At 55.0% G+C, this 115,343-nt stretch carries 100 protein-coding genes and 3 pseudogenes (2 of these 103 cut by a window edge); 45 read left to right on the top strand and 58 right to left on the bottom strand.

Annotated elements, in window-relative coordinates; translation table 11 throughout:
• The 3 genes in view from AB6731_RS04795 to AB6731_RS04785 are tightly spaced (at most 26 nt apart) and all read right to left on the bottom strand, a layout consistent with a single transcriptional unit that may run on beyond the window.
• A protein-coding gene (locus AB6731_RS04795) for a DUF2891 domain-containing protein (RefSeq protein WP_371005954.1) crosses the window boundary here: on the bottom strand, positions 1-396 show its start. Its footprint begins 600 nt before the window's first position; the window shows 396 of its 996 coding nt (coding positions 1-396); its start codon is at positions 394-396; the stop codon falls past the left edge of the window.
• Positions 397-422: 26 nt separating this feature from the next.
• Positions 423-1,409 (bottom strand): DUF979 domain-containing protein, encoded by a 987-nt coding sequence (locus tag AB6731_RS04790; RefSeq protein ID WP_014170090.1) that lies wholly within the window; start codon positions 1,407-1,409, stop codon positions 423-425.
• On the bottom strand, positions 1,406-2,128 hold the full coding sequence (locus AB6731_RS04785; RefSeq protein WP_014170091.1) for a DUF969 domain-containing protein: 723 nt from the start codon (positions 2,126-2,128) through the stop codon (positions 1,406-1,408). The genes AB6731_RS04790 and AB6731_RS04785 overlap by 4 nt, the downstream gene beginning before the upstream one ends.
• Positions 2,129-2,372: 244 nt before the next feature.
• Between AB6731_RS04785 and AB6731_RS04780 the strand changes: the two genes are divergently transcribed.
• Positions 2,373-2,921 carry a winged helix DNA-binding protein gene (locus AB6731_RS04780; RefSeq protein ID WP_014170092.1) on the top strand — a complete coding sequence of 183 codons (549 nt, stop codon included), beginning with the start codon at positions 2,373-2,375 and terminating at the stop codon, positions 2,919-2,921.
• Here the strand turns inward: AB6731_RS04780 and glgX are convergent, their stop codons facing one another.
• The 3 genes from glgX to treZ are packed head-to-tail and all read right to left on the bottom strand — an operon-like array spanning position 2,922 to position 9,266.
• Positions 2,922-4,997: a glycogen debranching protein GlgX gene (gene glgX / locus AB6731_RS04775; RefSeq protein WP_049022553.1), complete on the bottom strand. Its 2,076-nt coding sequence runs from the start codon at positions 4,995-4,997 to the stop codon at positions 2,922-2,924.
• A 16-nt stretch (positions 4,998-5,013) separates the two neighbouring features.
• Complete coding sequence (gene treY, locus AB6731_RS04770) at positions 5,014-7,482, bottom strand: malto-oligosyltrehalose synthase (RefSeq protein ID WP_371005953.1); 2,469 nt, start codon at positions 7,480-7,482, stop codon at positions 5,014-5,016.
• The gene (gene treZ / locus AB6731_RS04765) at positions 7,479-9,266 is read right to left on the bottom strand and encodes a malto-oligosyltrehalose trehalohydrolase (RefSeq protein ID WP_371005952.1); all 1,788 of its coding nucleotides are present in this window, start codon (positions 9,264-9,266) and stop codon (positions 7,479-7,481) included. The genes treY and treZ overlap by 4 nt, the downstream gene beginning before the upstream one ends.
• A 132-nt stretch (positions 9,267-9,398) precedes the next feature.
• Here treZ and AB6731_RS04760 point away from each other — a divergent pair, with 132 nt between their 5' ends.
• The 4 genes from AB6731_RS04760 (at position 9,399) to AB6731_RS04745 (ending at position 12,902) form a co-directional block, all read left to right on the top strand.
• Positions 9,399-9,926, top strand: coding sequence for a GNAT family N-acetyltransferase (locus AB6731_RS04760; protein ID WP_020884118.1), 528 nt, complete (start codon positions 9,399-9,401; stop codon positions 9,924-9,926).
• Between the two features lie 178 nt (positions 9,927-10,104).
• Positions 10,105-10,848, top strand: a complete 744-nt coding sequence (locus AB6731_RS04755) for a 5'-nucleotidase, lipoprotein e(P4) family (protein ID WP_371005951.1) — start codon at positions 10,105-10,107, stop codon at positions 10,846-10,848.
• A 142-nt stretch (positions 10,849-10,990) separates the two neighbouring features.
• Positions 10,991-11,977 (top strand): MBL fold metallo-hydrolase, encoded by a 987-nt coding sequence (locus AB6731_RS04750; protein ID WP_014170098.1) that lies wholly within the window; start codon positions 10,991-10,993, stop codon positions 11,975-11,977.
• Between the two features lie 13 nt (positions 11,978-11,990).
• Positions 11,991-12,902, top strand: a complete 912-nt coding sequence (locus tag AB6731_RS04745; RefSeq protein ID WP_063214438.1) for a LysR family transcriptional regulator — start codon at positions 11,991-11,993, stop codon at positions 12,900-12,902.
• On the opposite strand, the gene AB6731_RS04740 is transcribed toward AB6731_RS04745, so the two are convergent.
• On the bottom strand, positions 12,893-13,777 hold the full coding sequence (locus AB6731_RS04740; RefSeq protein WP_221709411.1) for a LysR substrate-binding domain-containing protein: 885 nt from the start codon (positions 13,775-13,777) through the stop codon (positions 12,893-12,895). The two genes, AB6731_RS04745 and AB6731_RS04740, sit on opposite strands and share 10 nt — an antisense overlap.
• Before the next feature lie 115 nt (positions 13,778-13,892).
• Here AB6731_RS04740 and AB6731_RS04735 point away from each other — a divergent pair, with 115 nt between their 5' ends.
• From AB6731_RS04735 to AB6731_RS04725, 3 genes are all read left to right on the top strand, one after another.
• Positions 13,893-15,383 carry a UbiD family decarboxylase gene (locus tag AB6731_RS04735; RefSeq protein ID WP_020884113.1) on the top strand — a complete coding sequence of 497 codons (1,491 nt, stop codon included), beginning with the start codon at positions 13,893-13,895 and terminating at the stop codon, positions 15,381-15,383.
• A gap of 153 nt (positions 15,384-15,536) precedes the next feature.
• Positions 15,537-15,824: a VF530 family DNA-binding protein gene (locus AB6731_RS04730; protein WP_014170105.1), complete on the top strand. Its 288-nt coding sequence runs from the start codon at positions 15,537-15,539 to the stop codon at positions 15,822-15,824.
• Between the two features lie 7 nt (positions 15,825-15,831).
• Positions 15,832-17,124, top strand: a complete 1,293-nt coding sequence (locus AB6731_RS04725; RefSeq protein ID WP_025204161.1) for a glycoside hydrolase family 10 protein — start codon at positions 15,832-15,834, stop codon at positions 17,122-17,124.
• 46 nt (positions 17,125-17,170) lie between these two features.
• On the opposite strand, the gene dsbG is transcribed toward AB6731_RS04725, so the two are convergent.
• The 8 genes from dsbG to AB6731_RS04685 all read right to left on the bottom strand — a co-directional run bounded on the left by dsbG (position 17,171) and on the right by AB6731_RS04685 (position 23,505).
• Complete coding sequence (gene dsbG, locus AB6731_RS04720; RefSeq protein ID WP_307370682.1) at positions 17,171-17,929, bottom strand: thiol:disulfide interchange protein DsbG; 759 nt, start codon at positions 17,927-17,929, stop codon at positions 17,171-17,173.
• A gap of 42 nt (positions 17,930-17,971) precedes the next feature.
• Entirely contained in the window at positions 17,972-18,583 is a 612-nt protein-coding gene (locus AB6731_RS04715; RefSeq protein WP_284962789.1) for a DsbA family protein, read from the bottom strand.
• Positions 18,584-18,590: 7 nt separating this feature from the next.
• Entirely contained in the window at positions 18,591-20,624 is a 2,034-nt protein-coding gene (locus tag AB6731_RS04710) for a protein-disulfide reductase DsbD family protein (RefSeq protein WP_371005950.1), read from the bottom strand.
• A 47-nt stretch (positions 20,625-20,671) separates the two neighbouring features.
• Complete coding sequence (locus AB6731_RS04705) at positions 20,672-21,043, bottom strand: hypothetical protein (RefSeq protein WP_040017533.1); 372 nt, start codon at positions 21,041-21,043, stop codon at positions 20,672-20,674.
• Positions 21,044-21,130: 87 nt separating this feature from the next.
• Complete coding sequence (locus tag AB6731_RS04700) at positions 21,131-21,691, bottom strand: RNA polymerase sigma factor (RefSeq protein ID WP_371006132.1); 561 nt, start codon at positions 21,689-21,691, stop codon at positions 21,131-21,133.
• Between the two features lie 5 nt (positions 21,692-21,696).
• Entirely contained in the window at positions 21,697-22,116 is a 420-nt protein-coding gene (locus tag AB6731_RS04695) for a hypothetical protein (RefSeq protein WP_371005949.1), read from the bottom strand.
• A gap of 277 nt (positions 22,117-22,393) precedes the next feature.
• Entirely contained in the window at positions 22,394-22,822 is a 429-nt protein-coding gene (locus tag AB6731_RS04690; RefSeq protein ID WP_040017536.1) for a hypothetical protein, read from the bottom strand.
• A gap of 11 nt (positions 22,823-22,833) precedes the next feature.
• The gene (locus AB6731_RS04685) at positions 22,834-23,505 is read right to left on the bottom strand and encodes a hypothetical protein (protein WP_371005948.1); all 672 of its coding nucleotides are present in this window, start codon (positions 23,503-23,505) and stop codon (positions 22,834-22,836) included.
• 347 nt (positions 23,506-23,852) lie between these two features.
• Here AB6731_RS04685 and AB6731_RS04680 point away from each other — a divergent pair.
• Positions 23,853-23,944: pseudogene (locus AB6731_RS04680) on the top strand (capsid portal protein); the annotation flags it as partial.
• A 163-nt stretch (positions 23,945-24,107) separates the two neighbouring features.
• Here AB6731_RS04680 and AB6731_RS04675 read toward each other — a convergent pair.
• From AB6731_RS04675 to AB6731_RS04620, 12 genes and pseudogenes are all read right to left on the bottom strand, one after another.
• Positions 24,108-25,223 carry a hypothetical protein gene (locus AB6731_RS04675; RefSeq protein ID WP_371005947.1) on the bottom strand — a complete coding sequence of 372 codons (1,116 nt, stop codon included), beginning with the start codon at positions 25,221-25,223 and terminating at the stop codon, positions 24,108-24,110.
• On the bottom strand, positions 25,223-25,783 hold the full coding sequence (locus AB6731_RS04670) for a DUF3696 domain-containing protein (RefSeq protein ID WP_371005946.1): 561 nt from the start codon (positions 25,781-25,783) through the stop codon (positions 25,223-25,225). The genes AB6731_RS04675 and AB6731_RS04670 overlap by 1 nt, the downstream gene beginning before the upstream one ends.
• Before the next feature lie 27 nt (positions 25,784-25,810).
• Positions 25,811-26,782: an AAA family ATPase gene (locus AB6731_RS04665; RefSeq protein ID WP_371005945.1), complete on the bottom strand. Its 972-nt coding sequence runs from the start codon at positions 26,780-26,782 to the stop codon at positions 25,811-25,813.
• Between the two features lie 258 nt (positions 26,783-27,040).
• Positions 27,041-27,592, bottom strand: a pseudogene (locus AB6731_RS04660) (replication endonuclease); the annotation flags it as partial.
• Positions 27,593-27,669: 77 nt separating this feature from the next.
• Positions 27,670-29,220 carry a methyl-accepting chemotaxis protein gene (locus AB6731_RS04655; RefSeq protein ID WP_371005944.1) on the bottom strand — a complete coding sequence of 517 codons (1,551 nt, stop codon included), beginning with the start codon at positions 29,218-29,220 and terminating at the stop codon, positions 27,670-27,672.
• Between the two features lie 97 nt (positions 29,221-29,317).
• Positions 29,318-30,334 carry a LacI family DNA-binding transcriptional regulator gene (locus AB6731_RS04650; RefSeq protein ID WP_014170151.1) on the bottom strand — a complete coding sequence of 339 codons (1,017 nt, stop codon included), beginning with the start codon at positions 30,332-30,334 and terminating at the stop codon, positions 29,318-29,320.
• Positions 30,335-30,362: 28 nt separating this feature from the next.
• Positions 30,363-31,769 (bottom strand): sucrose-6-phosphate hydrolase, encoded by a 1,407-nt coding sequence (locus tag AB6731_RS04645; protein WP_371005943.1) that lies wholly within the window; start codon positions 31,767-31,769, stop codon positions 30,363-30,365.
• On the bottom strand, positions 31,769-33,139 hold the full coding sequence (locus AB6731_RS04640; RefSeq protein WP_014170153.1) for a sucrose-specific PTS transporter subunit IIBC: 1,371 nt from the start codon (positions 33,137-33,139) through the stop codon (positions 31,769-31,771). The genes AB6731_RS04645 and AB6731_RS04640 overlap by 1 nt, the downstream gene beginning before the upstream one ends.
• A gap of 67 nt (positions 33,140-33,206) precedes the next feature.
• On the bottom strand, positions 33,207-34,724 hold the full coding sequence (locus AB6731_RS04635) for a carbohydrate porin (RefSeq protein ID WP_014170154.1): 1,518 nt from the start codon (positions 34,722-34,724) through the stop codon (positions 33,207-33,209).
• A gap of 173 nt (positions 34,725-34,897) precedes the next feature.
• Positions 34,898-35,803, bottom strand: a complete 906-nt coding sequence (locus tag AB6731_RS04630) for an aminoimidazole riboside kinase (RefSeq protein ID WP_324280114.1) — start codon at positions 35,801-35,803, stop codon at positions 34,898-34,900.
• Positions 35,804-35,892: 89 nt separating this feature from the next.
• The gene (locus AB6731_RS04625; RefSeq protein ID WP_371005942.1) at positions 35,893-37,104 is read right to left on the bottom strand and encodes a diguanylate phosphodiesterase; all 1,212 of its coding nucleotides are present in this window, start codon (positions 37,102-37,104) and stop codon (positions 35,893-35,895) included.
• Between the two features lie 93 nt (positions 37,105-37,197).
• Positions 37,198-38,679, bottom strand: coding sequence for an alpha/beta hydrolase (locus AB6731_RS04620; RefSeq protein WP_371005941.1), 1,482 nt, complete (start codon positions 38,677-38,679; stop codon positions 37,198-37,200).
• A 266-nt stretch (positions 38,680-38,945) separates the two neighbouring features.
• Here AB6731_RS04620 and AB6731_RS04615 point away from each other — a divergent pair, with 266 nt between their 5' ends.
• Genes AB6731_RS04615 through AB6731_RS04585 form a run of 7 tightly spaced genes read left to right on the top strand, consistent with a single transcriptional unit; the run spans position 38,946 to position 45,783 of the window.
• Positions 38,946-39,800, top strand: a complete 855-nt coding sequence (locus AB6731_RS04615; RefSeq protein WP_014170158.1) for a MurR/RpiR family transcriptional regulator — start codon at positions 38,946-38,948, stop codon at positions 39,798-39,800.
• A 12-nt stretch (positions 39,801-39,812) separates the two neighbouring features.
• On the top strand, positions 39,813-40,388 hold the full coding sequence (gene ddpX, locus AB6731_RS04610; RefSeq protein WP_014170160.1) for a D-alanyl-D-alanine dipeptidase: 576 nt from the start codon (positions 39,813-39,815) through the stop codon (positions 40,386-40,388).
• Between the two features lie 15 nt (positions 40,389-40,403).
• Positions 40,404-41,936, top strand: coding sequence for an ABC transporter substrate-binding protein (locus AB6731_RS04605; RefSeq protein WP_371005940.1), 1,533 nt, complete (start codon positions 40,404-40,406; stop codon positions 41,934-41,936).
• Positions 41,937-41,959: 23 nt separating this feature from the next.
• Entirely contained in the window at positions 41,960-42,982 is a 1,023-nt protein-coding gene (locus tag AB6731_RS04600; protein WP_040017551.1) for an ABC transporter permease, read from the top strand.
• Positions 42,979-43,875, top strand: coding sequence for a D,D-dipeptide ABC transporter permease (gene ddpC / locus AB6731_RS04595; RefSeq protein ID WP_020884090.1), 897 nt, complete (start codon positions 42,979-42,981; stop codon positions 43,873-43,875). Before AB6731_RS04600 ends, ddpC begins: the two co-directional genes overlap by 4 nt.
• On the top strand, positions 43,872-44,858 hold the full coding sequence (locus AB6731_RS04590) for an ABC transporter ATP-binding protein (protein WP_020884089.1): 987 nt from the start codon (positions 43,872-43,874) through the stop codon (positions 44,856-44,858). Before ddpC ends, AB6731_RS04590 begins: the two co-directional genes overlap by 4 nt.
• On the top strand, positions 44,851-45,783 hold the full coding sequence (locus AB6731_RS04585) for an oligopeptide/dipeptide ABC transporter ATP-binding protein (protein ID WP_371005939.1): 933 nt from the start codon (positions 44,851-44,853) through the stop codon (positions 45,781-45,783). The genes AB6731_RS04590 and AB6731_RS04585 overlap by 8 nt, the downstream gene beginning before the upstream one ends.
• Before the next feature lie 26 nt (positions 45,784-45,809).
• Here the strand turns inward: AB6731_RS04585 and AB6731_RS04580 are convergent, their stop codons facing one another.
• Positions 45,810-46,559, bottom strand: coding sequence for an SDR family NAD(P)-dependent oxidoreductase (locus AB6731_RS04580; protein WP_020884087.1), 750 nt, complete (start codon positions 46,557-46,559; stop codon positions 45,810-45,812).
• Positions 46,560-46,712: 153 nt separating this feature from the next.
• On the opposite strand from AB6731_RS04580, the gene AB6731_RS04575 reads away from it, so the two are divergent.
• Positions 46,713-47,618, top strand: a complete 906-nt coding sequence (locus AB6731_RS04575; RefSeq protein WP_032680963.1) for a LysR family transcriptional regulator — start codon at positions 46,713-46,715, stop codon at positions 47,616-47,618.
• Positions 47,619-47,641: 23 nt separating this feature from the next.
• On the opposite strand, the gene AB6731_RS04570 is transcribed toward AB6731_RS04575, so the two are convergent.
• Positions 47,642-48,070: an OsmC family protein gene (locus AB6731_RS04570; RefSeq protein ID WP_047744695.1), complete on the bottom strand. Its 429-nt coding sequence runs from the start codon at positions 48,068-48,070 to the stop codon at positions 47,642-47,644.
• 127 nt (positions 48,071-48,197) lie between these two features.
• Between AB6731_RS04570 and AB6731_RS04565 the strand changes: the two genes are divergently transcribed.
• Entirely contained in the window at positions 48,198-49,157 is a 960-nt protein-coding gene (locus AB6731_RS04565; RefSeq protein WP_371005938.1) for a hypothetical protein, read from the top strand.
• A gap of 23 nt (positions 49,158-49,180) precedes the next feature.
• Here AB6731_RS04565 and AB6731_RS04560 read toward each other — a convergent pair whose 3' ends face one another.
• Positions 49,181-50,056 carry a LysR family transcriptional regulator gene (locus tag AB6731_RS04560; protein ID WP_371005937.1) on the bottom strand — a complete coding sequence of 292 codons (876 nt, stop codon included), beginning with the start codon at positions 50,054-50,056 and terminating at the stop codon, positions 49,181-49,183.
• Positions 50,057-50,167: 111 nt separating this feature from the next.
• On the opposite strand from AB6731_RS04560, the gene AB6731_RS04555 reads away from it, so the two are divergent.
• From AB6731_RS04555 to adhP, 6 genes are all read left to right on the top strand, one after another.
• Positions 50,168-51,019 carry a Vmh family MBL fold metallo-hydrolase gene (locus tag AB6731_RS04555; protein ID WP_025204138.1) on the top strand — a complete coding sequence of 284 codons (852 nt, stop codon included), beginning with the start codon at positions 50,168-50,170 and terminating at the stop codon, positions 51,017-51,019.
• Between the two features lie 231 nt (positions 51,020-51,250).
• Entirely contained in the window at positions 51,251-51,466 is a 216-nt protein-coding gene (gene bdm, locus AB6731_RS04550) for a biofilm-dependent modulation protein (protein ID WP_020884080.1), read from the top strand.
• Positions 51,467-51,561: 95 nt separating this feature from the next.
• Entirely contained in the window at positions 51,562-51,699 is a 138-nt protein-coding gene (sra, locus tag AB6731_RS04545) for a stationary-phase-induced ribosome-associated protein (protein WP_013096533.1), read from the top strand.
• 176 nt (positions 51,700-51,875) lie between these two features.
• Positions 51,876-53,573 (top strand): NAD-dependent malic enzyme, encoded by a 1,698-nt coding sequence (locus AB6731_RS04540; protein ID WP_020884079.1) that lies wholly within the window; start codon positions 51,876-51,878, stop codon positions 53,571-53,573.
• A 323-nt stretch (positions 53,574-53,896) separates the two neighbouring features.
• Positions 53,897-55,606 (top strand): ABC-F family ATP-binding cassette domain-containing protein, encoded by a 1,710-nt coding sequence (locus AB6731_RS04535; RefSeq protein ID WP_371005936.1) that lies wholly within the window; start codon positions 53,897-53,899, stop codon positions 55,604-55,606.
• Between the two features lie 204 nt (positions 55,607-55,810).
• Complete coding sequence (adhP, locus tag AB6731_RS04530; protein ID WP_020884077.1) at positions 55,811-56,821, top strand: alcohol dehydrogenase AdhP; 1,011 nt, start codon at positions 55,811-55,813, stop codon at positions 56,819-56,821.
• A gap of 43 nt (positions 56,822-56,864) precedes the next feature.
• On the opposite strand, the gene AB6731_RS04525 is transcribed toward adhP, so the two are convergent.
• Positions 56,865-57,371: an Rrf2 family transcriptional regulator gene (locus AB6731_RS04525; protein ID WP_149376497.1), complete on the bottom strand. Its 507-nt coding sequence runs from the start codon at positions 57,369-57,371 to the stop codon at positions 56,865-56,867.
• Positions 57,372-57,570: 199 nt separating this feature from the next.
• Between AB6731_RS04525 and AB6731_RS04520 the strand changes: the two genes are divergently transcribed.
• Positions 57,571-58,773, top strand: a complete 1,203-nt coding sequence (locus AB6731_RS04520; RefSeq protein WP_371005935.1) for an NAD(P)/FAD-dependent oxidoreductase — start codon at positions 57,571-57,573, stop codon at positions 58,771-58,773.
• 30 nt (positions 58,774-58,803) lie between these two features.
• Here the strand turns inward: AB6731_RS04520 and araJ are convergent, their stop codons facing one another.
• Entirely contained in the window at positions 58,804-59,982 is a 1,179-nt protein-coding gene (araJ, locus tag AB6731_RS04515; RefSeq protein ID WP_040017569.1) for an MFS transporter AraJ, read from the bottom strand.
• Between the two features lie 166 nt (positions 59,983-60,148).
• On the opposite strand from araJ, the gene ppk2 reads away from it, so the two are divergent.
• Positions 60,149-60,967, top strand: a complete 819-nt coding sequence (ppk2, locus tag AB6731_RS04510; protein ID WP_025204134.1) for a polyphosphate kinase 2 — start codon at positions 60,149-60,151, stop codon at positions 60,965-60,967.
• Positions 60,968-61,010: 43 nt separating this feature from the next.
• Here the strand turns inward: ppk2 and fdnI are convergent, their stop codons facing one another.
• The 3 genes from fdnI to fdnG are packed head-to-tail and all read right to left on the bottom strand — an operon-like array spanning position 61,011 to position 65,600.
• The gene (gene fdnI, locus AB6731_RS04505; RefSeq protein ID WP_032680955.1) at positions 61,011-61,664 is read right to left on the bottom strand and encodes a formate dehydrogenase-N subunit gamma; all 654 of its coding nucleotides are present in this window, start codon (positions 61,662-61,664) and stop codon (positions 61,011-61,013) included.
• Positions 61,657-62,541, bottom strand: a complete 885-nt coding sequence (gene fdxH, locus AB6731_RS04500; RefSeq protein ID WP_014170219.1) for a formate dehydrogenase subunit beta — start codon at positions 62,539-62,541, stop codon at positions 61,657-61,659. The genes fdnI and fdxH overlap by 8 nt, the downstream gene beginning before the upstream one ends.
• A gap of 11 nt (positions 62,542-62,552) precedes the next feature.
• A complete protein-coding gene (gene fdnG, locus AB6731_RS04495; protein ID WP_371006131.1) occupies positions 62,553-65,600 on the bottom strand; it encodes a formate dehydrogenase-N subunit alpha in 3,048 nt (1,015 codons plus the stop codon).
• A 221-nt stretch (positions 65,601-65,821) separates the two neighbouring features.
• On the opposite strand from fdnG, the gene yddG reads away from it, so the two are divergent.
• The 3 genes from yddG (at position 65,822) to AB6731_RS04480 (ending at position 68,942) form a co-directional block, all read left to right on the top strand.
• The gene (yddG, locus tag AB6731_RS04490; protein ID WP_044857755.1) at positions 65,822-66,700 is read left to right on the top strand and encodes an aromatic amino acid DMT transporter YddG; all 879 of its coding nucleotides are present in this window, start codon (positions 65,822-65,824) and stop codon (positions 66,698-66,700) included.
• A 630-nt stretch (positions 66,701-67,330) separates the two neighbouring features.
• A complete protein-coding gene (gene ompC, locus AB6731_RS04485; RefSeq protein WP_032678230.1) occupies positions 67,331-68,404 on the top strand; it encodes a porin OmpC in 1,074 nt (357 codons plus the stop codon).
• A 79-nt stretch (positions 68,405-68,483) separates the two neighbouring features.
• Positions 68,484-68,942 (top strand): GFA family protein, encoded by a 459-nt coding sequence (locus AB6731_RS04480; RefSeq protein WP_020884055.1) that lies wholly within the window; start codon positions 68,484-68,486, stop codon positions 68,940-68,942.
• A 39-nt stretch (positions 68,943-68,981) separates the two neighbouring features.
• Here AB6731_RS04480 and AB6731_RS04475 read toward each other — a convergent pair whose 3' ends face one another.
• Positions 68,982-70,469: an MFS transporter gene (locus AB6731_RS04475; protein WP_371005934.1), complete on the bottom strand. Its 1,488-nt coding sequence runs from the start codon at positions 70,467-70,469 to the stop codon at positions 68,982-68,984.
• Between the two features lie 116 nt (positions 70,470-70,585).
• Between AB6731_RS04475 and AB6731_RS04470 the strand changes: the two genes are divergently transcribed.
• The 6 genes from AB6731_RS04470 to narI all read left to right on the top strand — a co-directional run bounded on the left by AB6731_RS04470 (position 70,586) and on the right by narI (position 79,473).
• Complete coding sequence (locus tag AB6731_RS04470; protein WP_020884053.1) at positions 70,586-71,161, top strand: TetR family transcriptional regulator; 576 nt, start codon at positions 70,586-70,588, stop codon at positions 71,159-71,161.
• Positions 71,162-71,367: 206 nt separating this feature from the next.
• Positions 71,368-72,753, top strand: coding sequence for a NarK family nitrate/nitrite MFS transporter (locus tag AB6731_RS04465; protein WP_063924914.1), 1,386 nt, complete (start codon positions 71,368-71,370; stop codon positions 72,751-72,753).
• A 66-nt stretch (positions 72,754-72,819) separates the two neighbouring features.
• Positions 72,820-76,560 (top strand): nitrate reductase subunit alpha, encoded by a 3,741-nt coding sequence (locus AB6731_RS04460; protein ID WP_371005933.1) that lies wholly within the window; start codon positions 72,820-72,822, stop codon positions 76,558-76,560.
• Positions 76,557-78,101 carry a nitrate reductase subunit beta gene (gene narH / locus AB6731_RS04455; protein ID WP_020884050.1) on the top strand — a complete coding sequence of 515 codons (1,545 nt, stop codon included), beginning with the start codon at positions 76,557-76,559 and terminating at the stop codon, positions 78,099-78,101. Before AB6731_RS04460 ends, narH begins: the two co-directional genes overlap by 4 nt.
• The gene (narW, locus tag AB6731_RS04450; RefSeq protein ID WP_371005932.1) at positions 78,101-78,796 is read left to right on the top strand and encodes a nitrate reductase molybdenum cofactor assembly chaperone; all 696 of its coding nucleotides are present in this window, start codon (positions 78,101-78,103) and stop codon (positions 78,794-78,796) included. Before narH ends, narW begins: the two co-directional genes overlap by 1 nt.
• A complete protein-coding gene (narI, locus tag AB6731_RS04445) occupies positions 78,793-79,473 on the top strand; it encodes a respiratory nitrate reductase subunit gamma (RefSeq protein WP_014170231.1) in 681 nt (226 codons plus the stop codon). Before narW ends, narI begins: the two co-directional genes overlap by 4 nt.
• A 42-nt stretch (positions 79,474-79,515) precedes the next feature.
• Here the strand turns inward: narI and nhoA are convergent, their stop codons facing one another.
• Positions 79,516-80,361: an N-hydroxyarylamine O-acetyltransferase gene (gene nhoA, locus AB6731_RS04440; RefSeq protein ID WP_311382605.1), complete on the bottom strand. Its 846-nt coding sequence runs from the start codon at positions 80,359-80,361 to the stop codon at positions 79,516-79,518.
• Positions 80,362-80,504: 143 nt separating this feature from the next.
• On the opposite strand from nhoA, the gene AB6731_RS04435 reads away from it, so the two are divergent.
• Positions 80,505-81,080 carry a flavin reductase family protein gene (locus tag AB6731_RS04435; protein WP_151887462.1) on the top strand — a complete coding sequence of 192 codons (576 nt, stop codon included), beginning with the start codon at positions 80,505-80,507 and terminating at the stop codon, positions 81,078-81,080.
• 42 nt (positions 81,081-81,122) lie between these two features.
• On the opposite strand, the gene fusA is transcribed toward AB6731_RS04435, so the two are convergent.
• A complete protein-coding gene (fusA, locus tag AB6731_RS04430) occupies positions 81,123-83,222 on the bottom strand; it encodes an elongation factor G (RefSeq protein WP_014170234.1) in 2,100 nt (699 codons plus the stop codon).
• A 160-nt stretch (positions 83,223-83,382) separates the two neighbouring features.
• Between fusA and AB6731_RS04425 the strand changes: the two genes are divergently transcribed.
• Complete coding sequence (locus AB6731_RS04425; protein ID WP_014170235.1) at positions 83,383-83,682, top strand: helix-turn-helix transcriptional regulator; 300 nt, start codon at positions 83,383-83,385, stop codon at positions 83,680-83,682.
• A gap of 43 nt (positions 83,683-83,725) precedes the next feature.
• Here the strand turns inward: AB6731_RS04425 and pptA are convergent, their stop codons facing one another.
• The 10 genes and pseudogenes from pptA to AB6731_RS04375 all read right to left on the bottom strand — a co-directional run bounded on the left by pptA (position 83,726) and on the right by AB6731_RS04375 (position 92,810).
• Positions 83,726-83,956, bottom strand: a complete 231-nt coding sequence (gene pptA, locus AB6731_RS04420; protein ID WP_149376492.1) for a tautomerase PptA — start codon at positions 83,954-83,956, stop codon at positions 83,726-83,728.
• Between the two features lie 37 nt (positions 83,957-83,993).
• Positions 83,994-84,611: a glutathione S-transferase family protein gene (locus AB6731_RS04415; RefSeq protein WP_020884044.1), complete on the bottom strand. Its 618-nt coding sequence runs from the start codon at positions 84,609-84,611 to the stop codon at positions 83,994-83,996.
• Between the two features lie 40 nt (positions 84,612-84,651).
• Positions 84,652-85,539, bottom strand: a complete 888-nt coding sequence (locus AB6731_RS04410) for a transporter substrate-binding domain-containing protein (RefSeq protein ID WP_014170238.1) — start codon at positions 85,537-85,539, stop codon at positions 84,652-84,654.
• A 9-nt stretch (positions 85,540-85,548) separates the two neighbouring features.
• Positions 85,549-86,322: an amino acid ABC transporter ATP-binding protein gene (locus tag AB6731_RS04405; protein ID WP_014170239.1), complete on the bottom strand. Its 774-nt coding sequence runs from the start codon at positions 86,320-86,322 to the stop codon at positions 85,549-85,551.
• On the bottom strand, positions 86,306-87,232 hold the full coding sequence (locus AB6731_RS04400; RefSeq protein WP_020884042.1) for an amino acid ABC transporter permease: 927 nt from the start codon (positions 87,230-87,232) through the stop codon (positions 86,306-86,308). Before AB6731_RS04400 ends, AB6731_RS04405 begins: the two co-directional genes overlap by 17 nt.
• Before the next feature lie 9 nt (positions 87,233-87,241).
• Positions 87,242-87,751: a GNAT family N-acetyltransferase gene (locus AB6731_RS04395; protein ID WP_020884041.1), complete on the bottom strand. Its 510-nt coding sequence runs from the start codon at positions 87,749-87,751 to the stop codon at positions 87,242-87,244.
• Between the two features lie 9 nt (positions 87,752-87,760).
• Positions 87,761-90,024, bottom strand: a pseudogene (locus tag AB6731_RS04390) (NtaA/DmoA family FMN-dependent monooxygenase).
• 16 nt (positions 90,025-90,040) lie between these two features.
• A complete protein-coding gene (locus AB6731_RS04385; RefSeq protein WP_020884038.1) occupies positions 90,041-91,162 on the bottom strand; it encodes an amidohydrolase in 1,122 nt (373 codons plus the stop codon).
• On the bottom strand, positions 91,141-92,160 hold the full coding sequence (locus AB6731_RS04380) for an LLM class flavin-dependent oxidoreductase (RefSeq protein WP_059305730.1): 1,020 nt from the start codon (positions 92,158-92,160) through the stop codon (positions 91,141-91,143). The genes AB6731_RS04385 and AB6731_RS04380 overlap by 22 nt, the downstream gene beginning before the upstream one ends.
• 110 nt (positions 92,161-92,270) lie before the next feature.
• On the bottom strand, positions 92,271-92,810 hold the full coding sequence (locus AB6731_RS04375; RefSeq protein ID WP_025204120.1) for an AAA family ATPase: 540 nt from the start codon (positions 92,808-92,810) through the stop codon (positions 92,271-92,273).
• Positions 92,811-93,151: 341 nt separating this feature from the next.
• Here AB6731_RS04375 and AB6731_RS04370 point away from each other — a divergent pair, with 341 nt between their 5' ends.
• On the top strand, positions 93,152-94,687 hold the full coding sequence (locus AB6731_RS04370; protein WP_371005931.1) for a methyl-accepting chemotaxis protein: 1,536 nt from the start codon (positions 93,152-93,154) through the stop codon (positions 94,685-94,687).
• 347 nt (positions 94,688-95,034) lie between these two features.
• Positions 95,035-96,531, top strand: coding sequence for an L-asparagine permease (gene ansP, locus AB6731_RS04365; protein ID WP_020884034.1), 1,497 nt, complete (start codon positions 95,035-95,037; stop codon positions 96,529-96,531).
• Between the two features lie 71 nt (positions 96,532-96,602).
• Here the strand turns inward: ansP and AB6731_RS04360 are convergent, their stop codons facing one another.
• Entirely contained in the window at positions 96,603-97,664 is a 1,062-nt protein-coding gene (locus tag AB6731_RS04360) for a YncE family protein (protein ID WP_371005930.1), read from the bottom strand.
• 241 nt (positions 97,665-97,905) lie between these two features.
• On the opposite strand from AB6731_RS04360, the gene pqqU reads away from it, so the two are divergent.
• Positions 97,906-100,020, top strand: coding sequence for a TonB-dependent receptor PqqU (gene pqqU / locus AB6731_RS04355; protein WP_148576713.1), 2,115 nt, complete (start codon positions 97,906-97,908; stop codon positions 100,018-100,020).
• Between the two features lie 133 nt (positions 100,021-100,153).
• Here the strand turns inward: pqqU and AB6731_RS04350 are convergent, their stop codons facing one another.
• The 3 genes from AB6731_RS04350 to AB6731_RS04340 form a co-directional block, all read right to left on the bottom strand.
• The gene (locus AB6731_RS04350) at positions 100,154-100,822 is read right to left on the bottom strand and encodes a GntR family transcriptional regulator (RefSeq protein WP_020884031.1); all 669 of its coding nucleotides are present in this window, start codon (positions 100,820-100,822) and stop codon (positions 100,154-100,156) included.
• Positions 100,823-101,075: 253 nt separating this feature from the next.
• A complete protein-coding gene (locus AB6731_RS04345; protein ID WP_371005929.1) occupies positions 101,076-102,116 on the bottom strand; it encodes an NADP-dependent oxidoreductase in 1,041 nt (346 codons plus the stop codon).
• Between the two features lie 65 nt (positions 102,117-102,181).
• A complete protein-coding gene (locus tag AB6731_RS04340) occupies positions 102,182-102,757 on the bottom strand; it encodes a helix-turn-helix domain-containing protein (protein ID WP_032670344.1) in 576 nt (191 codons plus the stop codon).
• Between the two features lie 150 nt (positions 102,758-102,907).
• Here AB6731_RS04340 and AB6731_RS04335 point away from each other — a divergent pair, with 150 nt between their 5' ends.
• A complete protein-coding gene (locus AB6731_RS04335) occupies positions 102,908-103,426 on the top strand; it encodes a GNAT family N-acetyltransferase (RefSeq protein ID WP_020884028.1) in 519 nt (172 codons plus the stop codon).
• Positions 103,423-103,872 carry a DMT family transporter gene (locus AB6731_RS04330; RefSeq protein ID WP_020884027.1) on the top strand — a complete coding sequence of 150 codons (450 nt, stop codon included), beginning with the start codon at positions 103,423-103,425 and terminating at the stop codon, positions 103,870-103,872. Before AB6731_RS04335 ends, AB6731_RS04330 begins: the two co-directional genes overlap by 4 nt.
• A gap of 14 nt (positions 103,873-103,886) precedes the next feature.
• On the opposite strand, the gene AB6731_RS04325 is transcribed toward AB6731_RS04330, so the two are convergent.
• Together AB6731_RS04325 and AB6731_RS04320 are read right to left on the bottom strand one after the other, a co-directional pair.
• Positions 103,887-104,120 (bottom strand): YdcY family protein, encoded by a 234-nt coding sequence (locus AB6731_RS04325; RefSeq protein WP_032680936.1) that lies wholly within the window; start codon positions 104,118-104,120, stop codon positions 103,887-103,889.
• A 51-nt stretch (positions 104,121-104,171) separates the two neighbouring features.
• The gene (locus AB6731_RS04320) at positions 104,172-105,770 is read right to left on the bottom strand and encodes an ABC transporter substrate-binding protein (protein ID WP_025204114.1); all 1,599 of its coding nucleotides are present in this window, start codon (positions 105,768-105,770) and stop codon (positions 104,172-104,174) included.
• Positions 105,771-106,053: 283 nt separating this feature from the next.
• Between AB6731_RS04320 and AB6731_RS04315 the strand changes: the two genes are divergently transcribed.
• From AB6731_RS04315 to AB6731_RS04305, 3 genes are read left to right on the top strand one after another with little or no spacing between them, the layout of a single operon-like run.
• The gene (locus tag AB6731_RS04315) at positions 106,054-107,406 is read left to right on the top strand and encodes an SrfA family protein (RefSeq protein WP_371005928.1); all 1,353 of its coding nucleotides are present in this window, start codon (positions 106,054-106,056) and stop codon (positions 107,404-107,406) included.
• Positions 107,407-107,410: 4 nt separating this feature from the next.
• Positions 107,411-110,392: a virulence factor SrfB gene (locus AB6731_RS04310; protein WP_025204112.1), complete on the top strand. Its 2,982-nt coding sequence runs from the start codon at positions 107,411-107,413 to the stop codon at positions 110,390-110,392.
• Complete coding sequence (locus tag AB6731_RS04305) at positions 110,389-112,563, top strand: virulence factor SrfC family protein (protein ID WP_371005927.1); 2,175 nt, start codon at positions 110,389-110,391, stop codon at positions 112,561-112,563. Before AB6731_RS04310 ends, AB6731_RS04305 begins: the two co-directional genes overlap by 4 nt.
• A 33-nt stretch (positions 112,564-112,596) precedes the next feature.
• Here the strand turns inward: AB6731_RS04305 and AB6731_RS04300 are convergent, their stop codons facing one another.
• From AB6731_RS04300 to AB6731_RS04285, 4 genes are all read right to left on the bottom strand, one after another.
• A complete protein-coding gene (locus tag AB6731_RS04300; protein ID WP_025204110.1) occupies positions 112,597-113,355 on the bottom strand; it encodes an alpha/beta fold hydrolase in 759 nt (252 codons plus the stop codon).
• Positions 113,356-113,441: 86 nt separating this feature from the next.
• On the bottom strand, positions 113,442-113,615 hold the full coding sequence (locus tag AB6731_RS04295) for a GhoT/OrtT family toxin (RefSeq protein ID WP_032670341.1): 174 nt from the start codon (positions 113,613-113,615) through the stop codon (positions 113,442-113,444).
• Between the two features lie 155 nt (positions 113,616-113,770).
• A complete protein-coding gene (gene patD, locus AB6731_RS04290) occupies positions 113,771-115,195 on the bottom strand; it encodes an aminobutyraldehyde dehydrogenase (RefSeq protein WP_025204109.1) in 1,425 nt (474 codons plus the stop codon).
• Positions 115,196-115,219: 24 nt separating this feature from the next.
• Positions 115,220-115,343 carry the 3' portion of an ABC transporter permease gene (locus AB6731_RS04285; RefSeq protein ID WP_371005926.1) on the bottom strand. Its footprint extends 683 nt past the window's final position, so the window shows 124 of its 807 coding nt (coding positions 684-807); its start codon lies beyond the right edge, outside the window; the stop codon is at positions 115,220-115,222.

Here is a 115,343-nt window from a genome sequence, read left to right as displayed (position 1 = left end):
GGCGGCCTGAGGTAACGCGGATTGCTTCAGCTCCTGCGTCAGCGCCAGAAGCCAGCCGTAGCCATAAGGGCGCTCGAACGAGGCGCGAAACGGTGCCTTGAAATAGGCCAGCTCTTTCGCCACCTTCTCCTGCGTGATGTGTTCATCAAACAGGGCGACAATTTCATCCCGGCACGACAGTTCAGGGTAAAGCCGCACGCAGCGCAGCAGCAGCCAGTAGCCGTGCACCGCCGAGTGCCAGTCGAAGCAGCCATAAAAAATGGGGTGCAGTTCGCGGGGTGGCAGGACATCACCGTCATCATTAAGCAGGTGCATAATGTGGTTCGGATATTCCTGGCGTAAATAGGTCAAAGGCATGCGGGCAAACGCGTCGGCCTGGTGTTGCGTTAATTCCATATCAGCTCCTTAGATCGTTGCCGCGCTTAGCGAAAAACGAGGAAATACATTAAGAACACGTTGACCACCAGCAGGGTTAACGCCGTTGGGATCTGGATCTTGATCACCTGGTACTTATCTTTAAGCTCCAGCAGCGCGGCCGGAACGATATTAAAGTTGGCCGCCATCGGCGTCATCAGCGTGCCGCAATAGCCCGCGTACATGCCAATCGCCAGCAGCGGTGCCGGGTTACCATGGTGAACGTTAATCAGGAACGGCAAGGCGATACCGGCGCTGAGCACCGGGAATGCCGCGAAGGCGTTGCCCATGATCATGGTGAAAAGCGCCATGCCCACGCAGTAAATCACCACCAGCATGAACCGGCTATCGGGGTTCACAAACAGGCTTACGACCTTCTGGACTGACTCGCCGGTGTTCGCCACCACAAATACCCCGCCCAGCATGGCCAGCATCTGTGGCAAAATCACCGCCCAGCCAATGGTGTCGACCAGGCGTCGGGACTGGCGAATAGCCTGCAATGGCGTGCCTTTGGTCAGCCACCAGCCGGTCAGGATCGCCGCCACACAGGCGACGCACAGTGCCGCCAGCGTGAGCTGTTTCTGGTCAAGAAGGAATACGCCCCCTATCGACACCCCTTTCAGGAATAATGTCCCGATCACCGTAACCACCGGGATCATCAGCGCAGGCAGGAACAGCCAGTTTTTCAGCCGCGTTGACGAGGCTTCGCGCTCGGCATCGGTAGCCATTTTATAGTGCCCTTTGCCGACCAGACCAAAGCCCGCCAGCAGAGCAATCACAATGACGCAGCCGCCGATAATTCGATAAGCAAGGGATTTGCCCAGCTCCTGCACCATCAGGTCGCCAAACAGGAAGATCCCGCCGAACAGGAACCAGAACAGCGCGGTAGTAAAACGTTTAGGATTCGCGCGATCGCGCAGGGTCATCACGACCAGCAGCATCACGACAAAGCCGATCAGGTAATACACGCGGTTAATGGTGATCAGGGTCATCATGGCGCGATCTCCTGAGTACCCTGCTCAGCGCGCCAGGACATAACGTCACGACGGATGCTGGCATCCAGACGCAACAGGCGCGTCATATGAATAATCAATGCCGCGATGGCGGTCGGAATGGCCCACAGACCGATATGCAACGGTTCAATGCCCTGTATCCCATTCTCTTTCAGGAAAGCGTCGATCAGCAGCACCGCGCCAAACGCGATAAAAATATCTTCGCCAAAGAAAACTGCGATGTTATCGCACGCCGCGGCATGCGCTTTGATCTTGTCCCGGATATGTTGCGGCAGTTCGCCATACTCATTGAGCGCTGCGCCTTCGGCCATTGGTGCTAACAGCGGACGAACGGTCTGAGCATGCCCACCCAGCGACATCAATCCCAGCGCGGCCGTCCCTTCACGCGCCACAAAATAGAGCATCAGAATACGTGCCGAGGTGGCGCTGGCAATCTTTGCCACCCACGCCTGCGCCCGCTCTTTCAACCCGTAATATTCCAGCAGGCCAATAACCGGCAGGATCAGAATAAAGGTTGCAAGGGAACGACTGTTGACGAACTTCTCGCCAAAGGTCTCCAGCAACATCCCAAAATCCATGCCAACCAGCAGTCCGGTAGCCAGCCCCGCCACCACAACCACCAGTAGCGGGTTGAAACGCAGAGCAAAACCAATAACCACCACCGGTATACCGATGAGCGGCAACAGTGTCGAACCGTCCATAAACGTTTACCCTATCCAAAGTGAGCGTTGCGCGCCGGCGGCTATTTTTTTAATACTTCGCATCATGGCGAAGCGGGATGCAGTGCGGCGCGCGATGTTGTGTTTTGCGTCAGGCTCTGCAGAACCTGCACTAAAAAGCTATATCTGAACCACAAAAACATGTAAACAATTTATCAATAAAATGTTCTTATTTTATCGATGAGTTTACATTTCCGGGCCAACGTCACCCCCCGTAAGGAACGTTATGACTGCAAAGAAGAGTGCTGGATCATCAAATCACGACGATATAACCGATGGCCGAATCGTGTCCTCTCGCCATCTGGTATCGGAACGTTGCGCGGAATTATCAGAGCTGGAGTACGCGTTGATCATGACCAGCAACGCGTTTAACAAATGGATGGTGCGCTGCATGACCGCCGCCGGTGAGCCAGATATGGGGGCTTTTGATGTCTCGCTTCTGCATCACGTGAACCACCGGGATCGCAAGAAAAAGCTGGCCGACATCTGCTTTGTTCTGAACGTGGAAGATACCCATGTGGTGACGTATGCACTGAAGAAGCTGGTCAAGGCGGGCTACGTGACGAGTGAAAAAGCCGGAAAAGAGCTCTATTTCTCAACGACGGAGGAAGGGAAAGCGCTATGCATGAAATACCGCGACGTGCGGGAAGCGTGCCTGATCAATATCCATGCGGAGAGCGGGATTTCCGGAGCGTCTATAGGTGACACCGCGCAGCTGCTCCGGACCATATCTTCCCTGTATGACACCGCCGCGCGGGCGGCGGCATCACTGTAGTTAAGGGCGTCTGAAAAGCGAAATACTTCGTCCGGCCAGATTGTATTCCACGGCTTTGGTGATGACCGTCCCGGGGACAACGTCATCCGCCGTGGAGAGTTCCAGTACCCAGCCTCCTTCGCCAAACTGGGGGATCTGGAACGGCACGGTGCCTTCAAACGGGTTAAACAGCATCAGCACATCGTGCCAGAGGCCCGGCTCCTGTCTGAGGTCCGGTCTGCTGATGGATACGCCGAGGGTTGAACCTTCATCCCACTGCTCATCCTGCTGCGGGCCGCCGCCGGCGTTAAACCAGCGGATCTCAAGTCCGTCGCGCCAGCTTTCTCGCCGCAGCAACGGCTGTTTCGCGCGAAGGGCAATCAGATGGCGGGTAAAGTCGCGCAGGGCGGTGTCGTTTTCCGATAACCCCTTCCAGTCGATCCAGGAGATCTCGCTGTCCTGGCAATACCCGTTATTGTTGCCCTTTTGCGTTCGGCCAAACTCGTCCCCGGCCAGCAGCATTGGCGTGCCGTGAGAGAACAACAGCGTGGTGAGGAAATTACGCTTCTGCCGCTCCCGGGTAGCGATAATATCCGGATTCTCTGTCGGCCCTTCCTCTCCGTAGTTATACGACCGGTTATCGTTATGCCCGTCGTTATTGTCTTCACCATTGTCGGCATTATGCTTTTCGTTGTAAGACACCAGGTCGTTCAACGTAAAGCCGTCGTGGGCGGTAATAAAGTTGATGCTGGCCCACGGACGGCGTCCGCGCAGGTCGTACAAGTCACCGGAACCGAGCAGGCGCGCGGCGAAGTCGTTAGACACGTTATCGCCCTTCCAGTACTCACGTACGGTATCGCGGTATTTGTCGTTCCACTCCCCCCAACCTGGCGGGAAGCCGCCGACCTGATAACCGCCGGGGCCGATATCCCAGGGCTCACCAATCAGCTTCAGACGGGATAACACCGGATCCTGCGTGACGGCATCGAAAAAGCCACCGCGCGGATCAAAGCCTTCGGGCTCACGGCCCAGAATTGTCCCGAGGTCGAAACGGAAACCGTCAATATGCATCGATTCGGCCCAGTAGCGCAGTGAATCCATCACCATCTGCAGCACTCTCGGGTGGGAGGTATTCACCGTATTCCCCGTGCCGGTGTCGTTAATGTAATACCGGTGTTGATCGGGTAAGGTGCGGTAATAGCTGAAGTTATCGATGCCCTTAAACGACAGCGTTGGGCCGAGCTCATTGCCTTCTGCCGTGTGGTTATAGACAACATCGAGGATCACCTCGATGCCTGCGTCATGATAGGCGCGCACCATATCGCGAAAACCCTGGATCCCCGCCGGACCGTAATAGCGTGACGCCGGTGCAAAGAAGCCGAGCGTGTTGTAGCCCCAGAAGTTTTTCAGCCCCCTGTCGAGCAGGTGTTGATCGTCCGGGAACCAGTGAACCGGAAGCAGTTCAACCGAGGTGATGCCAAGGCTTTTGATGTAATCGACCGAGGCTTTGTGTCCCATCCCTTCAAACGTACCGCGCAGTTCAGGCGGGATCGCCGGGTTAAGCTGGGTAAAGCCCTTCACGTGGCTCTCATACACAACGGTATTCGGCCACGGAATGGTTGGCCGGTTATCATCCTGCCAGTCAAAAGCATTGGGGTCGATGACCTTGCATTTTGGCGTGAACGGCGCGCTGTCGCGGGTATCAAAACTGAGGTCGAGATCGTCATGACCCAGCTCATAGCCGAAATGGGCGTCGTTCCAGTCGATATCGCCCACCAGTTCACGGGCATACGGATCGATAAGCAGTTTATTGGGGTTGAAGCGATGCCCGTTTTCCGGGTCATAGGGGCCGTAAACACGATAGCCGTACAGCGCGCCAGGCTTCAGATCCGGCACATAGCCGTGCCACACTTCATGGGTATATTCCGGCAGCTCCAGCCGGGCGATTTCGGTTTTTCCTGAAGGGTCAAACAGACAGAGCTCAACCCGCTCCGCATGTGCTGAAAACAGCGCAAAGTTGACCCCCTTCCCGTCATAATTTGCGCCTTGCTGCTGGCCATGACCGGCCCGAATTTCAAACGTATTATCCTTTGGCATTTTTTGTTCTCCACGATCATTCGCAGGTAAGCAGAACCATTAAGCATCCCGTTTCAGACGTTACATCCAGCGTCTCTTGCAGAACCCGGCTTTCACCGGTGAACAGATCCCGGTAGCGTTTTCCTGCCAGCGCATCGGGTATAGCAATAGTGGTATTGGCCCACAGTGCTTCATGGGTTGTCACGTCGAAGACCAGCCGCGGCACGGCAACAATCAGCGCCTCCTCGTCTTTCACGCGTGCGTAAACAATCAGGTTCTCCGCCCGCTCGCCGCTCACCTTCAGCGGTAGCCAGTCACCGTAATGGAATAGCGCGGCATAATGCGGACGAAGCCGTAACAGCGTGGCGGTGACATATTGCTTAACGCTCCCGTCTCGCCAGCATTCCGGGCGGGCAAACACCCCGGCATCCGCCGTGCTGAGGTGGCGCACCAGCGCGGGGAAATCCGGTTCCCGTCGGTTATCCGGGTCGACAAGGCTAAAGTTAAGCGCTTCGCAGCCCTGATAGATGTCCGGTACCCCGGGTGCGGTAAGTTTGATCACCGTCTGGCTGAGGCTGTTCATCAGCCCGGCACGGATAAAGGGCTGCATCGCCTCACTGAAATCCTTCAGGAACAGCGTGTTGTCCGGTGAAAGCAGATGCCGGGCATAGCTCAGCACCACGCTCTCATAGCTTTCGTTGCTGTCTATCCAGTCTGTGCGTTGTTTGGCTTCGCGCAGCGCTTTCTCCAGGAAGCCGAGGAAGCGCTCTTCGAGTGATTTCAGCCCGTCGACATCGTCAGGTGACAGCGTGGCGGGCCAGACGCCGGCCAGAGCCTGATAGATCATCCAGGTATCGGCAGCGTTCGGCGCGGTACCGTCGCTCAGAAAACGCACGTGGGTTTGATTCATCTGCCGCCAGCGGGCCAGATTTTCGCCCCACTGTTCCGGCGCTTCCGTCAGGGTATAGAGGCGTGCCCGGGCATCTTCGCCGCGCTTCGTGTCATGGGTGGATGTCCCGAGTAAGGCGTCAGGCTGGCGGGCAAGACGGATGCGCATTTCCTGATGAAAACGCGATAGCGAAAAGGTGCGCGGCGTCGGGTCTGCCCCCACTTCGTTAAGCGCCAGCTCCAGGTTATGGCGAAAGAACAGCGTATCTTCCACGGATTTCGCCATCAGTGGCCCGGTGAGTTGCTGGAAGCGGGTTCTGAAACGTGCCGCGTCGTCGTGGCAATTTTCAGGAAGATCGCCGGTAAGAATGCATACGATCAGGCTCAGGGCCGCTTCAGAGGTGTTAACGCTTGCGACAACGCGATTGAGCAGCGCCACGTCAGAGGCGGTTAATCCTTCACGGGTGCCGTAGGTCCGATACACCGGAAACGCGATCAGCAACTCGCGCAACGCATGGTGGATCTCGTCGGGTTGCAGTTCAACCGCATTGCGTCGGGCAAGATCGGTGGCGATAGTTAACAGGGTAGTGAATTCGCCCTCGAAATTGCGATCGGTCATCAGCCCTTTGGCATCCCGTAACGCTGCAAACCGATCAACGGTTTCCCCGAGCGTGTCGTCATGGATTTTCTCCAGGCGGTCAAGGCGGCTGTCGTCCACCAGAACTTCCGCCAGCGAGGCAATAAACTCGTATCCCGTGGTGCCGGAGACTGGCCATTCGACGGGCAGCTGTTCCCCTTTGGCGAGAATTTTTTCAACCGTGATGTAACAGGCCGGTCCGGTTGCCTGGCGCAGACGCTGCAGATAGCCCAGCGGATCGGCCAGACCGTCGATATGGTCAATTCGCAGACCGTCAACGACGCCAGAATGAACCAGTTCAAGGATCAATCGGTGTGTATCACTAAATACCGACGCGTCTTCAACCCGCACGCCCACCAGGCCGGTGATTTCGAAGAAACGCCGCCACGAGAGCTGTTTCGGGGCTTCACGCCAGGACATCAGCCTCCAGCTCTGGGCCTCGTGCAGCGCCGCAATGCTTTTACCCTCCACAAAGGTCCCCGGGTTAAGAGGATAGGCGGTGTCGTAGTAGACCAGCGCGGCTTTGTCCGTGACAGGGTCACGTTTTAAAGTGATCGCACCCTTCTCAAGCTCCGCCTCAAAGGTGTCGCCCAGAAACGGCAGCGTAAGCGGCCGTGACCAGTCAATATCGAAATAGCGTGCGTAGCGGCTCTGTTTGCCATGCTCAATCACGTCTCGCCACCAGTGATTCTCCAGCGAGGTCGACATGTGGTTAGGCACAATATCCAGTATCAAGCCCATTCCCGCCTGCCTGAGCGCGGCCGCCATACGGTCGAATCCTTCTCGTCCGCCAATGGCGGGGTCAATTTCATTCGGGTCGGTCACGTCATAGCCGTGCGTAGAGCCAGTCGTGGCGGTGAACACAGGTGACGCGTAAAGATGGCTGATGCCGAGATCTTTCATATACGGCACCAGTTCCACGACACGGTCAAACGTCATGCCGTTGCGGAACTGAATACGGTAGGTCGCGGAAGGGATCATAACGATGCTTCTCCATCAGCAAAGCGAACAACAATACTGTTCGGCGGTAACACCTCGTTCACCTCCGGCCAGCTAAAGAGCGTTTCTCCTGTCAGTGCAGGCACATCAACAGCCTTATTGCCGGTATTGAACGCCAGAGACAACGTTCCGGTCGGGAATCGCCAGCTCACTGCAATCATGCCGGGTGCCGTCCTGATGACTTTGCTCTCCACCGTGACGCCCTTACGCAGTAACGGAACGATATGACGATGGCGCAACGTCAGCAGCGTTCGCGTGAAGCGCAGCCACGTTTTGCCGTCATCGGTGGCGACCTTATTCCAGTCAATTTTGGAGCGAACAAAGGTCTTCACGTCATTCGGGTCGGGGACAGACGCATCGTGCCCGGCATGGCCGGTAAACTCTTTTGCGCGCCCTTCTCTCACTGCTTTGGCAAGCTCACCGTGAAAATCGGTAAAGAACAAAAACGGATTGGTTTCACCAAACTCTTCCCCCATAAACAGCAGCGGAATATGGGGCGAAAGCAGCAGTGCAGCAAGCAACACCCGTGTTTTATCGGCCCCCGCAAGGGCGATCAGTCTCTCTCCCTGAGCGCGGTTGCCGGTTTGATCGTGGTTTTGAATAAAATCGACAAAAAACTGTGGCGGCTGCGTGTGACATTCCACGCCGCGCGATTTGCCGGTCTGGAGAGAAACCTCGCCCTGATAGACAAAACCTTCTGTCAGCGCACGGGCGAGTTTTTTCTCCGGTTCAAAGGCAAAATCCTGGTAGTACGCATGCGTTTCGCCGGTGGCAAAGACATGCGCGGCATTGTGAAAGTCATCGTTCCACTCCGCGGTAAAAAGCGGGGTCGCACCGTGTGCGTCGCGCGGATGCAGGAAGATAACGTTACGGCTGTCTTCGGTGGTGAGATGGATCTGCCGCCCGGGGATAGCCTCGCGAATGCGTTCGGCAATCTCCTGCAGGATATGTTTATCCGATGCGTCTTCAATCTGGTCGATGGCATCAAACCGTAATCCATCAAGATGGTATTCCGTCAGCCAGAACAGCGGGGCTTCGGTAATGTATTGCCTGACCGGCCCAGTCTCGTAAGCAATCCCGTTGCCCCAGGGCGTCATCCGTTCCGCGTCGAAAAACGCGGGTGACAGCACAGGCAGATAATTCCCTTCCGGGCCGAAGTGGTTAAGCACAATATCCAGCACGACAGAAAGCCCAAGCCCATGCGCAGCATCGATAAAGGCGTGGAAGTCTTCTGGCGTGCCATAGGCAGAGTGCGGTGCATACAGCAATACCCCGTCATATCCCCAGCCGCGCGATCCGCCAAACTGTGAGACGGGCATGACTTCAATCTGGGTAATGCCAAGTTCAGCCAGGTAAGGCAGTTTTTCAATGGCGGCCCGGAAGGTGCCCTCCGGGGTAAAGGTGCCGATGTGCAGCTCGTAAATGACCGTGTCTTCCCACGGACGCCCTGCCCACTCCCGGTTGCCGGGCGGATACCGTCTGGCATCGATAACAACCGAGGGACCGTTAACATCCCCAGCCTGGGCGCGCGACGCCGGATCGGGAACGGCCATGCCGTCCTGCAAAACATACTGATATTCTGTGCCGTGCGTGACGCCGGGGACGTCAATCTGGAACCAGCCGCTGCCGACCGCCGTCATTGGCAAGTCGTTTTCTGCCAGACGTAGCGTAAGTTCTTTCTGTCCTTCTGCCCAGACGCGAAAACGTACAACGTCATTGGAAATAAACTCAGCACCCCAGTGTTTTTGAAATGTCCTGAATTCCATTCATTGTCCTCGAATGACCCACATTTTACGCGGAATGAAGTACAAGCTTAGTTCAGGATCAAAAGAGTGTTACGCCAGCGGTTTTAATGGCTTCATCTATTATTTATAAAAATATTCGCCACAAGGAATACCATGCAGATTCGAAAAGGATTAAATACCGACCTCGCACGTCTTGAATGCTGTGACTTTTCATTCACCGTCAGTCACGTTGCGCGGGAGCCTTTTATACATTGTGATTTGCATATCGACGCTGTCGCCGTGCCTTATCGTAAAACGTATGAGCTCGATATGCAGACCCTTGAAAATCATTGCGTTAATCCGGATGCCATATTTCTTGTGGCCGAAACAGATGAGGGAGAAATTGCCGGTTTTATCACCGCGTCAATGAGCTGGAATAAATTTATCGCCGTTGACTATATTGCCGTTGAGCGCACGAAACGCAGAGCTGGCGCGGCACAAAAATTGATGGCGGCCGCACACGTGTGGGCGCGCAGCGTCAACGCGGCTGGATTAAGGCTCGAAACCCAGAATGTGAATGTTTCTGCCTGCCTGTTCTACCGTCATTATGGCTTTACGTTAGGCGGATACGATCGTTTCCTCTACAACGCATTACCGGAAAAAGACGAAATCGCCCTGTTCTGGTATTACATGCTGATCTGACCCTGGCTCTAACGGATATTGGCGGACGAAAGCGATTTGTCTGAAAATTATCCACCCGGCGCGCAAAGGAATGTGCGTCAGAATATGACTCGCCTGCATCCCTTCATTTTTCTGTCACTTAATTTCAATACGCTTACATGATTTTGACAATGACGTTAAGGAAAGAAGAGTGAATTCAATGGCTAAGGCATTACTGCTGGCATTACCTGTTTTGAGCGCGACCGCCACGGCAGCCGACCACGAAATCTGTGAGCCGAAAGCGTATGAGATGGCGCTGCGCTACCAACAGAAATCGGCAGAAATCATGGCACTTCAGCTGCAGACCTATCGTTTCGCCACCGAGCGTTTTAACGAAAAAATAAAAGGGCTGACTGCGCCTGAGAACTATGCCGTTGTGATGGATCTTGATGAAACGGTGCTGGATAACACTCCGTTACTGGCGCGTGATGCCGAACAGTGCCACGACTACACGAAATGGGACACCTGGAGTGACTGGGAAAAACAGGGAAAACCGGAATTAATTCCTGGCGCGAAGGCGTTTCTTGATCGCGTGAATCAAAGTAAGGTCCGTATTTATTATGTATCTGACCGCATGCAGGAAAACAAAGCAGATACGCTCAATACGTTAAAATCCCTTGGCTTACCGCAGGTTTCAGAGGATAGCGTTCTGCTCGATACGGTCAGTAAAGAAGCCCGCCGCCAGAGCATCCTGAAGAAACAGCAGATAATCATGCTCTTCGGTGACAGCCTGCCTGATTTCGCCGCGCAATTTAAAAACAAAAAGCCGAGCGAAGCGCAGCGTGAACTGGTTGAGGCCAGCGCCGATCGCTTTGGCAGTGACTGGATCGTACTCCCCAATGCCGCGTATGGCTCGTGGTCAAAAGCCACGCTTGAAGGCTGGAAAGCCCCGCTGAAGCAATAACGTCTGGCTTGCCGGGTGGCACACTGCTGCCACCCGATATTTGACCCGACCTATCCATCCCGTTTATAGGTCCTATCATTATCAGGCGGGTTCATATAATTTTACGGAGAAGTAAGATGAGCTCTTTCTGAAGGAGACCCTTATGCTGACCGTAAAAAAACTTGCCCTGACAACGCTGATTTCCAGTTCGTTATTGTTCTACCCTGCGCTTCAGGCTTCGGCAGAAACGCCCCAGCACGTGGTTAAACAGCCTGCCGGGGGGTACAGTGTGCAGGTTGGCGATATTATGGTGACCTCGTTTACCGACGGTACCGTGGCGCAAGACCTGCACAAATTACTTCGTCGGACGACCCCGCAGAAGACCGATGCGTTGCTCACACAAAATTTCCAGACCAACCCGGTAGAGGCGTCCATTAATGCTTTTCTGATTGCTCTGCCCGGCCACAAGATTCTGGTGGATACCGGCTCAGGCCAGCTTTTTGGCCCCGGTAACGGCGGGCGACTGATTGAGAGTCTGGCAACGCAGGGGATCGCGCCGCAGGACATCACCGAGATTTTACTGACCCATGCGCACTCCGATCATGCCGGTGGCCTGGTCAAAGATGGCAAGGCGGTGTTTACCAATGCGCGCGTTTTTGTCGGCAAACCTGACATCGACTTTTTCTTTAACAATGATAATCAGAAAAAAACCGGCTACGACCAGAACTACTTCGATGTCGCGCAGAAAACCTTAAAACCGTATCGTGATGCCGGCAAGGTGGTTCCTTTTTCCGGAACCTCGCAGCTTCTGCCCGGGATAACCGGCACGGTTCACCCGGGCCATACGCCTGGATCGGCCTTCTATACGCTGGAAAGTAAAGGCGAGAAAATCACCTTTGTCGGCGATATTATCCACGTCGCGGCGGTACAGTTCCCGCAGCCCGCCGTGACCATCGCCTACGACCAGGATCAGGATGGTGCGGCACGTGTCCGCCAGGATGCTTTTGCTGATTTTGTGAAAAACAGAGACCTTGTCGCAGCCCCCCACCTGCCGTTCCCGGGTATCGGTTACGTCACGAAAGGCGAGCACGGCGGTTACGCCTGGGTGCCCGTCACCTACACCAATCGCGACAGCCACAGCGCAAAGTAAAACGGATAACACGATGACGCCCGTTGCTGAGATGGATATCGACCTGATCCTGACGCTGGATGCATTGCTCCAGGATCAGAACATCACCCATGCGGCCGCGCGGCTCGGCATCAGCCAGCCCGCGATGTCCGCCCGTCTGGCGCGCCTGCGTTCGCTCTTTGGCGAACCGTTGTTTATCCCTTCCCCACATGGACGTGGGGTGTTGCCCACGCCCAGAGCGGAAGCGCTGCGACCGCAGGTCATGACCGTATTGCGGGGCATTAACGCGATGTTTGCTCCCACCACCTTTGATGCGCAAACCAGCCAGCGGACATTTGTGATTGCCCTGCATGAAAATCCGGCCCTGATGCTGGGTGCCGAACTGCTTAATCAGTTCCGGGCCCATGCCCCGGGGATCCGCTTGCGATTCGCGCTGCCAGAAATGGCAACCCTGCCACAGCAGCTGGAAAAGGGTGATGTGGATGCCTATATCGGTGTGAGCGCCGGCGCGCACGACGGCTGGGTCAGACGCAAACTTTTCGATGACCAGTTTGCAACAGCCCAGCGAAAAGGCCACCCCCGCGGTGTCGGGCCACTGGATCTGGAGCACTATTGCGCGCTCTCTCATCTGGTGGTCTCTTCAGAGGGTGACCCGTTTACCGGCTTTGTGGATCAAACCCTGGGCGGACTGGGGTATCAGCGCAACGTGGTGATGTCCACGCAGAGCTACGCCATGGCACCTCCACTTGTCGCCAGCACGGACCTGCTCTGCACCTTACCGGAACGTATGCTGCAACGCTTTGCCTCGACGCTGGATATCTTTCCCCCGCCGCTGCCGCTGCAGCCGATTACCATCAGCATGTACTGGCACCCGAAAAACAGTCAGGATCCGGCAAGCCTCTGGCTGCGCGAGCAACTGCTGCTGGCCGCGGGACGTCAGATGTGATCGAGGGTATGCAGAAATTTCTTTAACACCTCTGAGCGAATGATCCGGTGGCACACCAGCTTCAGCTCGCTTTCCCTGAGCCTGTCAATGATGTCGACGTACACGACATTCTCCACGCTGACTGCCCTGGCGGAGACCGGCAGTAGCGCCATGCCAAAACCCGCAGAGACCAGGCTGATGACAGTAGGTACGTCGGTGGCGTTTTGTACCACCTCAGGCTGGAAACCTGCGCCGTAACAAACGTCATAGAAGTACTGTTCGAGGCCCATTCCCTCCGGGTCGCGCAGGGAGATCCATTTTTCATCTTTCACCGAGGCGAGCGTAAGCGCGGACGATTTTGCCAGAGGATGCTGTGAAGAGAGCGCCAGCACCGTTTTCTCGGACGTAAACGGGCGGCTTTGCAGGTCGTCAGGCAGGGACGGCAGCGGTGCCCGAATGATGGCCACATCCAGCTGGTTGCTTTGCACGGCGGTATAGAGCGTCTGCACATTCCCCGTCATTAGCGACATGGTGATGGCAGGCCACCGACTGTGCATCTGGCGCAGCGCGGCAGGCAGCCTGGTGTCAAACATGGCGCTCGATACGCACCCGAGATTCAACACCCCCTGCTCCCCCCTCGCCGTTTGCCTGGCGTCCAGTACCGCCTGTTCCGTCAGGGCGATGGCCAGCCTGGCTTTCTCCAGGAAAGCTTCACCGGCCGGCGTCAGGGTTAAACGGCGGTTCGCCCGGCTAAAGAGCGTAACGCCTAACCGTTCCTCTAACGTTTTAATCTGCTGACTCAGCGCGGGTTGTGCCATGTTCAGGCGCTCCGCAGCCCGGTGCATGTGAAGCTCTTCCGCAACGACAATGAAATTACGCATCTGACGAAATTGCATAACGCTTCCCCGGATTTTTTGATAACAAATTTATTATCAAAATAGCAGTAATGATGCAATTGATGCTATGGGCTATTGCCATAAAAATGGAGGCATGCAAACACGGGAGGAAAAAATGGAAAGCCCAGTCAACGATCTCAGAAGTGCCATCGCGTTACTGCAACGCCACGAAGGACAATATATTGAAACGGATCATCCGGTGGATCCCAACGCGGAGCTGGCGGGTGTTTATCGACACATTGGTGCGGGCGGCACGGTGAAACGCCCTACCCGAACGGGCCCGGCCATGATGTTCAATAACGTTAAAGGTTATCCGGATTCGCGTATCCTGGTGGGCATGCACGCCAGCCGGGAAAGAGCGGCACTCCTTCTGGGATGTGAACCCTCGACGCTCGCGCAGCACGTCGGTCAGGCCGTGAAAAACCCGATCGCGCCGGTTGTTGTCCCGGCATCGCAGGCCCCTTGCCAGGAGCAGGTATTCTACGCTGACGATCCTGATTTTGATCTGCGTAAACTGCTTCCGGCCCCGACCAACACGCCGATTGATGCTGGCCCGTTCTTCTGTCTGGGGCTGGTACTGGCAAGCGATCCGGAAGACAGTTCGCTGACTGACGTCACGATTCACCGTCTCTGCGTTCAGGAGCGCGATGAGCTTTCCATGTTCCTGGCCGCGGGGCGCCACATTGAGGTCTTTCGTAAAAAGGCTGAAGCAGCCGGAAAACCGCTGCCGGTGACGATCAACATGGGGCTCGACCCGGCGATTTATATCGGTGCCTGCTTTGAAGCGCCCACGACGCCGTTTGGTTATAACGAACTGGGCGTTGCCGGGGCGCTGCGTCAGAAACCGGTCGAACTGGTGCAGGGCGTGGCGGTAAAAGAGAAAGCGATCGCGCGGGCTGAAATCATTATCGAAGGCGAACTGCTGCCAGGGGTGCGCGTTAGAGAAGATCAGCACACCAACAGTGGCCATGCGATGCCGGAATTTCCGGGCTACTGCGGCGAGGCAAACCCTTCTTTGCCCGTCATCAAAGTGAAAGCCGTCACCCTTCGTCACCAGGCAATTCTGCAAACGCTGGTGGGGCCAGGTGAAGAGCACACCACGCTCGCTGGCCTGCCAACGGAGGCCAGCATCCGCAATGCCGTTGAAGAGGCCATTCCGGGCTTCCTGCAAAATGTCTATGCGCATACCGCGGGCGGCGGTAAGTTCCTCGGCATTCTGCAGGTGAAAAAACGCCAGCCATCCGATGAAGGACGTCAGGGACAGGCGGCGCTTATCGCACTCGCGACCTATTCCGAGCTGAAAAACATCATTCTTGTCGACGAAGACGTGGATATTTTCGACAGTGACGACATCCTGTGGGCGATGACCACCCGCATGCAGGGAGATGTCAGCATCACCACTATTCCAGGGATCCGCGGCCACCAGCTGGATCCGTCGCAGTCGCCGGATTACAGCACGTCGATTCGCGGAAATGGCATTTCCTGTAAGACCATCTTCGATTGCACGGTACCGTGGGCGCTGAAGGACCGCTTCGAACGCGCGCCGTTTATGGAGGTTGACCCACGTCCGTGGGCACCAGATTTGTTTGACACAAAACACGACTAGCGCGTTCGCGATACAGAAGAGCGTATGGCTTTCGGGTCATACGCTCTTCTGTTTTTCATCGCAGGCAAAAAGGGAAATTGCCGCTTCCCCTGCTTTCTTGTACCCTTTCGTCGTTAACCCCAACCCCACAAGAACTGAGACATCCGGACGCTTATGACTGCACACCTTTCTAAAGACCCTTTACATGGCGTAACGCTGGAGATGCAGGTCAATGCCCTGGTTGCACGATATGGCTGGAGTGAGTTGGGCGATCGAATCAAAATTAACTGTTTCAGAAAAGACCCAAGCGTTAAATCGAGCCTGAAATTTCTGCGCCGCACGCCCTGGGCTCGCGCAGAAGTTGAAGCCCTGTATCTTGATTCCCTGAATGATGAGGGGATCGCAGAACCGGACGAACCCGCCTTTAACCCCTGGGCTAACAGTCGGATAACCAAGAGCTAAAACGCAAATGACGCGACATGTAAAACGGATTGGTGCGCTGACTGCCTGTGCACTTTTACTTGTTAGTTGCTCCTCAAAACCACCAAAATCACTGGTAACGCCTCTCCCGACCGCGAGCAAACCGACCCAGCAGGCTAACGAGCCGATGCGTGGGATCTGGCTGGCAACCGTCTCACGCCTGGACTGGCCCCCGGTGGCCTCAGTGAATGGCCGCGATGCGCAAGACCGTATCGCGATGCAAAAACAGGCCCTGACGAACAAGCTCGACAAGCTTAAGCACCTCGGTATCAATACCGTGTTTTTCCAGGTCAAACCGGACAGCACGGCGCTCTGGTCGTCTAAAATTCTGCCGTGGTCAGATATGCTCACCGGCAATATCGGCGAGTACCCGGGCTACGATCCGCTGCAGTTTATGCTCGATGAAGCGCACAAGCGCGGCATGAAAGTCCATGCCTGGTTCAACCCTTACCGCGTTTCAACCAATACCAAACCGTCGACCATTGCCGCGCTGAACCGCACGTCGTCATTGCAGCCTTCCAGCGTTTATGTCCAGCACCCGGAATGGATTCGTATTGCCGGCGATCGTTTTGTACTCGACCCCGGCATTCCGCAAGTGCGTGACTGGATAACGCAGGTGGTCACCGAAGTGGTTGCGCACTATCCCATTGATGGCGTGCAGTTTGACGACTATTTCTATACCGAATCACCGGGATCCGCGCTCAATGACGCGCAGACTTTCAGACAATACGGTCAGGGATTTGCCTCTAAAGCAGACTGGCGCCGCCACAATACGCAGCAGCTGATTGTGCAGGTCTCCCGGGCCATTAAGCAGACGAAACCTGGCGTGGAGTTTGGTGTCAGCCCGGCTGGCGTATGGCGTAACCGCTCATTCGACCCGGCCGGTTCAGACACGCGCGGTGCCGCAGCCTACGATGAATCCTACGCCGACACGCGTCAGTGGGTGCAGCAGGGTCTGCTGGACTATATCGCGCCACAAATATACTGGCCTTTCTCCCGGGATGCGGCGCGCTATGACGTGCTGACGAAATGGTGGGCAGAGGTGGTGAAACCGACGCATACCCGCCTGTATATTGGCATTGCGTTCTACAAGGTAGGCGAACCGTCGAAAAATGAGCCGGACTGGACGGTTCAGGGCGGCGTGCCGGAGCTGAAAAAACAGCTCGATCTCAACGATTCACTGCCCAACGTGAATGGCACGATCCTGTTCCGCGAAGATTATCTTAACCAGCCGCAGACGCAGGAAGCCGTCAGCTACCTGCGCGGACGCTGGGGTAGCTGACCGGTCAACATCAGGCAGAAACCCCCTGTTTCTGCCTGTTTTTTTACTACGGCTTCGGCCCAAACATCGCCTCAAGCTGTTTCTCATCCGGCATGCCGACCACCTGCTGAAGCTCATTATCGGCATTCAGATAATAAATGGCGGGCGTGGCGTTCGCGCCCAGGTTGTCCATTAACGTCTGGTGTTTTTGCAGTATGTCGACGGTTTCACGGGATGCAGCGCCCTGCGGTTTTGGCAATTTTTTCCCGCCTGAAAGCTCGTAATCACGCCAGGCCGAAACGGGATCTTTCGCATTCAGGATAGCGGAGGCATTACGCCCACTGTTGGGGTTGAGAAACGCCACCAGCAGCGTATTAAGCTGCACCTTGCCCGCTTTCACCCACGGCTGCGCCTCGGACCAGAATTGCTTACAGTACGGGCAGAACGGATCGGCGAAGACGAAGACTTTGCGCGGAGCGTTATCCGGCCCCTCTTTCAGGGGATGCGCCGCGTTCAGTTGCTTCCACATTTCGCGTCCCATCGGGGCGTAGATCTCTTTCTGGAAATAGCCTTCGCTCAGGTTTTTTCCTTTTTCATCGTACAGATAGCCAGAAATTACGTGCTTGCCATCAGGGGTTAAAAACAGCGTAACGCCCATATCCTGATACTGCCCCAGCCAGGCCGGCGCGCCCCCTGGCGCATCAATTTTCTTAATGATTTTGATATTCTGCTGCTCGCTGAAGAGCTTCACCACATCCGGTATCGCTTCAGCGGCCTGCGCCAGCCCTGACGTTGCCAGCACCGACAGTAACAGTAATTTTTTCATTTTCCGCTCCGGGATCATCGGGGGCGAACCGCCCCCTTCACGTTAACGATTTTTCAGTGCGTCACTGACCATTTCATCGAACTGCTCAAAAGGAACCCAGCCCGGGAGTAACCCTTCGCCAATCAGCGTGGCCGGTGTTCCCTGGATACCCATCTTTTCGGCGATGATCAGGCTGCGTTTGATCGTCACCAGGCTCTCATCATCAGGCGTTGTGACGTTCACCCCGGCCCGTTTTTGCGCCTCCTGAATGCTGGCGTCATCGTGATATCCCTTTTTGGCCATCAGGGTATGGTTAAATTTCATAAATTGCTCAGGATGCGCGCGCCAGACGGTTAAGGCATCGCGTGCTGAGGTCAGTGAACTTTCCGACCGGAAAGGCAAAAACTTAAATACCACCGCCACATCCGGGTGTTTTTCGACGATCTTTTCCAGGTAAGGATCGAATTTCTTGCAGTACGGGCAGTTGTAATCCGTAAAGACCACCAGGGTGAGCTTCGGAGCCTTAGCGCCAATGCGCGGCGAGTCCGGGTCGTTAAACAGAAAGTCATAAACCATCTTCTGTGCACGTTGCTCCTGTTCCGGCGTCATGGTCTGCGCCGCCATCACCTGCGCTGAGGTCAACAGTAGCAGAAGCGTAATAAGGATTCTTTTCATAATACATTTAGCCTTTAGCGTTGTTCAGGGTGGCAATAAGCGTGTCTTTATCCAGCAGCGGCGAAAGCATCTCCCCCTCAGGGAAGCCCGGGCCGTACACCTCATTAAACGGGATGGCGTAACGGTTTCGCTTTTCAAGGAATTCGGCGATAAACGCTGAAGGCTTGCTCCAGTCGCCACGCAGCGCCACCACGTCCGGCTGGCTAAGTGCGGCAATAACGTCAGGCTGATTCAACACCCGATGCTCATTTACCTTGCAGGTAACACACCAGTCCGCGGAGATATCCACGAAGACCCGTTTGCCCTGCGCAAGGGCACCCTGAATAGCATCTTCACTTAGCGGTTGCCACGGGATTGCCTGAGCGACGCTTGCGGTGGGGGTTACAGGCGGTGAGGTAAGCAATCCGCGCAGCTGGTATCCGCCAAAGGCTGACAGCGCGATCACCACGCACCAGAACAGCGGCGAGGTTTTCTGCCCGGTCATCGCAAGCAGTGCGATAGCGACGACGATAAGCACTAACATCACGCTCTGGCTCACCGCCTCACCCAGATGCGGGCTAAGCAACGTCACCAGCCACAGGCTGGAAGCCAGCATCATCAGGCCAAGAATAATTTTCAGGCCGTTCATCCAGCGACCGGGTTTTGGCAGCAGCATGGCGGTTTTTGGAACCAGCGCAACGAACAACCACGGCAAACTCATCCCCACGCCGAGCATCAGGAAGATAAGCCACAGCGAATGCAGTGGTGCGCCAAGGGCAAAGGCCACCGCCGTGCCGAGGAACGGCGCAGAACATGGTGTGGCCAGCAGCGTGGCAAACATCCCTTCGCAGAAACTGCCGGCAAGCCCCGTTCCCCCTGCCGTTGCCAGCCGTCCTGCGGCGGCAGAAGGCAGCAGCATCTCAAACGCCCCGAACAGATTGAGTGCGAAGAGGAAGGTCACCGCGACCATCAGGCCAATAAACCACGGATTCTGGAACTGAATACCCCAGCCCAGCGAGGCACCGGTCAGCTTAAGCGCGGTCACCATTGCGGCCAGCAGCATAAAGGAGACCAGGATCCCGGCACTGGTTGCCAGAAAACGGAGCCTGATCATCCGTCTGTCTGAGCCCGCATGGAGCACGCTGTTGAGCTTCATGCCCATCACCGGCAGCACGCAAGGCATCAGGTTCAGGATCAACCCGCCCAATAGCGCAAAGAGCACCATTTTGCCGGTTCCCTCAGACACGCCCGCCGCTGACGGTTCCGCGGGCGTTGCCCCGACGGTCATCACGGTTTGCTGCGCTTTATCGCCATTGGTGAGCACAAACGACAGTGCTTTTCCCTGCAGCGAAGTGGGTTTATCTCCCCACTCATCGGTCACGGGCACCGTTACCCGAAGCTGATTGCCGTCGGCTTTGAGGGTCGGTTCACCGGGAAGAATGTCGCCTTCCAGCGGGTCAAAATAGATCCCTGGCTTGTCCCATTGGCCTTGTGTGGTTCCCGTAATGATCAGCTTGTCGTCTGATAACCAGGCTGACAGGTCTGCGGACACGCCAGATGTCGCGGGAATGGCCTGCATCGCGCGTTCAAACGCGTGGCTGAATCCCTCATCCACCGGCTGGTTAAAATCAAGGTGCAGCTTATAGTCCGTCAGCAGACAGACATTGCTGCACGTGGAAAGGGTAAGCGTCCCGTCGAGCGCATCCCCCGCCGCACCGTCGAGGGTGATGGGGATGATGACCTTATCGTGATAGCCCTGGGTGGTCATCCCGGAGATATCAAAGCGCGAAGGCACCGGCCAGTGCCAGTCATCTGTTACGCCAGCAGGCCAGGTGATTTTCGGGGCTACGCCGCCCTCGCCGGGTGAACGCCAGTAGGTTTTCCAGCCGGGCTGCAGCTCAACGATGAGCAGCGCGAGGATGCGGTTTTGCTCCCTTTCCGCCTGAACGCGGATCCGGGCATGATCGTTTTGCGGGGAAACCAGCCAGCCTGTATCCGCCGCATGGACAATGCCGATGCAGGACAGCCACAGGAAGACGAATCCCCTGAAGAGGTTAAACATGTTTTACTCCGTGAATAGTGAAAATTATCGTGTGGTGACGATGATTTTCATTCACGGAAAACGCAGTTTTTGAGGTGTATTCGGGGAGGCGGTGCCTGAACGGGCTGTTCTCTCGGAACGCATGCCCGCCCTTGCGTAAACAACTGAAGTAGCGCGAAGAAGATGATAATCGCCGGTAGCGCACCATCAAAGAACAGAGGCTGAGCACAAAGCAGCGAGTGTGCGCCTAACTGACACGGCGATGGCCCGGACGGCTCAGCGTCGCTGGTTTGAGCCGGGGCATCAGCAATCAGGGTCGTTTGCGGATCCAGTCCCTGCAAAAAATGGTTGAGATAAACCGCACGCTGCACCAGGCAAATAGCCATCGCCAGACACGTGATTATCAAAAGCCATTTTCCCAGAAGCTGACGGTTGCGCATAACGTTCCAAATTTACCAGACGCCCCGATCATAAACGATAGTGATGAATCTACAAGTCCTGACAATGTAAGGTTTTGTCTGTCGGCGTTAGTCACCGGTCAACGCATCATAGACGTCCCGCAGTCGCGTGCGCAGGAAAAGCACCGCCTTGTGCTTACGCGATAACAGCGCCTGCTCGCTGGCCCCGGTTTCCTCTGCCAGCATTTTAATGCTGTAGCCCTGGAGCTCCGTTTTTTCAAAAACCTCGCGCTGAAGCAGCGGAAGTTCAGACAGCGCCTGGCCCAGTTCTTCCCACAGCAGCGTTTTGAGGTACTCCTCCTCCGGCGTATGCGGGACACCGAACAGGGTTTCCGCCAGTTCATCTTCGGGGAAGTCCTCATCATCATCCCCGGTAAAATATCCTGAAAAAGAGACCTCACGTTTTTTCCGCGCCCGGTCGGTCATCTCATTACGTGCCGCGCGAAACAGCCAGGCGGCGACGTTTTCAACCGGCTGCTCCACTTTCATCAGCTGATAGGTGACTTCCTGCAAAATATCGTCGGCATCATCGCGCACGGACGTTCGTCCGCGGATAAAGGCTTTCAGCCGGGCGCGGCAGGCATTAAGCGCCGACATCAGCAATGACTCTCCCGCCAGCCCGGTTTTCATCTCGCTCACTCTGCTTCCGGCGTTTTCGGCGCGCTGTCGTCGCGTTTATCTTCGCGATGACCGTGCCAGCCGCAATGCCCGCGACCATGGCGACCAAAGCCTTCGCGACGCTGCTGAATAAACGCCTCACGCTGTTCGGGGGTCATGTTCATCCAGCGTTCGTGCATACGACGGTGTGCGCCGAACATCCCCGGGCGGAAACCCAGTCCGCCGAACAGGATCCGGCTTAATACCAGAATTCCCAGCGCCTGCCAGAAACCGATGGCTTTCACGCCAAGAATAGCCGGGAGTAAAGCATTCCACAGGGTCATGACCACCAGTCCCAGTACAAGGACGATTACCGCGCCTATCACCAGCCCTTTACCCATACGGTGGCGGCCAAACCCGCGTTCGTGCCCTCTTCCGTGCATATCGAAATCTCTCATGGTGTTTACCTCATTTACAGTGATTGATTATGGCTTGTGATGAGGTAGACGGATGAGGCGGGGAAATATTGCTGGGGAAATGGGAAATTTCTTGAGGCTTGTGGAAACGCGTTTTTTGCCGGGTGAGACTACGCTTACCCGGCTTACGAAATACAATTTTGCAAGTTAGCCGGGCATCAACCAGGCCCCCCCTGAGTGACACTGGGGGGGCAGCAAAAACGGCGTAAAAGTATCTGCAAACTCGTGCACCTGATGCATGCACAACTAACATTGAAAATTAATTTGCCCAATTAATGATTTCGTCCAGCCCTAAAAGTAGTGCAGGAAAGTAACTTTCATCCAGCCCAAGACTATCGTTAACAACTACACTTTCGGCAGGGTTTTCCGGTCTGAGAGTTAATGTCAAAAGCACCCCCCGACCAACAGATGAGGGTGAAAATATCAGGTTTAACTGGTTCTCCGTGCTATCAAAAACCACGTCCTGCGCTTTAACGCCATTAACTAAATTCGCATGTAAATTTTTGAGCTTATCTTTTAAAGCTCTAAGTTCACCGACATTAAAAGAAGCCTTATATTGAGCCTTAAGCTCTGGTAGCTCATACTCTACATAAGTTTGTATCCAGTCATACGCTGGGGCTTCGGGTGTATTTTCCCGCTCAAAGGGGGTAATCCGAAGTACTTTCCTGTCGCTAATTATTTCAATCATATTCAGCTCCATCACTTGTATAGAAAGTGAGTTATTGTCCAGTCTTTTTCACGCACCAACACCTCTAGTGTGTATTTTTTATAAATATAGGTGCCCTTTTCTGCCCGATTCTCTACGAGTTTATATATTTCTGATTCGTAACGAAAAAGCCCAGGAACCTTTTGAGGGTCAGGAGTTCTTTTTCCGTAGCGAATAACTTTTTCCTGAAGTTGCAAAGGAACATAGCGCCCGGGATTAAGCATATGTTTAGCAGGGGTTTCAGTCATTTTAAGAGACTGTGCAGATAAGCCCATTTTCAGGCGTCCACGCAAGAGACTGATGGTAGCCTCGCTGAGTCTCACAGTTACGGCGGTATTGACACCACTCTCCAGTAATGCTTTACCTGCGCGGAAAAGACGAAATGCGCCAAAGGCAATTAAAGCGAGGTCAGTTGGATCAATCAGAGGGGCTTCTAATGGCGTTTCTTCCAGTCTGATGAACACACCATCAGCATCATATATCTGCCATAAACCGGGCGCCTGAGCGACGGAGTAGCCAATACACATGCCACTCTCATCATCTACGATAGGCTTAGAATTCAGTGGAGGATTGCGAGGTCGAAACTGGAAGTATTCACCGGAGGGTAAATTCGACTGGAAGGTGTAGTAGCGTCCGGGCTCGTCTGTAGCCAATCCAACAGTCATTAGCATGATTTCCTTTTGACTTAATCTTGTGGTCATCATAATTGACGTTTTCGTTTCATTCCACTTTTCATGACTCGAGCTTAAGTCGCATTTAACGCTAACGCCTCGTTGGGAGCGTTGTTCAACCTCGCCAGTACTGAAAGCAAATTTCTTCAGCACCTACGGCAACTTACTGTCGACCAGCGTTATCAGTGGAAAGGTATGAGATTTGCCGAACAGGCCGAGGTCGTCCGGGGGTTGACCAAGAAATACACCGTCGATTGTATCTCGTTGGCAGATTGATTATGCCGGATGTTCTCTAAATATGAATGGCACAATTATTCGGGATGCTTACAATGTATCGCCATCAAATGATGGGAATAATTCAAGATAATTCAGGTGGGTTTGGGGATATAGTGAAAGCCTCAAAGTTTTTGTACGCAATGAATTATGCACACTATAAGAGATAAATAAATAAATAAATAAATAAATAAATCAACAGACTGGGATTGCATTGTTAAATCCACGCAATATTCATTTTAGAAAATTCAAAGATTAACTACTCCAATCGTTACCAGAAATAATTTACGGTGAGGGTTCCCCCCCCCTCACCGCCTTTAACTTCAACTCAGCCTCGACTTTTTACAAGGCCCGCAACTCCAGCTAAAGAAGTTCTTACCCAATGCATACCATTTATCATATAGTTTTGGACTCAAAAGAGGATTATACCTCCTTAAACTACCTTGATTAATATGTTTTAATGTATTGCTGAGCAAACCGTCACCGAACCCATCATATGTCAAACATGACGGCTTACAATCACATTTTTTGGAGTCAATGCAATCACAGTGAATATCATCGTTAAGTTTTTTCAATATTGGGCGCCAATAATCCCCATGAGCATTATCAAGTTCCAGAGCAGTTTTTAAATCAAATCCTTTCTTATGATCAAAATAAAATTTTGCCGACTCATCGATTGAGCATATTTTTTTAAAAAACTCTAGCGACTCTTGTTTTTTACCTAGCAAGTTCAAATCAGATAGTACTTTTTCAATTGTCTCAAAAGGTACCAGCGACTCAATTTCATGCACATCTAAAACTTCTACTAAACCTGACTTATTTATTTTGGATTTGATAAAGTGAGCACTAGTCCCTCCGAATGGAGCTCTAGGGTGCTTCTTATCATTATCAACTATGCAAAATGCAATTTCGTTATTTTGTATGGTCCGGTCAAAAACATCCTTTGTACTCCCACCGCCACCATTTAACGCAATGAAATTAATTGAACATCCTGACAATGACTCTTTTCGAGCATAGAAACTTGCAACTATCTTAAAAAAATCAGAATCTAAAGGATTTTCACAAACTATTTTGGTTTTCTGTAGTTGGGATGAGTCACTGAAGAATAAAGGGCCACAGACAAACTTATACCGCACACCCAAATCAACCCAACTAAATGAATTATCACGGATTGAAAAATCTATAGAAACATAAAAAGATACTTGATTGATGATCGAGTGGTACTCCAGCAACCCAGATAAAGCTTCAGAAGCAAAATGTTTAGAAGATGTACTATAAACATCACCTTGAGCTTCAATTATATTCTTAAAAAAAGCCCTTTGTGCAATTAGCAAATGCTTTTCTTCAGCAAATGAACGGAGTATATTCTCAATTGAAATTATATAATCTTTATTGAGGACATCCTCTTTAGTCGCATTTTCAATTTTAATCAACATCATTATCTACCTGAAAAGAAACCTACGGGCCAGTTCTGGAGGTAACCATCTTCGTTGAAGTAGGTTTTTTTGACGATGGTCTGCTGCTTTGAGTTTTTCTCAAAGACTAAAACCGAAACATCATCTTCTGATAATCCCACCTCACCTTCGATGCACTCACCTAAAGCTTCAATCATTGTTTGACTATGTGTTTCAAAAATTATTTTTAGATCAATTTTATTCTCTTTTGCTTTAGTAACAACTTTTGCAAATATCTTCGCCAAATTATGCTGATATGATGGATGTAAGTGAAGTTCTGGTTGCTCAATGATAAACGTAATAGGTCTTCTCGGACTACTAGCTCTACGTTCCGTTTCAAGCCAAATAGCAGCAACGATAGGTAGCACTTGAGAATAACCAAACCCCATATCACTTATATTATAGTTTTCAGCATTGTCACCAGTATTAACTAGAATAGCGAAATGAGACCCCGATTGCTCGACTTTAATAATAAAGTCAAAGTTAGTCTTGGTCCACTCTTCAAATTTTGCTTTGTCTGTTGGCCTTAGTGAATTGAGGAGCATCGCTAAATTAGACCCAGTATGATCTATTTAATTTACCTGTAAATCCTGAAAGCGATAGAATCGTTCTGAAGTTGCACGCAGTGGTGCAATATATTTCACATTTCTAAATGAATCTGCCAAGGATGTGTTAATTATATCAATGATATTATTTATATTCCAAGCAATTACAAAAGGATATAGCTCATCCATAATATCATCTTTATGCTCTTTGAGATTCTTAGTGAATATCTTTTGTTCTTTGAAGAGGAATTTCAAAAGCGAATGTGCATGTTTTTTTGGCACGAATCCGATTTTTTTAAACGATTCAGTAATCTGACTAACATCTGAATTTATATGGAAAAAATGCCTTATCGATTTAGATGCTGCGTCAATAAATGATAACTCTAGAGCCCTATCACCTCGAGGATGCCTTATCGAAAAGAAAGTAGGCGACGTTACTGTCGAATCCTCTTTACCCTTGGAATGCAGGCTAGGGATGAATTGGCCAAGATTTCTAGCAACAATGCCTTCACGCTCTAAAATTCTTCCTTTAGATTCTATTTGCAACTTCACATTGCTATTGTCGTCAAGAGATATTGTTATGATACCATCATCCAAAATCAATTTTATATTCTTTGTCTTGGTTTTTTTATCCTTAGAATAAACTGTTAACTCAGTTTCAATGTTTGTATCCGTTTTGGCAGAATCATTAAATCGATAATAAGCGTATCTTTGCGAAATTTCTGGCGGGACAGAAAGCGAAAAACTAAAACTAATTTCTTTATTCTCTGAGTTTCGAGACAATACATCTGTAAAGTCACCAAAATCTACAAAACGTCCATACCAAAGGATAGGGCCTGTGGTATTTTCTTCAACAGATTGACGTAGTAGAGGGAACGTACGTAATAATGAACTCTTGCCGCTACTGTTTTTTCCGACAAATACAGTGATAGGTTTGAGATCAATAAATGTTTTATCCACAAAGCTTCTAAAATTTTGCAGACCAATGCCGTTAATCATTTTCATCCATCCCTAAGTAAAATTCACGGTGCACTTAAACTTATGAATTAATATATGGCTTTTAGTTCTATCGCGCAATGCTTTCCCCGCCCCGCCTGCCAGCTTAACGGGTTGCTTTTAATGCAGGTTCCTCAGAAACCCCGAGCCGCGCCAGCGCTGGCTAGCAAATGCTGGAATAAAAAACGAATGCAAACTCATTCACCTGATGCATCCGCAGCTAAAAAAATGATAAATCATAGATTTTGGTCATTTACTTCACTATTCTTGCATTGAAAATCCCAGCCACCCGTCAGCGGCCGCGTATTTGAATTTTTTATCGCCATAAATCACCGTTGCTCCACGCGCCAGCGCATCGAGCTCTCACCATTCCGGGGGAATCCCTTAGTGATCCAAATCGAAACGATTTTTTGAGACGCGATCCCTTTCGGGTTTCGTCATCTTGGTTGATGGCCCCCTCGTTCGTTTTTAGCGGTGTATCGCTTCTTTGCTGGCGATTTTTGCGCGGCGAACCATATTTTAACGCGCCGTTAAGCACTTTCACGACGTCCGGCTCATCCCAGGCGATAACTCCGTCATCAACGATATTCAACACCGCTGCGGCTTGCTCAGACGATGTAGGGGTCATAACCGGATCGCCATCCCCGGAGAGTTTTCCACAGTTATTGACAGGATTCCGAGGCGCGGCCATGCCGCTTTTTAAAGTCAAAGGCTCAACAACCAAAAACTGTGGAACGATACACCATTCGGCTACTCGGATAATTTGTACCAGCTCAGAGCTAAATGCTGGCCGTAGATGCCCACAACGTTTTCCCTCGTAGGAGTGCTTCCGCAGATTTCCAGCTACGCCAGACATTAAAAAGGCTCCCTCAGGAGCCTCTCATTATCAATCACGCCTGCGCCGGCAAACTAAAGCTCGAAATACTCCTTGAGAGCTGCTGCGCCTGCTCTTCCAGGGAAGCGGCGGCTGCGGCGGACTGCTGAACCAGCGCGGCGTTCTGCTGGGTCACGCCATCCATCTCAGTCACCGCCTGTCCGACCTGGCTGATACCACGGCTCTGCTCTTCAGATGCCACGGAGATCTGCTCCATCAACGTATTCACTTTATTCACGGAACTGATAATAGAATCAATGACCTCGCCTGAACGGTTCACCAGTTCAGCGCCGTTTTTGACGCTGGAAACCGACTGGGCAATCAGGCTTTCAATGTCTTTCGCGGCAACCGCGCTTTTCTGCGCAAGAGTGCGCACTTCACTGGCCACCACGGCGAAGCCGCGTCCTTGTGTGCCGGCGCGTGCTGCTTCAACCGCGGCGTTGAGCGCCAGAATGTTGGTCTGGAAAGCAATGCTGTTGATGACGCTGGTGATGTCCTCGATGCGCTTAGAGTTCGCCGCGATGGTATTCATTGTTTCGATCACTTCGCGGGTCACGGCCTCACCGGTGTGCGCATTGTTCACCGCGTCCTGCACCAGTTTTCCTGCCTGGTGAACGTTATCGGTGTTATTCGCCACGGTCGCGCTCAGCTCTTCCATACTGGCCGCCGTCTGGGTTAACGCGGAGGCTTGCTGCTCGGTGCGTGAAGCCAGATCGATATTCCCGGAAGCAATTTCCTGTGCGGCGTGGGTGACGGTATGGCTCGCATCACGCACCTGGGCGATAGTCGACAGAAGCGCCTGGCGCATCTGCTCCATTGAGCCCATCAGGTGATCGATTTCATTGCCGGAGGTGCCTTTTACCGGCACTGGAATGTCCAGTTTACCGGCGGCGATCTGGCTGCAGTGCTCGCGTGCCAGGTTGACCGGCGCGAAAACAAAGCGCTTCATCAGCAGGCTGACGGCAACAATCACGATAACAAACAGGAAAGCAATCGCCGCAATGATCGCCAGACCGGAGATGAAATTACTGCTCGCATCCTCGTTCAGGGTTTTGGCATATTTCTGGTGAACGGCAAGGACCTGGTCGAGAACGATTTCATACTGACGGTCGAGGCGGGACACCTCCGGGATAAGCGCATTAAACTTTGCGACATCGCGCGCAGCGGCGGCGTCAATCAGCGGTGCCAGCCCCTGGTTACGGTAGTTTTGCCAGGCATCCTGATACGCGCTCACCAGCGGCGCTTCATCCGACAGGCGCGGAGACGCCATAAACGCCGCAAAGGCGTGATCCGCTTTTGTGAGGGCCTCTTTAACTGCGGAAAGTTTCGCTGACTCATCAGCCGAGTTCCCCGCTTCCACCATCTTCACGTACTCCATCACCCTGACGCGCAAGGTACGGCTGTGGTTGATGGGGTCAATGATCGACAGCACAACCTGGATTTCTTTGTTCACATTATCCAGGGAATTATTACTTTTAATGATGAGGCCAACGCTGGTAATGGTGCTGACGACAAAGAAGAAAAGCAGAGCAAAAAGGACAATCAGGGATGATTTTTTTAACGACATGGACCGATACCTCAAGAATAAACATTCCCTATCGTTATCGGCCGATCCAAAACTTAAATTAATTAAAGTTATTAACGTTTCCCTTCAGCAGCCAGGGCTATGCTTTCGCTTTATAGCGCCGCTGCAGGGTGGCATCCAGTTTTCGCTGTAACGGTTGTGGCGTTTCGCCGTCGATCAGTTTGCCAATCAGATCAAAGCAGTGCCACGCCAGCTGGCGGTTATCCTGGCGAATGGTATCAACCGGAATGGTGAGCGAGTCGTAAAGGTAGTGATCGTCAAAGCTGGCTAACCGGATATCACTTTGCATCAGGTTATGCTGCCCCATATAGCGCAATACCCCTTCCAGCAGACCACAGGCGGCAGTGAACAAGGCTTTTGGCGGGCGTCCCAGGCGGGCGCACAGCTCGGCGAACATCTCGTAGCCGGAGCTCGGGTGATAGTTGCCGTGAATGATCCACTCCGGACGCAGCGCCACATTGGCCTCTTGCAGCCCTTGCTTAAACCCTTCCAGACGATCGCGCGTCGGGGAAAGCCGCGGCTGCCCGCCAAGGAAGTAAATTTCATCAGGATGCTGGCGCGCAATGTCGGCCACCAGTTCCGCCGTCGGGGTAATGGAATCGGTGATCACCAGCGGCAATGTGCTGTCGTTCATATGGCGGTCAAAAAGGACGACCGGCAGCTGTTCGCTCAGCTTCTGGTAGTCGGCATCATTGAGCATACTGGAGGCCACAATCAGCCCGTCCACCTGACGCGCCACCATGTTATTAACCACCACCGTCTCCTGCCCCGGGTTTTCATCACTGCAGGAGATGAGCAGTTGAACGCCTGCCTCACGGCACAGCGTCTCCAGTTCGTGAGAAAACACCGCAAAGCCGTAGTTAGTGATCTCCGGCACCACCAGACCGATGGTGTGGCTACGGTTATCACGCAGCGAGCGCGCGTGAATGCTGGGCTGGTAGTGATGCTCTTTCGCAATCGCCAGCACGCGCTCACGCGTCTCTTCCGCCACGCGAAGCTCTTTGCTGCGCCCGTTCAGTACCAGGCTGGCGGTGGCTTTTGAAACCCCCGCCAGTTCCGCGATGTCTTTAATTGTGACGCGTTTTGTTTTTCTCACAACGACTTAGATCCGGCTGCCAAAACCCTTATTCTACCATGCAGCCGCGCAGCGACCAGTAGCGTAATGTGATGTCGGACCCACCTTCGAATCGCACCCGTGCCGGATGGTCAGGAAAATAGCGGCTGCTCATCACCCCTTCGCCATGATTGATGAAAATTTCAACGCTGGAGCTGTCACACAGAATGCGTAAATGATGAACGTCGCCCCGCCAGTAACGGGTCAATGTCTCCCCGGTTTTCAGGCTGGCGCGTTCCAGACGCAACCCGCTGTCCTCGACGATAAGGCGCAATGCACCGGCGAAATCCACGGTTACTGAAGATGAGGTGAGCTCGAACTCAAGGCGCGTCGCATCAAGAGCTGGGGCATCGCTGGCGTTACCCTGCCAGCAACACTCCTCTTCACGCAGTGCGTGCAGTTCGCGCACCGGCGTCTGCCACAGTTTGCCGTCACGGAAGTGTAATTCTCGCGGGCAGGTCATCTGATGGATCCACCCCTGCGCACGTGTGGGCTGAAACATCTCTTCTCCGTCCGGCACGCCCATCCAGCCGATCAGGATCCGCCGTCCGTCTTCCGCCACCGTGGTTTGGGGAGCGTAGAACTCGAAACCGGCGTCCAGCTCGTGCAACTCGCCATGTTCAAACGTAGCGCGGGTATGGTCGAACGCCCCGCTCATCCACGTGGCCGGATAAGTATTGAGATAGCGATGCGGTTCGCGCGCCAGCCCCTGCGGGCAGCAGATCAATACGTGTGTCCCGTCGAGGGCAAACAGGTCCGGGCACTCCCACATGTATCCCGCCTCGGTCAGGCCGTTCACGCCATGACCGGCAATCTCTCCGCAAGACGCCCAGTGGTGCAAATCGGCAGATGTGAACAGCAGCACCTTGCCGCGTTTTTGCAGATCCTGCGCCCCCAGTACCATGTACCACACCCCGTCGTGCTGCCACACTTTCGGGTCACGCACGTGGCCGGTGTAGCCTTCCGGCAGCGCAAGGACCGGACCGAGTTTTTTGAATGTACCGTCGGGCTGTTGCGTGGCAAGGCACTGCCAGGCGGTGCGGCTGCCATCATCAAATTTCACGTTGCCGGTATAACACAACGTCAGGACACCGTTGTTATCGACGGCGCTGCCGGAATAGCAGCCGTTGCGGTCATACTCCTCATCGGGCATCAGCGCCATCGGTTCATGCTGCCAGTGCACCAGGTCTGCGGAGCTCCAGTGTCCCCAGCACTTATAGCGATGGTCGCAATCCAGCGGATTCCACTGATAGAACAGGTGGTAACGCCCGGCAAACCAGATAAACCCGTTAGGATCGTTCATCAGCCCCGTCACCGGTGCCGGATGCCATTGCGGATAATGGCTGTCGGCGTACGCACGCGGCTGGCCTTTCATGACGGCCTGCAGGATTGCAGGCCAGCGGGAAGGTAACGTCATTATTCAGAATCCGTTTTATATTTCAGCAGCAGCGAGACGGTAAACGCCACGCCGAAGGCAATCACCATGCCGATAATATAGTTGAGCAGCGAACTTGCCTGCACGATCGCCATGCCCGGGATGGCAGTCAGCCCGACGGCGGTCATATAAACATGTACCGAGACCACCCACGCCCCGCCTGCCGCACCGCCAATCAGCGCGGCGATAAACGGTTTCACGAAACGCAGGTTGATACCAAATATTGCCGCTTCGGTAATGCCCAGCATGGCCGAAAACGCAGACGGTAACGTAATGGCTTTAATTTTCGCGTCTTTGGTTTTAAACCAGACCGCCAGACAGGCTCCCCCCTGCGCCACGTTGGCCATCGCCCAGATAGGCAGCAGGAAGTTAACGCCAATCGAAGGATTCCCCAGTAACCCGGCTTCAATGGCATGGAAACTGTGGTGAATACCGGTGATAACGATAACCGAGTAAAGCCCGCCAAATAACAGCCCGGCCAGCCAGCCCGCATGGGCGATCAGGGTGCTCAGAACAAAGGAGATGCCATCCCCTAACGCACGCCCGGCCGGGCCAATGATCAGCAAGGCAATAAAGCCGGAGAGAATAACGGTGAGGAACGGCGTCAGGATCAGATCTAACGCATCCGGAATAATACGGCGCAGGTTTTTCTCCACGATACTCATAAACCAGACGGCCAGCAGCACCGGGAATACCGTTCCCTGATAGCCAATCATGGCAATCTCAAGGCCGAAGAAGTTCATGGTGTGGAAGCCAGACGCCACGCCCCAGGCGTTTGTCAGCGCCGGGTGCGTCAGAATGCCGCCGAGGGTCGCCCCCAGATAAGGGTTACCGCCAAATTCACGCGCGGCCGTGAAGCCAATCAGGATCGGCAGAATGATAAACGCCGCTGAGCTGCACATATCCAGCATGATATAGAGCGCGTTATCGGCATTGACCCAGCCGTAGGTTTTGACCATCCCGAGCAGGCCCATCAGTAAACCGGAGGCCACAATCGCTGGAATGATCGGCACAAAGATGTTTGAGAGCAGTCGGGCAATGCGCTGGAACGGGTTCAGCTTGCGTGCCGCCATGTCAGCCGCTTCGGACTTGCTGGATTCGCTAATCCCTGCCGCCTGGATAAACGCGGCGTAGACCTTGTTAACCACCCCCGTACCAAAAATCACCTGCATCTGCCCGGCGTTGCGAAAACAGCCTTTAACGCCGTCAACCTTGCCGATGGCCTGCTGGTCGGCAAGCGTGTCATCGACCAGCACCAGTCGAAGACGCGTTGCGCAGTGCGCCGCACTGGCGATGTTCTCTTTGCCACCGAGCAGCGGAATGAGCGCGCGGGCGATATTATCAAAATCCATAGATACCTCTGCCTGACTGTATTTTTATGATGTGAGAAACGCTCCCGCACTGCGGGAGCGTAAAAGGTTAAAACCAGGTTTCCATCTGTACCCCAAAGTTCCATTCCCCGCCGGCGTTGAAACCGCTGCTGCCAAAGGCATCATCGCTGGCGTAATTATCCAGTTTGCTGCTCCAGTCCATCCAGGTGGCGAACAGACGTAACTCAGGACGGCTGAAGAAATCGCCGATCTTGCCCGCTTTTAACGTTGGGGCAAAGGTCAGCTTGTAGAAACTTCCGTTGACGGCGTTTCGGTCTTTATACCCTTCCGGATTTAAATCCATGTACTGATAGCTGCCCTCAAACGCCAGGGCGAAATTCTGCGTGACTTCTTTAATCAGGCGGGTATTGAGCGTGACCCACTCATAGCTGTCGCCTTTGACATAGCGGTCTTTACTGCTCTGGGCCAGAACGGCAGGCGCGATATGCCAGCCACCACCGAGTGGCGTGACACCGTAACTTGCAAAGCGCCAGGTATCGGCTTCAGACAGCAATGCGCCATCGGAACCGATGCTCTTCACCTCTGCCCCCAGCCCGTGGCCGTACAGCAGCGCCGTTTTGGCTGAACCTTCGCGCAGGCCGTAGAAACTTTCATTGTGCAATCCGACCAGGGCATGAACGCCATTGTTGGCAGCGTCGGTTTTTATCAGATCGCCATTGCTGTCTTTGCGGTCGTCGTTGTCTTTTGCCCGCAGGCCGCTCACCATCAGCTGGAACGGCCCGGCGAAGTGGTTCATGCTGAGGATGTAGTTTTGAACGTTATTATCGATTTGCTCTTCGCTGCCGAAGTTACGCCCGTAAAGAGAGAAGTTGCTGCGCAGCGATTCATTCCATTTCACGTCATACACGCCACCACCGGTACCGGCCAGGAACACCACATCGGAATCCAGCCAGTGAATATCAAAGTTATCCCGGTCGAAGCGTTTACCGGCCCAGAAGGTACTGCCCTTCAGCGCGCCGGTAAAATCAGGCAGATTGCCCAGTTCAGCAAACGCCTGACGAATATTGAGATCGCTGGTGTCAGCGGACCAGTCGTTATAGGTTTTCTGACCATCCGCCAGCATAGCCTTGAAGCGCGTGGTCGCCCCGTTATCCAGGGTCTGTTTGTGTTCCACGTTCAGCTCAACGTAGGTATCGGCTTCATTCCCCAGACGCCCGACCGCACCACCGGTTTCCCCTGCTGGCGTCAGATAAGGGCCGCTTTTACTGCTCGACGCCGCATCGTTCATCAGCAGGCCAGAACGGGCATAGCCATGAAACTCAAACCCACTGCTCTGATCGGCTTTCTTCTCCAGTGCGGCGGTACGCTGCGCCACTTGCTGGGTTGTTGTTTGGGCCTGCTGCTGGGCAGTCACCAACTGCTGCGTTTTTTGTTCTGCGTCGGTGGCGCGTTTCTCCGCAACCTGCGCGCGGGTTTCCGCGGCCTGAAGACGCTGCTCCAGAGCAGCAAGACGCGCTTCGATACTCGTCATATCCGTTTGGGCAAAAACAGAGGTACTCCCGGCCAGCATGCCTATCATCACGGCAAGTCTGCGTTTTTTATACATTTTGTCGCATCCCTAAAAGAAGTCATTGAAAGTGCTAAATTGCTAAACCGGTTTAGGTTGATGATACTAAACCTGCCAATTTTGGATCGGCAATCTTTTTTGCTAAACCGATTTAGTAAGTGTGATCGAGGCGACAATTCAGGCCGTCGACAGACGGCCCGTTGCGGGAGGAATTACAGTTGCGGGTGATAAGGCAGCGCGGTCATCGCCCCTTTAGCCGTGGTGGCTAACGCGCCGCAGCGCTGGGCTAATGCGATCACGCGTGGAAGATCGTGGCTGTCGATACTCCCAGCGGAAGCCAGTCCATAAAGCAGTCCCGCTACGAAGGCATCACCTGCGCCGGTGGTGTCCACGCATTCAACGGGGGTTGCCGGATAATGCTTTACCGTTCCGTCATGCCAGGCGATGACCCCGTCTTTGCCCTGAGTGACCAGCACCAGCCGGGCCGGACAGCGGCGCATCAGCGCGGCCAGCCCTTCCGTGACCCCAAGGTCGGCGGTTAGAAAAGCCAGTTCTTCGACGGAGAGTTTGACGACGTCAGCGCACTGCAGCGCCTGTTCGAGGCAGCGGCGCAGGTCGTCCTCATCCGGCCAGAGATCCGGGCGGATATTGGGGTCGAAACTGACATACCCCCCCGCTTCCCTGACCGCGTTCATGGCCTGAAACGTTGCAGAACGGCTCGGTTCAGCGCTCAGGGCAATGGAACAGACATGCAGCCACTCTCCTGCGCTAAAGGGCGGCAAATCGGCTGATGCCAGAAACAGATCGGCGCTCGGGCGAACCATAAAGGTGAAAGAGCGTTCGCCCTGTTCGTCCAGATCCACGACTACGGTTGACGTGCGGTGTGCCGGGTCGAGGTGCATCCACTTTACGTCAACCTGCTCGTCAGCCAGCGTTTTATGCATAAAGCGACCGAAAGGATCGTCGCCGACCCTGCCGATAAAGGCGCTTTTCCCGCCCAGACGGGCAATACCTACCGCCACGTTCGCCGGCGCGCCACCAGGGCATTGCAGCAACCGGCCTTCTCCCTCCGGTAATAAATCCACTACCGCATCGCCAAGTACCCAGATTTTTTGCATGTGATCCTCTCAGCTAAACAATGTTAAACCGTTTTAGCTATTTAAGCACAGGCAGGACGAAGGGGAAATAATACGGAAGGAAAATTGGCTTAACGCACCAGGTGTGGCCAGCTAATATCGCCTACGCCATTCAGCGCTGGACGGGCAAACAGAAAGCCCTGAAAGCGTCGGATCCCGGCAGATTCAAGCCAGCACCACTCTTCCAGCTTCTCGATGCCTTCCGCCACCAGGGTAATTTCTAGGTCGGTGCAGCAGCTGACTATCGAGCGCACAATCGCCTGTTTTGGCCCACTGAGATGGATATTGCTGACAATTTCGCGGTCAATTTTAATTTTATCCGGCTGGAATCGGGTCAGCAGTGAAAGCCCGGCGTATCCGGAACCGAAATCATCGATCGCCAGGCCAATACCTTCAGCGCGCAGGTGTTTAATGGCGCTATTGAACTTGTTGAACCCGGAAATCATCTCGTTTTCGGTCACTTCAATGACCACCTGCTCCGGCTGAAGCCCATGTTGTTTAATCTGTTCAACCAGAAACTCCACGGCGCCAGGCACTTTCACCAGCGACATCGGGAGAAGATTTACCGCGATTTTATGGCTTCCGATCCCCAGTTTATCGGCCAGCGCAAAAGCCCAGGCCTTGGTCTGGAGATCGACTTCATAGATTTTGTCCTGATCGAGGCGGCTGAAAAAATGCTCCGGGCTTCCCCCGTCATTACCGCGGATAAGGGCCTCAAGCGAACTGATTTTCCCTTCCAGCGGTTCGACGATGGGCTGGAGGGCGAACTGGCAGGTTTGTTTGTCCAGCAGACCCAGACTCTCGCCAAACGGCGATTTCTCACGCGAGAGCGTCCATTTCTCCGGGGCAAAACGCACCCCCGACGGGGCCGGTCGTTTGCCGGTAATAAACGTCTGAATAAATTTGAACACCCGATCATCAGATGTCAGATAACTGTCCAGTTTGCTGTAGTGCAGTATCGACTGCAGAACGTCTTTCGGCGACTGGTTCTGCAGGTCAAACAGCAGCATACCGACATTCTCAAAACGTCTGCGGGGGCCGTAATCCCGCATAAGCTCAACCACGCCGCTGTGCCGCTTATCCTCACGGATCTTCTGAAACAGCCTTACCACACTCTCTTCCGAGCCTTCGAGGAGTTGCAGGACATCATCCCCTTTTGAAAGAAGAACGCCGGTAATATTCAACCCGGCATTGCGCGTCCTGGCCTGTTCAACCAGCGCCTGGAGTTCGGCGGATCGGCAGGATAAATTCAACTGGCTGCGGTAGATAAGAGTAGTCAGCACAAAAACGTGTTCCGATAAGAGGTATGCGTTGGACATTACTGTTTAACATACTTCATCTGCGCGACCTAACAGATTAACCCCTTGCGGGAGAGGCTACTTTTTCTCATCCCCGATGCGTCTGTCAATTCTCTCCTGCATGTAGGCATAAAACGGGTTCGACGTCACCCGCATTAACGCGTCTTTGCCTACGCTCAGCACGGAGGTTTCCCCCCACAGCGCAATCGTGCCGAGGCTAATGCCATACCGGTTTTTCTCCGCAGGATGTCGGCCATAGAGATCGTCATCAGGCGGGAACGGCACGGCGACATGCGACAGTGAATAGACCTCCTGCGGCCAGGACATCGCCAGCGGTACCGCGGTCTCATCGGTGCCTCCCGCCGGGGTTATTTTCGCCACCGCGGCGAAACTGTCCGCGCTGGCATTGGTAATAATCGTGACACCGTAACGCCTTTTCGCCACAGGCAGTAACTCAGAGGTCGCCGCCCACGACGACGGTTTAAAGAGAGGACGGAAGCTGGCGGCCTGATTGATATCAAATACAACCAGCTCGCTGCCGTTCGCCGGAAGCAGGTCAAATAAGCCGGTGACCACGGCGCGGGTGCTGACCGTTGAATCCATCACCGACTGGAATGCGAGTACCGGTGGCAGCTGGTCCAGTCTGTGCTCCCGGGCATCCCGCCCCATTTGCTCCTGCAGGGCCTGGGTCAAGAGCCATGACTGGCGCGCCGCATTGACCGGGAAGGAGTTGTATTTATACGGGTTATATTCCGGCGAGATGTTTAACCATGCCGCTTTGGCAAACGGCGGTAACATCGCCGGCAATCCGGCCAATCCTGCAAACCGGGCGAACGCCGTGACGCCAATCATTGGCGAGAGCAGAATGAGCTGTTGCGGTTTGCGAAGCGCAGGCGTGTCCAGCGCATCAAGGGCATATTTCATCGCCAGCGCCCCACCGTTGGAGTAACCCACCAGATGCAGGGGAACATTGTCTCCCGCCAGCCGCGTGGCTTCACGCACGGCAAGGCGCGTCGCTGCCAGCCACCTCTCCCAGTCAACGTTCGTCAGCGCGCCGGGCGCGGTGCCGTGTCCGGGCAGGCATGGGGCCACCGCCACAAAACCGTGCTGCTGATAATCACGGGCAAGATGCCGGACACTGTAAGGCGAATCTGTTAGCCCGTGCAGCAACACCACCGCGCCGCGTGGCGTTCCGGCAGGCATCAGCACAAAGGAGCGGTTGGCATCGGGTGAAAATTTACCGGGCCAAACCAGGCTCTGACGGTAGTAACGGTTTAACGACGTGCGCTCCTCACCCTGGGTTTTGCGCGTTACCGCGTTATCCAGATCGGTGAAAATGGCGTTTTCCCGGGCGACATACTGGGCAAAACTCGCCTTATCGATCTCGCGTACGGACATCTCATCTGCCCGCCAGGTATGCCAGAGATGCAGTTCCGGTCCCTGCTGCGAGAGATAAACCCGAACCGCGAGCAGGACGATCAGTACCACTCCTGCGATCGTCGCCATTTTCTTTGCGAGCGCCATCAGGCGCACGCTGATACGCCAGGGCAAGTTCGCCATGCCGGGATCCCTTTCATATTTACGTTGTCTCTATCTTATCAAAAATGTGAAGACGCTGACGTATTCACGAAATTCATACCTCCCCGCTCAGCCAGTGCACCAAAAGTGAACTACGCTGCACAAATGTTGATCATTGGTTAACTAAATATTGCATGAAGTTTGCAGCACAGCGGCGTCCCGTCTCTCTGTGGACATGGCACGCGTCATGCATTGTTAATCAAATAACACAAACCTGATGACTGACAGCCTGTTAACAGCGAGGCGGTATGACGACGAAACCCGAGGTGTTGAGCCGTATTGAAGCCACGTTCAGCCAACTGACCCCCAGCGAGAAGCGGGTGGCAAGCTGGCTGCTGGCGCATGCCGCCCAGATCCCGTTTGAAACGGCTGAAAGCGTGGGTCTGGCGACCGGCACCAGCGGCATTACCGTGGGACGCTTTCTGCGAAAACTCGGCTACCGCAATCTGGAAGATGCCAAAAAGAGCCTGCGCGACCCGCATCAGCCCTGGGGTATGAACGAGCGGCTGGACTCCTGGCAGCAGCAGTCCCCTCTGCCCAACCGCCTTCAGCACTCTCTGTCGCTGGAGGTGGATGCCATCACCCAGGTTTATCAGCTGGCGCATACCGACGCATTCCGCCAGGTGGTTCATCAGCTTGCCCACGCGGATGCGGTTTTTGTGCTGGGGATCCAGTCGACACGCGGGATAGCCAACGCCTTCTTCAGTCATCTTGAGTACCTTCGTCCGCGCGTCAGCTACGCCGAAGGCGCGTCCGGCAGCTGGGTTGAATCCCTGAACTCCGGTTTCGCCCACCCCTACGTGGTGCTGACCGATACCCGCACCTATTCCACCATTGCGCGGCAGTACTGTCGGGTCGCGAGCGAAAAAGGTATTTCGCTGGCCCTGATCACCGATATCTGGTGCCCGTGGGCGCGGGATTACCCGCTTGATTTACTGCAGGTGAAAACCGAAACCGGCCATTTCTGGGATTCGCTGGCACCTGTGAGCTGTCTGTTCAACCTGCTGCTGTCAGGTGTCGTGGAAGCGCTGGGTGATGCCCTTCCACCGCGGCTGGCGGTAAACCGGCAATTACAACAAGAGTTTGGTCAATTCGAACGCTAAAGGAGCGGAGCTATGCCCCCAGAGAGTGAACTGATTGATGTGGCGAAGACCTTCCCTGCGCTGCATATCGATTTGAAATATGCCACAGCCGACAACATCACGGGCCGTCCGATTTATCAGGAGGCGCTGTGCCTGCTGCATACCGATGCGGCCACCGCGCTGGCGAAAGCCATCAGCATCGCCGCACTGGCCGGGCTGAAGCTGGTGGTCTACGACGCTTATCGCCCGCAGGAAGCGCAGGCTCAGTTGTGGGATGCCTGCCCGAACCCGGAATACGTGGTTGATGTGGCGATTGGTTCCAACCACAGCCGCGGGACGGCCATCGACGTTACGCTGATGGACGAACAGAACACCGTGCTGGATATGGGGGCCGGTTTTGACGAAATGCACGACCGCTCGCACGCCTGGCACCCGTCCGTGCCGCCGCACGCGCAGCGCAATCGCCTGCTGCTTAACGCCATCATGTCCGGTGGCGGTTTTGTGGGGATCAGCAGCGAATGGTGGCACTTCGAGCTGCCGAACGCGGCCAGCTATCCCCTGCTTGACGATCGTTTTGCCTGTTTCCCGTTGACGCACACCCCTCTTTAAAACTGGAGCACTGCCATGAAAACAACGCTTCTTACTACCCTGATCGCCGCCTCGCTGGCACTCAGCGCCCCGGTTGCGCTGGCTGCCGTCCCGAAAGATATGCTGGTGATCGGGAAAGCGGCCGACCCGCAAACGCTCGACCCGGCGGTGACCATTGATAACAACGACTGGACGGTGACTTACCCCGCCTATCAGCGTCTGGTGAAGTACAAGCCAGGCTCCACCGAGGTGGAGGGCGACCTGTCAACGGGCTGGAAAGCGTCAGAGGATCAGAAAGAGTGGACCTTTACCCTTACCGATAACGCAAAATTCGCCGATGGCACCCCGGTTACTGCCGAGGCGGTAAAACTCTCCTTTGAACGTCTGCTGAAGCTTAGCCAGGGGCCGTCTGAAGCGTTCCCGAAAGATCTCAAAATTGATGCGGTCGATCCGCACACGGTGAAATTCACCCTCAGCCAGCCGTTTGCCCCGTTCCTCTACACCCTGGCCAACGACGGTGCGTCGATCGTTAACCCGGCGGTGTTAAAGGCGAACGCTGCCGATGATGCACGCGGTTATTTAGCGCAAAACACCGCCGGGTCCGGGCCATTCATGCTGAAAAGCTGGCAGAAAGGTCAGCAGCTGGTGCTCGTTCCGAACCCACACTGGGCGGGTGAGAAGCCGCACTTCAAGCGCGTTTCGGTGAAAATTATTGGTGAAAGCGCTTCACGCCGCCTGCAGCTTTCCCGTGGCGATCTGGATATCGCCGATTCACTGCCCGTCGATCAGCTTTCAGCCCTTAAGCAAGAAGGCAAAGTGGCGGTGGCGGAATATCCGTCCCTGCGCGTGACCTATCTTTATCTGAATAACAGCAAAGCCCCGCTCAATCAGGTGGATTTACGTCGGGCCGTCTCCTGGGCAACAGATTATCAGGGAATGGTGAAAGGCATCCTCAGCGGCAATGGTAAACAGATGCGCGGCCCGATACCGGACGGCATGTGGGGGTTTGACGCCACGGCAATGCAGTACAGCTTTGACGAGTCCAAAGCCAAAGCCGCGCTGGAGAAAGTCAAAGACAAGCCAGCAAGCCTGACATTCCTCTATTCAGACAACGACCCCAACTGGGAGCCGATCGCCCTGTCCACGCAGGCGAGCCTCGGCAAGATCGGCATCAACGTGAAGCTGGAAAAACTGGCTAACGCCACCATGCGCGATCGTGTCGGGAAAGGTGACTATGACATCGCTATTGGCAACTGGAGCCCGGACTTTGCCGACCCGTACATGTTCATGAACTACTGGTTTGAGTCGGACAAAAAAGGGTTGCCGGGTAACCGCTCGTTTTACGAGAACAAAGAGGTTGACGACCTGTTGAAGGCGGCCCTGAAAACCACCGATCAAGCGGAGCGTACCCACGATTACCAGCAGGCGCAGAAGGTGGTGATCGACGAGGCGGCCTACGTGTATCTGTTCCAGAAGAACTACCAGCTGGCGATGAACAAAGAGGTGAAAGGCTTCACCTTTAATCCAATGCTGGAGCAGGTTTTTAACATCGCCACCATGAGTAAATAACGGTTCTCGCCGGGGGAAAGTGTATGACGTTCTGGAGCATTGTGCGCCAGCGCTGCTGGGGGTTAATCCTGGTGGTGGCCGGTGTCTGTATCATCACCTTTATTATTTCACACCTGATCCCCGGCGATCCGGCCCGCCTGCTGGCCGGAGACCGCGCCAGCGACGACATTGTGCAAGGTATCCGCCAGCAGCTGGGGCTGGATCAACCGCTGTATATCCAGTTTGGTCGCTATGTGGATGCGCTGGCCCATGGCGATTTAGGCACCTCTATCCGCACCGGGCGACCGGTTGCGGAAGATTTGAAGGCCTTTTTCCCGGCCACCCTGGAGCTGGCTTTTTGTTCCCTGCTGCTGGCGCTGGTTATCGGCGTGCCGCTGGGGATTTTATCGGCGGTCTACCGTGACCGCTGGCTGGATCATCTGGTGCGCTTAATGGCGATGACGGGCATTTCAACGCCCGCATTCTGGCTTGGGTTGGGGGTGATTGTCCTCTTCTACGGGCATCTGCAACTTCTGCCGGGCGGCGGAAGGCTTGACGACTGGCTCGATCCACCGACGCACGTCACCGGCTTTTATCTGGTGGATGCGCTGCTGGAAGGCAACGGGGAGGTCTTTTTCAATGCCCTGCAGCATCTGATTTTACCTTCAATGACGCTGGCATTTGTTCATCTCGGCATTGTGGCGCGTCAGGTTCGCTCGGCCATGCTGGAGCAGCTCAGTGAAGATTACATACGAACCGCACGCGCCAGCGGATTGCCCGGCTGGTACATCGTGCTGCGCTATGCCCTGCCCAATGCGATGATCCCGTCGATTACCGTGCTTGGACTGGCGCTGGGCGATCTGCTGTATGGCGCAGTCCTCACCGAAACCGTCTTTGCCTGGCCGGGAATGGGCGCCTGGGTCGTCACCTCTATTCAGGCGCTCGATTTCCCTGCCGTCATGGGCTTCGCGGTAGTGGTCTCACTGGCCTATGTGCTGGTTAATCTGGTGGTCGATCTGCTCTATCTGTGGGTTGACCCGCGAATCGGGCGCGGAGGTGCCGAATGATGTTGACTCAGGAAACGCCCGTCCCGGTTAAAACAGCGAAAGCAGGCATCAACTGGGCAAAACTGTTCTGGATGCTGCGTAAAAGCCCCCTCACGCTGATTGGCGCCGCGATCATGATCCTGATGCTCCTGCTGATGGTGACATCACCGTGGATTGTGCCGCATGACCCCAATGCGCTGGATTTGACCGCGCGTCTGCAGGCTCCGTCTGCCGAACACTGGTTTGGCACCGATGAGGTCGGCCGCGATCTGTTCAGCCGGGTGCTCGCCGGCAGCCAGCAGTCGATCAGCGCGGGGCTGGCCGTCGTGGTGATTGCGGGCGGTATTGGCTCGCTGCTGGGCTGTTTGTCTGGCGTGCTGGGCGGGCGCGGCGACGCCATTATTATGCGCATTATGGACGTTATGCTCTCCATTCCCTCGCTGGTGCTGACCATGGCGCTGGCAGCGGCGCTGGGGCCGAGCCTGTTTAACGCAATGCTCGCCATCGCGATTGTACGTATTCCGTTTTACGTGCGTCTGGCTCGCGGGCAAACCCTTGTCGTGCGCCAGTTTACCTATGTTCAGGCGGCCCGCACCTTCGGCGCATCACGCTGGCATTTAATCAGCTGGCATATTCTGCGCAACGCCCTGCCGCCGCTGATTGTGCAGGCTTCACTGGATATTGGCAGCGCCATTCTGATGGCCGCCACGCTGGGCTTTATCGGTCTGGGCGCACAGCAACCCACCGCCGAATGGGGCGCGATGGTTGCCGTAGGGCGCAACTATGTACTCGACCAGTGGTGGTATTGCGCTTTTCCTGGCGCGGCTATTTTGATTACCGCCGTGGGCTTTAATCTTTTTGGTGACGGCATCCGCGACCTGCTGGATCCGAAATCAGGAGGGAAACAGTCATGACCGACTCGGTTTTAACCATCGAGGATTTACATCTGAGTTTCCCGATATACCGCGGTGAGGTTCATGCGCTGAACCACGTCTCGCTGGAGATTAAACGGGGTGAGATTGTCGGCGTAGTGGGCGAGTCGGGGTCGGGGAAGTCAGTTACCGCCATGCTCGCCATGCGCCTGTTGCCGGAAGGCAGCTACCGAATTCATCACGGTCAGGTGACATTGCTGGGAGAAGATGTTCTGACCGCATCGGAGAAACAGCTTCGCCAGTGGCGCGGGGCAAAAGTGGCGATGATTTTTCAGGAGCCCATGACCGCCCTGAACCCAACGCGACGGATTGGTAAGCAAATGGTGGAGGTGATCCGCCAGCATCAGCCGCTCGACCGTCGCGCGGCGCAGCAAAAAGCGATTGCCCTGCTGGAGGAGATGCAAATCCCGGACGCGAAAGCGGTGATGGCGCGTTATCCGTTTGAACTCTCCGGCGGCATGCGTCAGCGGGTGATGATCGCCCTTGCCTTCTCCTGCGAGCCTGAACTTATCATCGCCGACGAGCCGACCACGGCGCTGGATGTGACCGTGCAGCTGCAGGTCCTGCGTCTGCTGAAGCACAAGGCGCGGGCCAGCGGAACCTCGGTGCTGTTTATCAGCCACGATATGGCCGTGGTTTCCCAGCTCTGTGATCGGATGTATGTGATGTACGCAGGAAGCGTAATTGAGAGCGGTGCCACGCAAACGCTGATCCACCATCCCGTTCATCCCTACTCCATCGGTCTGCTGCAATGTGCACCTGAAAACGGTGCGCCGCGCGAGCTGCTTCCGGCCATTCCCGGCACGGTGCCTAATCTCAGCCAGCTTCCACAAGGCTGCGCGTTCCGCGAGCGCTGCTTTGCCGCCGGGACGAAATGCGGTGAGGCACCGCGCTTGCTTCCTAATGGTGCAGAGGGCCAGATGGCTGCCTGCTGGTACCCGCAACGGGAGAAACACCATGTCTGACATTTTGCTTGAACTGGATAGCGTGCATGTCAACTTTCCCGCGCGCAAAAACTGGCTGGGCCGCGTCACGGAACATGTGCATGCCCTCAATGGGCTGGACCTGCAGATCCGTCGCGGCGAAACGCTGGGCATTGTTGGGGAATCCGGCTGCGGGAAAAGCACGCTGGCACAGCTATTGATGGGCATGCTCAGGCCCAGCACCGGCGACTATCAGCGGACGCATCACGCGGGCGGCATGCAGATGGTTTTTCAGGACCCGCTCTCCTCCCTCGACCCGCGTTTACCGGTGTGGCGCATCATCACCGAGCCGGTGTGGGTGCAAAAACGCAGCAGTGAACGCGAACGGCGCCAGCTTGCAGAGACGCTGGCGATGCAGGTGGGTATTCGTGCGGAATATCTTGACCGGTTACCGCATGCCTTTTCAGGCGGGCAGCGCCAGCGCATTGCTATCGCCCGGGCGCTGTCGTCCAATCCAGACATCATCGTGCTCGACGAACCCACCAGCGCGCTGGATATTTCCGTGCAGGCGCAAATCCTCAACCTGCTGGTAAAACTGCAGCAGGAACGGAACCTCACCTATGTGTTGATCTCACATAACGTCTCGGTGGTCAGGCACATGAGCGATCGTGTGGCGGTGATGTATCTGGGCCAGATCGTGGAGCTGGGAACCACCGATCAGGTGCTTGTCAGGCCGCGCCATCCCTATACCCGGCTGCTGCTTGATTCCGTCCCCAGAACCGGTGAACCGCTGGATGAAAACCTGGCGCTGCGTAAAACAGAGCTTCCTGGCAATCGTCACCTTCCCACCGGCTGTTTTTTCCGGGACCGCTGTCCGCAGGCAGCGCAAGGGTGCGAGCGCCCGCAGTCGCTACAGCCTTCAGTTGAGGGCTGTAGCGTGCGCTGCTGGCGCAATCTGAGCGAGTAGCCACGCAGGGTGGCGCTGTTTCACGTTTAAATTTGCGCCATTCCACCGTCGACAAACAGTTCGGTGGCGTTGATAAAGCTTGCTGCATCTGAGGCCAGAAACGCCACCGCTTTCCCCACTTCCCCCGGCGCGCCTAAGCGTCCCAGCGGCACCTGGGCGGCCAGCGCGTCATACAGCCCCTGACGATGTTCTTCCGGTACCAGGTCACCCAGCCCTGGGGTTTTGATGGGCCCCGGGCTCACCACGTTGACGCGAATACCGCGCCCCTGCAAATCCAGCGCCCACGAACGGGCAAAGTTGCGCACGGCGGCTTTACTGGCACTGTATACGCTAAAGTTTGCGGTTCCTTTAATGGACACCGTGGATCCGGTCAGAATGATCGACGATCCGGCAGATAACAGCGGTAACGCTTTTTGCACGGTGAACAGTACACCGCGAACGTTGGTTGCAAAGATGCGATCAAACTGCTCTTCAGTGATAGCGCCTAACGGCAGCATGTCGCCACCCCCCGCATTGGCGAACAGAATATCCAGACGCCCTTCGTCTTTTGCAATCTGCGCATAGACTTTATCGAGGTCGGAAAGTTGAGAGACGTCTGCACGAATGCCGACCGCCGCGGTGGCAATTTGTGCGACGGCTGCGTCCAGCTCTGCCTGACGACGTCCGGTGATATAAACCTTCGCGCCCTGGGCCGCCAGTTCCTGCGCGGTGGCGAGACCGATACCTGTGCTGCCGCCCGTAACCAGGGCAATTTTACCTGCGAGAGACGTATTCATGTTATTCACCTTTAATCATGTTTTCAGGATGCCCGCAAAAACGGTTGAAGAGGTTTTCGCTTGCGTTGAATAAACTCTATCGGTTGCAGGATTAATGAAAAACGGGCAAAAATGAAAATCACTATTCACAGGTGGAAATAATCCGGAGTACGAATGGACCAGCTCATGGCAATGCGCGCATTTACGCGGGTGGTGGAAACCGGAAGTTTTACGCGTGCGGCTGATTCTCTGAATATGCCTATCGCCACCCTGAGCAAGCTGGTGAAATCGCTCGAAGCGCACCTGGAGATCCGGCTTTTACACCGCACGACACGACGTGTAGTCACCACACCGGAAGGTGCCGGGTACTATGAAAAAGCGCTCAGGGTGCTGATTGATATTGAAGATATCGATACGTCGTTTCGCGTTTCTCGCGCGACGCCGAAAGGCCATCTGCGCGTGGATGTGGGCGGTTCAACCGCGCGCGACGTGTTGATCCCCCTGCTCCCGGAATTTATGCAGCGTTATCCGGAAATACGCATCGATCTTGGCGTGGCCGACCGGCCCGTGGATTTGATCAGCGGTAACGTTGACTGCGTGATCCGCGGCGGCCCTCTGGACGACTCCTCCCTTATTGCCCGCCATCTGGGCGACGCTGAAATGGTCACCTGCGCGACGTCCGATTATTTAAAACATCATGGCGTACCGGCCTATCCGCGGGAGCTGTGCAATGGCCATAAGCTGATTAGCTACCTTTCTCCCGTCACCGGTCGGGCGTTCCCGTTTCGCTTCAGGGAAAAGGGAGAAAGGCTGGAGATAAGTATTCCGCACTTCCTTGGTGTCAATGAAAGCAACGCGCATCTGGCGGCGGCGGTGGCAGGTTTAGGTATTATTCAGACATTTCAATATTCGGCAAAAAGGCATTTACAGGCGGGGACGTTAACTGAAATTCTTAGCGACTGGCGACCTGACGCTTATCCGTTTCATGTGGTTTATCCGCAGAACCGGCATCTGACACATCGACTGAGAGTGTTTATCGCCTGGCTGGCAGAGGTGTTTCCTGCCGCGCTAAAGGGATAGCCGGGTGTTAACCCGGCTGAGGTTTAATTGAGCGTGTAATCCAGCGTGATTTCCGCGTTCAGCAGCTGTGAAACCGGGCAGCCGGCTTTCGCTTTCTGAATAACGCCATCGAACTGCTGAGGGTCAATGCCGGGTACAGTAACCTTGCTCTGCAGTGCGACCTTCGTAATGGCGAAACCGCCCCCTTTTTTATCCAGTGACACGTCGGCGGTGGTATCAATGGAATCGGCGGTGTAGCCTGCTTCACCCAGCATCAGCGACAGTGCCATCGAAAAACAGGCTGCGTGTGCGGCACCAATCAGTTCTTCCGGGTTGGTCCCTTTTTCGCCTTCAAAACGGGTGTTGAAGCCGTAAGGCTGTTGATTGAGAACGCCGCTCTCGGTAGATACAGTTCCTTTTCCGCGTTTAATATCGCCAGACCAGTGTGCTGAACCGTGCTTATGAATTGTCATTCTTGCTCTCCTTTTGGCTTACAAAGGGTTAAGTATAGACCAGAGATCTGACGCGTCCTGGAACACAGAGTATTCTGGTTGGCGTTGATGCGATACATCACTTCGAACCATCAAAAGGGAAAGGCCTATGATGCTAAACACCAGGATTGTCGTGGCGCTGACCACGCTCGCCGTGACGTTCCCCCTCTTTGCCAGCACGCCGGAGAATTTTATCTATACCAGCTCGGGCGACCTTGATGCTGCCGCCGCGCTTATCGCCCGTCGTGATATCGGTGGCGCGCAGATCGTTTATAACTGGCGTGCACTGGAGCCGGAGAAAAACAGTTATGACTTCTCACCCATAGAGCGAAACCTGGCACGCCTGAAGGCCAGCGATAAAAAGCTGTTTATTCAAATTCAGGATCGCTTCTTCGAAAAAGATGCCCGGTATGTCCCTGATTATCTGATGGCAGACACAAAGTACAGCGGTGGTATTTCTCCGCAGTTTGACAATCCTGGTGAAGGGAAACCTACAGGTTCAGGCTGGGTAGCCCGTCAGTGGGATCCTGCCGTGCGTGAACGGTATCAGGCCTTACTGGCAGCCCTGGCGAAGCGTTTTGATGGCCAGGTTTACGGTGTGAACTTACCGGAAACCGCCATTGACCTTGATGAGAAAAAGCCGCCGACAGGATTTTCGTGCGACAACTATTTTGCCGGAGAAATGGAAAACCTCGCCTTTGCGCGAAAGGTTTTCACGCAATCCCATGTCGTACAATATGTGAACTTCTGGCCGTGTGAATGGAACAATGACCATAATTACATGGGGCGGCTGTTTGAATACGCCAGTGCCCATAATATCGGGCTTGGCGGACCGGATATTGTTCCCAACCGCAAGGCGCAAATGAAAAACGCCTATCCGTTCTTTAACCAGTATAAAAACAAACTGCCGCTGGTCGCCATGGCCGTACAGGAGCCCACGCTCACCTACCGAAACCCGGCTACCGGCAAGCCCTTCACCAAAGATGAATTTGTTCAGTTCGCAGAAGCGTATCTCGGCGCAGATATTATTTTCTGGAGCACGACGTCGCCCTGGCTGACGACGAAATAAGCCACAGGCTCACTGCGCGGGCATCAGTTCAGATGCCCTGCAATTTCATCAAGAAAGACGCGCAGGGCCGCAGGCTGATATTCCCGCGACTGGTAAATCCCGTGAATGGCGAGCGGCTTAGGCACTAAGTCTGTGAGCACCGGGACCAGCAGCCCTTGCTCGAGCGCCCCTTGCGCTTCGTGTTCGGGCAGCATTGCAATACCGCAATGTTTAACCGCCGCGTCCATCAACAACGACGAGATGCTGGCGCTAAGATTGCCGCTCACCGCGACGCTCACGCTTTCGCCTTCCAGCGTCACAAAATGCCACGACTGACCCGCAAAGAAGCTGTAATGCAGACAATTGTGCTGCGCCAAATCCTCAGGCGTCACGGGCGTGCCGTGCTGCGCAAGATAGTCCGGCGAGGCGCAAAGCACCGAACGGCACTCACCCAGCCTGCGGGCAATCATCCCCGGCTCCGGGTTATCGGTAATACGCACGGCTACGTCAATACGCTCGCCCACCAGACTCACGGGATGGTTATTCACATCCAGTTCAATTCTGAGCTGCGGATAACGCGCCAGCAGCCCGGGCAGTACCGGTGCAATCATGTGCATGGCGGTAAAGTGCGCGCAGGCTACCCGTAAGGTGCCGGAAGGTAAATCTTTCTCTGACTGGCCTTCAATCTCCTGCGACAGTTGCGAAAGGGTACGCGTTTTCTGCAGTACCTTTTCCCCTGCTGAGGTCAGCGTCAGCTTGCGCGTTGAGCGGTTTACCAGCCGGGTCCCCGCCCATTTCTCCATCTGCTCAAGATAACGGCTTACCATGGGCCGGGAAATGCCCAGCGCACGGGCTGCGGCACTCAAACTTCCCAGCTCGCAAATCCGGTTATAGACCTGTGCGGCAATAACGCGATCCATATAACGCTCCATTTGCTCGATTTATGAAACTAAGCATGTCTTGTTTCAGGAATTCTGGCAAATGTAGAGTTCGGTACAATAGGGTCTTTCCTGATAAAAAGAGACATGATGATGAAGCTCACTCGCCTTGCACTGCTATGCACCCTCTTCACGCCGGCGGTCTTTGCCGCACCGTTGACCATTGATACCTGGAACCCGCAGGAGAAAGGCATTTTTGCGGTCTCATCGACGCTGGTGTCCGGCCCGAAAGAGGCCGTCCTGTTTGACGCGCAGTTCAGCGTGAAAGACGGTGAAGCACTGGTGGAGAAAATTCGCCGCAGCGGTAAAACCCTGAACAAGATTGTGATCACCTCCGGCGATCCGGACTTCTACTTTGGTCTGCAGCCGCTGGTTAAAGCGTTCCCGAATGCGAAAGTCGTGGCGACTCAGCAGGTGGTTGACCATATCAAGGCCACCAAAGATGCCAAGCTGGCCTTCTGGGGCCCACAGATGAAAGACGGCGCGCCAACAACGCTGATCGTTCCCCAGGTGCTGACCTCCACCACGTTTATGGTTGATGGTGAGAAAATCGATATTGAACAGCCAGACAGCTACGCGGCCTATGTCTGGATCCCATCAGCGAAGACGATTCTTGGCGGCACGGGCGTTTCATGGGGCATCCATCTGTGGACGGCCGATACCCAGACCAGGGCGCGTCGCCAGCAGTGGCAGGACACGCTGGAAAACATGGCAGCGCACAAACCGGAGCGCGTGATCCCGGGTCACTATCTGGGGACGCCACCGTCAGGTACCGGCGCTATCGATTTTACCCGTGAATATCTGCAGCGGTTCGAGCAGACGCTGGCTAATCACAAAGATTCTGCTGGCGTCATTAGCGCCATGAAAAAAGCGTATCCGGGCCTGGCCGAAGAGAGCTCGCTGGAATTAAGTGCGAAAGTGAATACCGGCGAAATGAAATGGTAAATTAATCTCTGCTCCTGCTATTTTCTCGGATAGCAGGAGCAGCATCAAAATATTCCCCCTCGTCCCCTGTCATTATTCCTCCATTTCTAAAAGTGTCTAAAAGCATGCACTTATGTCATTTTTATTTCTAAGATGAATCTTAGACACAGCAAGGAAAATATTTGCCATTCTGTTTGTGAATTACATTTTTTGCGAGCCGTACCATTACACAGACAACGACACGGAGGCAGCATGTTTACTTATTACCCGGCAAATACTGCAGCAGCACAACCTGAACTCGTTAACGCGATCGCACAGGGTCTTCACGCCGAACACGGTGCTGTGACTGAAGATGACATTTTGATGGAACTGACCAAATGGGTGGAATCCACAGACAATGACATCCTCAGTGACATCTACCAACAGACCATTAACTACGTGGTCAGTGGACAGAATGCCTCTTTGTAAAAACCTGCTAAGCTGGATCTGCAACCTAAGGGGTTACATTTCGTTTGCGCAAGCAAACTTGTCCTTAAAACTATCAACAGGATTGAGGAGTAAAGATGAAATCGAACCGTCAGGCACGCCATATTCTGGGACTGAACTACAAGCTTTCTAACCAACGTAAAGTGGTGATTGAGGGCGACAGTGAAACGCAAGTCACCCATGCCACCGGCAGAAAACGCCACGCTGGCAAGTAAGTTCCAGTAAGAGATCCTGAACACCATCGGCAAAACCGATGGTGTTTTTGTTTATGTGTTGCGGTAATTAACATTTAGCTCCTTTATAATACCGCCTGACCGCACCCCACCGCACAGGCCAGAAAGATGACAAACAGCAGTGTCAGGGACGGATCTTCAAAAAAAGAGTGAGTGACATGGACAACAAACTGAAAAAACATCGTTCCTTATATATCCCTTATGCCGGTCCGGTTTTACTGGAATTCCCCCTGCTCAACAAAGGCAGCGCCTTCAGCATGGAAGAGCGCAGCAGCTTCAACCTGCTTGGTCTGCTGCCCGAAGTGGTGGAAACCATTGAAGAACAGGCTGAACGTGCGTGGATCCAGTATCAGGGTTTCAAGACTGAAATCGATAAGCACATCTACCTGCGTAACATTCAGGACACCAATGAAACCCTCTTCTATCGCCTGGTTCAGAACCACCTCGAAGAGATGATGCCGGTGATCTACACCCCAACGGTGGGTGCGGCCTGTGAACGTTTCTCTGAGATCTACCGTCGCTCCCGCGGCGTATTCATCTCTTATCAGAACCGTCACAATATGGACGATATTCTGCAGAACGTGCCGAACCACAACATCAAGGTCATTGTTGTGACTGACGGGGAACGTATTCTCGGCCTCGGGGATCAGGGCATTGGCGGAATGGGGATCCCTATCGGTAAGCTCTCCCTGTACACCGCCTGTGGGGGTATCAGCCCGGCGTACACCCTGCCGGTAGTGCTGGATGTGGGTACCAACAACCAGCAGCTGCTCAACGATCCGCTGTACATGGGCTGGCGTCATCCGCGCATTACCGACGATGAGTATTATCAGTTTGTTGATGATTTTATCCAGGCCGTTAAGGCACGCTGGCCGAACGTGCTGCTGCAGTTTGAAGACTTTGCTCAGAAGAACGCCATGCCGCTGCTGAACCGCTACCGCGATGACATCTGTTCATTCAACGACGACATTCAGGGCACCGCCGCCGTGACCGTTGGGACGCTGATCGCCGCCAGCCGTGCGGCAGGCAGCCAGTTGAGCTACCAGAAAATCGTCTTCCTGGGGGCAGGATCTGCGGGCTGCGGTATTGCCGAGCAGATTATTGCTCAGACGCAGCGCGAGGGCTTGAGTGAAGAACTGGCTCGTTCCCGCGTCTATATGGTTGACCGTTTCGGCCTGCTGACCGACGGTATGCCTAACCTGCTGCCGTTCCAGACCCGACTGGTTCAGAAACGCGAGAACCTGAAAAACTGGGATACCGACAACGAGGTGCTCTCCCTGCTGGACGTGGTGCGCAACGTGAAGCCGGACATTCTTATCGGCGTTTCCGGGCAAACCGGCCTCTTCACCGAAGAGATTATTCGCGAAATGCACAAGCACTGCGAGCGCCCTATCGTGATGCCACTCTCTAACCCGACTTCCCGTGTAGAAGCAACGCCGCAGGACATCATCGCCTGGACCGAAGGTAACGCACTGGTGGCAACCGGCAGTCCGTTCGACCCGGTGGTGTGGAAGGATAAAACCTATCCGATCGCGCAGTGCAACAACTCCTACATCTTCCCGGGGATTGGTCTGGGGGTTATCGCGTCCGGTGCATCACGCATTACCGACGAAATGCTGATGTCCGCCAGCGAAACCCTGGCGAAACACTCACCGCTGGTGAATAACGGTGAAGGCCTGGTGTTGCCAGAGCTGAAAGACATTCATAAAGTGTCCCGTGCGATCGCTTTCGCAGTAGGAAAAATGGCACAGCAGCAAGGCGTGGCGGTGAAAACCTCCGCCGATGCGCTGCAGCAGGCCATTGACGACAACTTCTGGATGCCGGAATACCGCAGCTATCGCAGAACGTCTATCTAAAGAACAGGCCGGGTCAGGCAATCATGCCTCCCGGCCTGCCATTCTGCCCGCGCTTGCCGGGCCGTAAAATCCCCGCTACACTGCCTTCATCCATTAACCTACTGAATATATAAGGAGGCCAATTATGCTGTACTGTGAAATTTTCAATGTTTCACATACATTTGGTGATCGCACCAGCTCAAGCGTTATCGGTATCGTGCTGCGATAACTTCTGCTTGAGCGAAGACACCAACCCCTGAAATCCCTTCTCTCGGGCTTACTGAGTTATCGTCAGCGATGTTTGACGAGGCATAAACATGCCTGTAACTCTTGGGTAAGCAACAATGAGCACTTTACTCACTGCACAATCTCTACGTGTTGATACGGCGTTTGGTACGCTCTTCGACTCTCTCTCCTTTACGCTGAAAAAAGGCGATCGCATCGGTCTGCTGGGCGACAACGGCTGCGGTAAAAGCACGCTGCTGAAGGTGCTGGACGGTACGGACACGCCTGCCGCCGGAACGGTCGCGCTGGCCGGGCACTGCATCATGGCGCGCGTAGAACAACATCTGCCGGACGGGATTTATCCCCTGAGCATGCTGGATGCCGTGCTGGCACAACTGCCTGCGGCTGAACGCGAGAGCCTGCGCTGGAAAGCGGAAACGCTGCTGGCGAGTATGGGCTTTACGCCGCAGGACTGGACATTAACCTCGGCAACGTTGAGCGGCGGGCAACATACGCGTCTGCTGCTGGCGCGGGCTTTAATTAATGCGCCGGACCTGCTGCTGCTGGATGAACCGAGTAACCACCTCGATTTACCTACCATGCTCTGGCTGGAGCAATTTTTACAGGCGTGGTCAGGCAGCTTTGTGCTGGTTTCACATGACAGGCAACTGCTGGATGCCGTGACCAACGGCAGCTGGATCCTGCGCGATAAGATGCTGCATTACTTTGCCCTTCCCTGCACCGCCGCACGCAAAGCGCTGGATGCGAAAGACGAAAGTGATGCGCAGCGCCACAAGGCAGAACAAAGGGAGATCGACCGCGTCGCGGCCAGCGCAAAAAGACTGGCGACCTGGGGCAAAGTCTACGACAACGAAGACCTGGCCCGCAAAGCGAAACAGATGGAAAAGCAGGTTGAACGGTTGAAAGAGAGCCAGACGGAGGTCACGGCGGGAAGTCAGTGGACATTAACCCTGCGCGGCGACGCGCTGCGGGCCGATCGTCTGCTGGAGCTGGAAAACCTCGCGGTGCCGCCGGCTCCCGGACTGCCTGCGCTGTTTAGCATTGACATCGCGCGTCTCAAAAGCGGCGATCGCGTGGCCATCGTTGGACGTAACGGCTGCGGTAAATCATCCCTGATGAAGCTGATCTGGCGGCATTTTCGCGGCGAGCAGGCTGACGATGGGCTGAAACTCCACCCACGCGTATCGCCTGGCTATTATGATCAGACGCTGAACCAGCTCCCGGACGATGCATCGCTGTTTGACGCACTGGAGCCGTTTGCACCCGATCCGCAGAATCGCAAGATGGCCCTGATCGATGCCGGCTTTGCGTGGCCACGTCACGGTCAGAAAGTCAGTACGCTCAGCGGTGGAGAACGCTCTCGCCTGCTGTTTGTTGGCCTGACGTTAGCGCGCTATAGCCTGCTGATGCTGGATGAACCGACCAACCATCTGGACATGGAAGGCAAAGAGGCGCTGACGGAAACCCTGCAGCAATTTGAAGGTGGCGTGCTGCTGGTCAGCCATGATCGCCAATTAATCAGCCAAAGCTGCAACCGTTTCTGGCTGATTGAGGACGGCAGGCTGAGTGAATGGCATGACGCCGAAGCGGTCTTTGAACGGCTGCGTGAAAGTGCAGGCCTGATAACATCGCCGTGTTCACCGAAACAACAGCACGATCGCCCTTCGCAGTTTGACGACCTGCTTGAACGGCTGATCGCGCTGGAGACATTGCTGGAGGAAGACCTGGCCCGCAAACCGAAGCACCAGAAGCCGCAGTTGCAGGCGCAATGGCGCCAGGAGATTGAGGCGATAGAAGCAAAACTGTAAGTCCGCGCCCGGCGAGTGTCTCGCCGGGCCGCTCTGCCCCTGAACGCCCCCCTGATTATTAGAGGATCGCTGTATTCTTAATCCGAAATCGAATCAAATGATGACATTATGTTGCTGCCACCTTGCATTAACGCGCCTAAGTATTAATCCTTAAGAAGTAGTACACCTGCTATGCAGAATCTCATCATGAACAAGGAGAAACATATGAAGGCTGCTGTTGTCACTCAGGATCATCAGGTCAATGTCACCGAAAAATCATTACGTCCGCTTAAGCATGGAGAAGCCCTGCTGAAGATGGAATGCTGCGGCGTATGTCATACCGATCTTCACGTGAAGAACGGTGATTTCGGCGATAAGACCGGGGTGATCCTGGGTCACGAAGGAATAGGGATCGTTAAAGAGATTGGCCCAGGCGTCAACTCGCTGAAAATTGGCGACCGTGCGAGCGTGGCATGGTTTTTTGAAGGCTGTGGACACTGCGAATACTGTAATACCGGCAACGAAACCCTGTGCCGGGATGTGAAAAACGCGGGTTATTCCGTGGACGGTGGGATGGCTGAAGAGTGCATCGTGACCGCCGATTATGCGGTAAAAGTGCCGGACGGTCTGGATTCCGCAGCGGCGAGCAGCATCACCTGCGCGGGGGTCACCACCTACAAAGCGGTAAAAGTGTCCCACATTAAGCCGGGCCAGTGGATTGCGATTTACGGTCTTGGTGGTCTGGGTAACCTTGCGCTGCAGTACGCTAAAAACGTATTCAACGCCAAGGTCATCGCCATTGATGTGAACGATGAACAGCTGAAACTGGCCGCGAGCATGGGGGCAGATTTAACCATTAACTCTCGCAGCGAAGATGCAGCGAAAATTGTTCAGGAGAAAACCGGAGGCGCACATGCCGCGGTGGTAACTGCCGTGGCAAAAGCAGCCTTCAACTCAGCGGTGGATGCCGTGCGTGCGGGTGGCCGCGTGGTCGCCGTGGGCCTGCCGCCGGAAGCGATGAGCCTGGATATTCCACGCCTGGTTCTGGACGGCATTCAGGTCGTCGGTTCGCTGGTGGGAACCCGTCAGGACCTGATGGAGGCATTCCAGTTTGCGGCAGAGGGCAAAGTGGTGCCAAAAGTGACAATGCGTCCGCTGGAAGATATCAATGCCATCTTTAAAGAGATGGAGCAGGGTCAAATCCGTGGTCGTATGGTGATTGATTTACGCTCTTAATCGCCGGTTGCCGGGGGGCGGTTTTGCCTTACCCGGCATTTCACTACGACGATCGCCGGTCAGAAATCCACTCCTGAACCTCAACCTGAAAGGTATCCGGCGCTTTGCGGTACATCTTGCGCGCCAGATCGAGAATGGTATGTCGCGCTAACTCCTCTTCCATCCGTTGCTGTGCGCTGTCCATGACCGAACGTACGCCACACGGGCCATTGCACACCCAGGCAGGAGGCGTTTCATTAAACACCGCCAGCCGCTGACGCACCTCGCGACACTCAAACATGTTCTTCTCACCGTCAATGGCGTGCGCCACATCCAGTACGGTGATCAACTCCGCCGGGCGCGCCAGTTTAAACCCGCCGCCCTTACCTTCCGTGCTGCTCACCAGCCCGGCACGTGACAAACGGGTGAAGATTTTTCCCAGGTAATCATACGGCACACCCTGCAGGGCGGCCATTTCCCGGACGCTCATCTCACGCTCATTGCCTTTTGCATCCACCATGCACATCAGGCTGTGAATGCCGTATTCCACACCGGAACTGTAAAACGCCATGGTTAACTCCGAAGTTATTTATCTGGGTCATTATAACGGCGTTATTGCCCACAATCACAACTACCCTCCCCTTTTTCATTAACATGCTGATTTTATGCAGCATTAAAATTTAACTCAGAAAGAAGTTGTCGCAGTTAACTGCGACAAGTATAGTTGCAGTTATGTCAGGTATACAGCGTGATGATCAAAAGGATCGAAGATGAAGAAGCAGATTTTAATTGTGGGCACCGGTTTTTCCGGCATGTGGGCTGCCGTCAGCGCCGCGCGTCTGAATGCGCTGGAGGGCAATAACAGCCTGAAGATCGCCGTACTGGCACCCGCCCCCGAGTTGCGTGTTCGCCCGCGCTTCTATGAAGAGAACGTGACGTCGCTGGTCTCTCCGCTGACCGGACTGTTCGCTGAACTGGGTATTGATTTTATCGCCGGAAAAGCAGAATTCATTGATATAAAAGGGAAAAGTGTTTCCTATCGTGATGCGAATGGCGTAACTGCCGCAGTGAGTTACGAGCGGTTAGTGCTGGCCACCGGCAGTCAGAGCAAGCGTCCACCGATTGCCGGGCTGGCTGAGTACGCCTTTGATATCGATCAGCTTGAATCCGCACAGACCTTTGAGCAGCATCTTGACTCCCTGGTCTCGCGCCCTTCCACCGCTGCGCGCAATACCGTGGTTGTCTGTGGCGGCGGTTTTACCGGCATTGAACTGGCAACCGAGCTTCCTGCCCGACTGCGCGCTCGCTTCGGTGATGATACAGCGACAAGAGTTATCGTAGTTGAAAGGGGTCATGTCATTGGCGGACGATACAGTGAAGCATTGCGTAACACCATTGAAGACGCGAGCCAGGAACTGGGGATTGAGTGGCGTCTGAACAGTGAAATTGAGGCCATCGATGCGAACGGCGTAACGCTGAAAAACGGCGAACGTATCCCCGCTGCAACCGTAGTCTGGACGGCAGGCGTTCAAGCAAACCCGCTTGGACAACAGATTAACGGCGAACGCGATAACCAGGGGCGTCTGAAAGTGACAGAAACGCTGCAGGTTCCGGCTCATCCGGACGTGTACGCGACGGGAGATATGGCCTACGCCAGAACGGACGAGATGGGGAACACGGCGCTAATGACCTGCCAGCACGCGATCCAGTTGGGTAAATTTGCCGGCCACAACGCGGCAGCCAGCCTGTTGAATCGCACGCCTTATCCTTACCGCCAGGTTAACTACGTGACCTGTCTGGACCTGGGTGCCTGGGGTGCCGTTTACACTGAAGGGTGGAACCAGGCCGTCAAATCGGTGCGTGATGACGCAAAGAAAATCAAAATCGCCATAACCAATGAACTTATCTACCCGCCAGCAGCGGACAAAGCCGTGGCGTTTGCCGCTGCCGATCCGTTGGCGAAATTTGTCTAGCGCCCTTCTACCGCGCCTTACCGGCGCGGTTCAACGTGCGGAAGCGAGCGAACCGGCGTCTGCCTTTCTGGCCCGAAGGTGTGCGTAGATCAGCAGTGAACTCATGGCTGAGAATGAGAGCACAGCCGCTGGCAGCGTGACATAGCTCCAGCTAAAGCCAAGCGTGATCATCATCCCGCCAAAATACGCCCCTATCGCACTGCCGAGGTTAAATGCCATCTGTCCGCCTGCGGCACCCAGCATCTCACCGCCCTTCGCATTTTGCAGGAGAAGGATCTGCAGCGGCGCAGAGAGTGCAAACAGCCCGGCACAGCAGATAAAGCCCATCACCAGCGACGCCGTTTTATGTTCCCCAAAGGCGAATAGCAACAGCAGTGACGCGACAATGACCATGTCGGTGGTGGCGGCAATACGCAGTGGACTGAAGCGACCCGATAACTTCCCGCTCAGGAGATTACCTAACACCATACCCAGCCCCATCAGCATCATGATGACCGTCATGACGCCTTCGGAGAAGCCAGAGACGTTGACCATAAACGGTTTGACGAAGCTGAACCACGCAAACACGCCAGCATTGCCAAACATGGTGGCGGCAAAAATCAGCCACGGCTCAGGTTTTTTCAGAAAGGAAAATTGCGCGGTCAATTTGATTTCGGAGCGATCATGGATGTGCGGCACCCAGACCAGTACCGAGATGATCACCAGAGCATCAAACAGGGCAATCAGGAAAAAGGTATAGCGCCAGCTGAATTCATGACCCAGCCAGGTGCCCAGCGGTACGCCCACCAGATTGGCAACCGTCATGCCGGCTATCATGCCCGCCACGGCGACCGTCACCTTCCCCGGAGGCGCAATTCTCGAGAGAATAATCGCCCCGACGCCAAAAATGGCGCCGTGCGGAAAACCGGAAATCAGCCGCCCTATCGCCAGCCAGGCATACGACGTAGAAAAGGTAAAAATTGCATTACCGACGGCACACAGCACCACCAGAAACAACAGCGTGGATTTTAACGAAAATTTGCCTGAGAACAGCGCCACAATCGGGGCACCAATCACCACACCAAAGGCGTAAAACGAAATCATATTCCCGGCGGCGGGAATTGAAATTCCGGTGTCATGGGCCAGTTCAGTTAATACGCCCATAATGCCAAATTCAGCCATTCCCAGGCCAAACGTGCCAAGTGCCAACGAAAAAATTGTCTTTTTCATACCACAACCACTGGTTAACAACGCGCGACGGGCATTATTGAACAATCTTGTATGGTGAGCCAGTTCAAATCAGCTGGCTGACACGTTAATCCATTAATTCAGGTGGATTACACTTCATAGTGCGGCCCCGCTTTTTCCCGCGCCGGACAACCTGAGGATGACAATCATGGGAAGCAAGAAGAAAACCAGTGTCGCAGTTGATGTCATAAAGCATGAGCCGTTAAAAACGAAAGAGTATGAAAAAGAGCTTCGTCGCCTCCACGTTGAACTGGTTAAGCTCCAGCAGTGGGTCGTCGCAAAGGGTTTAAAGGTCTGTATTGTTTTTGAAGGGCGCGACGGTGCCGGTAAAGGCGGAACCATTAAAGCCATCACCGAACGCGTTAGCCCACGCGTCTTCCGGGTTGTTGCGCTCCCCGCCCCGACGGAAAAAGAGAAGACCCAGCTCTATTTCCAGCGCTATGTCCCCCACCTGCCAGCCGCCGGCGAAATCGTCATTTTTGACCGCAGCTGGTACAACCGCGCGGGCGTTGAACGGGTGATGGGATTCTGCACACCGGAGCAGGTCGAGAAGTTTCTTGATGGCACGCCGGTGATGGAAAAAGCAATGGTGGATGCCGGGATCATCCTGCTCAAATACTGGCTGGAGGTCACGCCGAAAGAACAGGAGCGTCGTCTGCGCGATCGTATTAACGACGGGCGAAAGACCTGGAAATTATCGCCAATGGACATTAAGTCTTTCAATTTGTGGGATGAATATACGGTGGCGCGAGATGCGATGTTTGCTGCCACCGACACCGCCTGGGCGCCGTGGTTTGTCGCCCGTTCGGAAGATAAAAAACGCGTGCGCCTGAACATTATTTCGCACCTGCTGGCGCAAATCCCGTACAAAGCCATTCACATCGAAGCGGTGAGTTTGCCGAAGCGTAAGATTGGTAAAGTGAAGCCGACCCAATACCCGTTCCGGTATGTTGAAGAGCGTTTTTGACTGAAGCGTTCGCGGGTCATTCGCTGACCCGCGAACGCGGGACTTACGGCATCCCTTTCGTACTGTCCTGTTTCGCTTCCAGCCGCTCAACGTCACGGTACCAGCGCGGGTGGTGTTTCTGCGCCCAGCGGCGGCTCACCTTCCCTTCAATCATGCCTTTAATCGACCCTTTGACCCAAAAGGCCATATACATGTGGATCAGGATGGCGTGGATCAGAATGATGGCTGACGTCGCGTGAATAAGCAGCGCGTAGCGAATCACCTGAATGGGGAAGTAGTGCGCAAAGTACGGCCGCCAGATAATGATGCCGGTGACCAGCAGCACAAAAATCATGCTCATGATGGTCCAGAACATCATCTTCTGCCCGGCGTTGTATTTCCCGACCTTCGCAACCTTATGCTCATTGCCCTTCAGAACCTCAATAATCCCCTTCAGCCATGGAATGTCATGCTTATCCGGAATATTGTGATGTACGAAGCGCGCAAACATAAACATCAGCACCACGAAAATCAGCACGCCGAAGAACGGATGCAAAATACGCCCCATCTGTGGCGTCCCGAAGGTTTCCGTCAGCCACTGCAGCGTCGGGAAGAAGAAGGAGATCCCCGAGACCGCCACCAGGAAGAAGCAGATCACTACCGTCCAGTGACAGGCGCGGTCGACAAACTTCGTGCGCACAATCCATGACTTACTCATGAGGTTCCTCCTCATCGTCATCCACCTCTTTGTTGGGTCCGATACCGATGTAGTGATAAATCAACCCGGCGAAAGTAGCGATAAAGCCCGCCGCAGAGAGCGGTTTGAGCGCCCCTTTCCACAGGTTGATCGAGGTATCGATCGCAGGATCTTTCGGCAGATTGTGGTACAGCTCCGGCTGGTCGTTATGGTGCAGAACATACATCACGTGCGTTCCCCCCACCCCCTGCGGGTTATAAATGCCCGCACTGGCGTAACCGCGCGCTTTCAGTTTGTCCACGCGCTGCTGGGCTACCTCCAGCATCTCTCTTTTTGTCCCGAAGTGGATAGCCCCGGTCGGACAGGTTTTCACGCAGGCAGGCTCCTGCCCGACGCTCACGCGATCGACACACAGGGTGCATTTGTAGACCCGGTTATCCTCTTTACTGAGGCGCGGAATATTAAACGGACATCCCGCAATGCAGTAGCCGCAACCGATGCAGTTATCCTGCTGGAAATCGACAATCCCGTTGGCGTACTGGACGATGGCCCCGGCTGACGGACAGGCCTTCAGGCATCCCGGATCTTCGCAGTGCATACAACCGTCTTTACGGATCAGCCACTCCAGCTTGCCGTTCTGATCGGTTTCGCTAAAACGCATCACCGTCCAGGATTTGGCACTCAGGTCCGCCGGATTATCGTAAACCCCGACGCAGTGTCCCACTTCATCGCGGATATCGTTCCACTCCGAGCAGGCCACCTGGCAGGCTTTACAGCCTACGCAGGAAGTGACATCGATAAGCTTGGCGACTTCTGCCTTATCATCCCGCGCACGAGGCGCGGGGGTGATGGAGTTGGTCGCGGAGCGTTTAATAATGTCCTGTGTTTCCATTGCCATGTATTCGCTCCTTACGCTTTCTCGATGTTGACCAGAAACGCTTTGTACTCCGGCGTTTGCGAGTTGGAATCGCCGACGTTTGGCGTCAGGGTATTGGCGAGGTAGCCTTTTTGCGCCACCCCTTCAAAGCCCCAGTGCAACGGAATACCGACGGTTTCCACCTGCTGACCATGCACGTTCAGCGCCTGCAGACGACGCGTTACCACCGCAACCGCGCGAATAAAGCCGCGCTTGCTGCTCACCTTCACGCGGTCACCGTTGGCAATACCCTTCGCTTTCGCCAGCGTTTCGCTGATCTCCACAAACTGTTCCGGCTGGGCAATGGCGTTAAGCCGTGCATGCTTGGTCCAGGTATGGAAATGCTCGGTCAGGCGGTAGGTAGTCCCGACATACGGGAACCTGTCCTTCTTGCCTAAACGCAGGACGTCCTCTTCATAGATACGCACCACCGGACTGGATATGACGTTCGGGTGCAGCGGGTTGGTACCGAGCGGCGTTTCCATTGGCTCGTAGTGTTCCGGGAATGGCCCCTCCGCCAGCTTATCGAGGGCAAACAGGCGTCCCAGCCCTTCCGGCTGCATGATAAACGGCCCGGTCTCAGTGCCCGGTGCGGCGGTGCTGAAGTCCGGAATATCGTTACCCGTCCATTTGCTGCCGTTCCATTCGATCAGCATCCGTTTCGGATCCCACGGTTTGCCGTTGATATCCGCGGAAGCACGGTTGTACAGCACGCGACGGTTCAGTGGCCATGCCCACGCCCAGCCCAGCGTATTGCCCAGCCCTGACGGGTCGGCGTTATCGCGGTTCGCCATCTGGTTACCCTGTTCCGTCCAGCAGCCGGTGTAGATCCAGCATGACGACGCGGTCATGCCGTCATCCCGCAGCAGCGCGAAGCTGTTGAGCAACTGACCTTTCTTCGCCAGCAGCGTGCCGTTCGCGTCATACAGATCCGCCAGCGCAACGCCGTTATTCTCTTTGGCGACCTCTTCGGATTCAGGATGGTCCGGCTGTTTGTAATTCCAGCTCATCCTCAGCAGCGGTTCAGCGCCTTTTCCGCCTTCGGTGCGATACATTTCACGCAGACGATGGTAAATCCCGGCCAGGATTTCGCCGTCGTTACGCGCTTCACCCGGTGCATCCTGGCCTTTCCAGTGCCACTGCAGCCAGCGGCCGGAGTTGGCAATCGACCCGTCTTCTTCTGCAAAACAGGTGGACGGCAGGCGGAACACTTCGGTCTGAATCGATGCAGGATCGACGTCGTTCATCTCGCCGTGGTTCTGCCAGAAGTTGGAGGTCTCGGTCACCAGCGGATCGATAACCACCATGTATTTCAGTTTGCTCAGGCTGCGAACGACCTTGTTTTTGTCCGGGAAAGACGCCACCGGGTTAAAGCCCTGGCAGATGTAGCCCGTAACGTTGCCCTTATCCATCATGTTGAAATACTTAATGACGTCGTAGGCCTGGTCCCATTTCGGCAACCACTCGAAGCCCCAGTCGTTTTCCTTCTGCGCGGCATCGCCATAGAACGACTTCATCAGGCTGACGAAGAACTTCGGATAGTTACTCCAGTAGTTCACCTGATCGGCACGCGTCGCTTTTGGCGTGTTGGCCGCCAGATAGCTGTGCAAATCAGTCTGCTTTTCAGACGGCAACGTCAGATAGCCTGACAGGCTGGTCGACAGCAGGCCCAGATCGGTCAAGCCCTGAATGTTGGAGTGTCCGCGCAGGGCGTTCACGCCGCCGCCGGCCATCCCCATGTTTCCGAGCAACAGCTGAATCATTGCCATGGTGCGGATGTTTTGCGCACCGACGGTATGCTGCGTCCAGCCGAGCGCATACAGGAACGTCGTGGTTCTGTCGGCGGCGCTGGTTGACGCCAGTACATCACACACCTTGAGGAAATCTGCTTTTGGCGTGCCGCAGATATTCTCCACGACGTCCGGCGTATAGCGGGAAACATGCTGTTTCAGCAAATTCCATACGCAGCGCGGATGGCTCAGGGTCTCATCGCGTCTGGCGTAGCCGTTTTCATCGAACTGGTAGTTCCAGGACGATTTATCGTACTGCCGTTTTTCCGCGTCATAACCGCTGAACAACCCCTCTTCAAAGGCAAAATCATCCCGTACCAGGAGGCTGGCATTGGTGTAATGCTTAACGTATTCAGCGTTAATTTTATTGTTTTCAATCAGGTACAGCAGAACGCCCGAGAGGAACGTAATGTCCGTACCGGAACGAATAGGCGCATAGATATCCGCCACCGATGCCGTACGCGTAAAGCGCGGATCGACAACGATCAGCGTCGCATCGTTATTGTTTTTCGCTTCCATCGCCCAGCGGAAACCCACCGGATGGGCTTCAGCGGCATTACCGCCCATCACCATCACGACGTTGGCGTTTTTAATATCAACCCAGTGGTTGGTCATCGCACCGCGACCAAATGTTGGAGCAAGACTTGCTACCGTTGGTCCGTGTCAGACGCGCGCCTGGTTATCTACCGCCAGCATGCCGAGGGAGCGCACAAATTTTTGCGTCAGCATGCCGGTTTCATTACTTGCCGCGGACGCGCACAGCATGCCGGTCGACAGCCAGCGGTTCACCGTAACGCCCTGCGCGTTCTTTTCGATAAAGTTGGCGTCGCGGTCAGCTTTCATCAGTTTTGCGATTCGGGAAAACGCCTCATCCCAGGAGATACGCTGCCATTTGTCAGATCCTGGCGCACGGTATTCCGGATAGCGCAGACGGTTTTCGCTGTGGACATAATCCAGCAGACCCGCCCCTTTCGGACAAAGTGCGCCACGGCTCACCGGATGATCCGGGTCCCCTTCAATATGATAAATCGCTTCTTTGGCGTTCTTCGCGCCATCGCCCAGGCTATACATTAAAAGCCCACAACCTACGGAACAGTATGTGCAGGTGTTACGGATCTCTTTAGCGCGCAGCAGTTTATAGTTGCGTGCCTGAGCCAGCGCCATTTTGGGTGCAAATCCCAGCATTGCGGCTGTTGTTCCGGCCATACCGCCCGCGCAGATTTTAAAAAATTGTCTGCGGCTGACGTCCATTGTTGTCCTCGTTTTCATATAAGACTTCGCGCCGCAAACTAGCAGTAAAGCCCCTGATTTTTTTGCGTCAAATCAAGGTCACTTGTCTTCACCCCCTTAATAGTCACCCCCACGGAGTTTAAATACCTCTTTTTGATTAAAGACTTAAGAGAATAATTCGCGATGGCAGGAGGATTAATGCTATAAATTTTTCCTTTGATTTTTATAGCGATGGCAGGGTTATGGACAGAAAGAGAGCAACGCTCACGGGACTGGCGGCGATACTGCTGTGGAGCACCATGGTTGGCCTCATTCGTAGCGTCAGTGAGGGGCTGGGACCGGTGGGAGGCGCCGCAATGATATACACCCTCAGCGGATTACTGTGCCTGGTGACGGTAGGATTTCCTGATATCAGACGGTTTTCACCCCGGTATCTTATTGCCGGCAGCGTGCTGTTTGTCAGCTATGAAATTTGCCTTGCCCTGTCGTTAGGCTATGCCGCAACGCGCTCCCAGGCTATCGAAGTGGGAATGGTCAATTATCTCTGGCCAAGCCTGACGATTGTGTTTGCCATTTTATTTAACGGCCAACGGTCCACCCTGTGGGTGATCCCGGGCTTAGCCGTCTCATTGTTGGGCGTCTGTTGGGTATTAGGCGGAGAACAAGGGCTACATCTTGATGAAATCATGCGTAATGTCATCTCAAGCCCGCTCAGCTACGCGCTGGCGTTCGCCGGGGCTTTTATCTGGGCGGCTTACTGCACCGTCACCAGTAAGTTTGCCAACGGGCAAAACGGGATAACGCTTTTCGTGCTGCTCACCGCGCTCAGTCTGTGGGTGAAATATGCGTTCAGCGAACAGCCGCAAATGGTGTTTACTCTCCCGGTGGTCGTAAAGCTCATCATGTGCAGCGTCGCACTGGGGTTTGGCTATGCGGCATGGAATATCGGTATTCTTCATGGCAACGTCACGGTACTCGCAGCGGTATCCTATTTCACGCCTGTACTCTCAGCAGCACTCGCTGCCGTATTGCTGAATTCCCCCCTCTCGTTTTCTTTCTGGCAAGGCGCATTAATGGTTTGTGCCGGGTCATTGTTGTGCTGGTACGCCACGCGAAAATAATATCGCTATCTTCTGCCGGGTCCATAATCGCCCGGCGGGAATTAACATAAATTTAATATGTGATCGCGCGTCAAAATAATGATCGGCGCGTTAGAAAAGCCGTTTAGATTCTGTTTATATTACCGCCCTTTCGTAAATCTCCGTCGTCTTTTATTGACATAACTTGACACCGTTACGTTATTAATCCCTTGCGAATATTAACAATGTATATAGCACAAAGTGCAATAGTGTGTTTCTGTGTGTTTCATGTCCAACAACAATTATCCCGTACAATGGAATAGTTAACCAACTGATTTTAAACAAATGACATTTATATCAAACGCGTAAACAGACAGAAAATACCGACAATTAACAAAAGAAACTAAAACGGCCGAAAACTATATTGCGGCCAATGGTTTTGTTGAATAATTCATCAAAAAATGCACAAATCACCACCATCTCATTCGTTACAGCCGCAATTTATCCGATCCGGATCACACTAATTGAAATTATTGCTAATATTTTGAAACTTATTATTGAAACCCTACTACAAGATTCTTAAAAATAGCATGCCATTGATGATTAGCCTCGTTTAGAAATCGTTCAAAGTGGCTCAGGAAATACTGAAGAAAATTATAAGGAATATTTAAGATGAAACTTAAATTAGTTGCAGTGGCAGTGACTTCCATGTTGGCAGCAGGCGTTGTAAACGCGGCTGAAGTTTTTAACAAAGACGGTAACAAACTGGATCTGTACGGCAAAGTAACAGGTCTGCACTATTTCTCTGATGACGCTGGCAATGACGGCGACAAAACCTATGTTCGTCTGGGCTTCAAAGGTGAAACTCAGATCAACGACCAGATGACCGGTTACGGCCAGTGGGAATACGAGTTCAAAGGCAACCGCTCTGAATCTCAGGGTTCTGACGGCAACAAAACCCGTCTGGCATTCGCGGGCCTGAAATTCAACGAATTCGGTTCTTTCGACTACGGTCGTAACTACGGTGTTGCTTACGACATCGGCGCATGGACTGACGTTCTGCCAGAATTCGGTGGTGATACCTGGACTCAGACTGATGGCTTTATGACTGGCCGTACGACTGGCGTTGCAACTTACCGTAACACCGACTTCTTCGGTCTGGTTGATGGCCTGAACGTGGCTGCTCAGTACCAGGGTAAAAACGACCGTAACGACATCACCGAAGCGAACGGTGACGGCTGGGGTCTGTCTTCTACTTATGAATTCGAAGGCTTCGGTGTAGGTGCTACCTACGCGAAATCTGACCGTACTGACCGTCAGGTTGCTGCTGCAAGCAATCTGAATGCAGGCGGCGAAAACGCGGAAGTATGGGCTGCGGGTCTGAAGTACGATGCCAACAACATCTACCTGGCAACCACCTACTCTGAAACCCGTAACATGACCAACTTCGGTAGCGGCTTCATCGCTAACAAAGCGCAGAACTTCGAAGTGGTTGCTCAGTACCAGTTCGACTTCGGTCTGCGTCCATCCATTGCTTACCTGAAATCCAAAGGTAAAGACATTGGTACTTACGGCGACCAGGATCTGGTTGAATACGTTGACGTTGGCGCGAGCTACTACTTCAACAAAAACATGTCTACCTACGTTGATTACAAAATCAACCTGGTTGACGACAGCAGCTTCACTAAAGCAGCTGGCGTTGCTACCGACAACATCGTTGCTGTTGGTCTGACCTACCAGTTCTAAGATTTGTTAGTATAAAAAAGCCAGCCTTCGTGGCTGGCTTTTTTTATTCGGTTTGACTGGCGTAATAAAGGAGCACGCCATGCATATTTTCAAAGGACGCTGCCTGTGTGGGATGAGCCAATTCAGCGTTTCCCTCAACAACTTCGACGTCTATGCCTGCCACTGTACCCAGTGCCAGAAATGGTCGGGGGGAATGGCCATGTATCTGGAAGCGCAGGGTCAACCGCTTGTGGAAGAAGAGTCGATAGCCCCTTCTCATTTCACGTCATCTGCGCGCGGCGAACGCTGGTTTTGTCCCGGATGCGGTTGCCCGCTGTGGTTCACACTGACCGCACGCTCAACGACGCGCTATTTCATTCCCTGGACACAGCTTGAGATGAGCGAAGACGAACGTCGCCGTCTGATACTTGCCGCTGAAATCTATACAGAAACGCAACCCGCATTCTTCGGCCTGACCGGGCAATACGCGCGCTTTAGCGGCACCGAAATTGAAGCACACGACAAGCGCTGCCTGCTGACTCCCCATGACGCACACTGAGGGTTGCCCGGTAAGCATTGCACCACCGGGCCTGTTTTTTTACTGTTTCGGTACGTTTGCCAGGCTAAACCAAATCCCGACCGCCAGCACCAGTAACATTGCGCCGGCACTGCCTAACGCCACGCTGTGTGACGTGATAAAGGCCGTTTTTGCCGCCGCAATTAACGACTCCGCCAGCCCTGGAGTCAGGCTCTGTGCCACGTTTACCGCTTCGCCAATCGATGACGAGGCCTTATCGGCCAGCGTCGCGCTCAGTCCCTGCGGCAGGACAATTGACGCCGAGAAGCTGCGGGTTAACAGCAGACCAAAAATGGCAATGCCCAACCCTGCGCCCAGCTCATAGGACATGGTTTCAATCGCCCCTGCGGCAGCCGCTTTCTCTTTTGGCGCAGCCGCCATAATTGCCGAGGTTGAGGCCAGCAGCGCACTGGCGGCACTGAAGCCCAGCAGCACCATCAGACTCCATGCCTGCCAGTGCTGCGTGCTGAAGTCGAGCAGCGACAGACCGATAAAGCTGACGGCACTCAGCCCCATTCCGCCTGCCGCCACCAGCCGCAGCCCCAGACGACCGACCAGCACACCGGCAATCGGCCCGCTAAACCCGCTGGCGACCATCAGCGGCAGCATAAACATCCCCGCTTCGAACGGCGTAAAGCCATGCACAAACTGCAGCTCCTGGGCCATCAACAGCTCAAACCCCACGAGCGCGATCATGGCGGTCATCGCCATCACGACACCGCTTAAAATAATGCGATGACAGAACAGGCGCATGTCGATCATCGGCACGCGGGCGTGAAGCTGGATCCGCACAAAGATCATCAGCATCACCGCTCCGGTGAGCAGCGTCATTGCCACCAGCCACGGAGAAAGCACCCCTTTGAGCGCGGTTTTCGCGCTGAAGACCAGCAGCAATATCGCCACAATCAGCATGACTGCATGGGCAATATTCAGCGGCTGTTCCGGGCGTCCCTCTTGACGAGGCACCAGACGCGCGGCAAGGGAAACAACGATGACCACGATCGGCACGTTGATCAAAAAGACCGATCCCCAGTAAAAATGCTCCAGCAACATACCGCCAATCAGCGGACCAAACGCCGCACCGCCTGAACCGACAGCGGCCCAGACCCCAAGCGCGATGTTGCGATCGCGCGCATTAACGAATAACGTGCGGATCCCCGCAAGCGTGGCCGGGATGATCATCGCCGCCCCAATCGCCAGCGAGGCGCGGGCAGCAATCAGCCATCCTGCTGAAGGCGCAAATGCGGCTGCCAGCGATGACAAGCCAAACAGCGTACTGCCAATTATCAACAACCGTTTAAAACCAATGCGGTCACCCAGCGCGCCCATCGGCAGCACCATCCCCGCCATCACCAGCGAGTATATATCGATGATCCACAATAATTCGTTACCGCTGGCACCCAGCGTCATACTCAACGTCGGCGCCGCTACGTGCAGTACCGTCGCGTCGATCGCCACCGGGATATACACCAGCACGATAATGACTAACGCTAACCACTGACGAAACATAAATTTCCTTTTCTTTTAAATCATGGACACATGTCCAGTTTGCGATCCTACGTAAAGTTGAACGAGTGTCCAGCTTTTTGTTACACTTGTTTCAGTCCCATTAAGAGTGAGTGAAAATGCGATATCTGAGCAAGGATGAAAGGCGGGAAGAGATTTTACAGGCCGCTATGCGCGTGGCGCTCTCTGACGGACTTTCCGCAATGACGGTACGGCGAATTGCCGCCGAAGCCGGCGTCGCCACCGGACAGGTCCACCACCATTTCACCTCTGGCGGGGAGCTAAAATCGCTGGCTTTTGTGCGGTTGATCCGTGAACTGCTGGATGCGGATGTGGTCGGCAAGCAAGCCAGCTGGCGACAGCAACTGCATGCCATGCTCGGCAGCGATGATGGCCGGTTTGAGCCCTATATTCGCCTGTGGCGTGAGGCGCAGATCCTGGCAAGCCGGGATACGGACATCAGGGGCGCATATGTACTGACCATGGAGATGTGGCACCAGGAGACCGTCGCCCTTATCAAAGCAGGTACTGACGCGGGAGATTTTACCCCGGGCGATCGGCCAGAAAATATTGCCTGGCGTTTAATTGGTCTGGTGTGTGGCCTGGACGGCATTTATATATTAGATATCCCAGAGATGGACGACGCAGCCTTTAATAACCATCTTGATAAATTAATCTCTCTGGAATTGTGTTAATACTCACTTATGAGTATTAACAGCCCTCGCTTACAATTCGTAACACATTAAGCGAACCCTTATTTCCCCTCCCGGCTCAGGGATTCGCTTTTTTATCTATCCTTTCAGATGTATCCCAAACCATCCAATAATTCCAGAAACACACTGTCAGACATCCACCTGTTTTTACTCCATTTTTTCTTTTTATGGTTAAGCAAGAGGGCGACATGTCACAACAAAGTGAGAAGAATAATCCTTATCTGCTGAGCAACTGGAAACCCGAAAATGCGCAATTCTGGGAGAATAAAGGAAAACATATTGCCCGAAGAAATCTTTTAATTTCTGTGGCTTGCCTGTTATTAGCGTTTTGCGTATGGATGTTATTTAGTGCCATTGCGGTCAATCTGAATAAAGTTGGATTTAATTTTTCCACCGATCAGCTTTTTATGCTAACAGCCTTACCCTCCCTGTCCGGTGCGATATTGCGCGTCCCCTACTCGTTTATGGTTCCTCTCTTTGGTGGACGCTACTGGACGGTGTTAAGCACGGTGATCCTGATTGTTCCCTGCGTCTGGTTGGGGATCGCGATTCAGGACACTGCCACTCCCTACTGGATCTTTATCGTCATCGCGCTGCTGTGTGGTTTTGCCGGCGCTAACTTCGCCTCCAGCATGGGCAATATCAGCTTCTTCTTCCCGAAAACGAAACAGGGTAGCGCCCTGGGGATTAACGGCGGGTTGGGGAACCTGGGCGTGAGCGTAATGCAGCTGGTCGCGCCGCTGGTGATCTTCCTGCCCATGTTCACCTTTCTCGGCGTAAACGGCGTGCCGCAGGATGACGGCTCAACGATGTGGCTGGCCAATGCCGCGTGGATTTGGGCGCCCCTTCTTTTGCTGGCCACGATTGCGGCGTTTTTCGGCATGAATGACATCGCGAGCTCTAAGGCCACGATTGCCAGCCAGCTACCGGTGTTAAAACGTTTTCACCTGTGGCTCCTGAGCCTCCTCTACCTGGCAACCTTCGGTTCGTTTATCGGTTTTTCAGCAGGCTTCGCCATGCTGTCGAAAACCCAGTTTCCTGACGTCAATATCCTCCATCTGGCTTTCTTTGGCCCACTGATTGGCGCGCTGGCCCGTTCTGCGGGCGGGATGATCTCAGACAAACTCGGCGGCGTACGCGTCACCCTGATTAACTTCGTCTTTATGGCGCTATTCAGCGCCCTGCTTTTCCTGACGCTTCCCGGTTCCGGGTCGGGCAGTTTTCTCGCCTTCTATCTGGTCTTTATGGGCCTGTTCCTCACCGCCGGACTGGGCAGCGGGTCAACGTTTCAGATGATTGCCATCATTTTCCGCCAAATCACCCTCACCCGCGTGAAGCTACAAGGGGGAAGTGACGAGCAGGCGCAGCATGAAGCAGTGACCGAAACCGCGGCAGCGCTGGGCTTTATCTCCGCCATCGGTGCCGTCGGCGGGTTCTTCATTCCGAAAGCCTTCGGCACGTCGCTGGCCATGACCGGCTCTCCCGTGGGTGCCATGAAAGTTTTCCTCGTGTTTTACATCGTCTGCGTCCTGGTGACCTGGCTTGTTTATGGCCGCAAATCTTCACAACAATAACAATTACACATTCGCCTGAGAGTGGGCAGCCCTCTCCGAAAAGGCTATCGAAGCAGGAGAAATGTCATGAGTAAACTGTTGGATCGCTTTCGCTATTTCAAACAAAAAGGCGACAGCTTCGCCAATGGACACGGGCAGGTGTACAACACCAACCGTGACTGGGAGGACAGCTACCGACAGCGATGGCAGTTCGACAAGATTGTGCGGTCCACCCATGGCGTGAACTGCACGGGCTCCTGTAGCTGGAAAATCTACGTCAAAAACGGCCTGGTTACCTGGGAAACCCAGCAGACCGACTACCCGCGTACCCGCCCCGACCTGCCTAACCACGAGCCGCGCGGCTGCCCGCGTGGTGCAAGTTATTCCTGGTACCTATACAGCGCCAACCGGCTGAAATACCCGCTGGTGCGCCGCACGCTGATCGAACTGTGGCGTGACGCGCTGGCACAACACAGCGATCCGGTGCTGGCCTGGGATGCCATTCAGAACGATCCGCAGAAGAGCCGGAGCTACAAGCAGGCACGCGGACACGGCGGATTTATCCGCTCCAGCTGGAAAGAGCTGAACCAGCTGATTGCTGCCGCCAACGTCTGGACCATTAAACACTACGGTCCCGATCGCGTGGCCGGTTTTTCACCGATTCCGGCGATGTCGATGGTCTCGTATGCCGCCGGGACGCGTTATCTCTCTCTGCTGGGCGGCACCTGTCTCAGCTTTTATGACTGGTATTGCGATTTACCGCCCGCCTCGCCAATGACGTGGGGCGAGCAGACCGACGTGCCGGAATCCGCAGACTGGTACAACTCCAGCTACATCATTGCCTGGGGGTCTAACGTTCCGCAGACGCGTACGCCAGATGCCCACTTCTTTACCGAGGTCCGCTACAAAGGCACCAAAACCGTGGCCATCACCCCGGACTTCTCCGAGGTCGCCAAACTGAGCGATCAGTGGCTGGCACCCAAGCAAGGCACCGACAGCGCGCTGGCGATGGCAATGGGCCACGTGATCCTCAAAGAGTTCCATCTCGACAACCCCAGCGAGTACTTCCTCAACTACTGCCGCCGCTACACCGACATGCCGATGCTGGTGCTGCTGGATGAACAGGCCGATGGCCGCGTGGTGCCGGGGCGGATGCTTCGGGCTTCTGATCTCACGGACGGGCTGGGTGAAGCCAATAATGCTGAGTGGAAAACCGTCGCCTTTGATATCGCCGGCGATCTGGTGGTGCCGAACGGGTCCATTGGTTTCCGCTGGGGCGAAAAAGGCAAATGGAACCTGGCGCCGCTGGCGGCAGATCATGAAACTGAGCTCACCCTCTCGCTGCTGATTACCCACGACAGCGTGGCAGAGGTGGCATTCCCCTATTTTGGCGGCAATGAAAATCCACACTTCCGTAGCGTCAAGCAGGAGCCGGTCCTGACGCGCCGTGTACCGAGTAAAACCCTGACGCTGGCCGATGGCAGCCAGAAACGGGTGGTCAGCGTCTACGATCTGATTCTCGCTAACTACGGCCTCGATCGTGGTCTGGAAGACAGCAACGCGGCGGGCAGCTATGACAAGATCAAAGCTTATACTCCCGCCTGGGGCGAGCAGATCACCGGCGTCCCTGCTTACCTGATAGAGAAAATTGCCCGTGAGTTTGCCGACACGGCGCACAAAACGCACGGCCGGTCGATGATTATCCTCGGTGCCGGGGTGAACCACTGGTACCACATGGACATGAACTACCGCGGGATGATCAACATGCTGGTGTTCTGCGGCTGCGTGGGTCAAAGCGGCGGCGGCTGGTCACACTATGTGGGTCAGGAGAAGTTGCGTCCGCAAACCGGCTGGCTGCCGCTGGCGTTTGCGCTGGACTGGAACCGTCCCCCGCGCCAGATGAACAGTACGTCGTACTTCTACAACCACGCCTGCCAGTGGCGTTATGAGAAACTGACCGCGCAGGAGTTACTCTCTCCGCTGGCGGACGCGACAAAATTCACCGGTCACCTGATCGATTTTAACGTCCGGGCAGAGCGTATGGGCTGGCTTCCCTCGGCACCGCAGCTAAACCTCAATCCGTTGCACATTAAAGCCCGGGCCGACGCCGCCGGCATGACCCCGCAGGAGTACACCGTGCAGGCATTAAAATCGGGCGATATACGTTTCGCCTGCGAACAGCCTGACAACGGTAAAAACCACCCGCGCAATCTGTTTGTCTGGCGGTCTAACCTGCTCGGCTCTTCGGGGAAAGGTCACGAGTACATGCTCAAATACCTGCTCGGTACCGAAAGCGGCATCCAGGGCGAGGATTTAGGGTCGACGGATGACGTTAAGCCCGAAGAGGTGGAGTGGCAAACTCAGGCCATTGAGGGCAAGCTTGACCTGCTGGTGACGCTCGATTTCCGCATGTCCAGCACCTGCCTGTTCTCCGATATCGTGCTGCCCACCGCGACATGGTATGAAAAAGACGACATGAATACGTCGGATATGCATCCGTTTATTCATCCGCTTTCAGCTGCCGTCGACCCGGCCTGGGAATCCCGCAGCGACTGGGAGATCTACAAAGGTATTGCCAGCGTTTTCTCAGAGGTGTGCGTCGGTCATCTTGGCACCGAAACGGACGTGGTACTGCAGCCGCTGCAGCACGACTCCCCGGGGGAACTGTCACAGCCGTTTGATATTCAGGACTGGCGCAAAGGCGAATGCGATCTCATTCCGGGTAAAACGGCGCCGACGATTGCGGTGGTCGAACGGCATTATCCGGAAACCTACGAGCGCTTTACTTCACTCGGCCCGCTGATGGACAAACTTGGCAACGGCGGGAAAGGCATTTCATGGAATACCCAGAGCGAGGTCGATTTCCTCGGCAAGCTGAACTACGTCAAGCTCGATGGCCCGGCAAAAGGACGCCCGCGTATTGAAACGGCGATTGACGCCTCTGAAGTGATCCTCGCCCTCGCCCCTGAAACGAATGGCCAGGTGGCAGTGCGAGCCTGGCAAGCGCTGGGCGAACTGACCGGTCGCGATCACACCCATCTGGCGCTGAACAAAGAAGATGAGAAAATCCGCTTCCGCGATATTCAGGCCCAGCCGCGGAAAATTATCTCCAGCCCCACCTGGTCGGGCCTTGAGAGCGAGCATGTCTCCTATAACGCCGGTTATACCAACGTTCACGAGCTTATTCCCTGGCGCACCCTTTCCGGTCGTCAGCAGCTGTATCAGGACCATCCGTGGATGCGCGCGTTCGGGGAGAGTCTGGTGGCCTATCGCCCACCGATTGATACCCGAAGCGTTAGCCATATGCGCGAAATCCCGCCGAACGGCTTTCCTGAGAAGGCGCTGAACTTCCTGACGCCACACCAGAAATGGGGCATTCACTCGACCTACAGTGAAAACCTGCTGATGCAAACGCTGTCACGCGGGGGACCTATCGTCTGGATCAGCGAAACCGATGCCAGAGAGTTAGGCATTGAGGATAACGACTGGATCGAAGCCTTCAACGCCAACGGGGCCCTGACCGCCCGGGCAGTGGTGAGCCAGCGCGTCCCGCCGGGCATGACCATGATGTACCACGCGCAGGAACGTATCCTGAATATTCCGGGTTCAGAAGTCACCGGCCGTCGCGGCGGGATCCATAACTCGGTGACGCGCGTCTGTCCCAAACCGACACACATGATTGGCGGCTACGCCCAGCTGGCGTACAGCTTCAACTATTACGGCACCGTCGGCTCTAACCGCGACGAGTTCATCATGATCCGCAAAATGAAAAACATTAACTGGCTGGATGGCGAAGGTCGGGATCAGGTACAGGAGGCGAAAAAATGAAAATACGCTCACAGGTTGGAATGGTGCTGAATCTCGACAAATGCATTGGCTGTCACACCTGCTCGGTCACCTGTAAAAACGTCTGGACCGGGCGTGAAGGTATGGAATATGCGTGGTTCAACAACGTCGAAACCAAACCGGGGATTGGCTACCCGAAAAACTGGGAAGATCAGGAGGAGTGGCAAGGCGGCTGGGTACGCGGGATCACCGGCAAGCTGACGCCGCGTCTCGGCGGGCGCGTGGGCGTGCTGTCAAAAATCTTTGCCAACCCGTCCCTGCCCGGCATTGATGATTACTACGAGCCCTTCACGTTTGATTACCAGGATCTGCACCGTGCACCACAAGGCGATCACCTCCCGACGGCCCGCCCGCGCTCGCTGATTAGCGGCAAACGGATGGACAAAATTGTTGGCGGCCCGAACTGGGAAGAACTGCTTGGCGGCGAGTTCGAAAAACGCGCCCGCGACCGCAACTTCGACAAGATCCAGAAGGAGATGTACGGCCAGTTTGAAAACACCTTCATGATGTACCTGCCGCGCCTGTGTGAACACTGCCTGAACCCGAGCTGCGTGGCCACCTGCCCGAGCGGTGCCATCTACAAGCGTGAAGAAGACGGCATTGTGCTGATTGACCAGGACAAATGCCGTGGCTGGCGCATGTGCATCAGCGGTTGCCCGTACAAGAAAATCTACTTCAACTGGAAAAGCGGAAAGTCGGAGAAATGCATCTTCTGCTACCCGCGCATTGAGTCTGGCCAGCCAACCGTCTGTTCGGAGACCTGCGTCGGGCGTATTCGCTATCTGGGCGTGCTGCTGTATGACGCGGATCGCATTGAAGAAGCGGCCAGCACCGAACATGAAACCGACCTCTATGAACGCCAGTGTGACGTATTCCTTGATCCGCATGACCCGGCGGTCATTGAAGAAGCCTTCAAGCAAGGTATTCCGCAGAACGTGATTGACGCCGCCCAGCGTTCCCCGGTTTACAAGATGGCGATGGACTGGAAGCTGGCCCTGCCGCTGCATCCGGAATACCGCACCCTGCCGATGGTCTGGTACGTTCCGCCGCTGTCACCGATCCAGTCTTACGCAGATGCGGGCGGCCTGCCGCTCAACGACGGCGTGTTACCGGCGGTCGAAAGCCTGCGCATACCGGTGCAGTATCTGGCCAACATGCTCAGTGCGGGCGATCCTGCTCCGGTGCTGCGCGCCCTCAAACGCATGATGGCCATGCGTCATTACAAACGCTCTCAGACCGTTGAAGGCGTGACCGATACGCGCGCCATCGAAGAAGTGGGCCTTAGCGTCGAGCAGGTTGAAGAGATGTACCGCTATCTGGCGATTGCCAACTACGAAGATCGTTTCGTGATCCCCACCAGCCACCGCGAAATGGCGCGCGACGCCTTCCCGGAACGCAACGGCTGCGGCTTCTCCTTTGGCGACGGGTGCCACGGTTCCGACACCAAATTCAACCTCTTTAACAGCAGCCGCATTGATGCCATCAACATCACCGAAGTGCGCGACCACGGGGAGGGAGAGTGATGCAGATCCTCAAAATCATCGCCCTGCTGATTGAGTATCCCGATGAAACATTATGGGAAAATCGCGAGGAAGCACTTTCCCTGATAGAACAGAATCTCCCTGCGTTACTGCCCTTTGCCCGCCAGCATCTGGATGCCGCGCTGCTGGATAAGCAGGCCGAATGGTGCGAGGTGTTTGAGCGGGGTCGTGCGACCTCGTTGCTGCTGTTTGAGCACGTTCATGCTGAATCCCGCGATCGCGGTCAGGCGATGGTCGACCTGATGAGCCAGTACGAAAAAGCCGGCCTGCAGCTGGACTGTCGCGAGCTGCCGGACTATCTGCCGCTCTACCTGGAGTATCTCAGCCTCGTCACCGACGACGAGGCCCGCGAAGGGCTACAAAACGTTGCGCCGATCCTGGCGCTGATTGGCGGTCGCCAGAAGCAGCGCGGCGTAGCGCATTATCAGCTGTTCGATGCGCTCCTGACGCTCGCAGGCACGCGTCTGACCAGCGACAGCGTGGCGAAACAGGTTTCCACCGAGAAACGGGATGATACCCGCCAGGCGCTGGACGCCGTCTGGGAAGAGGAACAGGTCAAGTTTATCGAGGACAACGCCACATCGTGTGATACCTCACCGATGCAGCAATATCAACGACGCTTTAGCCAGGACGTTGCCCCGCAGTATGTCGACGTCAGTGCGGGAGGCCCAAAATGATCCAGTTTCTGAACGTCTTTTTCTACGATATTTACCCCTACCTGTGCGGCACGGTTTTTCTGGTGGGAAGCTGGCTGCGTTATGACTACGGGCAGTATACCTGGCGCGCCTCCTCCAGCCAGATGCTGGATAAGCGCGGCATGGTGCTGTGGTCGAATCTGTTCCATATCGGGATCTTGGGGATCTTCTTCGGACATCTTTTCGGGATGCTGACGCCGCACTGGGTTTATTCGTGGTTTCTGCCGATGTCGCAGAAACAGCTGATGGCGATGATTCTGGGCGGCGTTTGCGGCGTGCTCACGCTGGTGGGCGGTGCGGGATTATTGATTCGCCGGCTGACGAACCCCCGTATCCGGGCGACCTCCTCCACGGCAGATATCCTGATCCTCTGCATTTTGCTGGTGCAGTGTATTCTTGGGCTCACCACCATTCCGTTCTCCGCGAAATATCCCGACGGCAGCGAGATGCTCAAGCTGGTAGACTGGGCGCAGTCGGTAGTGACCTTCCGCGGTGGCTCGTCCGAACATCTGGCGGGCGTGGCGTTTATCTTCCGTGTTCATCTGGTGCTGGGCATGACCATTTTCCTGATCTTCCCCTTCACCCGACTGGTGCACGTCTGGAGCGCGCCGGTGGAGTATTTAACACGCAGGTATCAGGTGGTGAGATCGCGCCGCTGAGTGTTACCGGGTGGCGCTACGCCTGAGCGCAGCGCCACCGTTCTATTTCCCGGCCTGAGGATGTGTATCAAACCCGGCCATCACCGCCGTCAGCGCGTCCAGCGAAAACCCGTGTTTTGGATCGTCAACGCCCAGTCCAAACCGTGACTGCATCACCTGATACAGCGCGTTCGCGTCGGGAAGATGGACCTGCTCTTCCGCATGCCCCTTCTGCCAGTGAGTAAAGTTAAAGTTGGTCAGGGTCAGCTTTCCGCCGTCAGGCAGATGGCGACACATCAACAGATGGTGGCGAAAATGGGATTGCGGCCAGTGCGCCGACCAGAAGTTGCCCATCACGTAATCGCTGAAATACTGTGTTGTCAGATCAAAATGGTACATCGACTGCCAGTGATCGTGGTGGCTGAACTGCAGGATCCAGTCGTTGCCCTCGCTCAGCAAACGATACAGCCCGTGGGGTGTTTCCTGCTCCTCGTTGGCGAGCAAACGAATCGGCGCCGTCAGCGTCTGTCCGCCAAAACCGACGTCGGCAATCCAGCGCTCGCCGTTGAGTTCAACCAGCAGCAGACGATGCGTACGCGGCGGCATCTGTGGCGGACTGGCTAAGACCACGCGGCCCAGCACGCTGCGAACCGTAAAGCCCACTTCACGCAAAACGCGTTCGAACAGGCCGTTCTGCTCAAAGCAATAGCCTCCACGACGCGCCGTCACCAGTTTGTCGACCAGGCACTGATCTTCCAGATGGATTTCGCGCGGCATCACGACGTCAATATTCTCGAAGGGGATCGCGCAGTTGTGGTTTAAATGCAGCGCCCGCAGGGTGTCGATGTCAACCTGAACAGGCTGTTGCCAGCCCGTACGGGCAAAATAAGCACTCAGAAATGGGGACATGATTCGCTTCCATGATGTGATGTTCCCTGTTTATAAACTATTTTCCGGCCTCCATATGCGCAAAAGTGCTTTTTGCGGGTGCATCTTGATTTCGGCTACCCATCAGACGTTTAATGCCAGCATACCTGCTGAGAGGAATGTTCATGAGCGCGTTTCGTCCCGTTGAATTAAAGCATGCCAGCCGTCTGCTGAACCATGGCCCTACGGTACTGATTACCAGCCGCGATGAGTCTATCGACCGTCGTAACGTCATGGCTGCGGCCTGGTCGATGCCGGTGGAGTTTGAGCCACCGCGTATCGCAATTGTGGTGGACAAAAGCACCTGGTCGCGCGAACTGATTGAGCGCAGCGGGAAGTTCGGCATCGTCATCCCCGGTGCGGCAGCGGCTAACTGGACTTACGCCGTCGGCAGCGTGAGCGGGCGCGACGAAGACAAGTTCAACTGCTACGGGATCCCGGTTGTGCAAGGTCCGGTACTCGGCCTGCCGGTAATTGAAGAGAAATGCCTGGCGTGGATGGAGTGTCGTTTACTCCCGGTTACCGCAGCCGCAGAAAAATACGATACGCTGTTTGGTGAGGTTGTTTCGGCAGCCGCAGATGAACGCGCGTTTGTCGCCGGACGCTGGCAGTTTGACGGCGATAAGCTGAACACCCTGCATCATCTGGGGGCCGGGACGTTTGTGACCAGTGGGAAAATGGTAAAGGCGCTGGAAAAATAGCCTATAAAAAAAGCCCTCTCCGCGAGGGAAAGGGCTTTTAAATTACTTCGCGCGCCGTGCAATAATTTCATCCGCAACATTACGCGGTGCTTCCGCGAAATGATGGAATTCCATCGTGTAGGTCGCGCGGCCTTGCGACATCGAACGCAGCGTCGTGGCATAGCCAAACATCTCCGCCAACGGCACATCCGCGCGAATAATCTGGCTACCGTACTGCTCTTCCATTCCCTGCACCATGCCGCGGCGGGAAGAGAGATCGCCCATGATGTTGCCGGCGTACTCTTCCGGTGTTTCCACCTCGACATGCATGACCGGTTCAAGAATCACCGGGTCCGCTTTGCGAGCGCCCTCTTTAAAGCCGAGGATCGCCGCCATGCGGAACGCCATTTCCGAGGAGTCGACCTCGTGATAGGAGCCAAACGTCAGGGTCGCTTTCACATCGACAACCGGATACCCCGCCAGGACACCGCTGTTCATGGCTTCGCGCAGGCCTTTCTCCACAGACGGAATATACTCGCGCGGGACAACGCCGCCCTTGGTGGCATCTTCAAACACAAAACCACTGCCAGGCTCTAACGGCGCCAGACTGAGCACCACATGGCCGTACTGCCCTTTACCGCCGGACTGTCGGACAAATTTCCCTTCGATATCCTTCACCGCTTTACGCAGGGTTTCACGGTACGTGACCTGTGGGCGACCAATGTTCGCCTCAACGCCGAACTCACGCCGCATGCGGTCAACGATAATCTCAAGATGTAACTCACCCATCCCGGAGATAATTGTCTGGCCGGACTCTTCATCGGTGTGCAGACGAAACGAAGGGTCTTCCGCTGCCAGGCGCTGCAATGCAATGCCCATTTTCTCCTGATCGCCTTTGGTTTTCGGCTCTATCGCAAGCGAGATAACCGGGTCCGGAAACTCCATCCGTTCCAGCGTGATGACGGCATTCGGGTCGGTGAGCGTGTCACCGGTTGTCACATCTTTCAACCCAACGCAGGCCGCGATATCGCCCGCGCGCAGCTCATCCACTTCGTGGCGATCGTTAGCATGCATCAGCACGATGCGCCCAATTCGCTCTTTCTTCCCTTTCACCGGGTTGAACACCGCGTCGCCTTTGCGCAGCACGCCAGAGTAAACGCGGATAAAGGTCAGCTGTCCGACGTACGGGTCGCTCATCAGTTTAAAGGCCAGCGCAGAGAACGGCTCGTTGTCGTCTGGATGACGCTCGGCATGCTGCCCATTCTCATCCACACCATCAATGGCGGGCACGTCCAGAGGCGACGGCATCAGTTCAATGACCGCATCGAGCATGCGTTGCACGCCTTTATTTTTAAACGCGCTGCCGCACAGCATCGGCTGGATTTCACCGGAGATGGTCCGCATACGCAGCCCCCTGATGATTTCCGCTTCCTCTAAATCACCCGTTTCCAGGTATTTATCCATCAGCTCATCGCTGGCTTCCGCCGCCGCAGAGACCATTTTTTCCCGCCATTCCTGCGCTGTACTCACTACGTCATCCGGCACAGGAGCATAGGTAAACACCATGCCCTGGGTGGCATCGTCCCACAAAATGGTACGCATTTTGATGAGATCCACCACGCCGGTGAAGTGTTCTTCTGCCCCCACCGGAATAACAATCGGGACCGGATTCGCTTTCAGACGCTCCTGCATCATTCGCACGACGCGGAAGAAGTCCGCACCCGGGCGGTCCATTTTGTTGACGAAGGCCAGCCGCGGGACATGATATTTGTTCGCCTGACGCCAGACGGTTTCCGACTGCGGCTGCACGCCACCGACGGAGTCATACACCATGACAGCGCCGTCGAGTACACGCATGGAACGTTCCACCTCAATGGTGAAATCCACGTGGCCCGGGGTGTCGATAATGTTGATCCGGTGCGGTTCAAAGCCCCGGTCCATACCTGGCCAGAAACAGCTGACTGCCGCAGAGGTAATGGTTATCCCGCGCTCTTGCTCCTGTGCCATCCAGTCGGTAGTTGCCGCGCCATCGTGTACTTCACCCAGTTTGTGGCTCATACCGGTATAAAACAGGATGCGCTCGGTGGTGGTCGTTTTACCGGCATCGATATGCGCGGAGATACCGATGTTGCGATAACGTTCGAGAGGGATGGGTCGGGGCATAATATTTCCTTAGTCATTAAGACTGCGTTGTGACGACCGGGATGGTCGCGTGTTCGTTCGTTTGCTATAATAGTCCTATTGTACGAGTATTATCGAACTATTTTTTTACGGTTGACCTATTGTTGATATAGCTCAATCTGACACCAGACGCAGGAAAACGATGATCCCGAACCACCCTGAAACTGAACAAATACTGCTGGAAAATGTGCTTTTTGCCCTCGGTAACCCGCTACGGCTGTCGATTATCCGCAGGCTGGCCGATGGCAGCGAACTGAGCTGTAACGCGCTGCGCCCGGACGAGGTGGTGAAATCGACGATGACCCATCACTGGCGCGTCTTGCGCGACAGCGGCGTGATTTGGCAGCGCCCGCAGGGACGAGAAAATATGATTTCACTGCGCAGGGACGATCTTGATGCCCGCTTTCCGGGGCTGATGGCAATATTGCTGCAGACGAAGTAACGCGTGTGTCGTGTCGGGCGACTCCGCGCCGCCCGACCCTCTCTCACATTGAATAGCCGGGTTTCTTAATTAAGTGATCCAGGTTGGGTTCAATTTCGGTCTCCCAGACCTGCGCTTTCCAGTCGGCTTCCTGCACTTCATTCAGGGCGACCGAAATAGAGCGATCTTTACTGTTCAGATGACGGGTAATCACCTCGGCAATATCCGCCGCCAGCGCGGTTTTTTGGTCGTCGTTCAAATCACGGGGAAAACATTTGATATCTACGTGTGGCATATGCAGGCTTCCAGTTATGAATGTGAGTTCCACGTTATCAGATTATCTCGTTTGCCTTTAACACCTTGTGCAGTTCCGCCAGCTGGCACACGGTATCCGCAATCGCCGTTATCTTCGGCGTATTCGCCGCAAACCATGCATGGCGAGGCCCCCAGGTGCGTGCAACCGTGATGTAGACGTCAAGCAGCGTCAGCCGTTCCCCGAGTGCAAAAGGGGTAGCACTGAGCTGGCTGTCAAACCACAGATAGAGTGATTTTCGGTATTCAATACAGCTGTTTTTCAACTGCTCCGGCGCATCCGGCACCCAGCGTTCGGGGTAGTCAGCGTAGGTAAAGGTGGGATAAACGTTCGCAACAAACCAGATGAGCAACCGCTGAAACTGCTGCCGCTCAGCCTGGCCGACGGCAGGCGCAAGATCGGGACATCTGTCCAGTACCATCAGGGCAATCGCCGCCGTTTCGGTCATGATCGCCCCGTTTTCCAGTTCCAGCGTGGGTACCTGACACAGCGGATTGCGTGCTTTCAGCAACTCACGCTGCGGGCCGGGCTGGTCGAACCCGTCCACGTTGATAAATTGATAAGGGATGTCTGCCAGAGTCAGCATCACTTCACTGATTGCCGATCCCCAGCCGGGTACGCCATAGAGTTTAATCATGTTGCCCCCTCCGGGATGAAAACCCTAAGTGTAGACACGACTAATAGGTTATCCCAGGCGGGTTCACGTCGGATTGCGTCACCGCTTCGCCCTCTTCTCCCCAGCGTGCCAGCACCCGCTGGTACTCTCCACGCGTAATAGCGCCCTCCAGCGCAGCCTGCAAAGCATAAACCAGCCCATTGCCTTTTTTGGTCGTCGTGGCGACATAGGCTCTCTTCGGCCCGAGACCCACTACGCGCGTTTTGCCGGTCAACGCCGCTTTATAGGCGGATACGGATTGAGGTCCGAAGAACACATCCGCCCTGCCGGACTGAATATAGAGGTTGCCGGAAGCATCATCGGTCAGATAGACCGGCAGCGCAGGCTCACGACCGGCTTTTTTGTTCTCTTCATTCCAGCCCAGCAGAATGCGCTCCTGATTGGTCCCGGAACCCACAATCACCTTTTTGCCTGCCAGATCTTTTGCGCTGTTAATCGCCTGGACCGCGCTGGTGGATTTCACGGAAAACGCCAGCGAGTCGACGCGATAGGTCGCAAAATCAAATTTCTCTTTTCGCTGTTCGGTCACCGCAATATTCACCAGCGCCACGTCATAGCGTCCGGAGCTGATCCCCAGCGGCCAGTCTTCCCAGGCCGTGGGAACCAGCTTCAGCTTTAACCCCAGACTGCCCGCGAGCAAGCGGGCAATATCCGGATCGCTGCCAATCCGCGTCCGGTTATCGCTGGCAAGCAGCGCCAGCGGTGGAGAGTTGAGCGCTGAGATCGCTACCGTGAGCGTGCCCGGCTCAACAAATTTATAGTTCGCGGGGATCTTCGCGACGGCCTGCCGATCTACCGTCACCGGCAGCGGCTGCTCGTTGGCGTGTAAATCGATACCCGCATGGCTCGCGGTCGTAAAAGCCAGACCGGCCAGAAAAGCATATTTCATCTGCACTCCTTACAGCACTTTTGACAGGAACTGGCGCGTTCGCGGGTGCGACGGACGGGTTAATACGTCGTCACTGCTGCCCTGCTCCACAATTTTACCGTCGACCATAAAGACCACCTGATCCGCCACTTCCCGGGCAAAGCCGATCTCGTGGGTGACCACCACCAGCGTGGTACCCGAGCGGGCGAGCTTTTTAATCACATCCAGCACTTCGCCAACCAGTTCCGGGTCGAGCGCTGAAGTGGGCTCATCAAACAGCATTACCCGGGGACGTAACGCCAGCGCGCGGGCAATGGCAATACGCTGCTGTTGGCCACCGGAGAGATGGCGCGACCAGGCGTCGGCTTTATCGCGCAGCCCGACCACATCCAGCAGGCTGTATGCCCTTTCAACGGCTTCTTTCTTACTCAGTTTTTTATGGGCGATGGGCGCTTCAATCAGGTTTTCCAGCACCGTGAGATGCGGAAAGAGATTAAAGTTCTGGAAGACATAGCCCACATTGACGCGCTGTTTGAGGATCTCTTTCTCTTTCAGCTCGTAGAGTTTGTCCCCCTGACGGCGGTAACCGATGTAATCACCGTCAATCTGGATAAACCCTTCGTCGACGCGTTCCAGATGGTTAATGGTGCGCAGAAGCGTCGATTTACCCGATCCGGAAGGCCCGAGGATCACCGTTACCGATCCGGGCGGGATCTCCAGCGAGACGTTATCAAGCGCTTTATGGCGGCCAAAAAACTTACTGACGCCGGTAATCGAAATATGCCCTTCAGGAGAGGTTTGCATGGACGGGCTCCTGTACTGATGCGGTGGATACGGAACGGACGCGACTGGCTACCCGGTTTTGATTAACGGCTGAACGACGTTCGCTGCGGGCAAGCCCGCGCTCCACAACATGCTGAATGGCAGACAACACGGTGGTAATCACCAGATACCAGACCGCACCGACCATCAGCAGCGGGATCACCTCCTGCGTGCGGTTATAGATCATCTGAATGGTATAGAAGAGTTCCGGCATCGCCAGGACATACACCATCGCCGTGCCTTTCGCGAGACTGATAATTTCATTAAATCCGGACGGCAAAATCGTGCGTAGCGCCTGCGGCAAAATGATACGCACCGTACGACGCCAGGCGGGCAGACCGAGTGCCGCCGCCGCTTCATACTGACCATGATCCACCCCCAGAAAACCGCCGCGAATGATCTCGGCGGTATACGCGCTCTGAACCAGCGTCAGTCCCACCACGGCGGTGGAAAACTGTCCCAGCACGTTGATGGTTTCGAAGCGACCCCAGGTAATGGCGGTGAAGGGTACGCCGAGCGAGAGCGTGTCGTAGAGATAGGAAAAGTTATAGAGAATGATCAGAACCACAATCAGCGGCAACGAACGAAACAGCCAGATATATCCCCAGGCCAGGCTGCTCAGCAGCCAGGATGAAGAGAGTCTCGCCAGCGCCAGCAGGCCGCCAATGACCACGCTCAGCGCAGTGCCGATCAGGGTCAACAGCAATGTCTGCCCTACGCCTTCAAGGATAACCGGATCAAAGAACCAGCGGGCAAAAACAGACCACTCCCAGCGCGGGTTAAAGGCCACGGACTGAATGACCACCGCAAGCACAAACAGCGCCACCACGGCACCGACAGTCCGCAGCGGATAACGCGCCGGGACCACCTTAATGGTTTCAACGTTGCTCATTGTCATTCCTCATGCTGTTTTACTGAACGCTTCACTGATCAGCGTTTTGGTGAAACGCAGCCGGCCATCAAACGGCGGCTGGCTGTACTCTTCCGGATCGCGGTTCAGATCGAACTGCGGCTGATAGCCCTGGCTGATATAGAGCCTGACCGCCTCCGGCTGACGAAAACCGGTGGTGAGGTAGATCTGGCTGTAACCGGCCTGTACCGCCCGGCGCTCCAGCTCCTGGACGACGCGGGCCGCCAGACCCTGTTGACGCAGCGCCTTGTGCGTCCAGATTCGTTTGATTTCAGCGGTGCGTTCATCAAACGGTTTATACGCGCCGGTGGCGATGATGTCGCCGTCACGCTCAAGGACAATAAACAGCCCCTGCGGGGCCAGGTACCACTCCGTGAGCTCCACTTCCGCGTCTTTAGAGAAGTAGTCGCCATAGCGGGCGGCATATTCACCGAATAATCCGTCGATAATGGGCTGAAGATCGGCGTCTTCCGGTGACACGTCCCGAAATTGCTCGCGCATAGCGCCTCCTTAGTCACCCAGTCCTGCCGGGTTCACTTCTGATTGAGGGATACGTTCTACCCCTTCCCCCCAGCGGTTCAGCACTTTGTCGTAATCGCCGTTTTTGATGACCCCGTTAAGTGCAGTCTGTACCGGCTCGACCAGGCCGGTGCCTTTTTTCAGCGTCACCGCAATGTGCGCCGCCTTCGGCCAGCCGCCGTCGACAATCCCAACCCGTTTCGTTTTCCCGGTCAGCGCCGCTTTCCATGCGCCAGTCACGTTCGGGCCAAAGAACGCATCTGCGCGACCTGACTGGAGAGACAGGGTTTGTGATGCATCGTCTTTGGTGTAGATCGGGGTAAACGGCTTCAGGCCTTTCTTCACGTTCTCCGCATTCCACGCCAGCAGGATAGCCTCCTGGTTGGTCCCGGAACCTACGATGATGCGCAGCCCGGCGATGTCCTCCGCCTTCTGCAGCGAGGTAATCGGGCTGGTCGATTTCACATAGAAGCCGAGGGAATCTTTACGGTAAGTGGCAAAATCAAACTTCTCTTTGCGTTCTCTGGTCACGGTGATGTTGCTGATCGCCGCATCGTATTTCCCGGAGGCGACGCCGAGAGGCCAGTCCTCCCAGGAGGTTGGCACCACATTCAGCTCCAGCCCAAGGCTGTCGGCCACCAGACGGGCAACGTCCACCTCGCTTCCGAGCAGCGTTTTATTGTCGTCGGAAAAAACGGTCAGCGGCGGTGAGTTAAGCGCGGCAACCGCCACGGTGAATTTGCCCGGCACGGCGAAGCGATAATCTTTCGGCAGTTGCGCGATGGCGTCGCTGTTTTTGGCGGTGTTGACGGGCGTTTTGTTGGCTTCCAGGCTCACGCCAGTGCCATTAATGTTCACATTCTCTGCCCAGACGGCAGGGGAAAAGGCCAGCGCAAGCGCCAGAATAAGCGATGATTTCTGCATAGCGAGGTTCTCTATTATTGTTGTGTGAACTGGTTTTGCGGTTCGTCTAAACCCAGACTGTCGCGCAGCGTAGTGCCGGGATAGTCGGTGCGGAATAACCCGCGGGCCTGTAACACCGGGACAACCTGGTCAACAAAACGCGGGAACGTGTCCGGCGTTCCACCCTGAATGATGAAACCGTCCGCGGCGAATGACTCAAACCAGCCCTGCAGACCGTCTGCCACCTGCTCCGGCGTACCGGAAAAGCGCGGGCGCGGGGATGCCGCTTCGAGTGCAACCTGACGCAGGGTTAAGTTGCGTTCGCGAGCATTACGCTTAATTTCATCGGTCGTGCTGCGAAAACTGTTTTTACCCAGTTCACCGATGTCCGGGAACGGCTCGTCGAGCGGGTACTGGCTGAAATCGTGATGTTCGAAATAACGGCCGAGGTAATTCAGGGCATCGTTAATCGACACCAGAGCCGCGGTTGTCTGATACTGGTTCTCCACGTCCTCCGCGTCTTTGCCAACAATCACGCTGACGCCCTGAAAAATATGTAAGTCCGATGCCCTGCGGCCATTCGATTCAAGCTGGTGTTTCACGTCGCGATAAAACGCTTTGGCTTCCTCTAACGTTTCATGATGGGTAAAAATGGCGTCCGCATGTTTCGCAGCCAGTTTTTTTCCGTCATCCGATGCACCTGCCTGAAAGACAATCGGGCGTCCCTGCGGCGTGCGGCCAATATTGAGCGGACCGGCCACCTGGAAGAAATCGCCGTGGTGATCAAGCGTATGCAGTTTTGCCGGGTCAAAGAACTGGCCGCTCTCTTTGTTGCGCACAAAGGCATCCCCCTCCCAGGAATCCCAGAGTCCTTTCACCACGTCGAGGTATTCATCCGCTATCCGGTAGCGCAGCGCATGTTCAGGGTGTTTCTCGCGCGAGAAGTTTTTCGCCGATCCCTCGAGCGGTGAGGTCACCACGTTCCAGCCTGCGCGTCCGTTGCTCAAATGATCCAGGCTGGCAAACTGGCGCGCCACGGTAAACGGTTCGCTGTAGGAGGTCGATAAGGTACCGACCAGACCGAGGCGCGAGGTCAGACTTGCCAGTGCGGACAAGACCGTTAACGGCTCAAACCGGTTTAAGAAATGCGGGATGGATTTCTCGTTAATATAGAGGCCGTCGGCGACGAATAAAAAATCAAGCTTCCCCTCTTCGGCTTTTAACGCCGTGGCTTTTACAAAATCAAAATTAATGCTGGCATCGGCGACCGCCGCCGGATGACGCCAGGCAGACATGTTCCCGGAAGCACCATGCAAAATGGTTCCCAGCCGCAATTGTCGGGTTGCAGACATATTCACCTCTTCAGAATTAAACGTGTTGCAGGGCTTTTTCCGCAAGCTGTGCAAAATAGCGGGCAGCGGGCTCAATTAATGCTTCATCCGGGTTGAAGGCCGGGTGATGTAAACCGAACGGACTGGCGCTGCCGATGCTGACAAACGCCCCGGGGATCTGCTGCAGATACACCGCGAAATCTTCCCCGCCCATATGCAGCTCGGCGTGCTGCGTTTCATACCCAGATTCTCTGGCGACGGCGGTGGCAAATTCGGCCCAGTGCGCGTCATTGACCAGCGCGGTAGGCCCGGCGTACCAGGTAATGTCGATCTGCGCGCTAAACGCGCTGGCAAACCCGGCGGCAATTTCGCCGACGCGTGCTTTCACATTCTGCTGCACTTCCACGCGGTGGGTGCGAAGCGTGCCTTCCAGCTCAACGCTTTCCGGCAGGACGTTCCAGGTATTGCCCCCGGTAATGCGCGTGACGCTCAGCACCACGGAATCAAGCGTGTTGACGTTGCGGCTGGCAACGCTCTGCAACGCCGTTACCAGCTGGCTCGCCAGCACGATGGCGTCGTTACCTTCATGCGGACGTGCAGCATGCGCGCCTTTACCGGTAATTCGGATAACAAACCGGTCGACGTTGGCGTAGAACGGTCCACCGCGGGTGGCAAATTCCCCGACCGGCAGCCCCGGCTCGTTATGCATCCCGAAAATGGCACTGACATCACGTAAGGCACCGGCCCGCACCATACTTTTCGCGCCGCCAAAGTTCTCTTCAGCCGGCTGAAAAAGGATCCGCACACGCCCGTTTAAAGACGCTTCACGCTCTTTAAGCTTTAACGCCGCCCCGAGGATCACACTGGTATGAATATCGTGTCCGCAGGCATGCATCACACCCGCACGCTGTGAACTAAACGGCACGCCGCTGCGCTCTTCAATGGGCAAGGCATCAATATCGGCCCGCAGCGCAATCAGCTTTTTCCCCGTGCCGATTTCGGCCACCACGCCGGTCTGAAGCGCATAAGGCAGCGGCGTAATACCAGCCGTCGTCAGCCACTGACGCAGGCGAGCGGTCGTTTCGACCTCCTGGCCGGACAGCTCCGGGTTCTGGTGCAGCTCCCGGCGCCAGGCAATCAGTTGTTCGTCAAAACGCATACGGCGACCTCCTTGTTAAGCTTCGCCTGCGCCAGCAGACGCAGGGACTGTATTCGCGTTACGCCATCCGCAACGGGCGTATCAATAATGAATTCATCAATGCCCCATTTTTCGTGCAGGGCGTTCAACTGTTCCAGCACCGATTCGGCTGTTCCCGCCAGCAGCGACTGTGCCCGACGGGCAATGCGCACCGGCTCGCTGCCCGCCTGTCGGGCAAAGGCATAGGCCTGCTCTTCGCTGGCCACGGTGACGCGCTGCCCATTTGCCAGTTCGACGCCCCAGACTTCAACCTGTTGTGCCAGTGCCTCCGCCTCAGCCTGCGACTGAGCGACGATGACCTGAACCGCCACAATCGCATCCCGGGCGCTGTGGTTACGCCAGGTGGTGATGACTTCACGCAGCAGCGCCGGATCCCCATTCAGGTGAGCAGCAAAGACAAAATGCCAGTCAAGTTTCGCGGCCAGCAGTGCGCTTTCGGTACTGGCCCCCAGCAGGAACCCCTGCGCCGGAACCGGCGGCAGCGGCGTCGCGCGAACGGCCTCGTACACCGACTGATTTTCCGGCTGGATCCAGTGATGAAGCTGTGTCAGCTGTTCGGCAAAACTGCCTTTTTGCTGTTGATCGAGGCCCTGCTGCAGCGCCCGGGTGGAGAGCGGCAGGCCGCCTGGGGCTTTCCCGACGCCCAGATCCACGCGTCCGGGAGCAAGCGCGGCCAGGAGGTTGAAATTTTCTGCGACTTTGTAAGGGCTGTAGTGCTGGAGCATGACGCCACCAGAGCCCACGCGGATACGCCGGGTTTGCCCGAGGATCCAGGCAATTAACAGTTCGGGTGAAGGGCTGGCCAGCTGGGGCGTGTTGTGGTGTTCGGCAATCCAGAAACGGTGATAGCCCAGATTTTCTGCCTGCTGTGCCAGCGCCAGGGTTCGCGCCAGTGCATCGGCAGCCGTTTCGTTTTCAGCGATGGGGCTTTTATCCAGAATACTGATTCGCCAGGACATGTTGCGTTCTCGTTTGACTTAACATGTCGTCATTATTAAAGGCGTATTTCACCTCTGAGAAACAATTAATTTACATTTGGTTTGCCGGAAATCAGATATATAAATCCATGCTACGCGTGTGACTTAAGCGATGAAATGAGGTTTTCCACCTCACTGCGGCGGGTAATGCGGACAAAATGAATATGGGCGTATTGCGGGTCTACCATATCGCGTGCATAACGTGCGCGGTTGCTGCGCCAGGTTTTGATTGTCCAGATAATAATGGACTCACGGCTCAAGAATGAGCGACGAAAACTCTCACAGTTTCCCGTACCGGGCCACAGTTCCTGTTTGTGCCAGGCGCGCGTGAACGCTCGGGTGACAGCCTGATACAGGGTTCGGGCGAACCCATAATCCACCCACACCACCCGATCCACGTCTCGCCATTTCACAGGGCGCGTACGGTTATAGTTGCCATCAAGCACCCACTCCGCTGACGCCTTTAGCGTCGTCTCCAGTTTTTCCAGCAAGATAGCGTCCGGGGTGCCCTGCCAGTCCGGACACCAGTAAAGTCGGTCCATTTCAATGTAAGGAATATCCAGTTCTGCGGCGATACGCTTCGCCAGAGTGCTTTTTCCACTCCCGCTGGTGCCAATCACATTTACTTTCACCCTGTTGCCCCCTGTTGAAGAAAAACCCTTAAAGCATAGCGTTTTCATCTTGTTAACGAAACGCTATTTCGGCGGGTCAGTTTACGTCGAAGCGTGATCTCCCGCTTTTAATTTGCCTTATGGCGTTTATTTGCAGGGCGCCACAAAAACGCACCGATAAATATTTTCATTTTTATTACATCGGACGCATTTTAAAAATAAAAAATACTAAATGCAGGGTATTCCTGAACGCATAACTTTCGTAGAGAATATGCCGACAGTAAAAATAAAAACAAACCTTTCAAACTTGCCTGAATGTTTAACGGGCTCTTTTTTATTGATATATGACCATGGGGTTACTGATGCGGAATAACACTCCCGTTACACAAAACGAGTATTTACTTAACGAAGGTTCGACGCTTATGTCGACCACCAATACGCACAGCCATATTACCTATGCGAACTCTGCCTTTATTGACGCCAGCGGCTATAAAGAAGAGAGTCTTCTCGGTGAGCCGCATAATCTTATTCGCCACCCCGACATGCCTGCTGAGGCGTTTGGCGACATGTGGTTTACCCTGCAACAGGGTGAGACCTGGACGGGGCTGGTCAAGAACCGCCGCCAGAACGGCGATCACTACTGGGTGCGCGCCAACGTCACCCCGGTTTATCAGGATGAAACGTTAACCGGCTATATTTCTGTGCGAAATATTCCTTCGCGTGAAGAGATTGCTGTCAGTGAAAAACGGTATGAGAAAGTGCGCAATAATGAATTAAAACATCACCGCTTTTATAAAGGCCTGTTTGTTCGCCACGGTCTGTTCTCTTTTACGTCGCTGTTTAAACGCCTCAGCACCAGTAAAAGGATCCATCTTGGTATTGCGATAACCGCCCTGCTCGCTTGTCTGCAGCTGTTTATATTTGCCGATCGTATTGTTGAGACTGTAGGTCTGGCTCTGCTATTTATTGCCCTGGCCGTTTATCTTCATGCGCAAATTGCGAAGCCGGTTAAATCCATTGTCCAGCAAATGCAGCGGGTGGTTTCAGGACGTAAAGCGGACTATTACCATTTTGACCGCGTCGATGAAATCGGCCTGATGATGCGCATGGTGAATCAGTCGGGTCTGAACCTCCATTCGCTGGTTGACGATGTCGGTGCGCAAATCAGCGGTATAAGTACAATCAGCCAGCAGGTGGCGAAAGAAGGTATGGCATTACAAACGCGTACCGAAGAAACCGCAGACTTTCTGCAGCAAACGGCCTCAGCCGTGGAAGAAATTGCCAGCGCGGTTCAGCAGACGGCTGAAACGGCGAAAGACGCGATCCTGATGGCAGATCGCACCCGCACCAGCGCTCACCGCGGTGAAGCAATGATGAAAGAGACTATCGGCATGATGCAGTCCGTGTCGCAGGATAACAGCCAGATCGTCGACATCATCAGCGTCATCGATCTTATCGCCTTCCAGACCAATATTCTGGCGCTGAACGCGGCCGTTGAAGCGGCGCGTGCGGGTGATGCCGGGCGCGGTTTTGCGGTCGTGGCGGCCGAAGTGCGCAACCTTGCCCAGCACTCTGCCACGGCGGCCAAAGAGATCAAAACGCTTATAGAGAAAAACGTTTCCAGCGTGAACGCCGGCGTGGAGAAGGTCGAGCAAACTGAATCGCAGCTCACGGTGATGATTGGCAATGTCATGGAGATGTCTTCTCTGATTAAGGAGATAGGCCACGCCACGCAGGAGCAAACGCAGGCGCTGACCCTGATTAACGCGTCCATCTCCCGCATCGGTACAATGACCCAAAATAATACCGGTATGGTGGATAACGTGACGGACGCCGCACACCATCTGACGCAGCGCACGACCCGCCTGCAACAGGCGATTGCCGTTTTTGGCGGTTAAGCAAAGGCGCCGTTATGAGCTGGTTGCTTTGTGCAATCATTAAGCGAAACTGATGATTAAAGCACCACTTCATTAATGGATTTGTCTAAAAACTCACCGCTATTCAGCGTGTTGTGATCCCCGTCTGCTCTGACCACACGATTTCCTTCGACGTGCATCACTTTCGGCACGGTTATATTTTGCGTCGCTTATGAATTGCAGGTAGGATGCCTCGCCATGTTTCGCCTTATCCATACGCAGAATGACTGGGAAGGCAACATGTGTTTGCGCAGAAGCAATCGTTTGTATTGCACTCTGCCAGGCAGGACTATCACGATAATGGTTCAGACAGGCAAACAGGTAACTCAATGAAAACAAGCAATAAAAGCGCAGCCGATCATCACGCTGCTAAACGTCGCTGGTTAAACTCCCATGAAGAGGGCTACCACAAAGCGATGGGCAACCGTCAGGTTCAAATGATCGCCATCGGCGGCGCTATCGGAACGGGTCTGTTTTTAGGTGCTGGCGCTCGTCTGCAGATGGCTGGCCCGGCTCTCGCCCTGGTCTATCTGGTGTGCGGGATCTTCTCTTTCTTCATTCTTCGTGCATTGGGCGAACTGGTACTGCATCGCCCTTCCAGCGGCAGTTTTGTCTCTTACGCCCGTGAATTCCTCGGTGAAAAAGCGGCCTACGTTGCTGGATGGATGTACTTCGTCAACTGGGCAATGACCGGTATTGTCGATATCACCGCCGTCGCGCTTTACATGCACTACTGGGGCGCGTTTGGTGATGTGCCACAATGGGTGTTTGCGCTGGGCGCACTGGCCATTGTCGGCACCATGAACATGATCGGCGTGAAGTGGTTCGCGGAGATGGAGTTCTGGTTCGCGCTGGTAAAGGTGCTGGCCATCGTGGTGTTCCTGGTCGTAGGTACGGTGTTCCTCGGTAGCGGTAAACCGCTTGATGGCAATGCCACCGGTTTCCACCTGATCACTGATAACGGCGGTTTCTTCCCGCATGGCCTGCTGCCTGCGCTGGTGCTGGTTCAGGGTGTGGTGTTCGCCTTCGCGTCCATTGAGCTGGTCGGCACCGCGGCGGGTGAATGTAAAGACCCACAGACCATGGTACCTAAAGCCATTAACAGCGTTATCTGGCGTATCGGTCTCTTTTATGTTGGTTCCGTGGTGCTGCTGGTTCTGCTGCTGCCGTGGAACGCCTATCAGGCGGGTCAAAGCCCGTTTGTGACCTTCTTCTCTAAACTGGGCGTGCCTTATGTTGGCAGCATCATGAATATCGTGGTGCTGACGGCTGCGCTCTCCAGTCTGAACTCGGGTCTTTACTCTACCGGTCGTATCCTGCGCTCCATGTCGATGGGCGGTTCGGCGCCGAAATTCATGTCGAAGATGAGCCGTCAGCATGTGCCTTACGCGGGCATTCTGGCGACGCTGGTGGTGTATGTCTTCGGCGTGTTCCTGAACTACCTGGTACCGTCTCAGGTATTCGAAATCGTGCTGAACGTTGCCGCGCTCGGCATCATCGCCTCCTGGGCCTTTATCGTGGTCTGCCAGATGCGTCTGCGCAAAGCGATCAAAGAAGGCAAAGCCGCTGAAGTCAGCTTTAAGCTGCCGGGCGCACCGGTGACCTCCTGGCTCACTCTGCTGTTCCTGTTCAGCGTGCTGGTGTTGATGGCGTTTGATTACCCGAACGGTACCTACACGATCGCCACCATTCCTCTGCTGGCCGTATTGCTGATTGCCGGCTGGTTTGGCGTGCGTAAACGCGTACAAGAAATTCACAGTACGGCGCCGGTTCATCCTGATGATGCCAAACACGACGCCCCGCTGGTTGAAGAGACGTCGCGTTAATATCGACCTGCTGGTTAATACAAAGGGAAGGCATTGCGCCTTCCCTTTTTCTTTGTGTTGAGGAGCGAAATTTAGAGCGTGATACGAATCACGTCATCAGGCTGAGTGGCTTCCTGCTGACGGGTCGATTTTTGTTTTACCGTCACATACAGGGTTTTGCCATCAGCAGAGAGCGCCAGACTGTTCGGGTAGACCGGGGTGTCGAAGGTTTTGGTAACGTTGTAGGTTTTCGCGTCGATTACGCTCACCTTACCCGCTTCACGGTGCGTCACATACGCTTCGTTGCGCGCCGGGTTAAACAGAACGGCCAGCGATTCAGGCACGGCAATTTTCTTGATGACGCTGCTGTCCTTCAGATTCACCACCAGCACTTCCGGCTGCTTTGAGTCGGTTAAGAACGCACGCTGTCCGGCGGTATCCAGGCTCAGATTCAGGTAGAAATGCTCCTTACCGTCGTCCTGCACTTTTTTACGGCTGAGGATTTTGTGGGTTGCCGTATCAATCGTCACCAGTTCGCCATCAGCATTGGTGGTGTAAAGACGTTTTGCCTTCGCATCCAGCGCCAGGCCGGTACTGAATTTACCGGTACTGCCGATGGTCTCTTTCAGCTTCAGCGTTGCACCATCCACCACCCAAATCGCGCTCTCCTGGCCTACGCCGGTGATGTAAACGGTGTTTGTGCTGTCATCGGCCACCAGCTGGCGCGGCTGCAGCGGTTTGACGGTTTCACTGCGCTGACGGTTATCCAGCACCAGTCGCCCTTTCACCTCACCCGTTTTGGCATCAATCGCGGTTACCGCTCCGTTGATGGTGTTACCAAACCACAGCGTCTGGGTGGCATTATCAAGGGTGGCACCGAACGGTTTGAGATCGTTATGAATGACCTGCGTCACGTCCAGCGTGACCGGGTCAAGGCGATAGACAATCCCGCCTTTGTCCGTTTTGCGGCTCTGCGATGTCGCGACCCACAGCGCATTCTCCTGCTGGCTCACGGCCATTTCATATGCGCCTTTCCCTACCGCTTTGCGCAACATCTCTTCGGCAGCATGAACCTGGAAGGTTCCGGCAAACAGTAACGCCCCTGACAGCAGAGACATACTCAGGCGCGGCGAGCACAGATGACGTAAAGACATAACAATTCCTTTTTTGAACACAGGGTTTACTGCTGACATCACTTCCGGCAGGCAACGTCATGGCATTGCCGTTTTGATAATGAGAATAGTAATCATTTATGAGTTAAATGTGGAGTTTTTCTTTCCTTCCCGGCCTTTCATTAACGCAATGTGCGGTTATAGTTTTCAAAAGATTTACAAAAGATTTAACATATATGGACATGTTCCATTTGGTACGTTTTTTCCATAACCGGTCTATTTCATGAAAATCATTTCTGCCCGTAAGGCAACGCTTCCACTGCTGCTGGTTCCTGTTATCTCTGCGCCTCTCACTGCGATGAGTGCCGATGAACAGACCATGATCGTCAGCGCCACGCCGCAAACCGTCTCGGAGCTCGATACCCCGGCGGCGGTTAGCGTCGTGAATGGCGAGGATATGCGTCATGCTGCGCCACGCATTAACCTGTCTGAATCTCTTGGCAGCGTGCCGGGACTGCAGATCCAGAACCGCCAGAACTATGCTCAGGATCTCCAGCTTTCAATGCGTGGGTTTGGTGCCCGCTCAACCTTCGGCGTGCGCGGTATCCGTATGTATGTCGACGGTATTCCGGCAACCATGCCGGATGGACAGGGACAAACCTCCAATATCGATCTTTCCAGCGTGGACAGCGTAGAAGTGCTGCGCGGCCCCTTCTCTGCCCTTTATGGCAACGCCTCTGGCGGCGTGATCAACATGACGACCCAGACCGGGCAGCAGCCGCCGACCATCGAGGCCAGCAGCTATTACGGCAGTTACGGTACCTGGCGCTATGGAATGAAAGCCACCGGCGCGATGGGTGACGGGACGCATGCCGGGGATGTGGATTACACCGTGTCCACTACCCGTTTCACGACCAAAGGTTATCGCGACCACAGCGGCGCGCGGAAGAATCTCGCCAACGCTAAACTGGGTGTTCGTATTGATGACGTGAGCAAGCTGACGCTGATTTTCAACAGCGTGGACATGAAAGCCAACGATCCGGGTGGACTGAGTGCCCAGGAATGGCATGACAACCCTCGCCAGTCTCCGCGTGGCGATCAATACAATACGCGCAAGACCATCAAGCAGACCCAGGCTGGCCTGCGCTACGATCGTCAGCTCAGCACCCAGGACGATCTCAGCGTCATGATGTACGCCGGCGAACGTGAAATGACGCAGTACCAGTCAATTCCTTATCAGCCTCAGTTGAGACCTTCCCACTCCGGCGGCGTGATTGATATGCAGCGCCATTACCAGGGGATTGATACCCGCTGGACGCACCGTGGCGAACTGCTGGTTCCGGTCACCTTTACCACCGGTCTGAACTACGAAAACATGAGCGAAGATCGTCGCGGATACGAGAACTTCGTCATGAACAACGGCGTGCCGGAGTACGGCGTCAAGGGCGACAAACGTCGTAATGAACGTAACCTGATGTGGAACGTCGACCCGTACCTGCAAACCAGCTGGCAGTTAACGCAGAAACTCTCCGTGGATGCCGGCGTCCGTTACAGCTCGGTCTGGTTTGACTCCAACGACCATTACGTGACCCCGGGCAACGGAGACGACAGCGGTGACGCAAGCTATCATAAGTGGCTCCCGGCCGGTTCGGTGAAATATGCCGTGACCGATGCGTGGAATCTCTATGCTGCGGCAGGTCGCGGGTTTGAAACGCCAACCATCAATGAGCTCTCTTATCGTGCGGATAACCAGGGCGGCCTCAACATTGGCCTGAAACCTTCCACGAACAATACCTATGAAGTGGGCAGTAAAACCCGTATCGGTAATGGTCTGTTGACGGCAGCGCTGTTCCGCACCGATACGGATGACGAGATTGTCGTCGATGCCAGCGCTGGAGGTCGTACCAGCTATAAAAACGCCGGTAAAACCCGTCGTCAGGGGGTTGAAGTTTCCCTGGATCAGCAGTTTGCTGAGAACTGGAAGCTGAAAATGGCGTGGACCTATCTGGACGCCACCTATCGTACCAACGTGTGCAGCACCGGCGACTGTAACGGCAACCGTATGCCGGGCATTGCCCGCAATATGGGTTATGCCTCGTTTGGCTGGCAGCCGGAAGAAGGCTGGTATGCGGGATCGGATGTGCGCTACATGAGCGATATCATGGCGGATGACGAGAACACGGCGAAAGCCCCGTCCTACACGGTGGTTGGGCTGAATACCGGGTATAAATTCAACTACGGTAACTGGGGAATGGACGTCTTTGGTCGCGTCGATAACCTGTTCGATAAAGAGTATGTCGGATCGGTTATCGTGAATGAATCCAACGGGCGTTATTACGAACCTGCACCGGGCCGTAACTACGGCGTAGGTCTGTCAGTCTCTTATCGCTTCGAGTAAGCAAAAAGCATTCTTTTTTGCTGAATATTATTTTTATAAATGGAATAACGCTCCTGATGGCAATAAGCCATCAGGAGTATTTAACCAGGAATATAATTCGCGGCAGGATATAGTCGCTCTGCTAAATAATCTCTCAGTTAAAATATTGTCGCTGTAAAAGCGTGTTCGCTTCATCAATCAACGTCTCTATCGCCTTCTGACTGCCATCAACATCTCTTCGCTCAAGCGCGGACAGGAGCTCGGCGTAGTGATAAGTCGACACCTTGATGTCGTTAAGCTCCTGATGCAGATAGTTCATGCAAGGTCCAATACGCACCCATAGCTGCTCAATTAAGGCGCTGAGTGTCGGCATTTCCGCGTACTGATAAAGCGTAAACCGAAAGATGCGGTTAGCATGCAGCGCCTGCTGAACGTGCCCGTTGCGCATGGCTTCATGGAATGTCTCTGATAGCTTGCGCAACACCTCCAGCTTATTTTCCGTCATATGCTGACAGGCGGCAGCTACCGCCATAGGCTCAAGCTGTTTTCTGATGGCGTTAATCTCGTTATAACGCTCAAGCGTGACCTCAGGAACCAGGAACGCCTGCGCCGGTGTGGCGTGTAATGCCCCAGACGACACCAGACGCAAAAGCGCCTCGCGAACCGGGGTAATACTGGTTCCTAATTTATCAGCAATTTCTTTGGTAATCAGTCGAGCGCCAGGTTTCAGTGAACCTGTAATTAACGCGCCTTTCAAACTGAGTTCGACTTGCATGGTAAGACTGATCCTTTGCGCTTTTTCTAAATGGTCCAAATCAAGCATGTTCAATTCCTGTAGCTAATACTTAATGCTATTTTTAAACGCCGTTTTTTATAAACGACGCTGTTCCGATATATCCTGTATCGTCATGCCTGGTGATGGGAAGTCTGTAAAAATGTCAAGAAATGCAAAATTTATTTTTTTCGTTTTCGTGCTCATCTGAACGGAAGGCGCGAAAAGCCATGTCCAGTTAATTAAAGACAATATATCGTATCTTCACAAATAAATATGGCGGGAAACCCCGCCATATTTTAGATTATTTATTGTCACCCGCGACGCGAATCACGACTTTGCCGAAGTTTTTTCCTTCAAGAAGGCCAATCAGCGCCTCAGGCGCATTCTCCAGGCCGTCTGTGACCTGCTCACGGTAGTGAATTTTGCCTTCCTGCACCCAGCGCCCCATCTCATCCTGGAACTCCTTGATGCGATGGCCGTAATCCTGAGCGATGATAAACCCCTGCATACGAATCCGTTTCTTCAGAATCGTCGCCATCAATAACGGCAAACGATCAGGCCCTTCCGGCAGACCCGTCGCATTGTAACCGCTCACCAGACCACATACCGGTACGCGCGCCGAGGTGTTCAGTAAGGGCAACACGGCGTCAAAGACTTTCCCGCCGACGTTTTCATAATAGACATCAATCCCTTTCGGGCAGGCCTTTTCCAGCTGGGCCGCGAAGTCATCGGCATGGTGATCCAGGCACTGGTCAAACCCGAGCACCTCGACGGCATGGCGGCATTTTTCTGCGCCACCGGCAACGCCGATCACCCGGCAACCTTTGATTTTACCGATCTGCCCGACCGTCGCACCAACCGGCCCCGTCGCCGCCGCAACCACCAGCGTTTCACCGGCTTTAGGCTGGCCGATGTCCAGTAGCCCCATATAGGCGGTAAACCCTGGCATACCCAGAATGCCCAGCGCCCACGAGGGGTGAGAAATATTTTCGCCCAGTTTCACCAGGCCGCTGCCGTCTGAAATTGCATACTCCTGCCAGCCGCTGTAGCCCAGCACCCACTCACCCGGCGTATAGTCCGGATGATTTGACTGCTCCACGCGGCTGACCGTTCCCCCCACCATGACCGCCCCAATTTCCACTGGCGGTGAATAGGAAGGTGCATCACTCATGCGGCCACGCATGTAAGGATCAAGCGACAGCCAGACCGTGCGCAGCAAAAGCTGTCCTGCCTGAGGTTCAGGAACAGGCTGCTCTTCCAGACGAAAATTCTCCGCGACCGGCGCACCGTGCGGACGAGAAGCCAGAACCCAGCGGCGATTTTGCGAAACAGATTGATTCATCAGGAACTCCTTCTGGTACAAATGTCATTAGAGCCTGGCTCATGATCGGCGTAAACGCTTTAACTTTACGAGCCAGACTGGTTAAGCCGCACAACCAGATAGATACAGGTTTCATTCGTCTCATTAATGAACCGGCAGTCGTTGGGCGGCCCCAGTTCCAGGCAATCACCGGCGTGCATTTCATGACGGGTATCGCCCTCCTGGAAAACCAGTTCGCCTGACTGCAGCCAGATAAGCTGGCGCGCCAGCGCATACGACGAGGCGGGCATAGGGACATCGCTTCCCGCCGGCAGCTCAACCTGAACAAGATCGATGGGCAGATCGGTGCGGGGTGAAACGTGGCGGCGGAGATAGTGTGTCTGGGGGTCACGCCAGACGGGCTGGTTTTCCAGACGCAGCAGCTTTCCTTCCTGCATTTCGGCTCTGGCGATCAGGGTTGACATGCTGATGCCAAACGCGCCGGATAACCGCGCGAGCAAGGTCGCCGTCGGGCTGCTGTCCCCGCGCTCTATCTTGTGGATCATGGCGCGCGAGACGCCGGCCCGGTCAGCAAGCTCGCTTAATGACCATCCTCGCGACTCGCGTTCAAGGCGAATTCGCGCGCTAATCCTTTGATTCATTGTGTCTGTCATAGTATTCATGACGTCATACTATAGTGTATGAACGGCATTTCAACGCGGTTTTGATAACAAAAAAATCTGGCTTATGTCATAGCCATCCGTCTGTACAGTTGTGTAATATCGTAATCGCAACGTAATACTATAGTGAACAACACACTCAGAGGTTCAAACATGATCGTTCGTCATGCCTGCAAAGAAGACTGCGCCGCTATTGGGGAGATTTACAACCACGCGGTGCTGCATACTGCCGCGATCTGGAATGATAAAACCGTCGATACGGATAACCGCATTGCCTGGTTTGAGGCGCGTGCCCTCGCAGGCTACCCGGTGCTGGTGAGTGAAGAGAATGGCGTTATCACCGGCTACGCCTCGTTTGGCGACTGGCGCGCCTTTGACGGTTTCCGGCATACGGTAGAGCATTCTGTCTACGTTCATCCGGATCATCAGGGCAAAGGTATTGGCCGCACGCTGATGAACGCGCTGATTATTGAAGCGCGGACTCTCGGCAAACACGTCATGGTGGCGGGCATTGAGGCGCAAAACCAGGCCTCTATTCATCTTCATGAGACGCTCGGTTTTGTGACCACCGGCCAGATGCCGCAGGTGGGCACGAAGTTTGGCCGCTGGCTGGATCTGACCTTTATGCAGTTGCAGCTTGATGAGCGCAGCGATCCGGATGCTATCTCATGAATCAATCTCTGACGCTGGCTTTTCTGGTGGCGGCGGGAATTGGCCTGGTGGTGCAAAACACCTTAATGGTGCGCATCTCTCAGTCCTCCTCGACCATTCTTATCGCGATGCTGCTGAATTCGCTGGTTGGCATTGTGCTGTTTGTCAGCATTCTGCTGCTAAAACAGGGCTTCGCCGGATTTAGCGAGCTGGCCTCAACGATCCGCTGGTGGACGTTGATCCCGGGGCTGTTAGGGTCGTTTTTTGTTTTTGCCAGTATCAGCGGCTATCAAAATGTTGGCGCAGCGACAACCATCGCCGTGCTGGTGGCAAGCCAGTTGATTGGCGGGCTGGTAATGGATGTACTCAGAAGCAATGGCATCCCCTTGCGCGCGCTGATTGGCCCGGTGTGCGGTGCCGTAATGCTGGTGGTCGGGGCGTGGCTGGTCGCGAGACGCCAGTTCTGACCCCCGGCTCACCGCTACAGTATCGTACCGCCTTTGGTCAGCAATTCCTGACGGGCGTCCATCTCTTCTTTATGTTGCTTACCGTGATGTGCAATCGCGGTACGCAGACGCTGCTGCTGACTGTAGCGATCTTCACGGCTTAACGCTGCGTCGTCGCTCAGTTCGATCAGCAGTTCATTCATTCGGCTAATCACTCCCGCTTCGATGGCGGTATCGACACGGGCGATAACTTCATTTAAATGTGACATTGTCACTCCTTGTCAGATGCCCGGCAGGCGCGGTGCCTGCCGGGAAAAATGTCAGTTCAGTTTCGCTTTGGAGAAATCGCTGCCCATCAGGCTCACGCTGTACCCCGTTACGTTGCTGCGGGTGGCGTAGAACGTTTTGCCGTTCGCCAGCGCAATCCACGGTGCCTGAGCATAGAAGATCTCCTGCGCCTGGCTGTAGAGTTTTGCACGCTCACCCGGGTTGCTGGTCAGTTTGGCTTTCTTGACCAGATCATCATACCCCTTATCGCACCAGCGCGCGGCGTTCGATCCGGTTTTGATGCTGTCGCATCCCAGCAGTACATCAGCAAAGTTATCCGGGTCGCCGTTATCGGACATCCAGCCAAAGAGCGCGGAATCATGCTCCCCTTTACGCATACCGGAGAGATACTCGCCCCACTCGTAAGAGACAATTTTAGCCTTCACGCCGACTTTTGCCCAGTCGCTCTGGATCATCTCCGCAATACGCTTCGAGTTAGGGTTATACGGACGCTGCACAGGCATTGACCACAGCGTCACGTCCGCACCCTTCTCCAGACCGGCCTGTTTCAACAAAGCTTTCGCTTTTTCAGGATCGTAGCTGTAGTCCTTCAGATCGTTATTAAAGCCCAGCATATTCGGCGGAATGGGTGATTTCGCCACCGTACCGGAACCCATAAAGACCGCATTCACGATGGCTTTTTTGTCCGTCGCATAGTTCAGGGCCTGACGCACCAGCACGTTATCAAACGGTTTTTTCTCGGTATTGAACGCCAGATACCCCACGTTCAACGCCTCCACGGCGTGCAGCTTCAGGTCTTTATTTTTGTTAATAACATCAAACTGAACCGGTGACGGCGCCGGAATGATCTGGCATTCGTTGGTCTGCAGCTTCGCCAGACGCGTTTCTACGTTTGGCGTGATGGAGAAAATAAGGTGTTTCGTCGGAACCGCACCTTCCCAGTAGTTCGGGTTAGCGACGTAGCGGATCAGCGAATCCACTTTGTACTGCTGCAGAACGTACGGCCCGGTACCAATCGGCCAGGTATCGACATTCTCAGGCGTCCCTTTTTTCAGCATCGCGTCAGCGTATTCAGCGGAAAGAATAGAGGCGAAATCCATCCCCCAGTCAGCAAGGAATGCGGCGTTTGGTTCGCTCAGCGTAAACTGCACGTGATAATCATCTACCTTTTTGACGTCCTGAATCAGCTTGTCCAGGCCTACGTCATTAAAGTATTCGTAATTACCCTGCGAGACATTGTGATAAGGATGCTTAGGGTCTTTCTGACGCATGACGGAAAAAATAACGTCATCCGCATTAAAATCACGGGTCGGCTTGAAGTATTTATTGCTGTTGAACTTGACCCCTTTACGCAGCGTAAAGGTATAAGTCTTACCGTCCGGGGAAATTGTCCAGGACTCTGCCAGCGACGGTACCGGGGTGTTTTTCACCGGGTCGAAATTGATCAGGCGGTTATACAGGACCTGAGAGCTGGCCACGAATGACGGGCCCGAGCTGGCGATCTGCGGGTTGAAAGACTCCGGTGATGCTTCAGAGCAATAAATGATGGTGTCATTATTCGCCGCCCATGCGGCACCTGCTGGTAAGAGAGTGCTCAGCGCGAGGGCGAGCAGCGTTTTCCCTGTAGACATGGTTATAACCCTGGCAGTTTTATTATATTGGACTGTAATAACAGCACAGCCGCTATAACCTGGCAAATAACGAATCACTATCAGGTTATTCTAAAGCAACGTTTTCCGCTGGTTTTACAGCCAGTGCACCAGAGGTTGATTTGCCTTAAGTGCCATTATTCGTCAAGCACAACCGCACCTTTCTATGCCACAAGAAATCGTCCCTTTTGGCGTCTCTTCCTCCGTTTGGTTGCTTCCCGATTTCGTTAAAGTAACGGTGTGAAGAAGTATATGGGATCAAATCGTGGCAAAAACTCTTTTACGCAGCGGTAATCTGGATGATTTTCAGGCCGTTGGCGGCGGCGGACAAGCCGTTTTTGAATCAGCGTTACAAATCCGGGAAGCGCTCCGGTTACGCAAACAACAGGCGATTGTCGACTGTCTGGCTATTCCGCAGGTCAATGATGGTGGCGACCGTGTCGACTGGTATTCGCCGGTCGACGGTTGTGTAACCAGCTGGAAAGCGGCCAACGAAGACGATCGTTATCGCGCCCTTCGCTATCTGGAAAATACGCTGGCCAGCGTTGAATCGCTGAGTAAGAAGTGCCTGCAGTCGCCAAAAACAGCGCAACAGCTTTTCGGCTCCCTGCTGTCGAAAGCATTTCAGTTTCCCGGCGAAAATTTCCTTTTCCTGGTTGATGGAAAGCCGGTCATAAGCTTCTGGGGGTTTGTAAACCTCAATGAGAATGCGCGTGACGACGTACTCGACTGTTTACGCGAATCGCTGATCCCTGAGCCAGCCCCGATTGTCATTGAAGACCCTGAACCCGAACCGGAACCGACCCCAGTCCTGACCTTTGAACAGACCGATGAGCCGCTGATTGCCCCGGCCACGGTGGTGCGCATCACGCCGGACGAACTGTATACGCCTGAGCCTGCGCCGGTCACTGTGCCACCTGTGGAAGAACCCGAGCCAGAGCCTGCGATCGTAGCCAAAAAACGCCGCGTTCCCCTGTGGACGCTTCCGGTTGCCGCCGTGATCGTTGCCGCGATTGCCACCCCGTTGCTGTGGCCAAAACAGGCCCCTTCTGCCGAGCCAGTGGCTGTTGTTGCCCCTGAACCTGTCGCCATTGCGCCAAAGCCGATTAAAGCCGTTGAGCCACTGCCGATGAAATTACCGCTGCATCAGGCAGAGGTGGTCGCGAGCAAAGAAAAAGAGCCGGCTCCCGTTGCCGCCCCAGCGCCTGCGCCGGTTGTGATTGCGGCAATCCCGAAAGACGCCATGGTCATGGAAGCAAACCAGGTAAAAGCGGGGTCGACGCGTTTTCTGAACGGAACATGGCGTGCGATCCTCGACGTGAAAGATCCGATTACAGGCAAACCACCGTCGCTGCGCTATCAGATCCAGAACAATAAAGGCTTCGCTCGTGTTGTTCACGGTGACAATGTTGTCTGCCGCGTGGAGGTTTTCTCCGGGCTGCACAGCAATGGCGAACTGATGATTAAGAGTCGCGGTAATGCCCGCTGCACAGACGGTTCACGCTACCCGATGCCGGAAATTGCCTGTAAAGCAGGTACCAGCGATGTCGCTGAATGTAATGCCCGTTATGATGCCAAAACCGTCGTTCCACTGACGTTCAAGAAAGCAGGTGCCTGACCCTATGCTGGTAAATCTTTGCGACTATAAACAGAGCGTCACGCTTATTGCCAACAGCGGCGTGCAATTCCTCGATTTTGGCCTGACTCCGCAGGACACCGCCAGCAACGGGCGCTTCGTACGTAAAACCGCCAACGGTCCGCTTCTGCGTCTCGATTTCGATCTCGTCAACGGGCGTTACACGCTGCCGGGATTGAACGGCGGACAGCCTGAAGTGGTGAAACCGGAAACCACGATCCCACTGCATCAGTCCCTGACGGTGCTGGATGGTGTCTGGCTCCCCATTCCCTTCCTGCGCTTCAATCCGCCACGTACCTTTGTTGACGGGCCGGATAACTGGGCGCGCGTCCAGGTGCGTAAACTTGAAACGCCTGATGCGGCAGGCAATACACACCGCGTCACGCTCGCTCTCGACAGCCAGATTGCAGAGCATGCTACTGCCGCGCTGTCCCCGGTTGAAAATGACATTCTCAACGGCACCCGTTTCGGACTGGCATGGCGTGACGATGAGGTGGAAAGCTTCCTCGACCAGACCTGGATTGACGGCTGGCTGCGCGAGGCGTTTACCCACTATGCGACCGACGTCGAAAACCGCGCGGAACGCGACCTGCAACAGGCAATGCGCAGCTTTGAGTACCAGGCACACTGGCTCAACCTGCTGTCCATGCTCGGTGAACAACTCACCGTGCCGGAAGTGAAATTTGTCACCCATACCCTCAGTACGCCGGCTATTCCGGTCGACCTGATCCTCGACGTCGGAAATACCCATACCTGCGGCGTTATTATTGAAGATCACGGTGATGCGAACGACGGTCTGCGCCAGACGGCCGAACTGCAGGTGCGCTCGTTAAGCGAACCACAGTTCCTCAATGAGCCGCTGTTTACCAGTCGTCTGGAGTTTTCAGAAGCGCGTTTTGGCAAGCAGCACTTCTCGGTGGAAAGTGGGCGTGAAGATGCCTTTGTCTGGCCGTCTATTGTCCGCGTGGGCGATGAAGCCCGCAAACTGGCTACGCACCGTCTGGGCACGGAAGGTAATAGCGGTATCTCCAGCCCGCGTCGCTACCTGTGGGATGAAACCCCGGTGGTCCAGGACTGGCGCTTTAGCCAGATGAACAGCAAAACCCAGCGCGAACCGCTGGCGACCGCGTTCCCGCTGATGAACCTGATGAACGATGACGGTGAACCGCTCTTTACGCTGCCGCAGGACGAGCGACTGCCGGTTTTCTCCCCGCAGTACAGCCGCAGCACGCTGATGACGCATATGCTGTGCGAACTGCTGGCACAGGCGCTGGGGCAGATCAACAGCGTTGCCACGCGCCTGCGTCTGGGCTTTCCGGCCTCGCCACGCCAGCTGCGTACGCTGATCCTGACCCTGCCCTCGGCGATGCCGAAGCAGGAACGCGAGATCTTCCGTCGCCGCATGTTCGAAGCGATCGCTATCGTCTGGAAAGCGATGGGCTGGCACCCGCAGGACGACGATTTTGCCACCCGTAAGCACCAGGAAAAAAGCGTGGTGCCGGTACCTGCAATCCAGATGGAGTGGGACGAGGCCAGCTGTGGTCAACTGGTGTGGCTGTATAACGAAGCGATCTCACATTTTGGTGGTCAGACGGAAGCGTTCTTCGCCTCCCTCGCCCGCCCGGATCGTGAACCTGAACCGGGGGTGCAGCCGGGGCGCTCGCTGCGTGTCGCCTCTATCGACATTGGCGGTGGCACAACCGACATGGCGATCACCCATTATCAGCTGGATGACGGCTCCGGTAACAACGTCAAAATCTCGCCGCAGCTGCTGTTCCGCGAAGGGTTTAAAGTGGCCGGCGACGACACCCTGCTGGACGTCATCCAGCGCTATGTGTTACCCGCCCTGCAAACCCAGCTGCAGAAGTCCGGCATCGCCGATGCCTCTCTGCTGATGGCCTCGCTGTTTGGTGACTCAGGACGCATCGATACCCAGGCGGTATTGCGCCAGCAAACGGCGCTTCAGCTCTTTATGCCGATTGGTCACGCCATCCTTGCCGCGTGGGAATCCAGCGACATCGACGATCCGCTGGCAGGCTTGCATGCCACCTTTGGCGATCTGCTGTCGCAGAAACCGACCCGCAACGTGATGAATTATCTGCAACAGGCCGTCGATCATGCCTTGCCGGCAGGTTCAGACGCCTTCGATCTGTTTGCCGTTCCGCTGCACGTGAATTTCCGTGAAATGCAGGATGCGATGCTGGCAGGCCAGTTCACGCTGGCGTCACCCCTGCATGCGGTGTGCGAGGCCATTTCACATTACAGCTGCGATATTCTGCTGATCACGGGGCGTCCGGGCTGCCTGCCTGGCGTTCAGGCGCTTATTCGCCACCTGCAGCCGGTGCCGGTTAATCGCATCGTCTGGCTGGATAAATACCAGGTTCATGAATGGTACCCGTTCAGCCAGCAAGGACGCATTGGTAATCCAAAATCGACCGCCGCCGTCGGCGCGATGCTTTGCAGCCTGGCGCTAGACCTGCGACTGCCGCGCTTTAACTTTAAAGCCGCGGATATCGGTGCATATTCGACGGTTCGCTATCTGGGCGTCCTGGATAACACCGTAAACACCCTGCGTGAAGAAAACGTCTGGTATCAGGATATCGATCTGGATAAACCGGGTGCGAAACTCGACGCTCGTCTGCACTTCCCCCTGCGCGGAAATGTGACGCTCGGTTTCCGCCAGCTGGCGAACGCGCGCTGGCCGGCAACGCCGCTCTATACGCTTAGCATCAACTCGGCCGAACTGGCCAAAGCGATTGCGGGTGACGGCGTGCTGAACGTGCGGCTCAAACTTTGTGGCGGCAATAAGCATGAAGGGCCTGAATCCTTCGCGCTGAGCGATGCCTGGTTGCAGGACGGGACGCCGGTTCCGCCTGATGCTTTAACCTTCAAACTGAATACTCTGGCCGATCGCCGTCATAGCGGCAGCCACTACTGGATCGACAGCGGGAGCGTATACCTGAAATGACTGCGACGATGACCACCACTCAGGCCTTAATCGGGTGGATAAATGAGACGCGCCTGAACGCCCCTGTGCTGGATAACGAGGCCGATGCCCTTCTTGCGCGCATCAACGCGACGCAGGCTCGGGAGCAGGCCATTGACCGCGCCCTGTCCCGCCCGGGCAGTATTGGACTTTACGGTCATTCTCAGAGTGCAAAAGCGCATCTGCTTTTATCGCTGTGCGGCAGCGGTAATGGCCGCCTGAACGTTACGCCAGGCCAGCGTACATTTGACTATTTTTCGCACATTAATCCGGGACATGCCCTGACCAACATGGCCGTGCGGTTCACCCGCGGAAATGCAGAGGTGATGGATGAGGCGTTCCCGCTGCGCCTGAGCCTGGTGACAGAGGCAGAGCTGGTTCAGCTGTTTATCGCCCGCACCATGCTGCAGCCGGACATCCGCGCCGTGGATAAAGCGGTCATTGAGACGCGCCTGGAGAAGTGGCGTGGCCTGCGCCAGCCGCAGGGCGTTCCTGGTATTACGGCTCAGGACGTGGGTGCCATCGCCCGCTTCTGGCAAAGCTCAGTACCTGCCGCGAAACAGCAAATTGATGATGCCCTGTGGCATCAGTTTGCACAGCTGGTCCCTTCGCTCGATCTCAGCACGCGAGCCAGCGTCTGGTCGCTGCTGTGGGGTGAGCAACAGGAGTTGACCCAGCAGTGGTTAAAGCTCGCTCATGTCCTGCATCAGACCAGCCATGCCGGAGAACTCGCCGCCCCACTCAGCCTGCTGGTCGATAACTTCGGGCTGCCGGGCGAAGGGTTCCTGACTCACGGCACCTTTACCCTTCCGGAGGCCCAGGAGACGCTGCTTCATCCGCTGAACAACGGCGAGATGCTTAACGCCATCAGTATCCCTGTCGATACGCTCGCCTTCCTGACGCGTGAGCTGGTCTTGCCGGTTGAGAGCAGCGCTCTGGATAATGTCGATATTATTGATATTCCGGTCTTTTCAGATAACAGCGCCGATACACTGAACCAGGCTAAATGCCAGTGGTTGCTGGAGCATTATCGCCAGCAGCTGCAACCGGACGTGCTTGTTATCTGCAATGCGACAGCCCAGCACGAGCAAACGGCTAAAAAAGCCCGGGTGCTGATGAACTGGGTCAAAGAGACTCAGCCGGTTGAAGAATCCGCTCTGCCGGGGCTGGTGTGGGCGATTACGCCTCACGACGCACGTTTTACCACCCGTCAGAACCTCGATGAAACGGTACAGCACCTGTTGGGCAAACCGGGTGTGCGCTGGGGGACACTGCAGGCGCTGGACAGCCACAGCATGCAGCGCGTGATCGAGTGGTTGTCTCAGGCCACGTTACCCGCTCAGCGGCAGAAGCGTCTTAGCACGCTGAAAGCAATGCTGCGCCAGGAACTCTCGGCCCTGATGAAGGGGTATCTGGCACCGCTGGTTGAGGAACCCGGCGCCAGACGAACTCAGGCCGAAAACATGGTGCGCGTTCTGCAAAGCTCCGCCGCCCGCCACGGTGAACTGCTTGAAGGTCTTCTGCCGCCGCTTAAAGCCTTTGAAACCCTGCTGGCCGTTCAGCAGCCCCGCGAGGAGCAGGTGAACGGACTGTTTACGGATACCATTGACCTGTTTGCCGAGCATGCCCAGGAGAACGCCAGTCCATTCCAGACCAAAGACAAAGCTCGCCTGGCGCATAAAGTCTGGATAAACCATCTGCGCCAGTGGAGCCGCAACGATGCCACTGCCGCGCGCCTTGGGCTGGAACCCGCTGTTTTGCAGCAAATTGCTGACGTTCTGGTGGTGGCCAGCTACCGACTGAACCTGCCGCAGCAGCTGCAGAACATTGTTAAAACCGACAAGAGCAGCGCAGCCCAACTGCATGCCGTAATGGGCAACTTCATTGGCTGGCTGGGCTACGATCGGACACCCGCAGAGGCACGCCCGGCGAGCCGCATCCGTAAAGGCCAGGCAATCTTTGTCACGCCGGTGGTCAACAGTACCGCGCCGCGCCTGACGCGTCTGGGAGAACAACCCGTACATGCGGCAACGGTGTATGTCTATGACTGGCTGGTCGCCCTCTATAGCCGGGCAATAGAGAACATCGATTTCCGCCACCCGCACGATGTACAGCCTGCCGCGCGCCAGGCCTTACAAGCCCTGTTACGTTAGCGCTCCTGGCCCGCAGAGATGCGGGCTATCCTTTCAGGTCGTGGTCATACACTCTGCTAACGTTTGCGCCAGTGCCGACGGATTTTCCCATGACATGGAGTGTCCGGCCGCTGGGATGATTTTCACCTCAACGCCCCGCTTTTGCAGAGAGTCCACATCATCATCAGGCAGGGACCGCTCGCCGAAAATCAACGTCACCGGGCAGCGCAGAGACAAAAACTGAACCTCCCATTCCGGCTCTACCCCTTCCACCAGGCTGGACGCGCCACGCCACACGGCATACGGCGCATTGCTTTGCAGACTGCCCGCCCAGGGTGAGGTTTCTGCACTGAGCAGCGCATCATACCCCTGCGCCAGGAACTGTTGTTCCGTCTGTGCTGCAATAGAGCGGCTGAACATGCCACCCCCGGCGTGAAAATTGGGTTCCGACACCATCAACCCTTTTACGCGTGGCGCCATCAGTCCTGCTACCTCGATAGCAATGCTGCCACCCATACTATGACCATATAGCCAGAAGCTATCGAGTTTGAGATGGTCCAACAGTTCAGCCACCACTCGCGCCTGCTCGCTGGTGCGATAACGATACTGCACGGGTTTGTCGCTGTAACCGCTGCCGGGGAGATCGATAAGAATGGCTCTGCGCGCACCAAACCGGGCGTCAGAAACGATACGAGGATATTCATAAGAAGAGGCGCAGCCTAACCCGTGAATAAACACCACAGGATCGCCAGAGCCGGGAAGATCGTGCCAGCGCACAACGCAGCCGGCCTGCTGCGAGTAAAAACTGTTCATAAGCACTCCTTTAACGATTCACTGTGTATTTATACAGTCTTCGTGTCTGGAATGCTATGTTCATCTTTTAAAACGGGAAGCGTGCTTCAGAAAAGCGAGATCAACAGCGCAACGGGAAAGCTCATTGGCCAGGTTGACCCCACCAGAAAAGCACTGAGCAGTCGGATACGTTTGCGGTCTTTAGAGAGGAACCAGGTAATTAATGCACAGACAGAAGCCATGATTGCGTAAAAAACCAACATCTTTTGATACAACGTCATTCTGTTTACCAGAGCCGAAAAAATAACCGCACGCAATATGCGTCATATGTTGATACAGATCAAGTTTTTTCGTTACAGAATAACCATCTGAATAATATGGGATATGTACTGCAGGCAGAGAATGCCCGGCGCTGAATGCGACCGGGCATGGGGGCTTAGAGCTTTATCATCACGTGGCGAACAACGGTATAATCTTCAAGGCCGTACACCGACATATCTTTGCCGTAGCCGGATAACTTCATCCCGCCGTGCGGCATTTCGCTCACCAGCATAAAATGGGTATTAACCCAGGTGCAGCCGTACTGCAGACGCGCGCTCATCCGGTGGGCACGCCCTACATCGCGGGTCCAGACCGATGACGCCAGGCCGTACTGCGAATCGTTCGCCCATGCCAGCACCTGCGCTTCGTCATCAAACTCGGTGACACTTACAACCGGGCCAAACACTTCACGCTGAACGATAGCATCGTCCTGTTTTGCCCCTGCCAGAAGGGTTGGCTGGAAATAGTAGCCTGCCCCCTCTTTTTTGCTGCCGCCGGTCACCACGCGAATATGGCTCAGGGCTTTAGCCTCATCAACCGCCTTACAGACGCGTGAAAGATGGGCTTCAGAACTGAGCGGACCCAACTCGGTGGTTTCCTCCTCCGGCGCGCCCATCTTCAGGCTCGCCACCGCGGCACCCAGTTTTTCCACCAGCGCGGCATAAACGCCCTTCTGCGCATAAATACGACAGGCTGCCGTACAATCCTGCCCGGCATTGTAGAAACCGAAAGTACGTACCCCTTCAACAACCGCATCAAGATCGGCGTCGTCGAAAACGATAACCGGGGCTTTGCCGCCCAGCTCCATATGGGTGCGTTTAATCGAGGACGCCGTATGTCCAATAATATGTTCGCCGGTGGCAATAGAACCGGTGAGCGACACCATACGCACCTTTTCGTGGCCGGTCAGCGGATCGCCGACCGTTTTTCCGCGGCCAAACAGAACGTTCAGAACGCCTGCCGGGAAGATGTCTTTCGCCAGTTCCGCCAGCTTGAGGGCCGTCAGTGGGGTAATCTCCGAAGGTTTGATCACCACACAGTTACCCGCGGCCAGCGCGGGTGCCAGCTTCCATGCCGCCATCATCAGCGGATAGTTCCATGGCGCAATGGAGGCGACCACGCCCACCGGATCGCGGCGTATCATCGATGTGTGACCGTCAAGATATTCGCCGGCGGCCAGCCCGTTCAGGCAGCGGGCGGCGCCGGCAAAGAAGCGGAAAACGTCGACCACAGCCGGAATTTCATCTCCCAGCGCACAGTGCAGCGGCTTACCGCAATTGAGCGATTCGAGACGGGCAAACTCTTCGCCGTGGGCTTCAATCACGTCAGCCAGCTTCAGCAGACACTCGGCACGCGTTTTAGGCGTGGTTTGTCCCCATTCAATGAATGCGCGATCGGCGGCCTGGACCGCCGCGTCGACCTGCGCTGCTGACGCTTCAGCAATCTCCAGAAGTACCTCTCCGGTGGCAGGGTTATAGACCGGCTGTTTTTCCCCGTCTCCGGCGACCAGTTCACCATTTATCAGCAGTTGTGTTTGCATAGCATTGTCCTGTTGAAATCAATGTTATTTCCCGCTTCCGGCACTGTTTTCGCCGTCGCGGGTTAGCCACCAGGCTCCCAGAATGGGTAGGGTTGTGACCAGCATCACCAGCAGTGCAACGACGTTGGTGACCGGCACGTCGCGCGGA

This window comes from Enterobacter sp. RCC_40, from assembly GCF_041360735.1.
Lineage (GTDB): Bacteria > Pseudomonadota > Gammaproteobacteria > Enterobacterales > Enterobacteriaceae > Enterobacter > Enterobacter ludwigii.
Note: the sequence above shows the minus strand (reverse complement) of the source record. Positions and strands in the feature narration are given on the sequence as shown.

Excerpts from the sequence above, each read along its gene's own strand:
- AB6731_RS04555 (WP_025204138.1), top strand. The coding sequence starts at position 50,168 with ATGAAGCTCACTCGCCTTGCACTGCTATGCACCCTCTTCACGCCGGCG.
- AB6731_RS04780 (WP_014170092.1), top strand. The coding sequence starts at position 2,373 with ATGACTGCAAAGAAGAGTGCTGGATCATCAAATCACGACGATATAACC.
- AB6731_RS04460 (WP_371005933.1), top strand. The coding sequence starts at position 72,820 with ATGAGTAAACTGTTGGATCGCTTTCGCTATTTCAAACAAAAAGGCGAC.
- AB6731_RS04695 (WP_371005949.1), bottom strand. The coding sequence starts at position 22,116 with ATGAGAGATTTCGATATGCACGGAAGAGGGCACGAACGCGGGTTTGGC.
- AB6731_RS04590 (WP_020884089.1), top strand. The coding sequence starts at position 43,872 with ATGACCGACTCGGTTTTAACCATCGAGGATTTACATCTGAGTTTCCCG.
- AB6731_RS04580 (WP_020884087.1), bottom strand. The coding sequence starts at position 46,559 with ATGAATACGTCTCTCGCAGGTAAAATTGCCCTGGTTACGGGCGGCAGC.
- AB6731_RS04340 (WP_032670344.1), bottom strand. The coding sequence starts at position 102,757 with ATGAATACTATGACAGACACAATGAATCAAAGGATTAGCGCGCGAATT.
- yddG (WP_044857755.1), top strand. The coding sequence starts at position 65,822 with ATGGACAGAAAGAGAGCAACGCTCACGGGACTGGCGGCGATACTGCTG.
- AB6731_RS04385 (WP_020884038.1), bottom strand. The coding sequence starts at position 91,162 with ATGCGTTTTGACGAACAACTGATTGCCTGGCGCCGGGAGCTGCACCAG.
- AB6731_RS04410 (WP_014170238.1), bottom strand. The coding sequence starts at position 85,539 with ATGAAATATGCTTTTCTGGCCGGTCTGGCTTTTACGACCGCGAGCCAT.
- AB6731_RS04425 (WP_014170235.1), top strand. The coding sequence starts at position 83,383 with ATGATCCCGAACCACCCTGAAACTGAACAAATACTGCTGGAAAATGTG.
- AB6731_RS04470 (WP_020884053.1), top strand. The coding sequence starts at position 70,586 with ATGCGATATCTGAGCAAGGATGAAAGGCGGGAAGAGATTTTACAGGCC.
- AB6731_RS04540 (WP_020884079.1), top strand. The coding sequence starts at position 51,876 with ATGGACAACAAACTGAAAAAACATCGTTCCTTATATATCCCTTATGCC.
- fdnI (WP_032680955.1), bottom strand. The coding sequence starts at position 61,664 with ATGAGTAAGTCATGGATTGTGCGCACGAAGTTTGTCGACCGCGCCTGT.
- AB6731_RS04330 (WP_020884027.1), top strand. The coding sequence starts at position 103,423 with ATGAATCAATCTCTGACGCTGGCTTTTCTGGTGGCGGCGGGAATTGGC.
- glgX (WP_049022553.1), bottom strand. The coding sequence starts at position 4,997 with ATGCCAAAGGATAATACGTTTGAAATTCGGGCCGGTCATGGCCAGCAG.
- AB6731_RS04715 (WP_284962789.1), bottom strand. The coding sequence starts at position 18,583 with ATGAAAAGAATCCTTATTACGCTTCTGCTACTGTTGACCTCAGCGCAG.
- AB6731_RS04325 (WP_032680936.1), bottom strand. The coding sequence starts at position 104,120 with ATGTCACATTTAAATGAAGTTATCGCCCGTGTCGATACCGCCATCGAA.
- AB6731_RS04480 (WP_020884055.1), top strand. The coding sequence starts at position 68,484 with ATGCATATTTTCAAAGGACGCTGCCTGTGTGGGATGAGCCAATTCAGC.
- AB6731_RS04535 (WP_371005936.1), top strand. The coding sequence starts at position 53,897 with ATGAGCACTTTACTCACTGCACAATCTCTACGTGTTGATACGGCGTTT.
- AB6731_RS04335 (WP_020884028.1), top strand. The coding sequence starts at position 102,908 with ATGATCGTTCGTCATGCCTGCAAAGAAGACTGCGCCGCTATTGGGGAG.
- AB6731_RS04395 (WP_020884041.1), bottom strand. The coding sequence starts at position 87,751 with ATGCGCGAGCAATTTCGGGACGTGTCACCGGAAGACGCCGATCTTCAG.
- pqqU (WP_148576713.1), top strand. The coding sequence starts at position 97,906 with ATGAAAATCATTTCTGCCCGTAAGGCAACGCTTCCACTGCTGCTGGTT.
- AB6731_RS04700 (WP_371006132.1), bottom strand. The coding sequence starts at position 21,691 with ATGAAAACCGGGCTGGCGGGAGAGTCATTGCTGATGTCGGCGCTTAAT.
- AB6731_RS04750 (WP_014170098.1), top strand. The coding sequence starts at position 10,991 with ATGCTGACCGTAAAAAAACTTGCCCTGACAACGCTGATTTCCAGTTCG.
- AB6731_RS04320 (WP_025204114.1), bottom strand. The coding sequence starts at position 105,770 with ATGTCTACAGGGAAAACGCTGCTCGCCCTCGCGCTGAGCACTCTCTTA.
- bdm (WP_020884080.1), top strand. The coding sequence starts at position 51,251 with ATGTTTACTTATTACCCGGCAAATACTGCAGCAGCACAACCTGAACTC.
- ddpC (WP_020884090.1), top strand. The coding sequence starts at position 42,979 with ATGATGTTGACTCAGGAAACGCCCGTCCCGGTTAAAACAGCGAAAGCA.
- AB6731_RS04400 (WP_020884042.1), bottom strand. The coding sequence starts at position 87,232 with ATGAGCAACGTTGAAACCATTAAGGTGGTCCCGGCGCGTTATCCGCTG.
- AB6731_RS04575 (WP_032680963.1), top strand. The coding sequence starts at position 46,713 with ATGGACCAGCTCATGGCAATGCGCGCATTTACGCGGGTGGTGGAAACC.
- AB6731_RS04790 (WP_014170090.1), bottom strand. The coding sequence starts at position 1,409 with ATGATGACCCTGATCACCATTAACCGCGTGTATTACCTGATCGGCTTT.
- AB6731_RS04675 (WP_371005947.1), bottom strand. The coding sequence starts at position 25,223 with ATGATGTTGATTAAAATTGAAAATGCGACTAAAGAGGATGTCCTCAAT.
- AB6731_RS04525 (WP_149376497.1), bottom strand. The coding sequence starts at position 57,371 with ATGGCGTTTTACAGTTCCGGTGTGGAATACGGCATTCACAGCCTGATG.
- sra (WP_013096533.1), top strand. The coding sequence starts at position 51,562 with ATGAAATCGAACCGTCAGGCACGCCATATTCTGGGACTGAACTACAAG.
- AB6731_RS04690 (WP_040017536.1), bottom strand. The coding sequence starts at position 22,822 with ATGATTGAAATAATTAGCGACAGGAAAGTACTTCGGATTACCCCCTTT.
- AB6731_RS04670 (WP_371005946.1), bottom strand. The coding sequence starts at position 25,783 with ATGCTCCTCAATTCACTAAGGCCAACAGACAAAGCAAAATTTGAAGAG.
- AB6731_RS04760 (WP_020884118.1), top strand. The coding sequence starts at position 9,399 with ATGCAGATTCGAAAAGGATTAAATACCGACCTCGCACGTCTTGAATGC.
- pptA (WP_149376492.1), bottom strand. The coding sequence starts at position 83,956 with ATGCCACACGTAGATATCAAATGTTTTCCCCGTGATTTGAACGACGAC.
- AB6731_RS04705 (WP_040017533.1), bottom strand. The coding sequence starts at position 21,043 with ATGCGCAACCGTCAGCTTCTGGGAAAATGGCTTTTGATAATCACGTGT.
- treZ (WP_371005952.1), bottom strand. The coding sequence starts at position 9,266 with ATGGAATTCAGGACATTTCAAAAACACTGGGGTGCTGAGTTTATTTCC.
- AB6731_RS04565 (WP_371005938.1), top strand. The coding sequence starts at position 48,198 with ATGATGCTAAACACCAGGATTGTCGTGGCGCTGACCACGCTCGCCGTG.
- AB6731_RS04370 (WP_371005931.1), top strand. The coding sequence starts at position 93,152 with ATGCGGAATAACACTCCCGTTACACAAAACGAGTATTTACTTAACGAA.
- AB6731_RS04640 (WP_014170153.1), bottom strand. The coding sequence starts at position 33,139 with ATGGATTTTGATAATATCGCCCGCGCGCTCATTCCGCTGCTCGGTGGC.
- narH (WP_020884050.1), top strand. The coding sequence starts at position 76,557 with ATGAAAATACGCTCACAGGTTGGAATGGTGCTGAATCTCGACAAATGC.
- AB6731_RS04745 (WP_063214438.1), top strand. The coding sequence starts at position 11,991 with ATGACGCCCGTTGCTGAGATGGATATCGACCTGATCCTGACGCTGGAT.
- AB6731_RS04435 (WP_151887462.1), top strand. The coding sequence starts at position 80,505 with ATGAGCGCGTTTCGTCCCGTTGAATTAAAGCATGCCAGCCGTCTGCTG.
- AB6731_RS04475 (WP_371005934.1), bottom strand. The coding sequence starts at position 70,469 with ATGTTTCGTCAGTGGTTAGCGTTAGTCATTATCGTGCTGGTGTATATC.
- AB6731_RS04730 (WP_014170105.1), top strand. The coding sequence starts at position 15,537 with ATGACTGCACACCTTTCTAAAGACCCTTTACATGGCGTAACGCTGGAG.
- AB6731_RS04615 (WP_014170158.1), top strand. The coding sequence starts at position 38,946 with ATGACGACGAAACCCGAGGTGTTGAGCCGTATTGAAGCCACGTTCAGC.
- AB6731_RS04735 (WP_020884113.1), top strand. The coding sequence starts at position 13,893 with ATGGAAAGCCCAGTCAACGATCTCAGAAGTGCCATCGCGTTACTGCAA.
- AB6731_RS04570 (WP_047744695.1), bottom strand. The coding sequence starts at position 48,070 with ATGACAATTCATAAGCACGGTTCAGCACACTGGTCTGGCGATATTAAA.
- AB6731_RS04350 (WP_020884031.1), bottom strand. The coding sequence starts at position 100,822 with ATGCTTGATTTGGACCATTTAGAAAAAGCGCAAAGGATCAGTCTTACC.
- AB6731_RS04645 (WP_371005943.1), bottom strand. The coding sequence starts at position 31,769 with ATGACGTTACCTTCCCGCTGGCCTGCAATCCTGCAGGCCGTCATGAAA.
- AB6731_RS04655 (WP_371005944.1), bottom strand. The coding sequence starts at position 29,220 with ATGTCGTTAAAAAAATCATCCCTGATTGTCCTTTTTGCTCTGCTTTTC.
- AB6731_RS04665 (WP_371005945.1), bottom strand. The coding sequence starts at position 26,782 with ATGATTAACGGCATTGGTCTGCAAAATTTTAGAAGCTTTGTGGATAAA.
- narI (WP_014170231.1), top strand. The coding sequence starts at position 78,793 with ATGATCCAGTTTCTGAACGTCTTTTTCTACGATATTTACCCCTACCTG.
- AB6731_RS04300 (WP_025204110.1), bottom strand. The coding sequence starts at position 113,355 with ATGAACAGTTTTTACTCGCAGCAGGCCGGCTGCGTTGTGCGCTGGCAC.
- AB6731_RS04785 (WP_014170091.1), bottom strand. The coding sequence starts at position 2,128 with ATGGACGGTTCGACACTGTTGCCGCTCATCGGTATACCGGTGGTGGTT.
- AB6731_RS04620 (WP_371005941.1), bottom strand. The coding sequence starts at position 38,679 with ATGGCGAACTTGCCCTGGCGTATCAGCGTGCGCCTGATGGCGCTCGCA.
- AB6731_RS04685 (WP_371005948.1), bottom strand. The coding sequence starts at position 23,505 with ATGACTGTTGGATTGGCTACAGACGAGCCCGGACGCTACTACACCTTC.
- AB6731_RS04585 (WP_371005939.1), top strand. The coding sequence starts at position 44,851 with ATGTCTGACATTTTGCTTGAACTGGATAGCGTGCATGTCAACTTTCCC.
- AB6731_RS04405 (WP_014170239.1), bottom strand. The coding sequence starts at position 86,322 with ATGCAAACCTCTCCTGAAGGGCATATTTCGATTACCGGCGTCAGTAAG.
- AB6731_RS04635 (WP_014170154.1), bottom strand. The coding sequence starts at position 34,724 with ATGTATAAAAAACGCAGACTTGCCGTGATGATAGGCATGCTGGCCGGG.
- AB6731_RS04295 (WP_032670341.1), bottom strand. The coding sequence starts at position 113,615 with ATGACGTTGTATCAAAAGATGTTGGTTTTTTACGCAATCATGGCTTCT.
- dsbG (WP_307370682.1), bottom strand. The coding sequence starts at position 17,929 with ATGAAAAAATTACTGTTACTGTCGGTGCTGGCAACGTCAGGGCTGGCG.
- ompC (WP_032678230.1), top strand. The coding sequence starts at position 67,331 with ATGAAACTTAAATTAGTTGCAGTGGCAGTGACTTCCATGTTGGCAGCA.
- AB6731_RS04415 (WP_020884044.1), bottom strand. The coding sequence starts at position 84,611 with ATGATTAAACTCTATGGCGTACCCGGCTGGGGATCGGCAATCAGTGAA.
- AB6731_RS04605 (WP_371005940.1), top strand. The coding sequence starts at position 40,404 with ATGAAAACAACGCTTCTTACTACCCTGATCGCCGCCTCGCTGGCACTC.
- fdxH (WP_014170219.1), bottom strand. The coding sequence starts at position 62,541 with ATGGCAATGGAAACACAGGACATTATTAAACGCTCCGCGACCAACTCC.
- narW (WP_371005932.1), top strand. The coding sequence starts at position 78,101 with ATGCAGATCCTCAAAATCATCGCCCTGCTGATTGAGTATCCCGATGAA.
- AB6731_RS04725 (WP_025204161.1), top strand. The coding sequence starts at position 15,832 with ATGACGCGACATGTAAAACGGATTGGTGCGCTGACTGCCTGTGCACTT.
- AB6731_RS04305 (WP_371005927.1), top strand. The coding sequence starts at position 110,389 with ATGACTGCGACGATGACCACCACTCAGGCCTTAATCGGGTGGATAAAT.
- fusA (WP_014170234.1), bottom strand. The coding sequence starts at position 83,222 with ATGCCCCGACCCATCCCTCTCGAACGTTATCGCAACATCGGTATCTCC.
- AB6731_RS04380 (WP_059305730.1), bottom strand. The coding sequence starts at position 92,160 with ATGTCCTGGCGAATCAGTATTCTGGATAAAAGCCCCATCGCTGAAAAC.
- AB6731_RS04710 (WP_371005950.1), bottom strand. The coding sequence starts at position 20,624 with ATGTTTAACCTCTTCAGGGGATTCGTCTTCCTGTGGCTGTCCTGCATC.
- nhoA (WP_311382605.1), bottom strand. The coding sequence starts at position 80,361 with ATGTCCCCATTTCTGAGTGCTTATTTTGCCCGTACGGGCTGGCAACAG.
- ddpX (WP_014170160.1), top strand. The coding sequence starts at position 39,813 with ATGCCCCCAGAGAGTGAACTGATTGATGTGGCGAAGACCTTCCCTGCG.
- AB6731_RS04360 (WP_371005930.1), bottom strand. The coding sequence starts at position 97,664 with ATGTCTTTACGTCATCTGTGCTCGCCGCGCCTGAGTATGTCTCTGCTG.
- ansP (WP_020884034.1), top strand. The coding sequence starts at position 95,035 with ATGAAAACAAGCAATAAAAGCGCAGCCGATCATCACGCTGCTAAACGT.
- AB6731_RS04520 (WP_371005935.1), top strand. The coding sequence starts at position 57,571 with ATGAAGAAGCAGATTTTAATTGTGGGCACCGGTTTTTCCGGCATGTGG.
- AB6731_RS04310 (WP_025204112.1), top strand. The coding sequence starts at position 107,411 with ATGCTGGTAAATCTTTGCGACTATAAACAGAGCGTCACGCTTATTGCC.
- ppk2 (WP_025204134.1), top strand. The coding sequence starts at position 60,149 with ATGGGAAGCAAGAAGAAAACCAGTGTCGCAGTTGATGTCATAAAGCAT.
- treY (WP_371005953.1), bottom strand. The coding sequence starts at position 7,482 with ATGATCCCTTCCGCGACCTACCGTATTCAGTTCCGCAACGGCATGACG.
- araJ (WP_040017569.1), bottom strand. The coding sequence starts at position 59,982 with ATGAAAAAGACAATTTTTTCGTTGGCACTTGGCACGTTTGGCCTGGGA.
- AB6731_RS04630 (WP_324280114.1), bottom strand. The coding sequence starts at position 35,803 with ATGCAAAAAATCTGGGTACTTGGCGATGCGGTAGTGGATTTATTACCG.
- AB6731_RS04465 (WP_063924914.1), top strand. The coding sequence starts at position 71,368 with ATGTCACAACAAAGTGAGAAGAATAATCCTTATCTGCTGAGCAACTGG.
- patD (WP_025204109.1), bottom strand. The coding sequence starts at position 115,195 with ATGCAAACACAACTGCTGATAAATGGTGAACTGGTCGCCGGAGACGGG.
- AB6731_RS04755 (WP_371005951.1), top strand. The coding sequence starts at position 10,105 with ATGGCTAAGGCATTACTGCTGGCATTACCTGTTTTGAGCGCGACCGCC.
- AB6731_RS04600 (WP_040017551.1), top strand. The coding sequence starts at position 41,960 with ATGACGTTCTGGAGCATTGTGCGCCAGCGCTGCTGGGGGTTAATCCTG.
- AB6731_RS04345 (WP_371005929.1), bottom strand. The coding sequence starts at position 102,116 with ATGAATCAATCTGTTTCGCAAAATCGCCGCTGGGTTCTGGCTTCTCGT.
- AB6731_RS04740 (WP_221709411.1), bottom strand. The coding sequence starts at position 13,777 with ATGCAATTTCGTCAGATGCGTAATTTCATTGTCGTTGCGGAAGAGCTT.
- adhP (WP_020884077.1), top strand. The coding sequence starts at position 55,811 with ATGAAGGCTGCTGTTGTCACTCAGGATCATCAGGTCAATGTCACCGAA.
- AB6731_RS04560 (WP_371005937.1), bottom strand. The coding sequence starts at position 50,056 with ATGGATCGCGTTATTGCCGCACAGGTCTATAACCGGATTTGCGAGCTG.